The 114,316-nt window shown below is 67.3% G+C and carries 101 protein-coding genes and 3 pseudogenes (2 of these 104 only partly in view); 69 read left to right on the top strand and 35 right to left on the bottom strand.

Annotated features, from left to right (window positions below):
* The 3 genes from WKW80_RS11080 to WKW80_RS37700 all read left to right on the top strand — a co-directional run.
* Positions 1-165: the 3' end of an amidohydrolase family protein gene (locus WKW80_RS11080; RefSeq protein ID WP_340363616.1), read on the top strand. The gene continues 669 nt to the left of window position 1, outside the view; the window shows 165 of its 834 coding nt (coding positions 670-834); the start codon falls outside the window, past its left edge; its stop codon occupies positions 163-165.
* A gap of 256 nt (positions 166-421) precedes the next feature.
* The gene (locus tag WKW80_RS11085) at positions 422-640 is read left to right on the top strand and encodes a hypothetical protein (RefSeq protein WP_340363617.1); all 219 of its coding nucleotides are present in this window, start codon (positions 422-424) and stop codon (positions 638-640) included.
* Positions 641-713: 73 nt separating this feature from the next.
* Positions 714-1,730 carry a tannase/feruloyl esterase family alpha/beta hydrolase gene (locus tag WKW80_RS37700; RefSeq protein ID WP_479694156.1) on the top strand — a complete coding sequence of 339 codons (1,017 nt, stop codon included), beginning with the start codon at positions 714-716 and terminating at the stop codon, positions 1,728-1,730.
* Positions 1,731-1,748: 18 nt separating this feature from the next.
* Here the strand turns inward: WKW80_RS37700 and WKW80_RS11095 are convergent, their stop codons facing one another.
* Genes WKW80_RS11095 through WKW80_RS11120 form a run of 6 tightly spaced genes read right to left on the bottom strand, consistent with a single transcriptional unit; the run spans position 1,749 to position 7,594 of the window.
* Positions 1,749-2,735 (bottom strand): Bug family tripartite tricarboxylate transporter substrate binding protein, encoded by a 987-nt coding sequence (locus tag WKW80_RS11095; protein ID WP_340363619.1) that lies wholly within the window; start codon positions 2,733-2,735, stop codon positions 1,749-1,751.
* Positions 2,736-2,760: 25 nt separating this feature from the next.
* Positions 2,761-3,438, bottom strand: coding sequence for a flavin reductase family protein (locus WKW80_RS11100; protein WP_340363620.1), 678 nt, complete (start codon positions 3,436-3,438; stop codon positions 2,761-2,763).
* A gap of 2 nt (positions 3,439-3,440) precedes the next feature.
* On the bottom strand, positions 3,441-4,226 hold the full coding sequence (locus WKW80_RS11105) for an enoyl-CoA hydratase-related protein (protein ID WP_340363621.1): 786 nt from the start codon (positions 4,224-4,226) through the stop codon (positions 3,441-3,443).
* Entirely contained in the window at positions 4,223-5,755 is a 1,533-nt protein-coding gene (locus WKW80_RS11110) for a 3-hydroxyacyl-CoA dehydrogenase (protein ID WP_340363622.1), read from the bottom strand. The genes WKW80_RS11105 and WKW80_RS11110 overlap by 4 nt, the downstream gene beginning before the upstream one ends.
* Complete coding sequence (locus WKW80_RS11115; RefSeq protein ID WP_340363623.1) at positions 5,748-6,365, bottom strand: glutathione S-transferase family protein; 618 nt, start codon at positions 6,363-6,365, stop codon at positions 5,748-5,750. Before WKW80_RS11115 ends, WKW80_RS11110 begins: the two co-directional genes overlap by 8 nt.
* Positions 6,365-7,594 carry a CaiB/BaiF CoA transferase family protein gene (locus WKW80_RS11120; protein WP_340363624.1) on the bottom strand — a complete coding sequence of 410 codons (1,230 nt, stop codon included), beginning with the start codon at positions 7,592-7,594 and terminating at the stop codon, positions 6,365-6,367. Before WKW80_RS11120 ends, WKW80_RS11115 begins: the two co-directional genes overlap by 1 nt.
* A 202-nt stretch (positions 7,595-7,796) precedes the next feature.
* On the opposite strand from WKW80_RS11120, the gene WKW80_RS11125 reads away from it, so the two are divergent.
* Positions 7,797-8,765, top strand: a complete 969-nt coding sequence (locus WKW80_RS11125; protein WP_340363625.1) for a Bug family tripartite tricarboxylate transporter substrate binding protein — start codon at positions 7,797-7,799, stop codon at positions 8,763-8,765.
* A gap of 74 nt (positions 8,766-8,839) precedes the next feature.
* Here the strand turns inward: WKW80_RS11125 and WKW80_RS11130 are convergent.
* From WKW80_RS11130 to WKW80_RS11145, 4 genes and pseudogenes are all read right to left on the bottom strand, one after another.
* Positions 8,840-9,755: pseudogene (locus tag WKW80_RS11130) on the bottom strand (acyl-CoA dehydrogenase family protein); the annotation flags it as partial.
* A gap of 81 nt (positions 9,756-9,836) precedes the next feature.
* Positions 9,837-10,856, bottom strand: coding sequence for a Bug family tripartite tricarboxylate transporter substrate binding protein (locus WKW80_RS11135; RefSeq protein ID WP_340363626.1), 1,020 nt, complete (start codon positions 10,854-10,856; stop codon positions 9,837-9,839).
* 3 nt (positions 10,857-10,859) lie between these two features.
* The gene (locus WKW80_RS11140; protein WP_340363824.1) at positions 10,860-11,636 is read right to left on the bottom strand and encodes an enoyl-CoA hydratase/isomerase family protein; all 777 of its coding nucleotides are present in this window, start codon (positions 11,634-11,636) and stop codon (positions 10,860-10,862) included.
* Between the two features lie 372 nt (positions 11,637-12,008).
* Positions 12,009-12,215: pseudogene (locus WKW80_RS11145) on the bottom strand (AMP-binding protein); the annotation flags it as partial.
* Between the two features lie 201 nt (positions 12,216-12,416).
* Between WKW80_RS11145 and WKW80_RS11150 the strand changes: the two are divergent.
* From WKW80_RS11150 to WKW80_RS11170, 5 genes are read left to right on the top strand one after another with little or no spacing between them, the layout of a single operon-like run.
* A complete protein-coding gene (locus tag WKW80_RS11150) occupies positions 12,417-13,592 on the top strand; it encodes an acyl-CoA dehydrogenase family protein (protein WP_340363627.1) in 1,176 nt (391 codons plus the stop codon).
* Positions 13,593-13,609: 17 nt separating this feature from the next.
* Entirely contained in the window at positions 13,610-13,876 is a 267-nt protein-coding gene (locus WKW80_RS11155) for a maleylpyruvate isomerase N-terminal domain-containing protein (protein WP_340363628.1), read from the top strand.
* On the top strand, positions 13,873-15,870 hold the full coding sequence (locus WKW80_RS11160) for an acetyl-CoA carboxylase biotin carboxylase subunit (protein ID WP_340363629.1): 1,998 nt from the start codon (positions 13,873-13,875) through the stop codon (positions 15,868-15,870). Before WKW80_RS11155 ends, WKW80_RS11160 begins: the two co-directional genes overlap by 4 nt.
* Positions 15,871-15,892: 22 nt before the next feature.
* Entirely contained in the window at positions 15,893-16,684 is a 792-nt protein-coding gene (locus WKW80_RS11165; RefSeq protein WP_340363630.1) for an enoyl-CoA hydratase/isomerase family protein, read from the top strand.
* Positions 16,681-17,034 (top strand): hypothetical protein, encoded by a 354-nt coding sequence (locus tag WKW80_RS11170; RefSeq protein WP_340363631.1) that lies wholly within the window; start codon positions 16,681-16,683, stop codon positions 17,032-17,034. Before WKW80_RS11165 ends, WKW80_RS11170 begins: the two co-directional genes overlap by 4 nt.
* On the opposite strand, the gene WKW80_RS11175 is transcribed toward WKW80_RS11170, so the two are convergent.
* Positions 17,024-18,634: an alpha-amylase family glycosyl hydrolase gene (locus WKW80_RS11175; RefSeq protein ID WP_340363632.1), complete on the bottom strand. Its 1,611-nt coding sequence runs from the start codon at positions 18,632-18,634 to the stop codon at positions 17,024-17,026. The genes WKW80_RS11170 and WKW80_RS11175 overlap by 11 nt on opposite strands.
* Before the next feature lie 70 nt (positions 18,635-18,704).
* Between WKW80_RS11175 and WKW80_RS11180 the strand changes: the two genes are divergently transcribed.
* On the top strand, positions 18,705-20,369 hold the full coding sequence (locus WKW80_RS11180) for an alpha-amylase family protein (RefSeq protein WP_340363633.1): 1,665 nt from the start codon (positions 18,705-18,707) through the stop codon (positions 20,367-20,369).
* Between the two features lie 261 nt (positions 20,370-20,630).
* Here WKW80_RS11180 and WKW80_RS11185 read toward each other — a convergent pair whose 3' ends face one another.
* Genes WKW80_RS11185 through WKW80_RS11195 form a run of 3 tightly spaced genes read right to left on the bottom strand, consistent with a single transcriptional unit; the run spans position 20,631 to position 22,543 of the window.
* Entirely contained in the window at positions 20,631-20,828 is a 198-nt protein-coding gene (locus WKW80_RS11185) for a hypothetical protein (protein ID WP_340363634.1), read from the bottom strand.
* An 18-nt stretch (positions 20,829-20,846) separates the two neighbouring features.
* Positions 20,847-21,791: an electron transfer flavoprotein subunit alpha/FixB family protein gene (locus WKW80_RS11190; RefSeq protein ID WP_340363635.1), complete on the bottom strand. Its 945-nt coding sequence runs from the start codon at positions 21,789-21,791 to the stop codon at positions 20,847-20,849.
* Positions 21,792-21,793: 2 nt separating this feature from the next.
* Positions 21,794-22,543, bottom strand: coding sequence for an electron transfer flavoprotein subunit beta/FixA family protein (locus WKW80_RS11195; RefSeq protein ID WP_340363825.1), 750 nt, complete (start codon positions 22,541-22,543; stop codon positions 21,794-21,796).
* Between the two features lie 189 nt (positions 22,544-22,732).
* Here WKW80_RS11195 and WKW80_RS11200 point away from each other — a divergent pair, with 189 nt between their 5' ends.
* The 22 genes from WKW80_RS11200 (at position 22,733) to WKW80_RS11305 (ending at position 51,211) form a co-directional block, all read left to right on the top strand.
* Positions 22,733-23,503, top strand: a complete 771-nt coding sequence (locus WKW80_RS11200) for an enoyl-CoA hydratase/isomerase family protein (protein ID WP_340363636.1) — start codon at positions 22,733-22,735, stop codon at positions 23,501-23,503.
* A gap of 41 nt (positions 23,504-23,544) precedes the next feature.
* Positions 23,545-24,786 (top strand): thiolase family protein, encoded by a 1,242-nt coding sequence (locus WKW80_RS11205; protein ID WP_340363637.1) that lies wholly within the window; start codon positions 23,545-23,547, stop codon positions 24,784-24,786.
* A gap of 26 nt (positions 24,787-24,812) precedes the next feature.
* Positions 24,813-25,967 (top strand): acyl-CoA dehydrogenase family protein, encoded by a 1,155-nt coding sequence (locus WKW80_RS11210; protein WP_340363638.1) that lies wholly within the window; start codon positions 24,813-24,815, stop codon positions 25,965-25,967.
* A gap of 19 nt (positions 25,968-25,986) precedes the next feature.
* Positions 25,987-27,171 carry a lipid-transfer protein gene (locus tag WKW80_RS11215; RefSeq protein WP_340363639.1) on the top strand — a complete coding sequence of 395 codons (1,185 nt, stop codon included), beginning with the start codon at positions 25,987-25,989 and terminating at the stop codon, positions 27,169-27,171.
* A gap of 14 nt (positions 27,172-27,185) precedes the next feature.
* A complete protein-coding gene (locus WKW80_RS11220; protein WP_340363640.1) occupies positions 27,186-28,385 on the top strand; it encodes an acyl-CoA dehydrogenase family protein in 1,200 nt (399 codons plus the stop codon).
* A 12-nt stretch (positions 28,386-28,397) separates the two neighbouring features.
* A complete protein-coding gene (locus WKW80_RS11225) occupies positions 28,398-29,552 on the top strand; it encodes an acyl-CoA dehydrogenase family protein (protein ID WP_340363641.1) in 1,155 nt (384 codons plus the stop codon).
* Positions 29,549-30,661: a CaiB/BaiF CoA transferase family protein gene (locus WKW80_RS11230; protein WP_340363642.1), complete on the top strand. Its 1,113-nt coding sequence runs from the start codon at positions 29,549-29,551 to the stop codon at positions 30,659-30,661. The genes WKW80_RS11225 and WKW80_RS11230 overlap by 4 nt, the downstream gene beginning before the upstream one ends.
* The gene (locus WKW80_RS11235; RefSeq protein ID WP_340363643.1) at positions 30,658-31,518 is read left to right on the top strand and encodes an SDR family oxidoreductase; all 861 of its coding nucleotides are present in this window, start codon (positions 30,658-30,660) and stop codon (positions 31,516-31,518) included. Before WKW80_RS11230 ends, WKW80_RS11235 begins: the two co-directional genes overlap by 4 nt.
* 31 nt (positions 31,519-31,549) lie before the next feature.
* Complete coding sequence (locus WKW80_RS11240; RefSeq protein WP_340363644.1) at positions 31,550-33,229, top strand: AMP-binding protein; 1,680 nt, start codon at positions 31,550-31,552, stop codon at positions 33,227-33,229.
* A 92-nt stretch (positions 33,230-33,321) separates the two neighbouring features.
* Positions 33,322-35,292, top strand: coding sequence for an alkyl/aryl-sulfatase (locus tag WKW80_RS11245; protein WP_340363645.1), 1,971 nt, complete (start codon positions 33,322-33,324; stop codon positions 35,290-35,292).
* A gap of 32 nt (positions 35,293-35,324) precedes the next feature.
* Positions 35,325-36,005, top strand: coding sequence for a TetR/AcrR family transcriptional regulator (locus WKW80_RS11250; protein ID WP_340363646.1), 681 nt, complete (start codon positions 35,325-35,327; stop codon positions 36,003-36,005).
* Positions 36,006-36,154: 149 nt separating this feature from the next.
* On the top strand, positions 36,155-37,591 hold the full coding sequence (locus WKW80_RS11255; protein WP_340363647.1) for a hypothetical protein: 1,437 nt from the start codon (positions 36,155-36,157) through the stop codon (positions 37,589-37,591).
* Between the two features lie 5 nt (positions 37,592-37,596).
* On the top strand, positions 37,597-39,102 hold the full coding sequence (locus WKW80_RS11260) for an acyl-CoA reductase (RefSeq protein WP_340363648.1): 1,506 nt from the start codon (positions 37,597-37,599) through the stop codon (positions 39,100-39,102).
* A 6-nt stretch (positions 39,103-39,108) separates the two neighbouring features.
* Positions 39,109-40,149, top strand: coding sequence for an NAD(P)-dependent alcohol dehydrogenase (locus WKW80_RS11265; protein WP_340363649.1), 1,041 nt, complete (start codon positions 39,109-39,111; stop codon positions 40,147-40,149).
* 5 nt (positions 40,150-40,154) lie between these two features.
* On the top strand, positions 40,155-40,937 hold the full coding sequence (locus WKW80_RS11270) for an enoyl-CoA hydratase/isomerase family protein (RefSeq protein ID WP_340363650.1): 783 nt from the start codon (positions 40,155-40,157) through the stop codon (positions 40,935-40,937).
* A gap of 10 nt (positions 40,938-40,947) precedes the next feature.
* Positions 40,948-41,091, top strand: a complete 144-nt coding sequence (locus tag WKW80_RS11275) for a hypothetical protein (RefSeq protein WP_340363651.1) — start codon at positions 40,948-40,950, stop codon at positions 41,089-41,091.
* Positions 41,092-41,109: 18 nt separating this feature from the next.
* Positions 41,110-42,492, top strand: coding sequence for an MFS transporter (locus tag WKW80_RS11280; RefSeq protein ID WP_340363652.1), 1,383 nt, complete (start codon positions 41,110-41,112; stop codon positions 42,490-42,492).
* A 23-nt stretch (positions 42,493-42,515) separates the two neighbouring features.
* The gene (locus tag WKW80_RS11285) at positions 42,516-44,057 is read left to right on the top strand and encodes an acetolactate synthase large subunit (RefSeq protein ID WP_340363826.1); all 1,542 of its coding nucleotides are present in this window, start codon (positions 42,516-42,518) and stop codon (positions 44,055-44,057) included.
* Between the two features lie 2 nt (positions 44,058-44,059).
* Positions 44,060-45,430: an FAD-binding oxidoreductase gene (locus WKW80_RS11290; protein WP_340363653.1), complete on the top strand. Its 1,371-nt coding sequence runs from the start codon at positions 44,060-44,062 to the stop codon at positions 45,428-45,430.
* 13 nt (positions 45,431-45,443) lie between these two features.
* Positions 45,444-47,117: a hypothetical protein gene (locus WKW80_RS11295; RefSeq protein WP_340363654.1), complete on the top strand. Its 1,674-nt coding sequence runs from the start codon at positions 45,444-45,446 to the stop codon at positions 47,115-47,117.
* Positions 47,118-47,157: 40 nt separating this feature from the next.
* Complete coding sequence (locus WKW80_RS11300) at positions 47,158-48,303, top strand: alpha-hydroxy acid oxidase (protein WP_340363655.1); 1,146 nt, start codon at positions 47,158-47,160, stop codon at positions 48,301-48,303.
* Positions 48,304-48,505: 202 nt separating this feature from the next.
* Positions 48,506-51,211: a winged helix-turn-helix domain-containing protein gene (locus tag WKW80_RS11305; protein ID WP_340363656.1), complete on the top strand. Its 2,706-nt coding sequence runs from the start codon at positions 48,506-48,508 to the stop codon at positions 51,209-51,211.
* Positions 51,212-51,247: 36 nt separating this feature from the next.
* Here the strand turns inward: WKW80_RS11305 and WKW80_RS11310 are convergent, their stop codons facing one another.
* A complete protein-coding gene (locus WKW80_RS11310; RefSeq protein WP_340363657.1) occupies positions 51,248-52,423 on the bottom strand; it encodes an alpha/beta hydrolase family protein in 1,176 nt (391 codons plus the stop codon).
* Between the two features lie 244 nt (positions 52,424-52,667).
* Between WKW80_RS11310 and WKW80_RS11315 the strand changes: the two genes are divergently transcribed.
* The 18 genes from WKW80_RS11315 to WKW80_RS11400 all read left to right on the top strand — a co-directional run bounded on the left by WKW80_RS11315 (position 52,668) and on the right by WKW80_RS11400 (position 80,137).
* Positions 52,668-53,123: a MaoC family dehydratase gene (locus WKW80_RS11315; protein WP_340363658.1), complete on the top strand. Its 456-nt coding sequence runs from the start codon at positions 52,668-52,670 to the stop codon at positions 53,121-53,123.
* A 35-nt stretch (positions 53,124-53,158) separates the two neighbouring features.
* Entirely contained in the window at positions 53,159-54,073 is a 915-nt protein-coding gene (locus tag WKW80_RS11320) for an SDR family NAD(P)-dependent oxidoreductase (RefSeq protein ID WP_340363659.1), read from the top strand.
* Between the two features lie 265 nt (positions 54,074-54,338).
* Positions 54,339-56,018, top strand: a complete 1,680-nt coding sequence (locus WKW80_RS11325; RefSeq protein ID WP_340363660.1) for a DUF1302 domain-containing protein — start codon at positions 54,339-54,341, stop codon at positions 56,016-56,018.
* 15 nt (positions 56,019-56,033) lie between these two features.
* Entirely contained in the window at positions 56,034-57,389 is a 1,356-nt protein-coding gene (locus WKW80_RS11330) for a DUF1329 domain-containing protein (RefSeq protein WP_340363661.1), read from the top strand.
* A 76-nt stretch (positions 57,390-57,465) separates the two neighbouring features.
* Complete coding sequence (locus WKW80_RS11335; protein WP_340363662.1) at positions 57,466-58,560, top strand: WD40/YVTN/BNR-like repeat-containing protein; 1,095 nt, start codon at positions 57,466-57,468, stop codon at positions 58,558-58,560.
* Positions 58,561-58,612: 52 nt separating this feature from the next.
* Complete coding sequence (locus tag WKW80_RS11340) at positions 58,613-61,051, top strand: efflux RND transporter permease subunit (RefSeq protein ID WP_422822896.1); 2,439 nt, start codon at positions 58,613-58,615, stop codon at positions 61,049-61,051.
* 83 nt (positions 61,052-61,134) lie between these two features.
* On the top strand, positions 61,135-62,547 hold the full coding sequence (locus WKW80_RS11345) for a DUF1254 domain-containing protein (protein WP_340363664.1): 1,413 nt from the start codon (positions 61,135-61,137) through the stop codon (positions 62,545-62,547).
* A complete protein-coding gene (locus WKW80_RS11350; protein WP_340363665.1) occupies positions 62,544-64,358 on the top strand; it encodes a DUF1254 domain-containing protein in 1,815 nt (604 codons plus the stop codon). The genes WKW80_RS11345 and WKW80_RS11350 overlap by 4 nt, the downstream gene beginning before the upstream one ends.
* Before the next feature lie 88 nt (positions 64,359-64,446).
* Positions 64,447-65,592, top strand: a complete 1,146-nt coding sequence (locus WKW80_RS11355; RefSeq protein ID WP_340363666.1) for an acyl-CoA dehydrogenase family protein — start codon at positions 64,447-64,449, stop codon at positions 65,590-65,592.
* Between the two features lie 178 nt (positions 65,593-65,770).
* A complete protein-coding gene (locus WKW80_RS11360) occupies positions 65,771-66,898 on the top strand; it encodes a formylglycine-generating enzyme family protein (RefSeq protein WP_340363667.1) in 1,128 nt (375 codons plus the stop codon).
* Positions 66,899-67,050: 152 nt separating this feature from the next.
* Complete coding sequence (locus WKW80_RS11365) at positions 67,051-69,438, top strand: arylsulfatase (protein ID WP_340363668.1); 2,388 nt, start codon at positions 67,051-67,053, stop codon at positions 69,436-69,438.
* 99 nt (positions 69,439-69,537) lie between these two features.
* Entirely contained in the window at positions 69,538-71,964 is a 2,427-nt protein-coding gene (locus WKW80_RS11370; protein ID WP_340363669.1) for an arylsulfatase, read from the top strand.
* Positions 71,965-72,032: 68 nt separating this feature from the next.
* Positions 72,033-73,514, top strand: a complete 1,482-nt coding sequence (locus WKW80_RS11375; protein ID WP_340363670.1) for an arylsulfatase — start codon at positions 72,033-72,035, stop codon at positions 73,512-73,514.
* A 21-nt stretch (positions 73,515-73,535) separates the two neighbouring features.
* Positions 73,536-74,513 carry a SphA family protein gene (locus WKW80_RS11380; RefSeq protein ID WP_340363671.1) on the top strand — a complete coding sequence of 326 codons (978 nt, stop codon included), beginning with the start codon at positions 73,536-73,538 and terminating at the stop codon, positions 74,511-74,513.
* A gap of 132 nt (positions 74,514-74,645) precedes the next feature.
* Positions 74,646-74,930 (top strand): hypothetical protein, encoded by a 285-nt coding sequence (locus tag WKW80_RS11385; RefSeq protein ID WP_340363672.1) that lies wholly within the window; start codon positions 74,646-74,648, stop codon positions 74,928-74,930.
* Between the two features lie 24 nt (positions 74,931-74,954).
* Positions 74,955-77,372 carry an arylsulfatase gene (locus WKW80_RS11390; protein ID WP_340363673.1) on the top strand — a complete coding sequence of 806 codons (2,418 nt, stop codon included), beginning with the start codon at positions 74,955-74,957 and terminating at the stop codon, positions 77,370-77,372.
* 60 nt (positions 77,373-77,432) lie between these two features.
* Complete coding sequence (locus WKW80_RS11395; protein ID WP_340363674.1) at positions 77,433-79,247, top strand: alkyl sulfatase dimerization domain-containing protein; 1,815 nt, start codon at positions 77,433-77,435, stop codon at positions 79,245-79,247.
* Between the two features lie 11 nt (positions 79,248-79,258).
* Positions 79,259-80,137, top strand: coding sequence for an alpha/beta fold hydrolase (locus WKW80_RS11400; protein WP_340363675.1), 879 nt, complete (start codon positions 79,259-79,261; stop codon positions 80,135-80,137).
* Positions 80,138-80,187: 50 nt separating this feature from the next.
* Here the strand turns inward: WKW80_RS11400 and WKW80_RS11405 are convergent, their stop codons facing one another.
* The 5 genes and pseudogenes from WKW80_RS11405 to WKW80_RS11425 all read right to left on the bottom strand — a co-directional run bounded on the left by WKW80_RS11405 (position 80,188) and on the right by WKW80_RS11425 (position 84,252).
* Positions 80,188-80,277, bottom strand: coding sequence for a hypothetical protein (locus WKW80_RS11405; protein WP_340363676.1), 90 nt, complete (start codon positions 80,275-80,277; stop codon positions 80,188-80,190).
* 41 nt (positions 80,278-80,318) lie between these two features.
* A pseudogene (locus WKW80_RS11410) lies at positions 80,319-80,631 on the bottom strand (FAD-dependent monooxygenase); the annotation flags it as partial.
* A gap of 52 nt (positions 80,632-80,683) precedes the next feature.
* Entirely contained in the window at positions 80,684-82,090 is a 1,407-nt protein-coding gene (locus WKW80_RS11415) for an arylsulfatase (RefSeq protein WP_340363827.1), read from the bottom strand.
* A 67-nt stretch (positions 82,091-82,157) separates the two neighbouring features.
* Entirely contained in the window at positions 82,158-83,642 is a 1,485-nt protein-coding gene (locus WKW80_RS11420) for a flavin monoamine oxidase family protein (RefSeq protein ID WP_340363677.1), read from the bottom strand.
* Positions 83,643-83,673: 31 nt separating this feature from the next.
* A complete protein-coding gene (locus WKW80_RS11425; protein ID WP_340363678.1) occupies positions 83,674-84,252 on the bottom strand; it encodes a DUF2889 domain-containing protein in 579 nt (192 codons plus the stop codon).
* A gap of 171 nt (positions 84,253-84,423) precedes the next feature.
* Here WKW80_RS11425 and WKW80_RS11430 point away from each other — a divergent pair, with 171 nt between their 5' ends.
* The 7 genes from WKW80_RS11430 (at position 84,424) to WKW80_RS11460 (ending at position 91,346) form a co-directional block, all read left to right on the top strand.
* Positions 84,424-85,953, top strand: coding sequence for a WS/DGAT/MGAT family O-acyltransferase (locus WKW80_RS11430; protein ID WP_340363679.1), 1,530 nt, complete (start codon positions 84,424-84,426; stop codon positions 85,951-85,953).
* Between the two features lie 19 nt (positions 85,954-85,972).
* Positions 85,973-86,758, top strand: a complete 786-nt coding sequence (locus WKW80_RS11435; RefSeq protein WP_340363680.1) for an SDR family oxidoreductase — start codon at positions 85,973-85,975, stop codon at positions 86,756-86,758.
* Between the two features lie 39 nt (positions 86,759-86,797).
* Positions 86,798-88,090, top strand: a complete 1,293-nt coding sequence (gene hisD, locus WKW80_RS11440; protein ID WP_340363681.1) for a histidinol dehydrogenase — start codon at positions 86,798-86,800, stop codon at positions 88,088-88,090.
* Positions 88,091-88,093: 3 nt separating this feature from the next.
* Complete coding sequence (locus tag WKW80_RS11445; protein WP_340363682.1) at positions 88,094-88,537, top strand: acyl-CoA thioesterase; 444 nt, start codon at positions 88,094-88,096, stop codon at positions 88,535-88,537.
* Complete coding sequence (locus WKW80_RS11450; RefSeq protein WP_340363683.1) at positions 88,534-89,415, top strand: SDR family oxidoreductase; 882 nt, start codon at positions 88,534-88,536, stop codon at positions 89,413-89,415. Before WKW80_RS11445 ends, WKW80_RS11450 begins: the two co-directional genes overlap by 4 nt.
* Before the next feature lie 21 nt (positions 89,416-89,436).
* Entirely contained in the window at positions 89,437-91,035 is a 1,599-nt protein-coding gene (locus WKW80_RS11455) for an arylsulfatase (protein WP_340363684.1), read from the top strand.
* 62 nt (positions 91,036-91,097) lie between these two features.
* Positions 91,098-91,346, top strand: coding sequence for a DDE-type integrase/transposase/recombinase (locus WKW80_RS11460; protein ID WP_340363828.1), 249 nt, complete (start codon positions 91,098-91,100; stop codon positions 91,344-91,346).
* 71 nt (positions 91,347-91,417) lie between these two features.
* On the opposite strand, the gene WKW80_RS11465 is transcribed toward WKW80_RS11460, so the two are convergent.
* The 13 genes from WKW80_RS11465 to WKW80_RS11525 form a co-directional block, all read right to left on the bottom strand.
* Positions 91,418-92,299: an isocitrate lyase/PEP mutase family protein gene (locus WKW80_RS11465; protein WP_340363685.1), complete on the bottom strand. Its 882-nt coding sequence runs from the start codon at positions 92,297-92,299 to the stop codon at positions 91,418-91,420.
* Positions 92,300-92,333: 34 nt separating this feature from the next.
* Positions 92,334-93,731, bottom strand: coding sequence for an FAD-dependent oxidoreductase (locus WKW80_RS11470; RefSeq protein WP_340363686.1), 1,398 nt, complete (start codon positions 93,729-93,731; stop codon positions 92,334-92,336).
* Between the two features lie 8 nt (positions 93,732-93,739).
* Complete coding sequence (locus WKW80_RS11475; protein WP_340363687.1) at positions 93,740-94,261, bottom strand: LeuD/DmdB family oxidoreductase small subunit; 522 nt, start codon at positions 94,259-94,261, stop codon at positions 93,740-93,742.
* A gap of 29 nt (positions 94,262-94,290) precedes the next feature.
* Positions 94,291-95,583 (bottom strand): 3-isopropylmalate dehydratase large subunit, encoded by a 1,293-nt coding sequence (locus WKW80_RS11480; protein ID WP_340363688.1) that lies wholly within the window; start codon positions 95,581-95,583, stop codon positions 94,291-94,293.
* 38 nt (positions 95,584-95,621) lie between these two features.
* Positions 95,622-96,413, bottom strand: coding sequence for a GntR family transcriptional regulator (locus WKW80_RS11485; RefSeq protein ID WP_340363689.1), 792 nt, complete (start codon positions 96,411-96,413; stop codon positions 95,622-95,624).
* A 10-nt stretch (positions 96,414-96,423) separates the two neighbouring features.
* Positions 96,424-97,821 (bottom strand): acyclic terpene utilization AtuA family protein, encoded by a 1,398-nt coding sequence (locus WKW80_RS11490; protein WP_340363690.1) that lies wholly within the window; start codon positions 97,819-97,821, stop codon positions 96,424-96,426.
* A complete protein-coding gene (locus WKW80_RS11495; protein ID WP_340363691.1) occupies positions 97,821-98,150 on the bottom strand; it encodes a DUF4387 family protein in 330 nt (109 codons plus the stop codon). Before WKW80_RS11495 ends, WKW80_RS11490 begins: the two co-directional genes overlap by 1 nt.
* Complete coding sequence (locus WKW80_RS11500) at positions 98,147-98,524, bottom strand: Rossmann-fold NAD(P)-binding domain-containing protein (protein WP_340363692.1); 378 nt, start codon at positions 98,522-98,524, stop codon at positions 98,147-98,149. Before WKW80_RS11500 ends, WKW80_RS11495 begins: the two co-directional genes overlap by 4 nt.
* A gap of 32 nt (positions 98,525-98,556) precedes the next feature.
* Positions 98,557-99,258, bottom strand: coding sequence for an ABC transporter ATP-binding protein (locus tag WKW80_RS11505; RefSeq protein ID WP_340363693.1), 702 nt, complete (start codon positions 99,256-99,258; stop codon positions 98,557-98,559).
* Entirely contained in the window at positions 99,251-100,021 is a 771-nt protein-coding gene (locus tag WKW80_RS11510) for an ABC transporter ATP-binding protein (RefSeq protein WP_340363694.1), read from the bottom strand. Before WKW80_RS11510 ends, WKW80_RS11505 begins: the two co-directional genes overlap by 8 nt.
* The gene (locus WKW80_RS11515) at positions 100,018-101,004 is read right to left on the bottom strand and encodes a branched-chain amino acid ABC transporter permease (RefSeq protein WP_340363695.1); all 987 of its coding nucleotides are present in this window, start codon (positions 101,002-101,004) and stop codon (positions 100,018-100,020) included. The genes WKW80_RS11510 and WKW80_RS11515 overlap by 4 nt, the downstream gene beginning before the upstream one ends.
* Positions 101,001-101,870, bottom strand: coding sequence for a branched-chain amino acid ABC transporter permease (locus WKW80_RS11520; protein WP_340363696.1), 870 nt, complete (start codon positions 101,868-101,870; stop codon positions 101,001-101,003). The genes WKW80_RS11515 and WKW80_RS11520 overlap by 4 nt, the downstream gene beginning before the upstream one ends.
* Positions 101,871-101,980: 110 nt before the next feature.
* Complete coding sequence (locus WKW80_RS11525; RefSeq protein ID WP_340363697.1) at positions 101,981-103,198, bottom strand: ABC transporter substrate-binding protein; 1,218 nt, start codon at positions 103,196-103,198, stop codon at positions 101,981-101,983.
* Positions 103,199-103,332: 134 nt separating this feature from the next.
* Between WKW80_RS11525 and WKW80_RS11530 the strand changes: the two genes are divergently transcribed.
* From WKW80_RS11530 to WKW80_RS11570, 9 genes are all read left to right on the top strand, one after another.
* On the top strand, positions 103,333-104,241 hold the full coding sequence (locus WKW80_RS11530) for a polysaccharide deacetylase family protein (protein ID WP_340363698.1): 909 nt from the start codon (positions 103,333-103,335) through the stop codon (positions 104,239-104,241).
* Positions 104,242-104,266: 25 nt separating this feature from the next.
* Entirely contained in the window at positions 104,267-105,613 is a 1,347-nt protein-coding gene (locus tag WKW80_RS11535) for an MmgE/PrpD family protein (RefSeq protein ID WP_340363699.1), read from the top strand.
* A 181-nt stretch (positions 105,614-105,794) separates the two neighbouring features.
* Entirely contained in the window at positions 105,795-106,490 is a 696-nt protein-coding gene (locus WKW80_RS11540; RefSeq protein WP_340363700.1) for an isochorismatase family protein, read from the top strand.
* Positions 106,487-107,401 carry a polysaccharide deacetylase family protein gene (locus WKW80_RS11545; protein WP_340363701.1) on the top strand — a complete coding sequence of 305 codons (915 nt, stop codon included), beginning with the start codon at positions 106,487-106,489 and terminating at the stop codon, positions 107,399-107,401. Before WKW80_RS11540 ends, WKW80_RS11545 begins: the two co-directional genes overlap by 4 nt.
* Positions 107,398-108,324, top strand: coding sequence for a polysaccharide deacetylase family protein (locus WKW80_RS11550; RefSeq protein WP_340363702.1), 927 nt, complete (start codon positions 107,398-107,400; stop codon positions 108,322-108,324). The genes WKW80_RS11545 and WKW80_RS11550 overlap by 4 nt, the downstream gene beginning before the upstream one ends.
* A gap of 6 nt (positions 108,325-108,330) precedes the next feature.
* Entirely contained in the window at positions 108,331-108,894 is a 564-nt protein-coding gene (locus WKW80_RS11555) for a nuclear transport factor 2 family protein (RefSeq protein WP_340363703.1), read from the top strand.
* A gap of 30 nt (positions 108,895-108,924) precedes the next feature.
* Positions 108,925-109,806 carry a polysaccharide deacetylase family protein gene (locus WKW80_RS11560; RefSeq protein ID WP_340363704.1) on the top strand — a complete coding sequence of 294 codons (882 nt, stop codon included), beginning with the start codon at positions 108,925-108,927 and terminating at the stop codon, positions 109,804-109,806.
* A complete protein-coding gene (locus tag WKW80_RS11565; protein ID WP_340363705.1) occupies positions 109,803-110,483 on the top strand; it encodes a cysteine hydrolase family protein in 681 nt (226 codons plus the stop codon). Before WKW80_RS11560 ends, WKW80_RS11565 begins: the two co-directional genes overlap by 4 nt.
* Before the next feature lie 43 nt (positions 110,484-110,526).
* Positions 110,527-111,297: an aspartate/glutamate racemase family protein gene (locus tag WKW80_RS11570; RefSeq protein WP_340363829.1), complete on the top strand. Its 771-nt coding sequence runs from the start codon at positions 110,527-110,529 to the stop codon at positions 111,295-111,297.
* Positions 111,298-111,463: 166 nt separating this feature from the next.
* On the opposite strand, the gene WKW80_RS11580 is transcribed toward WKW80_RS11570, so the two are convergent.
* Positions 111,464-111,730, bottom strand: coding sequence for a hypothetical protein (locus WKW80_RS11580; protein ID WP_340363706.1), 267 nt, complete (start codon positions 111,728-111,730; stop codon positions 111,464-111,466).
* 63 nt (positions 111,731-111,793) lie between these two features.
* On the opposite strand from WKW80_RS11580, the gene WKW80_RS11585 reads away from it, so the two are divergent.
* Entirely contained in the window at positions 111,794-112,465 is a 672-nt protein-coding gene (locus WKW80_RS11585) for a TetR/AcrR family transcriptional regulator (protein WP_340363707.1), read from the top strand.
* Positions 112,466-112,674: 209 nt separating this feature from the next.
* Here the strand turns inward: WKW80_RS11585 and WKW80_RS11590 are convergent, their stop codons facing one another.
* Positions 112,675-113,241: a nuclear transport factor 2 family protein gene (locus WKW80_RS11590; RefSeq protein WP_340363708.1), complete on the bottom strand. Its 567-nt coding sequence runs from the start codon at positions 113,239-113,241 to the stop codon at positions 112,675-112,677.
* Positions 113,242-113,325: 84 nt separating this feature from the next.
* On the opposite strand from WKW80_RS11590, the gene WKW80_RS11595 reads away from it, so the two are divergent.
* The gene (locus WKW80_RS11595) at positions 113,326-114,084 is read left to right on the top strand and encodes an SDR family NAD(P)-dependent oxidoreductase (protein ID WP_340363709.1); all 759 of its coding nucleotides are present in this window, start codon (positions 113,326-113,328) and stop codon (positions 114,082-114,084) included.
* Between the two features lie 13 nt (positions 114,085-114,097).
* Positions 114,098-114,316: the 5' end (the start) of an acetate--CoA ligase family protein gene (locus tag WKW80_RS11600; RefSeq protein WP_340363710.1), read on the top strand. The gene runs 1,902 nt beyond the window's last position; only the first 219 of its 2,121 coding nucleotides appear in the window; its start codon is at positions 114,098-114,100; its stop codon lies beyond the right edge, outside the window.

The raw sequence follows: 114,316 nt of genomic DNA on the forward strand, positions 1-114,316 counted from the left end.
GAAGCCAACCCCGAGCGTTTGGTATGGGGCAGCGACTGGCCGCACCTGCGCGTGACGCCCGAGCCCGACGCCGCGCAGTTGCTTGCCATGTGCAGGGACTGGTCGGGGAGCGACGCCATTGCTGACAAGGTGCTGCGCATCAACCCGGTAAACCTTTACCGATGAGCACGCCGACGGCGGGGACATCGAGGACGCACCCCCCGTAGGGCGATGTTGTCGGTGCTCGCCGCCGCCATCGCAACTGTGCTTGCGCTGAGCGCCTGTCACCGCAGCACCGACGTCGTCGCGGTCAGTACATCCTTGAACACCCCCGGGCATGCAACGCGCTGGCGACGGGGGTCGTCTTGCCGCCCCCGCACGCGCATCCTTGCCGCAGTGTTCGAAGCGGCCACACCCACTCAGCCGGCGCATTGCCGCATCGATGGCGACATCGACGACCGCACCGGCGTCGACAGCCAGCGCTACGCGACGCGCGGGCGGTACTGCCGCATTCGGCCTCGATCCGCAAGCGCGGGTGGCCTTCGCCTTCGCGGCCTACGACCAGGTCACGCGTGTCGGCAAGCTCCTGACGCTGGCCTACTACGGCCAACCACCGCGTCATGCCAGGGCTGCTCCGAAGGGGGTCGCGAAGCACTGCTGATGTCACAGCGCTTCCGGAGCACTACGAGGGCATCATCGCCGGCGATCCGACGCTGCACTTGCCACTCGGTCCAATGGCGGGCATCCACACCACGAAGCTGCTCACCGGCTTGGCCAGGCGCTCGGGCAAGACACTCCCGGACGAACAGCCGGCGATCGCTCTCACCTTCAGCGACCCGGACCTGCTGCTGGTTCGAAATGCGGTGCTGAAGGCTTGCGATGCACTCGACGGGCTCGCAGATGGCATCGTCGACAACCTTCCTGCCTGCACCGGGCCCCCGTGTTCACATGCAGTTGCTGGCGACGCAGTGCGCGGGCGCCAAGACCGACGCCTGTCTGTCGGCCGACCAGATCGAGACGCTGGCGACGGCCTGTGCCGGTGCCGTCGATTCAAAGGGCCGGCAGCTCTATGCCAGCTGGCCTTGGGACCCCGGCATGGGCGGGGTTTCAGCGAAGGACAACAGCTACAACCAGACATGGCGCTCCTGGTGGCTCGGATCGGCCAGCGCCACGACGAACAACGCGATCAAGCTGTCATTCGTTTCCGCCATCTCGGTCCTCTACACGTCCGCGCCGAAGCTGCCTTTCACCGGCGCCGAAGCTGCCTTTCACCGGCGCCGACGCATTGCCCTTCTCGCTGGCGTACGACTTCGACGCCGACCCTGCCCGGATCTACGGTACGTCCGCCCCCGGTGCGACCCCCGCTCTATGCGCCTTCATCGGCGGTCATGTATTTCACGGATGCCACCGACCTGTCGACCTTCCAGAAGCGCGGCGGCAAGCCCATGGTCTACCACGGCGGCGCTGATTCCTCCGTGTCGGTCAACGACACGCTGCGCTGGTACGAGGGCGTCGCGCGGCAGTCAGGCGGCAATGCGCAGGACTTCGCCCGGATGTACGTCGTGCCGGGCGCAGCGTTACGCGCGCGCACCGTGCGATGGGTGACGAGTCCACCTGATTGCGATCGACGAGCTCGCCTGCACTTCGACCATTCAAGTCTGAATCATCCGAAATATCCAGGTAAACGACCATGTCCACTCATTCGGCTGTCGTCGGTGCGGCGCTCGCACTCGCCGCGTCCTCAGCGCTGAGCCGGGCGGTTCCTGGTGCTATTTTTCGAGCAGGCCAAGGGTGCCGAGAAGCTTTGTCATCGCAACTTTGTCGGCATTTACGAATGCGGTTGTTTCAGCCGGCGACAGCACAAGCTGCTCGGCGCCCAACGAGCCGAGCAGCTTGAGGTAGGCGGGGTCGGCATTGACTTCAGTCATCGCCTTGCGCAGCGTCTCGACGATGGCCGCCGGCGTGCCCCTGGGGGCGGCCAGCGTGTACCAGGTCGAGACCTCCGATCCCGCCATGCCGGCCTCGGCCATGGTCGGCACCTGCGGCAGCAGCGGTGAGCGCTTCGTACCGCCGTAGGCCAGGGCCTTGAGCTTGCCTTCGGTGATGTAAACCTGCGTGGCTGCGAGATTCAGCATGCCAACCTGCACCTGGCCACCGAGCAGATCCTTCAGCGCGGGCGCTGCGCCACCGTACGGGACATGCGTGATCTGGATCCGCGCGCGGTGCAGGAATGCTTCGGCGCCCAGGTGCGTGGCGCCGCCGGTTCCGGCCGATGCATAGTTGAGTCTGCCCGGCTCCTTCTTTGCCAGGGCGACCAGTTCCTGCAGGCTGGACACACCCACCGACGGATGCACCACCAGCACATTTGGCTGGTTCGCCACTGCGGCGATGAACGCGAAGTCGGTGACGCCATCGTAGGGGATGCGCTGCATCAATGGCGTCACGACATGGCCGGCCGAGGTGCCGAGCAACAGCGTGTAGCCGTCCGGCCGCGCGCGAGCCACGAAGCCGGTGCCGATGGTGGCGGCCCCGCCGGCCTTGTTGTCGACGACTATCGGCTGCTTGAGCCTTTGCTCCAACTGACGCGCCAAGCCACGCGCGAGGGTGTCCGCCGGACCGCCGGCCGCGTAGGGGTTGATCAGCATGATCGGGCGCGACGGGTACACCGCCTCCGCGTGCAGTGTGGGAGCCAGACACAGCGATGCGCTGCCCCAGGTGACGGATCGGAGGAAGGAACGGCGGGTTGACGTATTCATTGGATATTTCTTCGGTTTTGAAGGTTCAGGGTCTGTCGCTGTTCTCGCGCACCGGCTGGGCCCAGCCTTCGCCGCCCGGTGGCCGCTGGAGCATCGGTCGATGGAAAATCTCGCCGAGACCCGCATAGAAGGGGCCTCCGAGACGTGCGATCGGGCGCATGCGCTCGGTATCGACGCGCTGGCCGTCGTATACCTCGTCGGACAAGTGGAAGGCGACGACCTCGCCGATGTACAGCGTGTTGATGCCACGGCCAAGCACGACGACCTGGTCGAGCCGGCACTCCATCTGCACGGGCGAAATCGCGATGCGCGGAGGCTTCACGTGCCGGCTCGGCAGCAGCGGAATGCCAAGTGCCTCTACTTCACTGACCTCGGGCGGGTACTCCTGCGCGCTGCGGTGCATGAGTTCAAAGTTGTGTTCGGTTGCAACGTTGACGACAAACTCCCGGCTACGCGCGATGTTGCGCGCCGTGTCCTTGATCAGCCCGTCACCGGCGCGCGCCGCGATGTTGATGGCCAGCATTGGCGGGCTGGTCGCAACATAGTTGTAGGAACTGAACGGCGCCGCATTGACGCGCCCTTCTTCGTCGACAGTGGTGATCCAGGCCACGGGGCGGGGGGCCACGCAGCCGACCACCAGCCTGTAGGCGGTTTCGGTGTCGAGGCGATCGCCCTCGACGCAGATGAAACGGGAACCGGCCATATTCAGTTTCCCCGGTAATGCGGCGCGCGCTTTTCCAGGAACGCGCGCATGCCTTCCTTCTGGTCATCGCTGTCGAACAGCCGCTCGAAGTAGCGACGCTCGAGGGCCAGCGCGGTGTCGATCGGCACATCCGCACCGAGACGCACCGCATCGCGAATGGACTGAACGGCCAGCGGTGGCATGGCGGCGATCTGTCCACCCAGCTCGATGGCCCGCGTCAGCGCTTGCCCCGTCGGCACCAGTTCGCTCACGACATTGGCCATGTAGGCGTCGCCGGCCGGAATCATGTCGCCCGTCAGGCTCCACAGCAGCGTCTTGTAGCGGCCCGCGGCGCGCAGCAGTCGCTGCGTGCCACCAGCACCCGGCATGATTCCGACCCGAATTTCAGGCTGGCCGAACTTCGCGTCTTCCGCCGCGATGATGATGTCGCATGCCAGCGCGAGTTCGCAGCCACCGCCCAGTGCGTAGCCTTCCACTGCGGCAATCACGGGCTTCGAGAGTTGGCGCACGACGTGGAACACGCGGTCGGTGTCGAGCCGCACATGGTCGTTCGGCCGCATGGTCGACATCTCGCCGATGTCGGTGCCCGCGACGAAACAGCTTTCGCTGCCAGTGAGCACCACGGCGGACACCGCGTCGTCGCCTGCCAGCGCCTCCAGGTGCTCGACCAGGTCGCGCTTGACCTGGAGATTCAGGGCATTGCGACGCTCCGGTCGATCGATGGTCACGATGCCGACGTGGCCCCTGCGCTCGACGCGCACCACAGTCCGAACAGTCTCGGCGTTCATGACGCGGCCTGCACTTCGCGTTGCAGCCACACCGAACCACGGTAGCGGTCCTCGCCGTAGCTCGCGCCGAGATTCCGGACTGTGCGAAGTACCGTTGCCAGGCCGATCTCGCGCCCCCATGCCATCGGACCCGCAGGGTAGTTGACGCCCTTGCGCATCGCGGCATCCACACTGTCGGCGGATGCGATGCCCTGGTACACGGCTTCGGCACCTTCATTGACCAGCATGGCCACGGTGCGCATCACCAGCATGCCGGGCACGTCGGCAAGTTGCGAGACACGCTTGCCCAATGCGCCGAACAGGCCTGCGGCCTTTTGCACATCGTCAGCGCTCGCCTGAGCCGCCGCGGCGATGGCGATGCGGCCGCAGCTTGTGTAATCCAGCGCCAAGTCGAAGAGCACCACCGCCTCGCCCAGCACGGCGGCTCGCTCGGTCGCGGTGCGGCCATCGGTCAACGAGAGCGCGAGCCCATCGACACGTATCAGGCCATCTCCTGCCGTCCGCTCCAGGCGGACCCCATCGAGCTTTGCCAACAGGTCGACCAACGCTTGCGCCGGGCCGAGGTCGCCCTCGACACGAACGACCGAGGGATTCATGTCCGTCCCGAGTTCGTCGACCACGACGGGACTCGCACCCTCCCGATAGTCGAAAAAGCCGCGGCCGGACTTGCACCCGAGCCAGCCGGCATCGACGAGATCCTTCTGCATCAGCGACGGCTTGTAGCGCGGGTCGTCGAAGAAGGCCTGGTACACCGAACGCGTGACCGCGAAATTGACGTCGTGACCGATCAGGTCCATGAGTTCGCAAGGCCCCATGCGGAAGCCGCCGGACTCGCGCATCACGGCGTCGAGGGTCGCGGGCGAGGCCACCTGTTCCTGTAGCAGGCGCAGCGCTTCGCCATAGAACGGACGCGCCACGCGGTTGACAATGAAGCCCGGCGTCGAGCGGCAATGCACGGGCGTCTTCCCCCAGGCCAGCGCCGTCGCGAAGATCGTTTGCGCCACCTCCGGTGCTGTGACGTGGCCGCTGACCACCTCCACCAGCGGCAGCACGGTGGCCGGGTTGAAGAAATGCATGCCGACAACGCGCTCCGGTCGCTTCAATCGACCAGCGAGAGCCGTGACCGACAGCGAAGAGGTGTTGGTGGCGACGATGGCGTCGGGCGGCAACTGGCTTTCCAACGCCGAGAGCGCGCTGACCTTGGCTTCGAGGTCTTCGTAGATGACCTCGATGACAAGGCCCACCTCGGCCATCGCGTCGTCGGACAACGGGGATCGGATGCGCGTCAGCACTTCGTCGCGCTTCGCCCCATCGAGCTTGCCGCGCGCCACCCGCTTGTCCAGGCTTGCGCGGATCATGCCAAGGCCGCGTTCGACCGCTGCGTCGTTGGCGTCGCGCAGGTACACGGTGTGGCCTGCTGCGGCCGCCACTTCCGCGATACCGCTGCCCATGGTGCCTGCGCCGATCACGACGACGCTCTTGTTCAGCGGCAGTGCATTGCCGGTGCCTGAGGTGTCTTGATCAGCCATCGACGGGCTCCGTGGATTGAAAGGAAGGGCGGGCCTGCAAGGTTGCAAACCAGTCTGAGAGGCGGGGTGCCAGCAAGCGCCAGCCAAGCGTGTCGAAGCGGTAGTCCAAATACCCAAGGGCACAGCCAAGCGTCACGTGACCGATGGAGAAAGGCGCGCTGCCGATGAGGTCGGCCTCTGCGTCAAGCAGCTTCAGCGAGGCTCGGGTCTTCAGCTCGAAGGCGTCCACCAACGCCTGCAAGGCATGCTCGCGTTCGCGCTCGTTGCGCCACAGGATCAGCGCATCGAGCAGGCCATCGCCCAGCGCATGCCAGCGCAGGGCTTGCCAGCGTGCCTCGCCCTGTACCGGGAACAGCGAGCCACCGGCCTGGTCGTTCAGGTATTCGCAGATCACGATCGAATCGAAGAGCGTCGAGCCGTCTTCGCGCACCAGCGTCGGGATCTTCGACAACGGGTTGTCCACCATGATGGCCGCGTTGGGCTTGAGCATCGCCGCAACCGAGCGCACGAGTTCGAGCCTGGGCAAGATGCCGAGTTCGTGCGCGCAGATCATCACCTTGCGCACATAGGGCGACTTGGGTGACCAGTGCAGTTTCATCTTTTCTGCCATCAGATCGCTCCCGCGGCGCGCAACGATCCGATGCAGGCCGGGCTGTAGCCCAGCTCCGCGAGAATGTCGTCACTGTGCTGGCCCAGCAGCGGCGGCGCGCTCTGCGTCTGCAGCGGCGATTCGGCAAAACGCATGGGGCTGCCCACCTGCGGCACGTCGACGCCGCTCGGGTGCGGCACGTAGCGCAGCATCTCGCGCGCCTTGACTTGCGGCTCCTTGAACACGTCAGCAACGGTGTTGATGGGGCCGCAAGGTACGCCCGCCTTGTCGAGCGCTGCAATCAGCCGGTCGCGCTCCCACTCGGCAAACACGTCGCGCAACATGCCCGACAGTTCGACGATATTGCGAACCCGCTGTGCGTTGGTCGCAAAGCGCTCGTCTGCGATCCATTCCGGTCGACCGAAGACCTCGCACAGTTTTGCGAACTGGCCGTCATTGCCCACCACCAGGATCACGTCGCCATCCGCGCAGGCATACACGTCCTGCGGCTGGATATTGGGATGCGCATTGCCGTTGCGACGTGGCACCTTGCCCGAGACCAGGTAGTTCATCGCCTGATTCGACAATGTGGCCACCTGCACGTCGAGCATCGCGATGTCGATGTTGTCGCCTACGCCCGTCTCGTTGCGCCGTGCCAATGCGGCCAGCACCGAGACAGCGGTGTACATGCCCGTCATCAGGTCGACGATCGGGATTCCGACCTTCTGCGGCCCGCCGCCGGGACGGCCGTCCTTCTCGCCCGTCACGCTCATCAGGCCGCCCATGGCCTGGATCAGGAAGTCGTAGGCCGGCTGGTCGCGACGCGGTCCGGTCTGGCCGAAGCCGGTGACCGAGCAGTAGATCAGGCGCGGATTGATCTTGCGCAGTGAAGCCTCATCGAGGCCGTAGCGCTTCAAGGTGCCGGCCTTGTAGTTCTCCAGCACGATGTCGGCGTTGGCAGCCAGTTCCTTCACGATTCGCTGGCCCTCGGGCTTCTCGAGGCTCACGGTGATCGAGCGCTTGCCGCGATTGACGGCGAGGTAGTAGCCGGCTTCCTTCGTGTCCTTGCCTTCGGCGTCCTTCAGGAACGGAGGGCCCCAGGTGCGGGTGTCGTCGCCGGCGCCGGGCCGTTCGACCTTGATGACGTCGGCGCCGAGGTCGGCGAGGATCTGGCTGGCCCAGGGGGCGGCGAGGATGCGGCTCAGGTCGAGCACCTTGACGTGCGACAGCGGGCCTTTGGCGGTGGTCATGCGAAGTCTCCTTTGGTTGGAGACGATTCTGGATTTGCGATGCGCTCCGGACTACCTCATCGGCGGCAACGCTGTGATGCGTCCGAGCGCATACCGGCGACCTGCACGGCCCCAGGCCGCATAGCAGGTATGCGCCGCAGACGGGTGCGCCGGCACGGCCATGTTCCTAAAGTTCAGTTCACCACGAACGGAGACATTGACCATGAATCGACTCATCAGATCCACCGCCGCGCTGGCCCTCGCATTGGCCGCCACCACAGGATGGGCGCAGGCATACCCGACCAAGCCGATCCGCGTGATCGTGCCCTTCCCGGCCGGCGGCCCCGTGGACCAGACGGCACGCGCACTCGGCTCCAGGCTCGGCGCCTCGCTGGGCCAATCGATCATCATCGACAACAAGGGCGGTGCCGGCGGCTTGCTCGGCGCCGACGCGGTGGCCAAGTCGCCGGCGGACGGCTACACACTGCTGTTCTCTTCCGCCGGTGCGCTGGCGATCGTGCCGCACATCGTGCCGTCGATGCCCTATAACCCGCAGAAGGATCTGGTGGCCGTCACCCAGGCGCTCAAGGTGCCCGCAGTACTGGTCGTGTCCGCCAACTCGAAGTACAAGACCTTTGCCGACCTGAAGGCCGCCGCCACGGGCGATGCCAGCAAGATCAACTACGCGTCGGCAGGCAGCGGGACCACGCCGCATCTGCAAGCCGAGTTGCTCAAGCGCGAGGCGAAGCTCAACATCAACCACATCCCCTATCGGGGTGCGGCGCCGGCGCTGACGGACCTCATGGGCGGGCAGGTCGACATGATGATGGTCGACATCCCGGTGGTGCTGCCCTTCATCCAGTCGGGCAAGCTGCGTGCGCTGGCGGTAACCAACGCCAATCGAATTCCAGTGCTCAAGGACGTGCCCACCGTCGGCGAGTTGGGCTTGCCCAAGGCCGAGGCCTACAACTGGTACGGGATGCTCGCCCCGGCTCGCACGCCGCCCGAGATCATCAACAAGCTGTATACGTCGGTCGGCGCTGCATTGCGCTCGCCGGAACTGAAGCAGCAGTTCGACCAGCAAGGCGTGGAAGTTGTCGGTAGCAAGCCCGAGGAATTCGGAGTTTTTATCTCCACGGAGTCGGCGCGGTGGGGAGCGCTGGCAAAGGCGGTCGGCGCCAAGATGGAATAAGTGCAGCGGCCGCAACGGCCGACTTTGATTCCTCGGCTTCAGCGGCTCGTCATGAGCGCTGAGGCCTTTTTCAATTACGCCGTCACAGGCCGCTTGGCCGGCTCGAGCCTGGCGATGGCATTGCGATGCACTTCGTCCGGACCATCGACGATGCGCACGATGCGCTGGTGCGCATAGGCCTCCGCCAGCCAGAAGTCCTGGCTGACACCGGCCGCCCCGTGCGCCTGGATCGCCCAGTCGACCACCTTGCACGACATGTTGGACGCCACCACCTTGATCATCGCGATCTCGGCACGCGCTTCCTTGTTGCTCACCGTGTCCATCTTGTAGGCCGCGTTGAGCGTCAGCAGGCGCGCCTGGTCGATCAGGCAGCGCGACTTGGCAATGCGTTCATGCCGGACCGATTGCTCGGCCAGCGGCTTGCCGAAGGCGATGCGCGAACGCAGGCGGTCGCACATCAGCTCGAGCGCACGTTCCGCAGCGCCGATGGAGCGCATGCAATGATGGATGCGCCCCGGGCCAAGGCGGCCTTGCGCGATCTCGAAGCCACGGCCTTCGCCCAGCAGGATGTTGCCGACCGGCCCGCGCACGTTCTCCAGCAGCACCTCCATGTGGCCGTGCGGTGCATCGTCGTAGCCGAACACCGACAGGTGGCGCAGCACGCTCACGCCGGGCGTGTCGCGCGGCACCAGCACCATCGACTGCTGCGCACGGCGTGGCGCCTCGGTGTCGGTCTTGCCCATCACGATGAAGATCTTGCAGCGAGGGCTGCCCGCGCCGGACGAGAACCACTTGCGGCCGTTGATCACGTATTCGTCGCCATCGCGCGTGATGGTGCACTGGATGCTGGTGGCGTCCGACGATGCCACGGCCGGCTCGGTCATGAGGAAGCCGGAACGGATCTGGCCGGCCAGCAAGGGCTCGAGCCATTCGTTCCTTCTGCGCCTCGGTGCCGTAGCGCTCGATGGTCTCCAGCGCGCCTCGTTGGGGTAGATGTGCTGGTCGAAGAACTGCCGCATGCGCTGCAGAGGAGCCGTCTCGCGTGTGACGAGACGACCGGGGAATCGGAAATCAGTCGAGACGCACGCCGGAGCGCTTGACCACCTCTGACCACTTCGCCGTATCCGTGCGGATCAGCGCGGCGAATTCCTTCGCTGTGCTGAGCCGAACTTCGATCCCGGCGTCGGCCATCTGTCGAATGATGTCAGGCGACGACATGGCAACGCCGATCTCGTCATGCAACTTTGCGACGATGGCGCTGGGTGTGCCCGCGGGCGCGAGCACGCCGAGCCAGAGCGACATCTCGTAGTCGCCCATGCCGGGGGTTTCGGAGATGGCCGGCACTGTCGGCATCGACGGCAAGCGCTTGCGGCCGGTGACGCCGAGTGGGCGCACCTTGCCGTTTTTGGCGTACTCGACGAAGTTCGACGCCGTGTCGAACATCATCGAGGTGCGACCGCCCAGGAAATCGGTCATCGCAGGTGCGCTCCCTTTGTAAGGAACGTGCGTCAGGTCCACCTTGGCCAGGCTCTTGAAGAGCTCGCCCGACAGGTGGCTGGTGGTGCCATTGCCAGCCGATGCAAAGGTCAACTCGCCGGGCCTCTTGCGCGCAAGCTCGATGAGTTCGGCCACGGACTTGGCGGGCACGCCGGGATTGACCACGAGCAGGTTGGACGTGTTGTGCGTCAGCGTGATGGGCTCGAAGCTCTTGACCGGGTCATAGCGCAGGTTCTTGTACAGGCTCGGGTTGATGGTGAGCGAACCCATGGTGGCGAACAGCAGCGTGTAGCCGTCGGGTGCGGAGGTCGCCACCGCTTCGGCACCAATACCGCCGCCAGCACCGGCGCGGTTGTCGATGATCACGGGCTGGCCGATGCGCTCTGCGAGCTTCTGGCCCAGGGTGCGCGCCATCAGGTCGGTCGCGCCACCGGCGGGGAACGGTACGACGAGGCGGATCGGCTTGTCGGGATACCCGGCTGCATGGGCAGGCAGGCCCAGCGCCGAGAGTCCGAACGATGCGCCGGCGAGGAGCATCCCGCGCCGGGTCGGGTGCAGGTTGCCGGGGTGCATGCGCGAATTGGCAGCCACCATGGCTCAGCGTCCCGTGAAGACCGGGGCGCGCTTCTCCGCAAAGGCGCGCTGAGCTTCCTTCGCGTCGTCCGTCTTGCCGATCAGCGCCGTCATGTCCTGTTCGTAGCGATAGCCGTCGCGCAGGCTCATGTCCTCGATCACGTTCAGCGTGTGCTTGCCCATGCGTGTCGACACCGGGCTCTTGGACGCTATGGTGGCCGCCAGCTCCAGCGCCCTGGGCATCAGGTCTTCCGGCGTCGTGCACTCTTCGATGATCCCAAGGCGATACAGCTCGGCAGCCGGCACGCGCATGCCCGTCAACATCATGCGACGCAGGCGGGAGTGGCTGAACAGGCGCATCGCGTGGCGGCAGCCGCCGAGCAGCCCTACGTCGACTTCGGGCAAACCGAGCGATGCCTTTTCCGATGCGATCAGGATGTCGCTGGAAGCCGCCATCGCGACGCCGGAACCGAGCGCGGCGCCATTGATCGCACAGATCACCGGCTTGGCGCATTCGCGAATCGCGTGGAAGCATTCCCGCGTGCGGCGCGAATGTGCGGGCAGATCGCCTGGGCCCTTGATGACCGACGCGCGGCCCTTGAGGTCGGCGCCCGCACAGAACACCTTGCCCGCCCCGGTCAGCACGACGACGCGCACTTCGTCCATCTCGGAGATGCGGTCGAGGGCCAGTGTGAGCTCGTCGTTGAGCGTACGCGTGAGCGCATTCACCGGTGGGCTGTTGAGCGTGAGAGTGGCTACGAAGTTGTTCAGCTCGTAGTTGAGTTGGGTCAGGTCGTTCATGGTCTCCGTTTCCGGCGCGAAGCGCGCACGTCTTGTTTGGTGTTGCCAGTCTAGTGACGGGCCTGCCACGACGAAGCCATTGCTCCCACAGAGCTGGTATGCGGTTTTCAGCAAGTCACGTACCGGCAGAAACGGCGGGAGCACGGGATCCGGTACACCGATGCCGGCGACCATCAGGACCTGCGGATGGGTGTCGATCAGGGCCTCGACTTCGGCCGGATACACGTTGAAGCCGCCCTGGATGTACATGTCCTTCATCCGACCCTTGAGGGTGATGAAGCCGCGCGCGTCCACACTGCCGAGGTCGCCCGTGTGCAGCCAGTGGTCGGCGAAGGCAGGGGAGTCCGCGGCGGCGCCGATGTAACCACGCACGACCCCCATGCCACGAAACCGGAGTTCGCCGATCTCGCCGCGTGCAATCGCCCGGACATCGGGGCCGATGGCTTCCACTTCCGCGCCCGCGAGTGGCTTGCCGATCGAGGCCATCAGGTCCTCGTCCGGACAATCCCACGGCGTCATCACCAGCGCCCCGGACGCTTCCGAGAGGCCGTACAGGTTCATGATCGTGGCGGCCGGCATTCACCGGCGGATCGAACGTCGATGCCACCCTGCTGGCGCAGTTGCAACGACGCATGGGGAGGGCCAGGGTGGGAAAGGGCAACGTATCGAGGGTAGGCCATCCGCAGCGCGCAGTCTTGCGGGAACTCGCTGTCGACAGCGAGTTGGCGCAAGACTGGCTGCACCGGGAGGGTTAGCCTTCGAGCGCCACACGGAGACACCATGGATTTTCTGGAAGCGCCATCGCTGCCGTTCTATTTCAGCCCGGATCACGAGCAGTTCCGTACCAGCCTGCGGGATTTCGTGGCGCGCGAGATCACGCCGCATGTCAACGCGTGGGACGAGGCCGAGACCTTTCCGCGCGCCCTGTACGAGCGCGCCGCCGAACTGGGCGTGCAGGGCCTGGGCTATCCGGAGGCGTACGGTGGCACGCCGGCGGACCTGTTCTACCAACTGGTCGTGGCCGAGGAATTCGCGCGCTGCGGCTGCGGCGGCGTGCAGGCGTCGATGAACTCGCACAGCATCGCGTTGCCGCCCATCCTGGCCGCCGGCAGCGACGAACTCAAGCGGCGCGTCATCCCGCCAGTGCTTGCGGGCCGGAAGATTGCCGCCCTGGCGGTCACCGAACCCTCCGGCGGCTCCGACGTCGCCAGTCTTCGCACCACTGCGGTCCGCGATGGAGACCACTACGTGGTGAATGGCGAGAAGACCTTCATCACCTCGGGCATGCGGGCCGACTTCATCACCACCGCCGTGCGCACCGATCCCGCGGTCAAGGGCGCCGGCGGCATCTCGGTGCTCGTGATCGATGGCGATACCCCGGGTCTCACGCGCACCTCGCTGAAGAAGATGGGGTGGTGGAGTTCTGACACAGCGCACCTGCGCTTCGACGACTGTCGGGTGCCGGTCGCCAATCTCGTCGGCGTCGAGAACCAAGGCTTCAAGACCTTCATGAACAACTTCAACGGCGAGCGGCTGTTCATGTCGGCCCTGGCCTGCAGTCTTGCCGAAGTGTGCCTGGAGGAGGCGGTCGACTGGACCCGCCAGCGAACGACGTTCGGCGTGCCGCTGTCGCAGCGCCAGGTCGTGCGCCACAAGCTGATGGACATGACCATGCGCATCGATGCCGCGCGCACGCTCGTCTATGACCTGGCCTATCGCATCGAGCACAAGCTGGCCGACCCGGCGCGGCTGGTGGCGCGCGTGTGCCTCGCCAAGGTCCAGGCCACCCAGGCCATGCAGTTCTGCGCCGACCAGGCGGTGCAACTGCTCGGCGGCATGGGCTACATGCGAGGCACCCGCAGCGAACGCATCTACCGGGAGGTCAAGGTCATGATGATCGGCGGCGGATCGGAAGAGATCATGAAGGACCTCGCGGCACGGCAACTCGGCCTGTAGCCGCAATGAACACGACCATGAACGACACCATCGCAGACCTTCGTGCCGAGTACGCCGGCCTCGCCGATCTGGCGCGCACGCTGACGCCGGACCAATGGCGCCTGCCGAGCAAGTTCTACGGCTGGACGCCGTGGGACGAGATCGCCCACCTCTGCTTCTTCGACGAGACGGGCCAGGTCCATCGGTGGCGGCGCCGACGAGGTGATGCTTCAGATTCTCAGCAGGTTCATGGGCACCTTTCCCAAGGCCTCCTGAATCAATTTTTTTGGACCCGAATTCCATGACCGTCACGACGCACAACCCCACGCCCTTTCGCAAGATACTGATCGCCAATCGCGGCGAGATTGCCCTGCGTGTCATCCGCAGCGCGCGTGCCCTCGGCTATCGCACGGTGGCGGTCTACTCCACCGCCGACGCGAATGCGCGCCATGTGCAGGAGGCCGACCAGGCCGTCTGCATCGGCGAGCCCCTGCCGGCGCAGTCGTACCTGCGCATCCCGGGCATCATCGAGGCGGCCAGGGCGAGCGGCGCGGATGCCGTGCACCCGGGCTATGGCTTCCTGGCGGAGAACGAGGATTTCGCCCAGGCCTGCAAGGATGCCGGCCTGGTGTTCATCGGCCCGTCGGCCGAGGCGATCGTCTCGATGGGCAACAAGGCCGGCGCCAAGACGCTGATGCAGGCCGCCGGCGTGCCCTGCATTCCCGGCTACCAGGGCGAGGACCAGGGCGAGGCGCGGCTGGCGGCCGAGGCCGAACGCATCGGCTTCCCGGTGATGATCAAGGCGACCGCGGGCGGCGGCGGCCGCGGCATGCGCCTGGTGCCGGCCGGCAACGAATTCCCCGAACTGCTGCGCAGCGCGCGCTCCGAGGCGCAAAGCGCATTCGGCAACCCGGAAGTCATCCTCGAACGCGCGATCGTCGAACCGCGCCACATCGAGATCCAGGTCTTCGCCGACCGCTACGGAAATGCCATCCACCTGGGCGAGCGCGACTGCTCGGTGCAACGCCGCCACCAGAAGCTGATCGAGGAGGCGCCCTCGCCAGCGGTGGACGCCGACCTGCGTGCGCGCATGGGCGCCACCGCCGTCGCTGCGGTGAAGGCGATCCGCTACGAAGGTGCCGGCACCCTCGAGTTCCTGCTCGACAAGGACGGCAACTTCTACTTCATGGAGATGAACACGCGCCTGCAGGTCGAGCATCCGGTCACCGAATCGATCACCGGGCTGGACCTGGTCGAACTGCAGTTGCGCGTGGCTGCGGGCGAGCCGCTGCCGCTCGCGCAGGATGAGGTTCGCTTCAGCGGCCATTCGATCGAGGTCCGGCTCTGCGCGGAGGATGCCGACAAGGGCTTCATGCCGCAGAGCGGCACCATGGCGCTCTGGCAGATGCCCGCGCGCCTGCGCGTCGAGGATGCCTTGATGTCGGGTGGCGAGATCCCGCCCTTCTACGACTCGATGATTGCGAAAGTCATCAGCCATGGCCGCACGCGCGACGAAGCGCGCCGAAAGCTTGCGGCGGGCCTGGAGGACGCCGTGGCGCTGGGCGTGACGACCAACCAGGCCTTCCTGCTGCGCTGCCTGGAACATCCGGTGTTTGCCGAAGGCGGCGCGACCACCGCCTTCATCGGCCAGCACCAGGACGCCTTGCTGGCGCCCGACAGCGCCTTGCAGGATCGCGCCGCGGCACTGGCCGCCGTGCTCCTCTACGAGACCACCGGCGACCGGCGCCATCGCCCCAAGGGCCGTCGCTTCACGCACAGCCTGCCGATTTCGCTGCGATTCGACGTCGGCGGCCGTGCGACCAACGCCAGCATCGTCATCAATCGCGAGCACCGCTTCCAGGTCGTCATCGGCGAGCAGACCTTCGAGATCGACCTGACCAGCCTCGGCGAGGACGCGGTGCGCTTCGTCTGCGACGGCGTGCATGAAGGCGCGGTCTTCCATCGCGACGGCCCCTTGCTGCTGGTGCATTACCGCGGCCTTCCGGTGCGCGTGGAGGACAAGACCCGGGCCGCGTCGGCCAAGCAGGGCGATGCGGCCGGCGACGGCAAGCTGCGCGCCTCGATGAACGGGCGCGTGGTGGCGGTGATGGTTGCCGTCGGCGACACCGTCGAGGCCGGCCAACCGATCGTCACGCTGGAGGCGATGAAGATGGAACACGTCCATGCCGCGCCGCTGGCCGGCAAGGTGACGGCGCTGCACGTCAAGTCCGGCGACCAGGTCGGCGCCAGCCGGGTGGTGGCGGAGATCGAAGCCACCGTGGAAACGCCCGCCGCATAGGCACGCCAGGAGACGACACCCCATGACCGAGACAAACGCCTCCGACGCCGCCGTGCTCCTGGACAAGCGCGGACACGCCCTGTGGATCACGATCAACCGGCCCGACAAGCGCAACGCCATCAACAAGGATGTCGTGGCCGGCATCCGCGAAGGCTACCGGCAGGCCCACGCCGACCCCGAGGTTCGGGTGATCGTGCTGACGGCCGCCGGGGAGAAGGCGTTCTGCGCCGGTGGCGACCTGCAGCCCGGTGCGGGCTTTGCGTTCGACCTGTCGAAGCCGAACATCGACTATGCCGACATGCTGAGGGATGCGCAGAACGCCACCTTGCCGAGCATCGCGCGCATCAACGGCGTCTGCATGGCCGGCGGCATCGGCCTGCTGTGCATGACCGACATGGCGATCGCCGCGGACAGCGCCCTGTTCGGCCTGCCGGAAGTGAAGATCGGCCTGTTCCCGATGCAGGTGCTGAGCCTGCTGCAGGCCATCGCACCGCGTCGCCTGGTGCGCGAGTGGTGCCTGACGGGCGAGCCCTTCAGCGCGGCCGAAGCCAGGGAGGGCGGCCTGCTCAACCATGTCGTGCCTGCCGCCGAGCTGGATGCGAAGACGCAGTGGCTGGTGGACCGCCTCGCGTCGAAGTCGCCCACGGCCTTGCGCCGCGGCAAGTACGCGATGCGCGCCATGGCGTCGATGTCCTTCGAGGAAGGCATCGCCTACACCGAGAGCCAGATCGCGCTGCTGGCGATGACGGAGGATGCGAAGGAGGGGCTCGCATCCTTCAACGAAAAGAGAAAGCCCGTCTGGACCGGCCGATGACGAGCGTCCGCCCCGCAGCGTCGGCCACGGCCGCAGGTGCCCACGCGGTCAGCCTGCACGCACGATCGTGTCAGCCGTGTATATGCAGCGATACCGTCACATCTGGTTACTCGAAGCTGCCTGCGAACGCGCCATTCCATCTGCTGTTCATGGGCGGCAGCATTGCGCTCGCGCTGTTCGCGCAAGGCCTCGGCAAGAGCGGGGCGCAACGCTACGTCGGGCCGCGCCAGCAACTTCGTCAGCCAGACCCTGCTGAATGCCAAGGGGAACTTCGTCGGCTGATCGCCGGCTCGGAGTCGAAGCAGGCCCGCGAGATCTCGCCGGTCCGCGGCCCCGTGATCAAGCGATGACGACACCTTCGCCCGGCCGCAGCGTGCGTGGCGGCTGCGCTGCGTCGGGCATCGCGTCGTGCGTCGACACGAGCACGCGCGCGCCATCGGCCACCAGGCCCGGAGGCAGCACGACCGCCGAGTCGCTGAAGTTGAGCGCCACCAGCAGCCGCCGCTCGCCCGCCACGCGCGCATAGGCCAGCACGCTTTCGCCGGCCTCCAGCGCCTCGTAGCGACCCTCGTGCAGCGCAGGCTCGCGCCGGCGCAATGCAATGAGCCGACGGTACAGGTTGAGCATCGACGACGGCGCGTTGCGCTCCACCTCGACATTGCACGTGGCCCATTCATCCCCGAGCCGCAGCCACGGCGTGCCCTGCGTGAAGCCTGCATGGCGCTCGTCGCCGCACCACTGCATCGGCGTGCGCTGCGGATCGCGGCCGAGCCCCTTGCCCGGCACGTTCTTCTCGAACGGGTCCTGCACTTCTTCAGGCGGGATCAGCGCGTCGGTCATGCCGAGTTCGTCCCCGTAGTAGAGCGTGGGCGTGCCGCGCAAGCTCAGCAGCAGCATCGCGGCGAGCCGCGCATGCAAGGCACCGACCCGGCTGGCGATGCGAGGCTTGTCGTGGTTTCCGATGACCCAGTTCGGCGCGGCGCCGGGCGGCAGCGCCGCCTCGTAGGCGCGCACGATGCGGTCGAGGGCGGCGGCCTGCCAGTCGGCGCCGATGAGCTGGAAGTTGAATGGCAGCTGTACGCCCTGCAGCAGGCCCTGGCCGTCGCTGCCGTAGTAGGCCATGAGCCGCGCGAGCGGCAGGTACAGCTCTCCGATCAGCACGCGCGAGGATGCTGCGTCGCTGAAGGCGTCGGCCACGCGCCGCATCTCGCGCGCGATCTCCTGCACCTCGGGCCGGTCGGTGGTGTAGAGCGGCAGCAGGCGGTGCGCCGCATCGCCACCGGCCACGAAGTGCGGATTGGCCGGGTTGTCGCGGAACTGATCGTCCTTGATCAGGTGGTAGAGCACGTCGATCCGGAAGCCGTCCACGCCGCGCCGCAGCCAGAAGCGCATCGCGTCGTACATCGCAGCGCGCACTTGCGGGTTGCGCCAGTTCAGGTCCGGCTGCTGCGGGAGGAAGGAATGGCAGTAGTACTGGCCCGTTGGCACATCCAGCGTCCATGCCGGTCCGCCGAAGTTGCTGAGCCAGTTGTTGGGCGGGCTGCCGTCCGGCGCCGGGTCGCGCCAGAGGTACCAGTCGCGCTTCGGATCCGCTCGGCTGCGCCGGCTCTCGATGAACCAGGGGTGCTGGTCCGAGCTGTGGTTGGGCACGAAGTCGAGGATGAGCTTCAGTCCCCGGGCCTTGGCCTGCTCCATCAACACATCGAAGTCGGCCAGGCTGCCGAAGCGCGGGTCGATGGCGCAGTAGTCGGATATGTCGTACCCGAAGTCGGCCATCGGTGAGGGGTAGATCGGCGAGATCCAGACGGCATCGACGCCCAGGTCCACCAAATAATCGAGCCGGCGGCAGATGCCGGGCAGGTCGCCGATGCCATCGCCATCGCTGTCCTGGAACGAGCGCGGATAGACCTGATAGACGATTCCGTTCTTCCACCAGTCGTCGGCCGGCATCCGCATCCTTTGTTTGCCTGTTTGTTCATTCATTCGTCACGACAGCCATTGTGCAGAAGGAGCCATTTCGATGATCAACGACCTCTGGTACAAGAACGCGCTGGTCTACTGCCTCTCGGTCGAGACCTTCATGGACGCCAACGGCGACGGCTGCGGCGACTTCGAGGGCCTCGCGCGCCGCCTCGACTACCTGCACGGCCTCGGCGTCACGACGGTGTGGCTGATGCCGTTCCAGACCTCGCCCGGCCGCGATGGCGGCTACGACGTCGCCGACTACTACAACGTGGACCCGCGCTTCGGCACCCTGGGCGATTTCGTCGAATTCACCCACGGCGCGGCGCAGCGCGGCATGCGCGTGCTGATCGACCTGGTGGTCAACCACACCTCCGACCAGCACCCTTGGTTCCAGGAGGCGCGCAAGAACCGCCATGGCAAGTACCACGACTGGTACGTCTGGTCCGACAAGAAGCCGGCCGATGCCGACGAGGGCATGGTGTTCCCCGGCGTGCAGAAGTCGACCTGGAGCTTCGACCGGCTGGCCAGGCGCTGGTTCTTCCATCGCTTCTACGACTTCCAGCCCGACCTCGACACCTCCAACCCGCTGGTGCAGGCCGAGATCCTGAAGATCATGGGCTTCTGGACACAACTCGGCGTGTCGGGATTCCGGATGGACGCGGTGCCCTTCGTGATCGCGCAGAAGGGCGCAGCGGTGAAGCGGCACAAGGAGCAGTACGACATGCTGCGCAACTTCCGCGAGCTGCTGCAGTGGCGCCAGGGCGACGCGATCATCCTCGGCGAGGCCAACGTGCTGCCGAAGACCGACATGGCCTACTTCGGCGAGGAGGGCGAGCGGCTGCACATGATGTTCAACTTCCAGGTGAACCAGAACCTCTTCTATGCGCTGGCCTCGGGCGACAGCCGCCCGCTCGCGAAGGCGCTGGCCGCGACGCGCCCGCGCCCCGCCACCTCGCAATGGGGCATGTTCCTGCGCAACCACGACGAGCTCGACCTCGGCCGCCTGAGCCCGGCGCAGCGCCAGCGCGTGTTCGACGCCTTCGCACCCGACAAGTCGATGCAACTCTACGACCGCGGCATCCGCCGGCGCTTGGCACCGATGCTCGGCAGCGACCGGCGCCGGCTCGAGCTCGCCTACAGCCTGATGCTGACGCTGCCCGGCACGCCGGTGCTGCGCTACGGCGACGAGATCGGCATGGGCGACGACCTGAGCCTGCCCGAGCGGCTGTGCGCACGCACGCCGATGCAATGGTCGACCGAGCCGCACGGCGGCTTCACGGCCGGCCGGAAGCCGGTGCTGCCGGTGATCAGCGGCGGTGCCTACGGCTACGAGCACGTCAACGTGGCGGCGCAACGGCGCGATGCCGACTCGCTGCTCAACTGGATGGAACGCGTGATGCGCATGCGCAAGGAGATCCCCGAAGTCGGATGGGGCGACTTCGAGGTGCTGGCCCAGCCGCATGCCACGGTGCTCGCGATGCGCTACACGTGGCGCAACAACGCGGTGCTGTTCGTGCACAACCTGGCGGCGGACCCGCTGGAGTTCGAGCTGGGCGCACGGCAGATCGGCGAGGGGTCGGAGCTGCTGGTCAACCTGCTGTCGGAAGCGCACAGCAAGGTGGACGGCAAGGGTCGGCACTGCATGCTGCTGGAGCCCTACGGCTATCGCTGGTTTCGCGTGGGCGGGCTGGACTACCTGCTCAAGCGGAGTGCCGTATGAAGGCCTGTCAGGAGGGTCGCAGTTGCACGACCCTCATCGGCGGGACACATCCATGCAGTCGAACACGACGTCGGGCTGCTTCGCCCGCGTCACTGCGCGGTGATCGAGTGGCGATCCTTGTCACTGCCCGAACAGCCGCGCGATGCCCCCGCGCGCGAACACGGCCCGTGGCCGTTGCCGATCGTGCTGCTCCACGGATGCCTCGATTCATTGCACGCCTGCCAAGCTCAGCGCTGCTCGCTCGGTCAGCCCGCTGCTCGGTCAGCCCGCTGCGCGGTGTGCGTCCGGGCGGATGCGATGCAGCTCCTGCGGGCGCGACAACGGTTGCCGCGCCAAATTTGGCCGGATGGCGGCCCACGCAAACCCGCGCAGGTCCGCCTCCGGCCATGCATCGGCGGGCACATTCCAGTCGTGCTGCATCACGCGCACTTCGCGCAGGCAATGTCGAAGCAGGGCCATGTCGTTCTCCTTCGGGGGTCAGATGGCCGAGGCCAGTTCCGGCACGGCGGCGAACAGGTCGGCTTCCAGGCCGTAGTCGGCGATGCTGAAGATCGGCGCTTCCGGGTCCTTGTTGATGGCAACGATGACCTTGCTGTCCTTCATGCCGGCCAGGTGCTGGATCGCGCCCGAGATGCCGCAGGCGATGTAGAGCTGGGGCGCGACGATCTTGCCGGTCTGCCCCACCTGCAGGTCGTTGGCGGCATAGCCGGCATCGACCGCCGCCCGGCTGGCGCCGAGGGCGGCACCGAGCTTGTCTGCCAGCGGTGTCAGCACCTCGCCGAACTTCTCGCGCGATCCCAGCGCCCGCCCACCGGAGACCACTACCCTGGCCGCTGCCAGTTCCGGCCGGTCGTTGGGCATGATCTCGCGACCGACGAAGCGGCTCTTGCCGCAGTCGGCCACGGCCTCGCGCGATTCGATCGGCGCGGCGCCGCCGTCCTGCGCGGCGGCATCGAAGCCGGTGCTGCGCACGGTCGCGAGCTTGATCGCGTCGCGGCTGCGCACGGTGGCGAGCGCATTGCCGGCATGGATCGGCCGCTCGAAGGTGTCCGGCGCGACCACGCGGGTGATCTCGCTGAGCTGCGCCACGTCGAGGCGGGCGGCCACGCGCGGCGCGATGCCCTTGCCGCTGGAGGTGGCGGCCAACAGCACATGGCTGTAGCCCGGTGCCAGCGCCAGCACCTGGGCCGCCATGTTCTCGGCGCCTTGCGATGCGAGATGCGGCGCATCGACATGCAGCACCCGGGCGACGCCGGCGATGCTTGCCGCGGCCTGTGCCACCGCGCCGGCATTGGCGCCGGCCACCAGCACATGCACCTCGCTCGCGCATTGCGCGGCGGCAGTGACGGCGTGGAGCGTCGCGGCCTTGAGGGTGTGGTTGTCGTGCTCGGCCAGCACCAGCGATTTAGAGAGCGTCGTCATGTTCAGATCACCTTTGCTTCGTTCTTGAGGCAAGCCACCAGCGCAGCCACGTCGGGCACCTTGATGCCGGCACCGCGCTGTGGCGGCTCGCTCACCTTCAGCGTCTCGAGGCGCGGCGCGATGTCGACGCCCAGGCCGGCCGCGGGCAGCACGTCCAGCGGCTTCTTCTTGGCCTTCATGATGTTGGGCAGCGTCACGTAGCGCGGCTCGTTCAGGCGCAGGTCCGTGGTCACCACGGCGGGCAGTTCCAGGGCCAGGGTCTCCAGGCCGCCATCGATCTCGCGCGTGACGCTCAGCAGGCCGTGGGCCGCTTCCAGCTTGCTGGCGAAGGTGGCCTGGCCCCAGTCGAGCAGCGCGGCCAGCATCTGGCCGGTCTGGTTGCAGTCGTCGTCGATGGCCTGCTTGCCGAGGATCACGAGTTGCGGCTGTTCGCGCTCGACCACCGACTGGAGCAGCTTGGCGACGGCCAGCGGCTCCAGCGCATCGGCCGTCTCGACCAGGACCGCGCGGTCCGCGCCGAGCGCCATGGCCGTGCGCAGCGTTTCCTGGCAGGCCGGGCTGCCGCAGGAGACCGCGACGACTTCGCTGGCCAATCCCTTTTCCTTGAGCCGCACCGCTTCCTCGACGGCGATCTCGTCGAAGGGGTTCATGCTCATCTTGACGTTGGCCAGATCGATGCCGCTGCCATCGGCCTTCACGCGCACCTTCACGTTGAAGTCGACCACGCGCTTCACTGCCACCAATACCTTCATCACCATGCCTGCCTTTCCTGTGTGTCGCAAAGATAGGCCGGCGGCCCGAACTTTTCCCCACCCCAGAGGAGGGGGCGGGGGCCGGGGAGGGGTGCCGGCCCCCTCCAAACACGGGGTGAATTGGCCTGGACCGCTGCGTAACCTGACTCCCATTCAACAAGCGGCGCCGCCGCCATAGGAGATCGAGGAATGAACGTTGCGTACGAAGTGAAGGGCCCCGTGGGCTGGATGACGATGACCCGGCCCAAGGCCATGAATGCGCTGGACCGCGGGATGGTCGATGGCATGACGGCACAACTGCGCGCCTGGCAGAACGACCCTGCCGTGCGGGTGGTCGTGATCACGGGCACCGGTCCGGCCTTCTGCGCCGGCGCCGACCTCAAGCAGGCGAGTGCCCCCGCCGAGCCCGGCGAAATGGACTTCCTGGACGCCATCGTCGCCTTCTTCAACGTGCTGCGCAGCTACGAGAAGCCGGTGATCGCGGCCGTCAACGGCATGGCGCTGGCCGGCGGCCTGGAAGCCGTGATGTGCTGCGACATCGTGCTGGCCGCGCAGAGCGCGCGCTTCGGCGACGCGCACTCCAACTTCGGCGTGTTCCCCGGCGGCGGCGGCGCCGCCATCCTGCCGCGCAAGGTCCCGGCCAACGTGGCCAAGTACCTGCTGTTCACCGGCGACGCGGTCCCGGCTTCTGACATGAAGACCTGGGGCCTGGTCAACGAAGTGGTGGCCGATGCCGAACTGGCCGCCCGCGCCCAGGCGCTGGGCGAGAAGCTCGCCGCCAAGAGCCCGGTGGTGCTGAAGCGCATGAAGCGCGTGGCCAACCAGGCCGCCGACAAGCTGCAGGCCGACGCGCTGCGCGACGAGGAGCTGGAACTGCGCAACCACCAGCGCTCGTGGGACATCCAGGAAGGCCTGCGCGCCTTCACCGAAAAGCGCAAGCCCGAGTTCCGCGGCTACTGATCGACCACCACCCAACTCACAGCAAACAGGACAGACACAGCATGGAAAACATCTACATCGTCGGCGTCGGCATGACCCCCTTCGGCCGCCACATGGACAAGAGCATCAAGCAACTCACCGCCTGGGCGGTGGAGGATGCGCTGAAGGATGCGAATTGCGACCGCAAGCACGTGCAGGCCGCCTTCTTCGGCAACACCACGCAGGGCCACTTCGAGGGCCAGCAGATGATCCGCGGCCAGGTCGCGCTGCTGCCGCTGGGCTTCGACAGCATCCCGATCTTCAACCTGGAAGCGGCCTGCGCCTCCTCCAGCCACGCCTTCAACCTGGCCGTCACGCAGCTGAAGGCGGGCGCCGCCGACGTGGTGCTGGCCGTGGGCGCCGAGAAGATGTACACCAAGGACAAGGCCAAGATGTTCTCGTGCTTCGAGTCGGCATGGGACCTGCAGACCTTCGATGACAACGTCGGCTACCTGAAGGACATGGGCAAGGACATCGTGCCCCCGCCCGGCAGCCAGTCCGACAAGCCCTACAGCCCCTTCATGGACGTCTACGCGGCGCTGGGCCGCGGCTTCATGTCGCGCTACGGCATCACGCAGCGCCAGATCGCGGCCGTGGCGTCCAAGAACCACGGCCACTCGGTGCACAACGAACGCTCGCAGTACCGCATGCCCATGACCATCGAGGAAGTGCTGTCGGCCGCCCCGATCACCTACCCGATCACGCTGCCCATGTGCTCGCCGATTTCCGACGGCGCCTCCGCCGCGATCCTGTGCACCGAATCCGCGCTGAAGAAGTACGGCTTCGACCGCAAGCGCGCCGTCAAGGTGCTGGCCAGCGTGGTGCGCTCGGCTTCGGCCCGTTCCTACGACGACTACGAGAACGGCTGCACCAAGCAGGCCGCGAAGAAGGCCTTCGAAGTGGCCGGCATCGCGCCGAGCGAGATCAACGTGGCCGAGCTGCACGACGCCTCGGCCGTGGGCGAGCTGATGCTGTTCGAAGGCATCGGCCTGGGCGAGGAAGGCATGAGCGGCGTGTGGGCCGAGCGCGGCGAGACCACCATCGGCGGCAAGCTGCCGGTCAACCCCTCGGGCGGCCTGGAATCCAAGGGCCACCCGATCGGCGCCACCGGTCTCGGCCAGATCTTCGAACTCGTCGAGCAGCTGCGCGGCAACTGCGGCCCGCGCCAGGTCGAGGGTGCGCGCTTCGCCCTGCAGGGCAACGGCGGCGGCCTGTGGCGCGTGGAAGAAGCCACCGAGCACATCGCCATCTTCGGCCGCGACTGAGCCCGGCAACCAACAGGAAACACACCATGTACACGATTCAACCCACCGAAGAGCAGCGCGCAGCCGTCGACAGCTTCCGCAAGTTCCTCGAATCCGAAGTGCGCCCTATCGCCAAGGAATACCGCGACCGCCACATCCCCAAGGAAAAGATGCGCGAGATCACGCAGGGCATTGCCGAGTTCGGCCTGCCCGGCGCCAGCCTGCCGGAGGAATTCGGCGGCATGGGCCTGTCGATGGTCACCGAAGGCATGCTGTTCGAGGAGCTGTGCGCCGTCTCGCTCGACATCGGCCTGTGCGTGATGATCAACAAGGGCCTGCCGGCCTTCCTGGCCTCGCTGCCGTCCGAACAGCATCATCTGCGCGACAAGTACCTGGCCGACGTGCTGGCCGGCCGCACCTTCGGCGGGGCCTGCATCAGCGAGCCGGATGTCGGCTCCAATGTTGCCGACATCAAGACCACGGCCAGGCGCGACGGCGACCACTACATCATCAACGGCGAGAAGACCTGGATCTCCAACGGCCACTATTCCGACTGGCTGATCGTCACCGCCCGCACCGGCCCGAATTCGCTGACGCACTTCCTGGTCGACCGCAAGGAGCACGGCTATGAAACGCGCAACATCGACAAGATCGCGCTGAACGGCCAGTCCACCGCGCAGGTGTTCTTCACCGATTGCCGCGTGCCGGCCAGCAACATCCTGTGGGCGGAAGGCGAGGCGCTGAAGAACACGATGAAGATCTTCGAGAAGGCGCGTGCCAACGTCGGCATGCTGTCGGTGGGCATTGCGCGGGCCTCGCTGGAGTGCTCCATCGCCTATTCGAAGGAACGCAAGCAGTTCGGCAAGCCGATCGCGGCGCACCAGCTGATCGCCGCCAAGATCGCCGAGATGGCGACCAAGGTCGACGCGGCGCGCCTGATGTGCTTCCGCGCCTTCTCGATGATGGACGACGGCATCCGCTGCGACGTGCAATCCTCGATGGCCAAGTGGTTCGCCACCGAGATGGCGGTCAAGGTGTGCCGCGATGCCGTGCAGATCCATGGCGGCAATGGCCTCACCAAGGAATTCGATGTCGAGCGCCTGGCGCGCGAAGCCATCGTGATCCCGATCCCCGACGGCACCACCGAGATCCAGAAGCTGATGATCTCGCGCGCGCTCACCGGCATCGGCGCCTTCGTCTGAACCAAAAGGAAGGAAATCCATGACGCAGAAGATCGTCGTCGCCGGGGTCGGCATGATCCCGTTCAAGAAGCCGGGCGCCAGCGAGACCTACCCGGTGATGGGTGCCCAGGCCGTGCGCCTGGCGCTGGCCGACGCCCGCGTCGGCTACGAGTCCATCGAGCAGGCGTATGCGAGCTACATCTACGGCGATTCGATCTGCGGCCAGCGCGTGCTCTACGACGTCGGCATGACCGGCATCCCGATCATCAACGTCAACAACAACTGCTCGAGCGGCTCCACCGCGCTCTACCTGGCGCGCCAGGCGATCGCCAGTGGCGAAGTCGACATCGTGCTGGCGGTGGGCTTCGAGCAGATGAACCCGGGCGCGCTGGGCTCGAACTTCGCGGACCGGCCGAACCCGACCGAGCGCTTCATGCACGAGGTCGATGCGCTGCTCGGCGGCAAGGACGGGATCCCGCCCGCGTTGCGCATCTTCGGCGGCGGCGGGCTCGAGCACATGCGTCGCTTCGGCACGCCGATGGAAACCTTCGCCAAGATCCGCGCGAAGGCCAGCCGCCATGCGGCCAACAACCCGATGTCGGTGTTCCGCAAGATCGTGACGCCTGAAGAGGTGATGGCCGACCAGGTCGTGTGGCCCGGCGTCATGACCCGCCTGATGGCCTGCCCGCCGACCTGCGGCGCCGCGGCCGTCGTCCTGTGCAGCGAGGCTTATGCGAAGAAGCACGGCCTGGACACGCGCGTCTGGATCGCCGCGCAAGCCCTGACCACCGACGGCGCCGAGACCTTCCAGTCGGGCGACATGCGCGACCTGGCCGGCTACAGCATGTCGCGCGCAGCCGCCAACAAGGTGTACGAGGCGGCCGGCATCAGCGCCGAGGACGTCGACGTGGTGGAGCTGCACGATTGCTTCGCCCACAACGAACTGATGACCTACGAGGCGCTGGGCCTGTGCCCCGAGGGCGGTGCGCAGAAGTTCGTGGACGATGGCGACAACACCTACGGCGGCCGCTTTGTCGTCAATCCGTCGGGCGGGCTGCTGTCCAAGGGCCATCCGATCGGTGCCACGGGTCTTGCGCAATGCACGGAGCTGGTGCAGCAACTGCGCGGCAATGCGCAAGAGCGCCAGGTCAGCGGCGCGCGCGTCGCACTGCAGCACAACGTCGGCATCGGCGGTGCGGCGGTCGTCACCATGTACCGCAACTGAGGCAACACGAGCGTATGCATTTCCATACCGATCCCGGCCTCGAGGTTTTCCGCCAGGAGGTCCGGCAGTTTCTCGCGCAGCACCTGCCGCCGGAGCTTCGCGGCCGCCCGCGCAGCACGCGCTCTCCGGTGCCGGAAGTGACGCGCTGGCAGCGCATTCTCAACGGGCGGGGCTGGGGCGCCCCCTACTGGGCCAAGGAGCACGGCGGCACCGGCTGGTCGGTGCAGCAGATCCTGGTGTTCGACGAGGAATGCGCGGCCGTCGGCACGCCGAGCCTGGACGGCTTCGTGCACAAGCTGCTCGGCCCGGTGCTCAACGAGTTCGCGACGCCGCAGCAGAAGAGCCAGCACATGGCGGCGGTGCTCAACGGCGAGCGGCTGTGGTGCCAGGGCTTTTCCGAGCCCGGCTCGGGCTCCGACCTGGCCTCGCTGCGCACGCGTGCCGAGCGCGACGGCGACCACTACGTGGTCAACGGCCAGAAGATCTGGACCAGCTATGCGCACGAGTCCGACTGGATCTTCCTGCTGGTGCGCACCGACGGCAGCGTGAAGAAGCAGGCCGGCATCAGCTTCCTGCTGGTGGACATGAAGACGCCCGGCATCACGGTGCGGCCGATCCGCAGCATCGACGACTGCCACCACCTGAACGAGACCTTCTTCGACAACGTGCGCGTGCCGGTGGACAACCGCATCGGCGAGGAAGGCGCGGGCTGGAGCATCACCAAGTTCCTGCTCAACAACGAGCACGCGACCACCGCGGAACTGCCGGCGCTCAAGGGCTATCTGCGCCGGTTGCGCGAGCTGGCCGCCGCACAGCGCGTCGGCCGCGAGTGGCTGGGCGAGCGGCCGGAGTTCGCGCTGCGGGTGGCGCGCATCGAGGCCGAGCTGCAGGCCATCGGGATGATGACGCAGCGCGTCGCCGCGCTGGAACAGGTGCACGACCCGGCCGCGCTCCCCCTGGGCTCGATGCTCAAGGTCCGCGGCACCGAGCTGCAGCAGCGCATCACCGAATGCCTGGTCGAGGCGCTGGGCGACTACGGCGCGGTGGCCTATGCGCACCCGCACGACCCGCTGCCGGACGGGCCGCAGTGGCCGCAGCAGGATGTCGCGCGCGGCATCGCCAACGACATGTTCTTCCGCCGCGCTTCGACCATCTACGGCGGCAGCAGCGAAGTGCAGCGCGGGATCGTCTCGAAGCTGCTCTTCCAACTTTGACAGGCACTGGCCATGGATTTCAAACTGGATTCGGAGCAGCAACTGTTGCAGGACAGCGTGCGCCGCTTCATCGACAAGGCCTATGGCTTCGAGGCGCGCGCTGCCATGCTGAAGGCGCGCGAGGAAGGCCGCCACTGGCTGACCTTCGCCGACAACGGCTGGCTGGCCGCGGCACTGCCCGAGGCATTCGGCGGGCTCGGCGGGACGCTGGTCGACACCGCCATCATCGCGCATGAGTTCGGCCGCGGCCTGGTGATCGAGCCCTGGCTCGGCTGCGCCGTGCTGGCCGCGCAGACGCTCGTGGCCGGCGGCAGCGCGGCGCAGCAGGAACAACTGCTGCCGTTGCTGTCCGATGGCAGCCGGCGCATCGCGCTGGCCTACAGCGAGCCGCAGTCGCGCGGCATGCCGGGGCCGGTGGCCCTGCAGGCGCAGCCGGTGGGCGGCGGCCATGTGCTGAGCGGCCGCAAGTCGCTGGTGCTTGGCGCACGCGACGCCGACGCCTTCATCGTCTCGGCGCGCGCCTCGAACAAGTCTGCGACCTCCGACGACATCACGCTGCTGCTGGTCGATGCCGACAGTGCAGGCCTGCAACGGCAGGCACTGCCCCTGCACGATGGAAGCTGGGCCGAGGAACTGGTCTTCCGGGATGTGCACGTCGGCGCCGACGCGGTGCTCGGCATGCCCGGGCAGGGGCGTGCGGCGCTTCAGGCCGGGCTTGCGCATGCCACCGTCGCGCTGTGCGCGGAACTGGTGGGCGTGATGGAGAAGGCCATCGAAGTCACGGCCGACTACCTCAAGGCACGCCAGCAGTTCGGCGTGCCCATCGGCAGCTTCCAGGTCTTGCAACACCGCATGGCCGACATGGCGGGCGAGATGGAGCTCGCCCGCTCGATGCTGTTCGCGGCGCTGGCGGCGGTCGAGAATGACGATGCCGGAACGCAGCAGAAGACGCTGTCGGCCGCCAAGGCCCTGGTCGGGCGCGCGGCCAGGACGGTGTGCGGCCAGGCCATCCAGCTGCACGGCGGCATCGGCATGACCGAGGAGTACCTCATCGGCCACTACTTCAAGCGCGCCGTGGTGGCCGACCTGCTGCTGGGCAGCAGCGAACGGCACGAGGCGGCCTGTGCCGCCGCCCTGGAATTCATCGAACCGGCAGGATGGATATGACAGCCAATCAAAAGGGCCCGCTCGCCGGGCTGCGGATCCTCGAAATCTACGGCATCGGTCCCGTGCCCTTCTGCGGCATGCTGCTGGCCGACCTGGGCGCCGACGTGGTGCTGGTCGACCGCGCCGAGTCGAACCCGGAGAACCTGGACCTCGGCAAGCACACGGTGGTGAACCGCGGCAAGCGCTCCATCGCGCTGGACCTCAAGAATCCGCAGGACGTCGAGACGCTGCTGGGCCTGGTCGAGCACTGCGACGCCTTGATGGAGGGCATGCGCCCCGGGGTCATGGAGCGCCTGGGGCTCGGCCCCGATGTGTGCCTGGCACGCAACCCCCGGCTCGTGTACGGCCGCATGACCGGCTGGGGCCAGAGCGGCCCGCTCGCGCATGCCGCCGGGCACGACATCAACTACCTGGCCCTCTCGGGCGCACTCTGGTATTCGGGCCAGCCGGGCGAGGCGCCGATGACGCCGCCCAGCCTCCTGGGCGATGTCGGCGGCGGTTCGATGTACCTGGCGATCGGCCTGCTGGCCGCGGTGATGAGCGCGCGCGCCACGGGCCTGGGGCAGGTGGTCGATGCGGCCATCGTCGACGGCAGCGCGAACATGATGAACCTGCTGATGGGCCTGAAGTCGGCCGGGCAGTTCAGCAACGAACGCGGCCAGAGCATCCTCGATGGCCCGCACTGGTACCGCACTTACCGCTGCGCGGACGGCCACTTCATCACGGTCGGCGCGCTGGAGCCGAAGTTCCATCGCCTGCTGATCGACAAGCTGGGCCTGGCAGGCGATCCGGACTACGCGAAGCCGCACGACAGCGCGCGCTGGCCGCAGTTGCACGAGAAGTTCAGGGCGCTCTTCGCGAGCCGCACGCGCGACGAGTGGTGCGCGCTGCTCGAAGGCAGCGATGCCTGCTTCGCACCGGTGCTCGATCCCGACGAGGCGGCCCGCCATCCGCACATGGCGGCGCGCGAGGTCTACGGCACCATCGACGGCGTGCTGCAGGCCAACCCGGCACCGCGCTTCTCGCGCACGCCGGGGCAAGCGGGCAGCGTGCCGCGGCGCGGTGAGCACCAGCAGGCCGTGCTCGCAGACTGGGCGAAGGCGCGATGAGCTATCGCTCGATCTTCCGGCCGGGGCTGTTCGATGGTCGCGTGTATATCGTGACCGGCGGCGGCAGCGGCATCGGCCGCTGCACCGCGCACGAACTGGCCTCGCTGGGCGCGCAGGTCGCCATCGTCGGCCGAGACCCCGGCAAGCTGGCGCGCGTGGCGGCCGAGATCGCCGCCGAGGGGCATCGCGCGTCGACCTACGCCTGCGACATCCGCGACGAGCCCTCGGTGATCGCGACCGTCGAGGCGGTGCTGGCCGCGCATGGCCGCATCGACGGCCTGGTCAACAACGCGGGCGGGCAGTATTTCTCGCCGCTCAAGGACATCACGACCAAGGGCTTCGAGGCGGTGGTGCGCAGCAACCTCACCGGCGGCTTCATCTTCATGCGCGAGGTGTACGCGCGCTGGATGGAGCACCACGGCGGCGCCATCGTCAACATCACCGCCGACATGTGGAACGGACTGCCGGGCGTCGCCCATTCGGGTGCCGCGCGCGCGGCGATGACTTCGCTGACCGAAACCGCGGCCTGCGAATGGTCCGGCGCGGGCGTGCGCGTGAACAGCGTGGCGCCGGGCCTGATCGCTTCCAGCGGCTTCGACAACTACACCGGCGAGGTCGCGCGCGATATCCTGGGCTATGTGCGCGCCATCCCGGCGCAGCGCTTCGGCAACGTCGCCGAGGTCGCTGCGGCCATCGCGTTCCTGCTGTCGCCGGCGAGTGCCTTCATCAATGGCACCTGCCTTCGCGTGGACGGCGCAGCTCCCAATGCACGCCGTTCCTGGCCGCTGCAAGCGCATTCGCGCAGCGAGCCCTTCAACGGTTTCCACCTCGACTCGCTGCCGCAACTGCTGAAGTAGGCAGCGCCACCCGATCAAAAGAAAGAGACAAATGCACGACTCCACCTCCGCCACCCTGCTGCATCGCTTCCTGCATTGGGAACAGGCTCAGCCCGATGCCATCTACATGACCGAGCCCCGTCCGGACGGCAGCGTGGTCGACTACACCTGGCGCGAGGTCGGCGACCAGGCCCGGCGCATGGCCGCCTACCTGAAGTCGCTCGACCTGCCGCCGGCCAGCAACATCGCGATCCTCGGCAAGAACAGCGCGCACTGGCTGATGGCCGACCTGGCGATCTGGATGGCCGGGCATGTCTCGGTGCCGCTGTATCCCACGCTGAGCGTCGATACCGCGCGCTACATCTTCGAGCACTGCAACACGCGGCTGGTCTTCGTCGGCAAGCTCGATGTCAAGACGGAAGGCTGGAACGAACTGCGCAAGGCCGTGTCGGCGGACCTGCCGGTCGTGGCCTTGCCGATGTCGCCGGCGACCGAGGCGCCGCAGTGGGAGTCCATCACTGAAAGCATCCAGCCCCTGCGGGACGTCCATCTCCCTGCGCCGGCCGACCTGGCCACCATCATGTACACCTCGGGCACCACCGGAAAGCCCAAGGGCGTCATGCACAGCTTCGGCGGCATGATGACCTATGCGTTGGGCGCCGGCGAGTTCTGCGGCACGAACACCCAGGACCGCGTGCTGTCCTACCTGCCGCTCGCGCACGCCGCCGAGCGCACCTTCATCGAAGCCAACTCGCTGTGCCACGGCACGCACGTGTTCTTCAACGACAGCCTGGAGACCTTCACGCAGGACCTGCTGCGCGCACGGCCCACGCTGTTCATCTCGATGCCGCGGTTGTGGACCAAGTTCTATGGCGCCGTCTGCGCCAAGCTGCCGCAAAGCGCGCAGGCCCTGCTGCTGGAGCCGTCGGAGGCGTCGGCCGCATTGAAGAAGCAGGTGCTCGGGATGCTGGGGCTGGACGCGGTCCGCATGGCGTTCACCGGCTCCGCGCCGCTGCCGGTCGACATCGTGGCCTGGTACCGCAACCTCGGCCTGGAGCTGCTGGATGCCTATGGCATGACGGAGGACTTTGCCTGGTCGCACTACGCGCGTCCCGGCGAGGTTCGCGTCGGCTACAGCGGCACGCCGCTGCCCGGGGTGGAACGCCGCATCGACAGCACCGGCGAGATCCTGATCAAGACGCCGACGCGCATGATGGGCTACTACAAGCAGCCCGAGTTGACCGCCGAAAGCATGACCGCGGATGGCTTCTTCCGCACCGGGGACCGCGGGGAAGTGGATGAGCAGGGCCGGCTGAAGATCACCGGCCGGGTCAAGGAGCTGTTCAAGACCAGCAAGGGCAAGTACGTGGCGCCCGCGCCGATCGAGAACAAGTTGACGCACCCGAAGCTGGAGGCCGTCTGCGTGACCGGGCCCGGCCATCCGCAGCCCTTCGCGTTGATGCTGCTGCTGCCCGATGCGCACAAGGAGCTCGAGGATGCGAGAGGGCAGGGCGCACTGGGCGCGGAACTCGAAGACCTGCTGGAGCACGTGAACGCCACCCTGGAGTCCCACGAGCAGCTGAGCCATGCGGTGGTGGTGAAGGACCGCTGGTCCGTCGACAACGGCTTCCTGACGCCGACGCTGAAGATCCGGCGCAATGCCATCGAGGAGGTCTACCTTCCGCGCGCACAGGGCTGGGCCGACCTCGGCCGCAAGCTCATCGTGGAGTAAGGCGGCCACCAGAACCGTGGCACTCGGCCCCGCGTCGAGATCCTCAGTGGGCCATGGCCTTCTCCCATGGCGCACGCCGCGCCCAGAAACATATGAACCGCCTCCCTCTCCTCGCCTTCCTGGCCTTCGCCATCGCGGCCGGCGCGCACGCGGCCGATGACGGCCCGGCGCCGGCCAGCCGCCCCGCCAGCGAGTTCACGGCCAGCCGGAACGCTGCCGTCCTGAACGAACTTCCCTTCGCCGATCGCGCCGACTACGAGGCCGCCAGGCGCGGCTTGGTCGCCCCCTTCGAGGGGCAGGTCAGGAGCGCCGACGGCAAGGTCATCTGGAACACCGGCGCCTATGACTTCCTGCGCCAGGACAAGGCGCCCGATTCGGTGAATCCGAGCCTGTGGCGGCTGGCGCAACTCAACGCGAATGCGGGCATCTTCAAGGTCACCGACCGCGTCTACCAGGCGCGCGGCATGGACCTGGCCAACATGACGATCATCGAAGGCGACGCCGGCCTGATCGTGATCGATCCGCTGACCGTCGCCGAGTCGGCGCGTGCGGCCATCGACCTCTACTACCAGAACCGGCCCCGCAAGCCCGTCGTGGCGGTGATCTACACGCACAGCCATGCGGACCATTTCGGCGGCGTGCGCGGCGTCGTCGACGAAGCCGATGTCAAGGCCGGCAAGGTGAAGATCTACGCGCCCGCCGGCTTCATGGCGCACGCGATCAGCGAGAACGTGTTCGCCGGCACGGCGATGCTGCGGCGCGGGCAGTACCAGGGCGGAGCGCTGGTGCCGCCCAACGCGCGCGGCCATGTCGACACCGGCCTGGGCAAGACCGCGCCGCGCGGCGGCGTGATGACATTGATTGCGCCGACCCGACTGATCGAAAAGGCCTTCGAGAGGCACGTCATCGCCGGCATCGAGATCGAGTTCCAGCTCACGCCCGACACCGAGGCGCCGTCGGAGATGAACCTCTATCTGCCCAGGCAGCGCGCGCTGTGCATGGCCGAGAACGCGACGCGGATGATGCACAACATCCTCACGCCGCGCGGCGCACTGGTGCGCGATGCCAAGGCCTGGTCGAAGTACCTGGACGACAGCCTGGTGCGCTACGGCGACAAGGCGGAAGTTCTGTTCGCCCAGCACAGCTGGCCGACCTGGGGCGGCGAGGCCATCCGCACCCTGCTGGCCGACCAGCGCGACATGTACGCCTTCATCAACGACCGCACCCTGCACCTGATGAACCAGGGGCTGACCGCGACCGAGATCTCCGAGGCCATCCAGCGGCTGCCGGGCGAGCTGGACAAGAAGTGGCACACCCGCGGCTACTACGGTTCGCTCAGCTTCAACGTGCGCGCGGTGTACCAGCGCTACCTCGGTTTCTACGACGGCAATCCGGCCAACCTCGACCCGCTGTCGCCGACCGAATCGGGCAAGCGCCATGTCGAGGCGCTCGGCGGTGCCGGCAAGGTGCTCGAGCAGATGGACGCCGCGATGAAGAAGGGCGACTACCGCTGGGCCGCGCAGCTGGGCAATCACCTCGTGTTCGCCGAGCCCGGCAACCAGGCCGCGCGCAATGCGCAGGCCGATGCGCTCGAACAACTGGGCTACCAGAGCGAGGCGGCCACCTGGCGCAACATGTACCTGGAGGGTGCACAGGAATTGCGCCACGGCGTGCCCGACTTCCCGGGGTGGGCCACCGAAGACGTCGTCAAGGCCGCCACGCCCGACATGTTCTTCGACCTGATGGCGGTGCGCCTCGATTCGGACAAGGCGCAGGGCCACGACATGACGCTGAACTGGACCTTCGACGACCTCCACAAGCCCTTCGCGCTGACCCTGCGCAATGGCGTGCTCACGCACCGCGCGGGCGCGCGGCATGCCAGGGCCGACGTGTCGGTGCGCATGAGCAAGGCCACGCTCGATCGCATCAGCCTGCGCCAGACCGATTTCCGCAGCGCCATCGAGCGCGGCGAGATCCGCCTCGAGGGCGAAGCCGGCAAGTTCGGCGAACTGCTGGGCTTGTTGTCCACCTTCAAGCTGATGTTCAATGTGGTCACGCCCTGAGGCTTGACGGACCCTGGTCCGAAGGAGAGCCGATGTCCAGCCGCAACCGCACCAAGGCGGCAGGCCCTGACGTTCTCCACGTCGAGGTGCCGGCCAGCCCGCGCAAGAAGCCGCGCCAGGCGCGTTCCGTCGTGCTGGTGGACGCGCTGAAGAAGGCCGGCTGGGAGATCCTCGAGAAGGAAGGGCGCGAGGCCTTGCAGGTGCAGTGGCTGTCCGAGCGCTCGGGCGTGGCGGTCAGCTCGATCTACGAGTACTTCCCGACCATGGATTCGCTGATCGCGGCGATCTTCGAGGACTACCGCACCGGCTTGCGGCAGGAAGTGCTCGGGAAGATCAATGCCTTGCCGCCGCAGGCGCGGCTGTTCGACGGCATCGTGCTGGCGCTCGAAAACGGCTTGGGTGCCTTGCATCGGTGGTCGAAGCTCGACTCCAAGTTGAGCATGCAGGCGGCCTATTTCGACGAATTGGTCCGGCTCGACCTGGTAAAGCCCAGGAATTTCTGGACCGCCTTTCTCATTCCGGCGCTGGTCGCGCGATTTCCCGATGAAGTCAAGGTGCGAGATCCCGAGAAAGCCGGATTTCTCGCGCACCAGATGGTGCTGGCGCTGCCGCGCGCCGTGATGCTCGAACGGCCGGAATACCTGGCCCAGGCGGACACCTGCCTGCTAATTGCAAGCGCCGTGCATGCGCTCTTGACGACGAACCCGGAATGACCCCGGAATTGCCTCTCGAAGTTGTCATTTTCTCCTTTTGAATCAATCACTTGAGCGCTTCCTGCAGGGACCCGAATCCGGAGCGGGAAAAGCGCCTCGCCACCCTACACTGACTACCAATCTCAGTGAATCGGAGTGGCGAATCAAAAATGTCTGTTGCAGAAATATCCCTCGAAGAAAAAGCGCAATTGCTGTTGAATGACCCGGCGGAATTGGCCGGTCAATCGCACCATGCCTGGAGCCATTTGCCGCGCGACGAAGTCGACGCCATGCAATTGGTCGCACTGAAAGAGCGCTTCGCGCAATTGCGCGACCGAATTCCGGTCTTGAAGAAGCTGGCCGACGGCGAAGGCGTCGAGCAGATCGACAGCGTCGACGACGTGGTGCCGCTGCTGTTCGAGCACACGGTCTACAAGTCCTACCCGCCGTCGCTGCTGGAGAAGCGCAACTTCGCCCAGATCAACCGCTGGCTGAGCCGGCTGGTGACGCCCGAGATCGCGCAGGCCATCGCCGCGGTCGACACCAGCGGCTGCCAGGGCCTGGACGACTGGTTCAACACCATGGACCAGGCGCTGCCGCAGATGCGCCTGAGCCACACCTCGGGCACCTCGGGGCTGCTCTCGTTCCTGCCGCATGCGGTGCGCGAGTGGGAGAAGGTGCTGCAGGTGCGCCGCCTGTTCGCCTGGAACTTGGACGGGCCGCAGTCGTCCCGGCCGGAACTGCACGCGGCCTTCCCGTACTTCCGCAACGGCTACCTGAGCCACCTGCGCGGCGCCGACGTGCTGGCCGAGACCCTGCTGCCCAGCGACGCGCATTTCCATGCCGCCTACCCGGCGACGCTGAGCAGCGACGTGCTGCACCTGGGCGCGCGCATCCGCGCCGCGCGATCGAAGGGCACGCTGGACAGGCTCGACATCCCGCCCGCGCTGATGGAGAAGAAGAAGGCATTCGACCAGTTGCAAGCCGACATGCCGCAGCACCTTGCCGCCTTCTTCGAGCGCATGGTGAGCGAACTGGGCGGCCAGCGCGTCTACATCTCGGCCACCTGGACGCTGCTGCACAACATGGCGCAGGCCGGCCTGGCGCGCGGCCTGGAGGGCGTGTTCGCCGCCGACTCCTACCTCAGCACCACCGGCGGCGCCAAGGGCGTGCCGCAGCCCCCGGGCTGGAAGCAGGACCTGCTGCGCTTCACCGGCGCCAAGCGCCTCATCGAGGCCTACTCGATGTCTGAAGTGCTGGCCTCGCACATGCAGTGCGAGCACGGCCACTTCCATTTCGAGCCGACCACCATCCCCTACCTGCTCGACCCCGAGTCCAGCAAGCCGCTGCCGCGCAGCGGGCGCGTCACCGGCCGCGCGGCCTTCTTCGACCTGGGCGCCGAAACGCGCTGGGGCGGCTTCATCACGGGTGACCAGGTCACCGTCGAATGGGACGTGCCATGCCCCTGCGGCCGGCCGAGCCGCTACATCGTGGGCCCGATCGAGCGCTACAGCGAACTGAACGGCGGCGACGACAAGATCACCTGCGCCGCCACCGAGGACTCGCACCGCGAGGCCATGGATTTCCTGAACAACCTGGAGGGCTGAAGCCCATGACCACGAAACCCATCGCGCCGATGATCATCCGCGGCGAGGTCATCACCGACCACCTGATCGAAGTGGGAGGCCGCGGCGGCGACCTGGCCTTCCTCACGCCCGACGCGCACCGCTATGTCGACCGCATGCCGCTCGGGCATCCGGCCCGGCTGGCCGACCTGTACAAGCTGTCGTTCGACGACATCCTCGACTATGCGGAAGCGCTGGGCCGCCAACTCGACCTGGCGAGCAACCGGCACCTGCAGGAAGCCTGCGAGCTCTCCTACCTCACCGCGCCGACCACGCCCTCGCTGGTCAAGGCCAGCTACATGGGCCTGTCGCGCATGCTGGAACGCGGCGCGATCGTCGAGGCGGTGGAGTCGACCGTCGGCATCCAGCACCTCGAGGGCTGGGTGCCGCAACGCCTGCGCGACGGCACCGAACTGGAGGTGCGCTGCTTCGGCGCGCGCACGCTGCACATCGTGGCCGGCAACGCGCCGGGCCTGTCGCTGCTGACCATCCTTCGCAACATGGTGCTGCGCAGCGACGCCATCATCAAGGCGCCCTCCAACGACCCGTTCACCGCGCTGGCCATCGCCCGCACCATGATCGACATGGCGCCCGAGCATCCGCTCACCAGGCACCTGAGCGTGGCCTACTGGAAGGGCGGCGACACGGCGTTCGAGCAGCGCCTGTACCAGCCGCAGAACATCGAGAAGATCGTCGCCTGGGGCGGCTTCGCATCGCTGAAGCACGTGACGCAGTACGTCCAGCCCGGGCTCGAGCTGATCTCGCTCGACCCCAAGCGCAGCGCCAGCATCATCGGCCGCGAGACCTTCGCGAGCGAGGCCGGGATGCGCGAGGCCGCGATCCGCCTGGCCAGCGACATCGGCGCGCTCAACCAGAAGGGTTGCGTGTGCGCGCGCGTCATCTATGCGCAAAGCGGCACCGATGCCCAAGGCATCGAGCAGCTCAACACCTTCGGCCGCTACGTCTACGAAGCGCTCGGCCAGTTGCCCGACAGCCTCAGCACCGCGCCCAAGCGCTACGACCCGGGGCTCAAGGCCCACGTCGACGCGCTGCGCCTGGACGACGAGTGGTACCGCGTGATCGGCGGCAAGGACGGGGAGGGCGCCATCATCGTCTCGCAGATCGCCGAGCCGGTGTCCTTCTCCACGCTGCTCGACGACCGCACCGCCAACCTGGTCCCCATCGACAGCCTCGACGACGTGATGGACGCCGTGGACGCCTACACGCAGACCGTCGGCGTCTACCCCGAGAGCCTGAAGAACGAGTTGAAGAACGTGCTGCCGCTGCATGGCGCGCAGCGCATCGTCTCGCTCGGCTACGCCGCCGCCATGAAGTGGGCCGGCCCGCAGGACGCGATCGAGCCGCTGCGCCGCATGGGCAAGTGGATCTGCAACCAGATCGCCTCGCCCGAAACCACGCCCGCCCCCTGGCTGCGCCCCGCTGTCCCCAGCGCCGTGCAAGCCGCCAACGAACCCTCCATCCAGGAAGCCTGAACTCCCATGACCGCCTTCACCGCCTATTGCGCCTGCGACGCGCACGCCCCGCTGGTGCCCCGCCTGTTCGAGCGCCGCGAATTGCGCGCCGACGATGTCGCCATTGCCATCCACTACTGCGGCGTCTGCCATTCCGATGCGCACCAGATCCACAACGACTGGAACAACACCGTCTACCCCTGCGTGCCGGGCCACGAGATCGTCGGCCGCGTCACCGCCGTCGGCCCGGAGGTCACGCGCTACAAGGTGGGCGACCGCGTCGCGGTCGGCTGCCTGGTCGACAGCTGCCAGCAATGCGCGCCCTGCGCCGACGGCCAGGAGCAGCACTGCCAACAGGGGCCGACCGCCACCTACAACGGCAAGGACCGCATCACCGGCGAGACCACCTACGGCGGCTATGCCGAGCGCATCGTGGTGCGCGAGAAATTCGTGCTGCGCGTGCCCGACGCGCTTGACCCGCGCTACGCCGCGCCGCTGCTGTGCGCCGGCATCACCGTGTGGACGCCGATGCGCCAGCACGGCGTGGGCAAGGGCTCGAAGGTGGCGGTGATCGGCCTGGGCGGGCTCGGCCACCTGGGCGTCAAGCTGGCGGTCGCGCTTGGTGCCGAGGTCACGGTTATCACCACCTCGGCGTCCAAGGCCGAGGACGCGCGCACGCTCGGCGCGCACCACGTGCTGCTGTCGACCGACGCCAAGGCGATGCTGGCCGCGATGAACGGCTTCGACTTCATCCTCGACACCATCCCGACGCGGCACAACGTCAACCCCTACCTGATGCTGCTGGGACGCCAGGGCGCGATGGTGGTGGTCGGCGCGATCGAACTGCTGGAGCCGGTGCATGGCGCCCTGCTGATGCGCAACAACCGCTCGCTCGCCGGCTCGCTGATCGGCGGCATCGCGGACACGCAGGAGCTGCTGGACTTCTGCGCCGAGCACCAGGTGCTGCCGCGCTGCGAAATGATCGCCATGCCCGAGATCAACACGGCCATCACGCGCATGCTCGCCAACGACGTGAAGTACCGCTTCGTGATCGACATGGCCAAGTGATGCACGTGCCGGCCTCGCGAATGGAATACCGCTACCTGCTGCTCGACGTGGCCGACAAGGTCGCCACCGTCACGATCAACCGCCCCGACAAGGGCAACGCGCTGGCGCCCGACGTGCTGGAGGAGGCCGCGTCGATGTTCAGCGCGCTGGGCAGGCGCGAGGACGTGCATGCGATCGTCTTCACCGGCGGCGAGAAGTACTTTTCGGCGGGCTTCGACCTGAATGAGATCCGCAAGCTGGAGAAGGCCTCGAACGAGGCCTATACGGCGCTCTTCCACCGCGCCTATCGGGCCGTGCTGTTCTGTCCGCAACCGGTGATCTGCGCCGTCGGCGGCCCGGCGATCGCGGGCGGCTTCGACCTGACGATGATGTGCGACATCCGCTATGCCTCGACGCGTGCGAAGTTCGGACAGCGCGAGATCGTCCTCGCGCTCACGCCCATCATGGACCCGCTGTGGCGCATCGTCGGCCTGGGCCGCGCGAAGGAAGTCGCGCTCACCGGCCGCATCTACAACGCGCAGGAAGCCGAGCGCATGGGCTATGTCAGCCAGGTGTTCCCCGAAGGCGAGCTTCTTGCCTCGGTCGAAAAAATCGCCCGCGCGATGGCCGCCAGCGACCGCACCGCGCTGGTCGAGACCAAGCGCCTGTCGAACCAGCTGCTCAACCACGACCTCGACGGCGCGATGCGCGTGCAGGAGTGGCTGTTCCGCAGCTTCATCGGCTCCGAGGAAAACCATCAACGCATCGATGCGCTGCAGGCCCAGCTGGCCGCCGCGCGCAGGAAGTGAGCAGGCCGGCATGAACGTATTGATCGTCTTCGCCCACCACGAACCGCAGTCCTTCAACGCTTCCATGAAGAACGTGACCGAGGGCGGGGTGCATGGCGAGATCGAGGACATGCTGCGTCCCAAGCCGTCCGCCGCAGGCCAACCGACCCATTGAAAGAAACGGAGACATCCCGTGGACAACGACAAACCAGCTTCCGCCGATCTGGCAGGCACGCTTCGCAGGGTGATCTGGCGGCTGATGCCCTTCCTGCTGCTCGCCATGATGGTCAACGCGATCGATCGCCTGAACATCTCCTTCGCCAAGCTGCGCATGGTGCAGGACATTGCACTGAGCGACGCCGCCTACGGCGTGGGTGCCGGCGTGTTCTACCTTGGCTACATCCTCTTCGAGATTCCCAGCAACCTGTACATGCAGCGCGTGGGCGCCCGCGCGACGCTGACGCGGATCATGGTGGTGTGGGGGCTGGTCACGGTGGCGACGGCCTTCGTCACCACCCCGAGCCAGCTGATCGCCGCGCGCTTCTTCCTCGGCATCGCCGAGGCCGGCTTCCTTCCAGGGGTGATGCTGTACCTGACCTACTGGTTTCCCGCCGCGCTGCGCGGCCGCATCGTCGCGGTGTTCCTGATCTCCGGCGTGTGCGCGGGCATCGTCTGCGGCCCGCTGGCCGGCGTGATCATGTCTCATCTGCACGGCTGGTGGGGGCTGCGCGACTGGCAGATGCTGTTCCTTCTCACCGGCGGGCCGGCGGTGCTGCTCGGGGTGTTCGGCTGGTATTGGCTGGACGACAGGCCGGGCGACGCCGGGTGGCTGGACGCCGCGCAAAAGCAGGCCATCGCCATCGCGCTGGCAGCCGGGCCGGGCGACGGCCCGGCGCGCCACGGCGGCTTTCTGCAGGCGCTGCGCGATCCGCGGATGTACCTCGCCGGGCTGGTGTATTTCTGCATCTACAGCGGCTCGAACACGGTGTCCTACTGGATGCCGACGCTGATCCGCGGCCTCGGCCTGGAGGACATGAAGTCCATCGGCATGGTGAGCAGCCTGCCCTATGCCGGTGCGGTTGCCGGCATGTACCTGCTGGGCCGCAGCTCGGACCGCCACATGGAGCGGCGCTGGCACCTGGCGCTGACCATGGCGACCAGCGCCGGAAGCTTCCTCCTGCTTGGCCTGGTGCAGGGACAGATGCTGCTGTCGGTGCTGCTCATGAGCGTCGGCGCCGCAGCCGCGCTGTCGGCGGTGTCGCTGTTCTGGACCATGCCCCCGGCGCTGCTCGGCCCGGCCGCGGCAGCCGGCGGCATCGCCGTGATCAGCAGCATGGGCAACCTGGCCGGCGTGTTCAGCCAGGTCATGGTCGGCGCGATCAAGACCTCCTCGGGCAGCCTGTACCTGGCCTTCGACGTGATCGGCGCCGTGTTGCTGCTCGGCGCGCTGGTGCTGCTGGTCGGCATCCCCGCACGCGCCCTGCACGAACGCCGACCCGGCGGCCCCTCGACCCGTCACGAACCGGCGGCCATGGCGGGCACCGTCACCGTCCCATCAACGCAGACAAGTCCATGACCATGCGCGAGAACACTGCCCCCATGAACGGTGCCGAGAGCCTGGTGAAGACGCTGCTGGCCTGCGGCGTCGACACCTGCTTCGCCAACCCGGGCACGAGCGAGATGCACTTCGTCGCCGCGCTCGACCGCATCCCCGGCATGCGCTGCGTGCTGGGCCTGTTCGAAGGCGTGGTCACCGGTGCCGCGGACGGCTACGCGCGCATGGCCGGCAAGCCGGCCGCCACGCTGCTGCATTGCGGCCCGGGCCTGGCCAACGGCCTGGCCAACCTGCACAACGCCTACCGCGCCAACACGCCGATGGTGAACATCGTCGGCGACCAGTCCACCGACCACCGCCCCCTCGATGCGCCGCTCACCGCCGACACCGAGGGCTGGGCGCGCCCGGTCTCGGTGTGGACGCGCACGGTCACGCAGGCCGCCTCCGTGGGCGCCGCCGTGGCCGCCGCTGTCCAGGCCGCGCGTGCTGCGCCCGGCGGCGTGGCCAGCCTGATCTTGCCCTCCGACGTGTGCTGGAACCCCGGTGGTGAAGTGGCCGCGCCGCTGGCGCCCATCCCGGTGCCTAGGGTTTCGCCCACCGCGGTGCAGCAGGCCACGCGCGTGCTGCGCAGTGGCGAGCCGACGCTGATCCTGCTGGCCGGCAGCGCGCTCGGCGAGGCCGCGCTGAGCCACGCCCATCGCATCGCCGCGGCGACGGGCGCGCGCCTGATGTCGACGACCTTCAATGCCCGCGTCGCGCGGGGGCGCGGGCGCTTTCACGTCGACCGTCTGCCCTATGTCGGCAAGGTGGCGCGCGACACGCTGGCGGGCATTCGCCACCTGGTGCTGGTCGGCACGGCGGCGCCGGCCACTTTCTTCGCCTATCCGGGCCAGTCCTCGCGCCCTTATCCGGAGGACGCCGTGGTCCATGTGCTGGCGCGTCCCGAGGAGGATCTGGGCGAGGCCCTGGCGCACTTGTGCGATGCGCTCGATGCGCCACCCGTGCAGGTGCCCGCTGCCCCGGCGCAGTCGCAGGAGGTCGGGCGCGGCGCGCTGAGCTCGGAGTCGGTGGCACAGGTGCTCGGCGCGTTGCTGCCCGAGCAGGCCATCGTGGTGGACGAGGCCGCCACCTTCGGCCGCGCCTTCTATCCCGGCACCCGGCATGCCGCGCCGCACGACTGGCTCAACCTGACGGGCGGCGCCATCGGCAGCGGCCTGCCGCTCGCGCTCGGCGCCGCCGTCGCCTCGCCGGGGCGGCGCGTGGTCGCGCTGCAGGCCGACGGCTCCGGCATGTACACGTTGCAGGCGCTGTGGAGCATGGCGCGCGAAAGGCTCGACGTCACCATCGTGGTGCTGGCCAATCGCAAATATGCGGTGTTGCTGCATGAACTGGCCAACGTGGGAGCCACGCCGGGCAAGACCGCGCTCGACATGCTGGATCTCGGCAACCCGGACCTGGACTGGGTCCGGCTCGCCAACGGCATGGGCGTGGAAGCGGCGCGCGCGGACGATGTGGAAGGCTTCGCCGACCTGTTCGCCATGGCCAACCGGCGCAGCGGCCCCTTCCTGATCGAACTGGTGGTCTGAGCATGGGGTCCTTCGTTGAGACGCTGCGCGGCATCGTCGGCCCCGCTGGCGTGCTGGAAGGCGACGCACTGCAGGCGCGGCTGGCCGGCAAGCCGCAGCAGCAGGCCCGCTGGCTGGTGCGGCCTGCCGATACCGCCGAGGTGAGCCAGGTGCTCGCCGCCTGCCATGCCGCAGGGGTGGCCGTGGTACCCCAAGGCGGCCTGACTGGCCTGGTGCACGCCACCGATACCCGACCCGACGAGCTGATTCTTTCGCTCGAACGCATGCAACAGCTGAGCGTGGACACGACCCAGCGGGTGCTGGTGGCGCAGGCCGGTGTCTTGCTCGAAAGCGCCCAGGCCGCGGCCGTGGCCGCTGGCCTCATGGTGCCAGTGGACCTGGGCGCGCGCGGCAGCGCCACGCTCGGCGGCATGGTCGCCACCAATGCCGGCGGCAACAGCGTGATCCGCTACGGGATGATGCGCGAGAACCTGCGCGGCCTGGAGGTGGTGCTGGCCGACGGCACCGTGCTGGACATGACGAACCAGCTCGTCAAGAACAACAGCGGGTACGACCTCAAGCACCTGTTCATCGGCTCCGAAGGCACGCTGGGCGTGGTCACCCGCGTCGTGCTGCGCCTGTGCGAGCCGCCGGCGGGTCGCGGCACGGCCCTGCTCGCGCTGCCCGGCTTCGATGCGGTCGCCCCGCTGCTGCGCCGGCTCGACCAGGCCCTGGACGGCACGCTCTCGGCCTTCGAAGTGATGTGGCAGGACTTCTACCGCACCGTGACCACGCCGCCCGCGCTGACCCGCCCGCCCCTGGCGCACGACCATCCGCTGTACGTGCTGGTCGAATGCGGCACGGCCGATGGCACCGAGCGCCTGTGCGAGATCCTCGCGGCGGCGATGGAGGAGGGGACGGTGGCCGATGCCACCATCGCCCAGAGCGAGCGCGAAGCCAAGGCGCTGTGGGCGATGCGCGATGACGTGGCGCAGTTGCGCCGCAGCGGCCCGCTGGTCGCCTACGACATCTCCCTGCGGCTGGCCGACACCGGCCCCTACATCGAGGATCTGCGTGGCGCGATCGGGCGGCGCTGGCCCGGGGCCCGCGTCTGGGCCTTCGGCCATCTGGGCGATGGCAACGTCCACGTGGCCGTGCATGTGCCGCAGCTGGACGCCGCCGGTCGCAGCGAACTCGATGGCCTCGTCTACACCCCGTTGCAGGCGCTGCGCGGCGCGGTGTCGGCCGAGCATGGCATCGGCCTGGAAAAGAAGGCATGGTTGGCAATTTCGCGCACCCCGGCCGAGTTCGCGCTGATGCGCACGCTCAAGCAAAGCCTCGACCCGCGCGGCGTACTCAACCCGGGGCGTGTGTTCGACACACCTTTGATCTGAGAGACGACGACAAATGAAAACCTCACCCACCCGTGTACCGGGCGCTGCGCCGCGGTCCGCTGCTGCGGCGGATCCGGCCCGTCGGGAATTTCTCGAAGCGGGCCTGGGCGCCGCCGCCCTCGGCCTGCTCGGCTTGCCGTTCGGCGCGGCGGCCCAATCCGGCACGCCCTGGGGCGCGGGCCAGGTGGTTCACATCATTCCGACGGCGAACCATGAGCGCTTCCTGATCAAGGCGTCGTTCAAGGCGCCCCTGGGCAGCGCCCCGCGCCTGCTGGTCGATGGCAAGCCCCACGAGGGCGTGCAAACCGATCCGCAGGGACGCTTCTGGCGCTTCGACGTGGCGGCGTTGAAGCCTGCGACGCCCTACCAGTTGCGCATCGTCGATCGGCGCGGCGCGGCGCTGTGCGACGCCTGGCCGCTGAAGACCTTCCCGGCGCCCGACACCGCGGCGCAGCGCCTTCGCATCCTGGCCTACACCTGTGCCGGCGGCTACGACGGCCCACCGCTGCGCGGCAAGACGCTGTTCCTGGACATGGCGGCGCGGCGGCGGCTGCTGGCGCGCGGCATGTCGTTCCAGCCGGACGTCGTCATCGCGAATGGCGACCACATCTACCACGACATCGAGACGGGCCTCGCCAAGCCGGCCTTCAAGCGCTACATGCAGGAGGTCGTGTGGCCGAAGTTCGGCGGCGCGCTGGATACCCGCGTGCCGATGCTCCATCCGAGGAACCTGCCCATCTTCCTGAACGTCTGCGACTACCAGATCTGCGCCCTGTACGGCACCACCTTGCGCTCGACACCGTCCTTCTTCCTGACGGACGACCACGACGCGTTCGAGAACGACGAGTTCGACGAGCAGCTCGCGACCCTGCCGCCCGACACCTACGGCACGCTGGGCGCCGAACAGACGCAGCACCTGTACTACCCCGAGTTCCTGCCCGACCGCAATCGCCCCGAATGGCTGCCGGGCGGCGACAAGGCCGGCGCGCCGGCCGGCACCAACATCTGCTTCGGCACCCTGCGCTATGGCACGCTGCTGGAAGCCGTGCTCTACGACTGCCGGCGCTACCTCGACAGCAAGGGCATCCAAGCCAAGGTGCTGCCGCAGTGGGTGGAAGACTGGCTGATCGCGCGAACCCGCGCCGAAGACACCGACCAGTTCCTGCACGTGCCCTCGCTGCCCTTCGGCTACTCCTCCGGCAAGCTCGGCGACTGGTATCCCGACCTGCTCGACAACGCCGCCGGCAAGCTCACCCTGGACAAGTCAAAGCCAGGCTGGCAGAGCGGCTGGTTCGACCAGCACCAGCGCCTGATCGAAGCCCTCGGAGCCCAGACCCGCCGCAGCGCGGCCATCGTCCAGGGAGACTTCCATGCCAGCGCCGCCGCCAGCGTGACGCGCTCCGGCGACCTGAAGCTCGCGCAGCCGGTGCACATGGTGCTGACCGGCACGCTGGGCAGCGGTGACCTGGCCTTCCCGTCGTCGGTGCGCAGCGTCGAGTCCACGCCCTCGCACCTGGTGGAGATGGCGCAAAGCCTGGCGCCGACGGAGAAGAACGGCTTCACCATCATCGACGTGACGCCTGACAAGCTGAGCTTCACGATGTTCACCTGGCGCCCGCCACAGGCCGTGGCCGAGATCGATTCGATGGCGCCGGCCCTGGTCTACGAAGTGCCGCGCAAGGCCTGAACGAGCCTGCCGGCCACAAGCACACGACAAGGAAACACGGATGCCCACCATCACCGACATCGAGGACCTGCGCCTGCTGGCCAGGCAGCGCGTGCCGCGCATGTTCTATGACTACGTCGATTCCGGCTCCTGGTCGGAATCGACCTACCGCGCCAACAGCAGCGACTTTGCCCGCCTCAAGTTTCGCCAGCGGGTCGCGGTCAACCTGGAGAACCGCACGCTGAAGACCACCATGGCCGGCCAGGCGGTCGCCATGCCGGTGGCCTTGGCGCCCACCGGCATGACCGGCATGCAGCATGCGGACGGCGAGATCCTGGCGGCCCGCGCGGCGGAGAAATTCGGTGTGCCCTTCACGCTCTCGACCATGAGCATCTGCTCGATCGAGGACATCGCCGCGCACACGCGCCAGCCCTTCTGGTTCCAGCTCTACATGATGCGCGACCGCGACTTCATCCGCCGCCTGATCGAGCGCGCCAAGGCAGCGGCCTGTCCGGCACTGGTGCTGACGCTCGACCTGCAGGTGATCGGCCAGCGCCACAAGGACCTGAAGAACGGCTTGTCGACGCCGCCGAAGATGACGCTGCCCAAGATCGCCAACCTGATGACCAAGCCGCGCTGGTGCCTGGGCATGCTGGGCACGCAGCGCCGCGGCTTCGGCAACCTGATCGGCCATGCGAAGGAGGCGACCGACATGGCGTCGCTGTCCGGCTGGGTGGCACGCCAGTTCGACCCGACCTTGAGCTGGGACGATGTCGCATGGATCCGCAGGCAATGGGGTGGCAAGCTGATCATCAAGGGCATCCTGGACGCCGAAGATGCGCGGCTGGCCGTGAACAGCGGTGCGGATGCGCTGATCGTCTCCAACCATGGCGGCCGCCAGCTCGACGGCGCACCGTCCTCGATCGCCGCCTTGCCGGCGATCGCCGAGGCGGTCGGCGACAGGATCGAAGTCCACATGGACGGCGGCGTGCGCTCGGGGCAGGACGTGGCCAAGGCGCTGGCGCTGGGTGCCAAGGGCGTGTACCTCGGCCGCGCCTTCCTCTACGGCCTGGGCGCGATGGGCGAGGCCGGTGTCGGAAAGTGCCTGGAGCTGATCCACAAGGAGCTGGACCTGACGCTGGCCTTCTGCGGCATCACCGATGTGCAACACATCGATCGGCGCATCCTGCTGCCGGCAAGCTCTTGACACGCATCGCCGCTGCGGTTTCAGCGGGGCCGTTTCCAGCAGCGGGGCACGCGGCGCTCCCCCCTCCAGTGAAGGGGTTGGAAGGGTTATTGCGGACGATCGGCGGCGCCTGCGGGACAAGCGCATCGGAGGCAACGGCCGATAATTCAGCAGCCGGAGCGCAGTTGCGGCGCATGCCTGATCGCGCGAAAGTGTTCGACCCATGAATCTCGACAGTCTCCTCGTCTCCACCAAGTTCGCGCCGCCGCGCATCGGCGCCCGTTTCATCGTGCGCAAGCAGCTGCTCGAACAGCTGCGCAGCATGCAGCGCTGCACCTTCACGCTGGTGACCGGGAGCCCGGGCTTCGGCAAGACCACGCTGATGGCGCAATGGCGGCAGGAGCTCATGAAGTCGGGCGCCGTGGTGGCCTGGCTGTCCCTGAGCCATGACGACCGGGTGTTGACGAGTTTCTGCGCCTACCTGGTGTCGGCCTTGCGCCGCCTCGGCATCGCGCTCGATGAAGACGAGATGCTCGAAGGCAACAACACCAAGGCGCTCGACAGCCTGGTGGCGTCGGCCGTCAACGGCGCCTCGCAGGTGGCCAAGGAGCTGTACCTGATCCTCGACGACTACCACCATGTCGAGGACGCGTCGGCACACCGGCTGATGCAGAAGCTGATCGACCACTGCCCGGCCAACCTGCACATCGCGATCGCTTCGCGCATGGCGCCGCCCTTCAGCATCAGCCGGCTGCGCGTGCTGGGGCAGGTGGCGGACATCAGCTTCGAGGAACTGCCTTTCGACCTCGACGAGACCCGCCTGTTCTTCGAGCAGAACCTGCACAACGTCAAGCTCAGCGCGGACGAGCTGCGCCTGATCCACGACCTGACCAACGGCTGGCCGGCCAGCCTGCAACTGCTGGCCATCATGCTCAAGAACCGGCCGTCGACGCGCCACAAGCTGCGCGAGCTCGGCTGGCAGTCGAGCGACCTGCAGGCCTATCTCGCCAACGACGTGGTGGCCCACCTGCCGGCGGAGCTCAACGACTTCATCGAGCAGGTGTCGGTGTGCCGGCGCTTCAACGCCGAACTGGCGGAAGCCATCACCGGCCGCCCCGATGCGGCCGAGCTGATCAAGCGCATCGAGGACGAGAACCTGCTGATCTACCGCGTGGAGTCCGAGGACCGCCTGCCGTGGTATCGCTTCCATCCGCTCTTCAGCGATTTCCTGGCGACCTGCCTGGCGCGCCGCGGGCAGCCCGCGATCGAGATGCTGCACCGGCGTGCCAGCCAGTGGTTCGGCGCGCATGACCTGCTGATCGAGGCGGTGCGCCATGCCACCCTCGGTGGCGACCTGGAGTTTGCCGTCAAGGCGATCGAGCAGGCGGCGCCGGCCGAATGGCGGCTCGGCTACGTCAGCCCGCTGCTGAGCCTGCTCGATCGGCTGCCGCAGGAAACGCTGTTCCTGCATCCGCGGCTGTTCTTCCTCGGCTGCCTGACCTTCGCGATCACCGCCCGGCCCGAGAAGGCCGAGCGCTGGCTGGCCCAGATACGCCAGAGCGAGGTCGTCAGGAATCCCGCCATCTCGTCGCACCTGGCGCTGGCCGATGCCGCGGTCGCCATGCAGCGCGACGACACCCAGCGCGCGGTCGACCTGCTCGAGCCGGTGGCCGTCCCGCCGGACCAAAACCGCTTCCTGCACTACGTCTTCCTGGCGACGCTGTCCTCCGCCTACTGCAGCGTCGGCCGCTATGCCGATGCGCACCGGCTGCTGGACGCGCATCCGGTGGCGGCCGAGGACCGCCGCAACGACATGGCGCTGGTCGTCGAAGGCGCGCGGATCTACGTCTACCTGGTCGAGGGCAACGTCAGGGAGGCGGCACGCGCCGGTTCGCTGTTGCTGTCGCGCGCGATGGCCGCCCACGGCCGGCGCTCCGTGTCCGCCAATCTCGCCGCGGGGGCGCTCGGCGAGGCCTATTACGAGCTCGACCGGATCGACGACGCGCGCGAGGTCCTGGCCAATCGACCGGGCATCCTGCAGTCGTCGATGCCGGGCGTGATGGCGTCGGCTGCGCTGGCGCGTGCGCGGCTGGACCTGCTGCAGGGATCCCCCGACGTGGCGCTCGAATTCCTGGAGTCGCAAGCCGCCCACTTCCACAGCCTCGGGCACGACCGGCCGCTGGCCTGGATGCTGGGCGAGCAGGTCAGGATCCTGCTCGCGAAGGGCGAGCGCATCCGCGCGTCCGACCTGGTCACAAGGCTGAAGGATCTCGCGTCACAGCATCGGGATGCCCTCGGCTACCGTGCCGAAATCCCGGTCGCCGCTGCCCTGGCGCGCGCGCGGCTGCTGCTGCATGTCGACCGCCCGGCCGAAGCGATCGAGGCGCTGGCCGAGGTGCGCGCGCATGCGCAACACTACGGCCGGGGCCGCCTCGCCGCACTCGCCGCGCTGCTCATGGCGATGGCGCTGGAGGACCTGGGGCGGCATCAGGACGCGCAGGCGCAACTGGTCGAGGCGGTGCAGGCGGGCGCGCGCTTCGGCTTCGTGAGAACCTTCGTCGACGAGGGCGAGCACGTCGGCGCCATGCTCGCGCGACTGCCCGGGCAGGCGCTGTCCGATCCGCTGGCGGCCCGCTACCTGGAGGACCTGCTCGGACGATTCGGGGGCGCGGGCGCGCGCGCGGCGCCGGCCGACGAAGGCGTCTCAGAGCCGGCCGTCCCGCGCAAGGAGGACGTGAACCTCACGCCGCGCGAACTCGAGATCCTGAGCCTGATCTCGCAGGCCATGTCGAACAAGCGGATCGCGCTCACGCTCAGCATCACGCTCGAGACGGTCAAGTGGAACGTGAAGAACATCCTGGCCAAGCTGGGCGTCTCGAGCCGCTACGACGCGATGACCTGGGCGCGCAAGCGCGGGCTGATCGAGTAGCCGCGCGGCCCGCCCGGGCAGCCGCGCGGCCGCGCTTCAATCCATCAGGCAGCGGTCCATCAGCGCGTGCATGCGCTGCAGGTAGGCGCTGCGTCCGAAGTGCAGGATGTGGTTGCCGGGGAACCAGTGCAGGCTGCTGCCGGGCCAGTGCGCGTGCAGCAGGCGCAGGTGGCGCGGCGACGAGATGCGATCGCCGCCGCCGCCGATGATGAGGACGCGCTCTCCGGCGACGCGGGGCGCATAGCTCAAGGGGTTGTGCACCGCCATCAGCGCGCGCATGCCGGCCACGCTGACGCCCTGGCTGCGCATCAGCTGCGACAGCAGCAGGCCGGTGGGCTGCCATTCGAGGAAGGCGTCGATCGGGCTGACCGCCGGAACGATGGGAATGCAGCATGCCAGGCCGCCGTCGACGTGCGCGAGCAGCGATGCCATGTAGCCTCCCTGCGAGATGCCGGTGATGCCGATGCGCTGCACGCCGCTGTCGCGCAGGTGGTCGATGAATACGCGCAGGTCATGGACCGCCTGCAGGGCCACCTCGTTGAAGTGCAGCAGGCCGTTGCCGAACACGCCGTGGCCGCTGAACCAGGCCTCGGGCTCCGCGCGCGGCCCGTGGTGCGGATAGGTGAAGAGCAGGATGTCGTAGCCGGCGCGGTAGCGCGCTTCCAGCTGCAGCATGCGCGCGTACACCGAGTGCCGGTGCATGCCGAAGCCGTGCACCACGATCAGCGTGGGCCTTGGCTTGTCGCCGTGGCACCAGTGCTCCGCATGCGAGACGGCGTTGCGGCGCATGCGGGCGAAGGTCTTTGCCGCGGCTGGATTCAGCGGCTCGAACGGGGTTTCGAAGCGCAGTGCGAGGCGCCGTATGTCCGGTGCCGCTGCCGGGCCCGACGCCCGATCGGACGCGATGGCGATGCCCTTTGCAGGCGCGAGAAACACCCGCGAAGCGTCGCCCGCGCGCGCCAGCGGTTCATAGAAGCGCAGGGCTTCGAATTCTTCCCGCACACGCCCCGGTTCGAGCAGTGACGAGGCCATGGCCGCTGCGACGGCGCAGGCCAGCGGAATGCGTGCGATGCGCTCCACCGCCGCGGTGGCCTCGGCCTGCAGCCAGTCGCCGGGAGAGAGGTCCGTGATGTTGGCCCGCGTGCGGAAATCGTCGGGAAGTTGCTCCCACCAGGGAGTGCTTGTTGTGCTGAGGTCAGGGCCGTTTGGCAAGGTATAGGTACTTCTTCTTGAATGGATGGCCTGCGCGTACGCAGTAGCGCCGTTCGCCCGCGTCGGCTCACGGTCGCGACCGCACCTTAGGCAAAGGGGCGGGGTGCCCGAACCCCTCCGGACGAGGGGGCTGCCGCGCAGCCGGTCCCGGCCTCCTCTTCTCGCTTTCCCGGCCCCCTCCAAAGGCGGGGTGAATTCGCGCAGGCCGGTACGTAACCTGCCTTCATCGCAATCCCCAACGACCATGAAAAGCTACGAAACACTCGCTGATCTCAAGCCCCTCGTGGGCCAGTCGATCGGCACCAGCGACTGGCTGCTGATCGACCAGCAACGCATCAACAAGTTTGCCGATGCGACCGGCGACCACCAGTGGATCCATGTCGATCCCGAGCGTGCGGCCAAGGGTCCCTTCGGCGTGCCCATTGCGCATGGTTTCCTGACCCTGAGCCTGCTCCCGGCCTTCTTCTCGACCGCCTTCGAGATCCGCGGCAGCACGATGGGCGTGAACTACGGCTTGAACAAGGTGCGCTTCGTGAAGCCGGTGCCGGTCAACAGCCGCCTGCGTGCGCATTTCAAGCTGCTGGCCTGGGATGCGCTCGACAACAACGGTGCCCAGATGCTGATCGAGATGTCGGTCGAGCAGGAAGGCGCTTCCAAGCCGGTGTGCGTGGCCGAGTCCATCACGCGGCGGTTCCCTTGATTCCCTCTCTTCTTTACTTTCCTGAAGGTTACGACATGACTTCCATTCGATTCGACGGCCGCGTGGCCATTGTCACTGGCGCTGGCAACGGCCTGGGCCGCGTGCATGCACTCGAGTTGGCCCGCCGCGGCGCCAAGGTGGTGATCAATGATTTCGGCGGCAGCCGCGACGGCACGGGCGGCTCCACCTCCGCCGCGCAGGCGGTGGTCGACGAGATCCGCGCGGCCGGCGGAACCGCCATCGCCAACGGCGCCAACGTGACCGACTTCGAGCAGGTGCAAGCGATGGTCGCGCAGGCCAAGGCCGAGTTCGGCCGTGTCGACATCCTGATCAACAACGCTGGCATCCTGCGCGACAAGACCTTCTCGAAGATGGAGATGGCCGACTTCAGGATGGTGCTGGACGTGCACCTGATGGGCTCGGTCCACTGCACCAAGGCCGTGTGGGAATTGATGCGCGAGCAGAACTACGGCCGCATCCTGATGACGACCTCGTCGTCGGGCCTGTTCGGCAACTTCGGCCAGTCCAATTACGGCGCCGCCAAGATGGCGCTGGTGGGCCTGATGCACATGCTCACCATCGAAGGCAAGAAGAACAACATCCGCGTCAACACGATCGCGCCGATGGCCGCCACGCGCATGACCGAAGACGTGCTGCCCGCGGCGATGCTCGACTCGATCAAACCCGAGCAAGTGACGCCGGGCGCGCTGGTCCTCGTCAGCGAGGACGCGCCTTCCAAGGTCACGTTGTCGGCCGGTGGCGGAAGCTTCTCCACCGCACGCATCGTCGACACCGCGCCGGTCTGGCTGTCGTCCGATGAATGCACGCTGGAAGGCCTTGCGGCGCACTTCGCACAGATCGCCGACTGGGACAGCGCGCGTCCCTACGACGACTCCAACCAGCAGGTGCATGCGCTGATCCAGGCCGCCATGGCCGGCATGGAGGCCTGAGGCTCCCCTGATCAATCAACACGCCGTCCGTCTGGACGGTGTGCCTGGTCACGCCCATACGTCGAGAGTCACCGAGGGTTTTCCCAACGCGCAGCCCCCTTGGAAGGAGTGGGGCGCCGAAGAAGACGAACTCATATCGTTTCCTCGTGTGATGTGAAGGGAACGAGAGAACTGCAAAAGCAGTGAAGTGAATGGATGGAGGAGGGCACGACAACGTGACCCTCGACAGAGCTTTCAAGGCCAACGAGGAAACGAAGAGATCATGATGAAGAAGGACAAACAGGCAATCGCACACGGCGCGCGTCGCCACTTGCTGGGCACCGCGGTGGCAGCGCTTTGCGCAGGCCTTTGCACCGGCGCGGCAGCGTTCGAAATCGACACTGGCAATGACGATGTCCAGATGCGCTTCGACAACACCGTTCGCTACAACTACGGACAACGCGTGCAGGACCAGAGCCGCGTCATCATCAACAACCCCAACTACGACGACGGCGACCGCAATTTCGGCAAGGGCGACACGATCAACAACCGCGTTGACGTGCTGACCGAATTCGATGTCGTCTATCAAAAGAAATTCGGCGCACGCGTGAGCGCTGCCTCGTGGTACGACGCCGCCTATGGGGGCAGCTTCTCCAACACCAGCCTGGCCACCGAGAACCACCTGGCCTACGGCAAGCCGGCCTTCGGCTTGAGCGACTACGCCAAGCGCTACTACAACGGGCCGTCCGGCGAGATCATGGACGCGTTCGCCTTCGGCACCGTGGACCTCGGCAGCATGCCGCTCAGCATGCGCCTGGGCCGCACGACCGTGAACTGGGGCGAATCCCTGCTGGGCGCCGGCGCCATCCACGGCATCTCCTACGGCCAGGCGCCGCTTGACCAGGGCAAGGCACTCGCCATTCCGGGCATCGAGGCCAAGGAGCTGTACATCCCGCGCGACCAGATCTCCGGCCAACTTCAGGTCACGCCTGAGCTGGCCGTCGCTGGCCAGTACTTCCTCGAGTGGCGTCCCACCCGCATCCCCGAATCGGGAACCTATCTGGGCTTTGGTGACTTCTACCAGTTCGGCGGCCAATCCCTGATCAACCCGGCTCTGCCCGGCGGTCGGGCCTACCGCGGCAATGACATCACGCCAAAGGAAAGTGGCGACTGGGGCCTGATGACGCGCTGGAGTCCGCAGTGGCTCGACGGCACGATGGGCTTCTACGCCCGCAACTTCTCCGACACCATCCCGCAGGTGGTCTTGCTGGCCGGTGCGAAGAGCCAGTACTTCTTCAACTACGGGTCGGACATCGACATGTACGGCGTGAGTCTGTCCAAGCAGATCGCGGGCATCAGCTTCGGCCTGGACGTGAACTACCGCCGCAACATGCCGCTGGTGGGCGACATCGTGTCGATCAGGTCCGCGGCCCAGTTGCCCGCCCCGGGCGAGACGCTGGGTGCGCGCGGCAACACGGCGCACGTCGTGCTCAACGCGATCGGCTCCATCGGTGCAACGCCGCTCTTCAACAGTGCGTCGTGGGCCGCCGAGTTGACGTTCAGCCAATGGCTTTCTGTGACCCAGGGTGCGCAGTACTTCAAGGGACGCGACGGCTACACGGGCATCGACCGGGTCTCGAAGAATGCGACCGGCCTCGCGTTGAATTTCTCGCCCACCTGGTACCAGGTCTTCCCGGGCATGGATCTGTCGATGCCGCTGAGCTTCTCGATGGGCCTGGCCGGTAACTCGGCCGTGGCGTCGGGCGGGAACAAGAACGCCGGGAGCTACGGCGTGGGCCTCGGACTGGATATGTACAGCAAGTATCGGTTCGACCTGAAGTATGTCGGCTACTTCGGCGACAACGCGCTCAACGTCGCTGGCACGGCGATTCAAACCCCGAATGGTAGCCAGGCCCTGCTCAAGGACCGCGGCGCCGTCTTCCTCACTTTCAAGACCACCTTCTAAACGGAGACAAGCACCATGAAAAAACTCACCTCAGCATTGTTCTGCGCAGGGCTGCTGTCCGCGCAAATGGGCGTGGCGCTCGCGGCGGTGTCCGCGGACGAAGCCAAAAAGCTCGGCACCGAACTCACCGAGGTCGGCGCCGAGAAGGCCGGCAACAAGGAGGGCACCATTCCCGCGTACACGGGCGGTCTCACCACCGCGCCGGCGGGCTTTGACAAGACGAAGAACGTGCGGCCCGATCCTTTCGCCAGCGAGAAGCCGCTGTTTTCGATCGACGCGAAGAACACGGACAAGTACGGCGACAAGCTCACCGAAGGCACGAAGGCTTTGATGAAGTCCAATGCGGACTTCCGCATCGACGTCTATCCGACCCATCGCACGGTCGCGTTGCCGAAGTCAGTGCTCGAGAATTCCGTGGCCAATGCGACGCGGGCGAAGATTTCCGACGATGGCGTCAGCACGACGGGCGCGCGCGCCGGCACGCCGTTCCCCATTCCCAAGAGCGGGAACGAGGCGATGCTGAACCACGTCGCACGCTACCAGGGCAACGCGGTCGTCATGCCCAAATATTCGGCCTACAACGTTGACAGCGCGGGCAAGCTCGCACTCGCGACGCAAGGCATCTGGACCACCGAGTCTCCGTACTACCAGGACAAGGACGGAGGCTCCAATCTGCTCACCCGAGCGCGCGCCAACTACACCGGTCCCGCGCGCCGCGCCGGCGAGGCGATCATGACCCTCGAGCCGATCGACTATTCCACCAATGGGCGGCGCGCCTGGCAGTACCTGCCGGGCCAACGGCGCGTGCGGCTTGCACCGGACCTCGCATACGACACGCCGAATCCCAGCACGGCCGGCCAGTCGACCATCGATGACGTGAACCTGTTCAGCGGCAAGCTGGACCGCTTCGACTTCAAGCTGGTCGGCAAGAAGGAGATGTATGTCCCGTACAACGACTATCGCTTCGTCTACAACGACAAGGCCGAAGACGTGTTCCAGGCGAAGTTCATCAATCCGTCCGTGGTGCGCTGGGAACTGCATCGCGTATGGGTGGTGGAGGCAACCCTCAAGGAAGGCAAGCGCCACATTTATTCGCGTCGCACCCTGTACCTCGACGAGGACAGCTGGGCCGTCATCGCAAGTGACCAGTACGACGCCCGCGGACAACTGTGGCGTCCAGGCTTTGCCTATCCGACGCAGGTTTACGACCGCATGGCCCCCAACAACATGACGTCGGGCCACTACGACCTTCTTGCCGGTACCTACTACGTCAACCTGTGGCCGGGCACGGCAGGCGTGAAGGTCCTGGACAGTGGTGCGTCCGACTCCGAATGGACGGCGGACAGCCTGGCGGCCCAGGGCGTTCGCTGAGGCGCGCATAGCCTTGCCCGATGCCGGCGGCCGCCAAGGGCGTAGCCGTCCGGACTGCCGTCATCGGGCACAAGCAATGTCTATCGAAGTATTGGGGGACAAGATGTTTTTCAGGGAAGCTTTCTGGATCGGTGCGCTGCCGCTCAGCACCGCGCTCGTGGCAACTGCCGTTCCGGCCCAGCCAGTCTTTCAGCCGCCCGCGCAAATGGCGGCGGCGCAGAGTGCACTGGCGACGCGGGTGACGTTCAACGCGCTTGCCATGGCGGGCGACCGCATGGTCGTCGCGGGCCAGCGCGGCCACGTGCTGACCTCGGAGGACGGCGCGACCTGGAGGCAGGCGCACGTGCCGGTCAGCTCCGACCTGACAGCGCTCAGCTTTGCGTCGCCGCGCGAAGGCTGGGCCGTCGGCCACGAGGGCGTCATCCTGCACTCGAGCGATGGCGGCGAGTCCTGGACGCGGCAGCTCGACGGCAAGCAGGCCGCCGCGCTGATCCTCCGGCGCTACGGCACGCCCGCGCACGCCAATGATCCGACGGCACAGCGGCTGAAGAAAGAGGCCGAGGCCTTCGCCGCGCAAGGCGCGGACAAGCCCTTCCTCGACGTGTGGTTCGAGGATGACAAGAAGGGCTTCGCCATCGGCGCGTTCAACCTGATCCTGCGCACCGAGGATGGCGGCAAGACCTGGACGCCATGGCTGGACCGCATCGACAACCCCAAGGGCCTGCATCTCTATGCGATGCGGCCGGCGGGCGGGCAGTTGTTCATCGTGGGCGAGCAGGGGCTCGTGCTCAAGCTGGATCAGCAGCGACAACGCTTCGTGAACGTTCCCATTCCCTACCAGGGCACGCTGTTCGGCGTGGTCGGCACGCAGACCGCGACGGTCGTCTTCGGGTTGCGCGGCAATGCATGGCGCAGCACCGATGGTGGCTTCAGCTGGCGCCGGATCGACACCGGCGTCAACGCCGGGCTGGCCAGCGGCCTGGTGCGCCCGGACGGCGCCATCGTGCTCGTGAGCCAGGCCGGAGAAGTGCTGCTGAGCACCGACGACGGCGCCACCTTCGGTCGCGTCAATGTCGCGAATGCCGCACCGGCTTTCGCCGTGGCGCAGCGCGACAAGGGCACGCTGGCACTGGCCGGCGTGGGCGGCGTCCGGCTGCAAGAAGTGAAGTGAAAACGAGAGCGCCAGACGCCAAAGAGACATGAACGTGAACACCCAACCCAACATGCCGACGATCAGCGAGTTGAAGGACTTCGACCGCTCTTCGGGCAGCCGCTTCGAACGACTGATCTTCAACCACCGGCTGTTCGTCATCATCGCGTGCGCACTGGCCACGCTGGTGCTCGGATGGCAGGCCACGCGGCTGACGCTGAACGCGGCCTTCGACAAGACCATTCCGCACCATCAGCCGTACATCAAGAACTTCCTCGAGCATCGCGGTGAACTGCGCGGCCTCGGCAATGCGGTGCGTGTGGTGGTCGAGAACAAGCGCGGCGACATCTTCGAGCCGGCCTACCTGCAAGCGCTCAAGCTGATCAATGACGAGCTGTTCCTCACGCCCGGCGTGGACCGTGCCAACGTCAAGTCGCTGTGGATGCCGGTGGTGCGCTGGAACGAGGTCACCGAGGAGGGCTTCACCGGCGGCCCGGTGATGCCCGACAACTATGCGGGCTCGCCGCGGGACATCGAGCAACTGCGGCAGAACATCGCGCGTGCGCAGATCCAGGGCAGCCTGGTGGGCAACGACTACAAGTCGAGCATGATCTTCGTGCCGCTCGCGGACAAGGACGTGCGCACCGGCGCGTCGCTCGACTACTGGGCGCTGTCGCAACGCCTGGAAGAGATCCGCACGAAGTATTCGAACGCACAAGGCGGCGCGGACGTCGAAATCCGCATCGTCGGCTTCGCCAAGGTGGTGGGCGACCTGCTCGATGGCCTGAAGCAGATGGTGGTGTTCTTTGCGGTCGCCGCGGTGATCGCCGCGGCGATCATCTTCGGTTGGACGCGCTGCGTGCGCAGCACCTCGCTCGTGCTGGCCGCGTCGCTGATCGCGGTGGTGTGGCAGCTCGGGCTTGTCACCGTGCTCGGCTATGAACTCGACCCGTACTCGGTGCTGGTGCCTTTCCTGGTTTTCGCGATCGGCGTGTCCCATGGCGCGCAGAAGATGAACGGCATCATGCAGGACGTGGGCCGCGGCACGCACCGGCTGGTGGCCGCGCGCTACACCTTTCGTCGTCTGTTCCTCGCGGGGCTGACGGCGCTGGCTGCCGACGCGGTGGGCTTCGCGGTGCTGATGCTGATCGACATTCCGGTGATCCAGGAACTGGCGATCACGGCGAGCATCGGCGTGGCGCTGCTGGTGGTTACCAACCTGATCCTGTTGCCCGTGATGCTGTCGTACACCGGCGTCAGCCCGAAGGCGGCGGCGCGCAGCCTGCGTGCGGAGCAGCGCGAGGAGGGCGGCGTGTGGAAGCTGCTCGAACGCTTCACCGAGCGGCGTTGGGCCATCGGTGCGATCGTGTGCTCGGCATTCCTCGCGCTCGGGGGCTTTGCGGTCAGCACGCACCTGAAGATCGGCGACCTCGACGTGGGTGCATCGGAGCTGCGGCCGCAGTCGCGCTACAACCTCGACAACGCCTACATCACCGGCAAGTACGCGCTGTCGAGCGACCAGTTCGCCGTGATCGTGAAGACACCGGCCGAGGGTTGCCTGGGCTACGAGACGCTGATCGAGACCGATCGCCTCGGCTGGGCCTTGCAGCAGGTTCCCGGCGTGCAGACGACCATCTCGCTGGCCGATGCGGTGCGCAAGATCACGGCGGGCTCCTACGAAGGCAGCAGCAAGTGGTTGTCGATCTCGCCGAACCAGGACGTGCTGAACTATGCGGCGCGCACCGCCTCCACCAGCAACCCTGATCTGTTCAACAACCAGTGCTCGGTGATGCCCGTGGTGGCCTACCTGGCCGATCACAAGGCCGAGACACTCGAGCGCGTGGTCAAGGCGGCCGATGAATTCGCCAGGGCGCACAGCACGCCCGATCGCCAGTTCCTGCTGGCCGCGGGCAGCGCAGGCGTCGAGGCCGCGACCAACATCGTCGTGAAGGAGGCCAACACGACCATGCTGCTCTACGTGTATGCGGCGGTGATCGCGCTGTGCTTCATCACCTTCCGCAGCTGGCGCGCCGTGGTCGTCGCGGTGGTGCCGCTGGCCATCACCTCGGTGCTGTGCGAGGCGCTGATGGTGGCGCTGGGCATGGGCGTCAAGGTCGCGACGCTGCCGGTGATCGCGCTCGGCGTGGGCATCGGCGTGGACTACGCCCTGTACCTGCTGAGCATCCAGCTGGCGCAGCAGCGCGCGGGTGCCTCGCTCGCCGAAGCGTACCGGCAGGCGTTGCGCTTCACCGGCAAGGTGGTGGCGCTGGTCGGCATCACGCTCGCCGCGGGCGTGATCACCTGGGCCTGGTCGCCGATCAAGTTCCAGGCCGACATGGGCATCCTGTTGACCTTCATGTTCGTGTGGAACATGCTGGGCGCCCTGGTGCTGATCCCGGCCTTGTCGCACTTCCTGCTGGCGCGGGTGGGCCAGCCTGCGGCCAGCACGCCGCAGGCGCCGGCAACGCAGTCCTGCGCCTTGGCGCAAGGGGTGGTTCAGCAAGCGGCTTGACGCGGCTTGCCGCGGCCGTGGGTGCCACCGTTCACCCTTCGGAGTGATTGCCGGGCGCCGGGATGAGGAAAAGAATGGTGCCCATGAAACGATGCTTCCTCATCCCGCTCGTGCTCTCCTGGAGCGTCGCGTTCGCGCAGGCCGACGCATCCTTCACCCCGGCCCGGCTGCAGGAGCGAAGCATCCAGCGGCGCGCGGTGGAGGCGGTCATCTGGGGCATGCCGGCGGTCAACTATGACCTCATGCAGCAGGCCGCGCTGCGCCAGGCCAAGGCCGGCTTCAACCAGGTGGTGTACTGGTCGCGCCTGCCCGACTGGAAGATCCAGACGCTGACGCCGAACCCCGACGCGATCTACTTCACGCCCTTCATCGACACCCGGGAGGCGGGCCCGATGGTGCTCGAAGTCCCGCCGGCCGACGAGGGTTCGATCACCGGCACCGTCATGGATGTCTGGCAGTCGGCGCTGGAGGATGTCGGCACCGCCGGCGTCGACCAGGGCAAGGGCGGCAAGTACCTGATCCTGCCGCCGGGCGACCACGAGCCGGCGCCACCCGGCTACATCCCGCTGCAGTCCGACACCTACCGCGGCTATGCGCTGCTGCGCTCCATTCCGAAGAGCGGCAGCGCAGCCGATGTGGCCCGGGCCGTCGCCTACGGCAAGCGGGTCAGGCTCTATCCGCTGTCGCAGGCGGCCGACCCGCCGGCCACGCGCTTCGTCGACGCGGCCGACATCGTCTACGACAGCACCATTGCCTACGACCTGCGCTTCTTCGAATCGCTCGACCGGATCGTGCAGGCGGAACCCTGGCTCGAACGCGACAAGGCGATGATCGATCCGCTAAAGTCGATCGGCATCGAGAAGGGCAAGCCGTTCAACCCGGACTCGCGGACACAGGCCTTGCTCAAGGACGCGGCCAGCGAAGCGCATGCCTGGCTGGTGGCGCGCTACGAGGCTTCGTTCTCGTCGCCGTTCTACGAAGGCGGCCACTGGTCGCTGCCGGGTTCGCGCGAACTGCTGGAAGGCCAGGCGAGCTTCTTCGCCAAGCCGGGCAGCTACCCGACCGACGTGCGCGGCGTCACCTTCACCTATGCCTACTTCACGCCCAAGCGCCTGGGCGCGGGTTCGTCGTACCTGCTGGCGATCTCGGACCGCAACGGGCGCCTGCTCGAAGGCCGGACCCACTATCGGTTGACGGTGCCCGCGAACGTGCCGGTCAGGCAGTACTGGTCGGCCACCGTCTACGACCGCGCCACGCATGCGCTCATACGCGAGGCGCGGTGGCCCAGCCGCTCCTCGCAGGCGCCGGGGCTGCAAAGCAACGCCGATGGGTCGGTGGATGTCTACTTCGGACCCGAGGCCCCTGCGGGCAAGGCGTCGAACTGGATTCCCACGCGCGCCGACGGCAAGTTCGAAGTGCTGTTCCGCTTCTATGGCCCCGAGAAGCCGCTGTTCGAGAAGACATGGCGATTGCCCGACATCGAGGAGATCCAATGAAGAAGCCGATGCTTCGCGCCCACCTCGCGGCATCCTGCGCGGCCCTGTCGCTGCTGCTCGGCAGTGCGGCGGTGCAGGCCCAGGGCGGCGCAGGGAACGCCGTTCTCGTCACCGTCGACAACTTCGTGCGGGCCGAGACCGATTCGGTCTTTGCGAACGGCGTCAAGAGCCGGGGGCTGGGCAAGTTCGAGCACTATCGCCAGCCGCTGGGGCCAGGCTTTCCGGTCGTGCGCCCCAACCGCGACACGCTTTATTCGCTGAGCGTGTTCGACCTCGGCGCCGGCCCGCTGACGATCACGCTGCCCGATGCGGGCCGGCGCTTCATGTCGATGCAGGTGATCGACGAGGACCACTACACGCCCGAGGTGTTCTACGGTGCGGGCACCTACACCTTCACGCAGGAGAAGATCGGCACTCGCTACATCTCGCTGGGCGTGCGCATGCTGGTCGACCCGGCCTCCGCAGCCGACGTCGCGCAGGTGCATGCGCTGCAGGATGCCATCGTGGTGAGCCAGCCCGGCGGGCCGGGGCGCTTCGAGGTGCCCGACTGGGATCCGGTGAGCAAGAAGAAGGTGCGCGACGCGCTGCTGGCGTTGGCCGAAACCATGCCGGACACCCAGCGCACCTTCGGCCCGCGGAGCGAGGTCGATCCGGTGCGCCATCTGGTCGGCACGGCCTTCGCCTTCGGCGGCAATCCGCAGAAGGATGCGCTCTATCTCAACGTGACCCCGGCGCGCAACGACGGCACGACGGTCTACCACCTCAAGGTCAAGGACGTTCCGGTGGATGCCTTCTGGTCGATCAGCGTCTACGACGCGCAGGGGCATTTCCAGAAGAACGCGTTGGATGCCTACACGCTCAACAACACGCTCGCCACGAAGAGCGCCGACGGGGCGGTCGCGATCCAGTTCGGCGGCTGCGATGGCAAGGTCGCGAACTGCCTGCCGGTCATGAAGGGCTGGAAACTACATGGTGCGCCTGTACCGCCCGCGCGCCGAGATCCTCGAAGGGCGCTGGACCTTCCCGCAGGCGCAGCCATGAAGCGCGTTCTTGCCGCGATGCTGGTGGCGGCCAGCCTTTCGGTGTCGGCGCAGCAGCTGCTGCTCGACGACGACACCATCCGCGACGCCTACGTCTACCTGCTCGGCCGCGCGCTCGTCATCCGCCAGGAGAAGACCGACCTGCGCGAGCCGGGCGTGGCCTACAACACGATCAAGTACAACCCACTGGGCTCTGCCGATTTCGTCAATCCCAATTTCGACGTCGCCTACCTCGAGGCCTGGTTCGCGGTGGACGACAGCACGCCCGTGATGCTGGAAGTGCCGGAGATCAAGGGCCGCTACTACACCGCGCAGATCATCGACGAGTGGGGCGAGGTCATCGCGAACATCAACGAGCGCACCTTCCCGTCCAGGCCCTTCGGCAGGTTCCTGCTGGTCAAGCCCGGCTCCAAGGTTCCGACGCCCCCGGGCGCAGGCCGCATCGAGCTGCATTCCGGCAAGGCCAAGATGCTGGCCCGCGTGGAACTGAAGGGCGATCCCGAGGGCGCCGCGCGCCTGCAGAAGGCGTTCAAGCTCAGCGTGGCCGGCACGCCCGCGATCGACCAGCCGGTCGACATCCCGATGTTCGACAACAAGGAACTGATCGGGGTGGAGATCTTCGAGCGGGCCGACGAGATCCTGGCCAGCGCGCTCGATGTCGCGCCCATTGCCGCGCGGATGCAGCAGATGGTCCGCGCGGTCGCGGCACAGGGAGATGCTGGCGATCAAGGGTGGCTCGCTGCGATCGACGCGGACAAGCTGGCGGCCTGAAGGGCTTGCCCCCCTCCGAAGGCGGGGTGAAGCGCGGGCGGCAGATGCGTAACCTGCATTTCAACCATACGGCCATCGAAGGAGCTAAATGAAGGACACATCGGGCGCATTCCTGAGCGAGCAGGAAAGCATGATTCGGGCCTCGGCCCGGCAGGTGGCCACCGAGGTGGTTGCAGCCACCGCCGCCGAGCGCGACCGCAGCGGCGCATGGCCGCGCGAAGAACTGAAGACCGTTGGCGAACTCGGCTTCCTCGGCATGCTCGTGCCCGAGGCGCACGGTGGCGCCGGCGCAAGCTTCGTGGAGTACTGCCTCGCGATCGAGGAGTTCGCGGCCGCGGACGCGGGATTCGCGACATTGATCCACGTGCACAACTCGGCGGGCTTTATGCTGGCGCGCGTCGGCTCCGAGGAACAGAAGGGCAAATACCTTTCGGCGCTCGCGAGCGGTGAGCGCATCGGCGCCTTTCTTTTGACCGAGCCGCATGCGGGTTCGGACACGGCCGCTTTTCGCACGACAGCGCGCCGAGACGGTTCACACTTCGTCCTGAACGGCAGCAAGCAGTTCATCTCCAACGGCAGCGAGGCCGGCCTGGGCCTGGTGCTCGCCGTCACCGACAAGGCGGCCGGCAAGAACGGCAGCAGCCTGTTCATCGTCGACCCGGCCGAGCCCGGCTACCAGGTGGCGCGCGTGGAACACAAGCTCGGCCAGCGTTCGGCGCATGTGGCGCAGATCCAGCTCGACGGCTGCCGCGTGCCGCCCGAGAACATCGTGGGCGCCGAAGGCGAAGGCTACAAGATGATCATGGGCTCGCTGGCCGAGGGCCGCGTCGCGATCGCGGCGGTGGCGGTCGGCACGGCACGCGCCGCGCTCGAGGCGGCGCTGCGCTATGCCAGGGAGCGCGAGGCCTATGGCGCGCCGATCGCCAGGCTGCAGGGCGTGAGCTTCGACCTGGCCGAGATGGCGATGCAGGTCGAGGTGGCGCGCCAGTACTACCTGCATGCGGCGCGGCTGTGCGAAGTCGGCATCCGCTGTGCCAAGGAGGCCTCGATCGCCAAGCTCTTCGCCAGCGAGATGGCGGAGAAGGTCTGCTCGGACGCGCTGCAGATCCACGGCGGCTACGGCTACCTGCAGGACTTCCCGGTCGAGCGCTACTACCGCGACGTGCGCGTGACCAAGATCTACGAAGGCACCAGCCACATCCAGAAGCTGATCATCGCGCGCGAGCTGCTGTAGCCCTTGCAGGCTATCCGGATGACCAGCAAACAGGAGGCATATTCATGAGCCAGGTGCTGAAGAAGTACCCAGCGCGTCATGAGATCTCGTTTTGATAGGACCGCACACACCGGTGTCCATGGGCGCCGGTGCACTGGTCGTGTAAAGGCTCCGGATGATTTCGTTAAAAAGAAGCAGGATGTTCTGGCGTGTGGTCACGCTGGCGGCTCTCGCAACGGGCGCTGCCGTCGCACTTTTGCCGTACCGGCATGACCCGGTGCCGCTCAGCGTGGGCGACGGCAAGACCGGCCCGCGCAACATGGTCTGGATACCCGGTGGCGAGTTCGCAATGGGAAGCGATCATCGCCACGCCCAACCGAACGAAGGTCCGGCCCATCGGGTGAGATTGAGCGGCTACTGGATCGACCGCTACGACGTCACCAACGCGGATTTCGCGCGCTTCGTCGCCGCAACCGGCTACATCACGACCGCCGAGCGCAAGCCGCGTTGGGAGGACCTGGCAGCGCAGTTGCCGCCCGGCACTCCGAAACCTGACGACAGCGTGCTCGTCCCGGGGGCGCTGGTGTTTGCCGGAACAGACACGCCAGTGCCGCTGGAGGACTATTCGCGCTGGTGGAAGTTCGTTCCGGGCGCGAACTGGCGGCATCCTGCGGGGCCCGACAGCGGCATTGCCGGAAAGGGCGGGCATCCGGTGGTGCAGGTGTCCCATGAGGATGCGCAAGCCTACGCGCGATGGGCAAACAAGCGACTCCTCACCGAGGCGGAGTGGGAATTCGCAGCGCGGGGCGGCCTCGAGCAGGCCGACTATGCGTGGGGCGCCGAGTTTGCGCCGGGCGGAAAGAAGATGGCCAATACGTGGGACGACGCGGCGCGGCCGTTTCCGGTCACCGCGGTACCCGGCGCGCACGAAAAAGTGCAGGTCGGCACCTCGCCCGTCGGCCAGTTCGCACCGAACGGCTACGGCCTGTACGACATGGCGGGAAACGTCTGGCAATGGGTCGACGACTGGTATCGCGCGGACGCGTTTCGCATCGAAGCGGCGAGTGCGCGAGTCGTCAAGGATCCGAAGGGGCCGTCGAACAGCTTCGACCCGGACCTGGGGCAGGCTGCCTACGCACCCGCTCGCGTGACCCGGGGCGGCTCGTTCCTTTGCAGCGAGGCCTACTGCATGAGCTACCGGACGAGCGCCCGGCGCGGCACGGATCCGATGAACGCCATGTCGCATCTCGGCTTCCGGCTCGCGATGGATGAGAGCGAGTGGGAGCGTGAACGCAAAAGGCGCGATGCCCTTCTCGCGTCCCGATGAGGATCGTCGGAAGCCTTGCCTGGACGCCACGGCCGCCGTGTCCGGCCGCCGAGCGGTGGACCCGCACGCCCCCTCCATTGGGGAGGTGCAACCCGCATCGGAGGGTCCTATCGTCTCTTGCACACAACCAGCCATCCTGGAGACAAATCCAAATGAACAACCGCCTTCCGCGAAATGCGGCGATCTTCGCTGCCATGGTGCTCGGCCTCTTCCCCGGTCCGTCCAATGCGCAGGAAAAGGCTGCGGCCGGCGCGCCCGTACGCGCCTCGACGCCGGCCGTGCTCCCGCGCCCCGACTTCCACTTCCCGGGCAAGGTCGGACGCACCTACCTCGACTCCGATCCGGCGCAGTTCCCGCAGCCGGTGCAGGCCCCCCAGGGCGCGCCCAACGTCGTCGAGATCCTGATCGACGATGCCGGCTTCGGCCAGTTCAGCACCTTCGGCGGTGGCGTGCCCTCGCCCACGATGGACAAGCTGGCGGCCGAGGGCCTGCGATACAACCGCTTCCACACCACCGCGCTGTGCAGCCCGACGCGGGCCGCGTTGCTCACCGGCCGCAATCACCACACGGCCGAGTTCGGCAGCATCGCCGAAGTGGCCACCGGCTACGAAGGCGCCACCGCCATCCTGCCGCGCAGCACCGGCACCGTGGCCGAAGTGCTGCGGCAGAACGGCTACATGACAGCCTGGGTCGGCAAGGACCACAACACGCCGCCGTGGGAGGCGAGCGCCGCGGGCCCCTTCGACCGCTGGCCGAACGGCCTGGGCTTCGACTACTTCTACGGCTTCATCGGCGGCGACGTGGACCAATGGCATCCGGTGCTGTATGAGAACCGCAACCTCGTCGCCGCGTCCACCGACCCGAACTACCACCTGACGGAAGACCTGGCCGACCATGCCATCTCGTGGGTTCGGCAGGTGAAGAGCATCTCGCCCGACCGGCCCTTCTTCCTGCATGTCGCGCCCGGCGCGACGCATGCGCCGCACCACGCGCCGCAGGAGTGGATCGACAAGTTCAAGGGCCAGTTCGACATGGGCTGGGACAAGTACCGCGAGCTGACCTTCGCGCGGCAGAAGAAGCTCGGCGTGATTCCCGCCGATGCGAAGCTCACGCCCCGCCCGGCGAGCCTGCCGGCGTGGGACTCGCTCGAGCCCGGGCAGAAGCGCCTGTACGCCCGCATGATGGAAGTGTTCGCCGGATTCGGCGCCCATGCCGACTACCAGATAGGCCGCATCGTCGATGCCATCCGCGCGATGCCGGGCGGCGACAACACCATCTTCATCTACATGGCCGGCGACAACGGCGCCAGTGCCGAAGGCGGCCTGGAAGGATCGCTCAACGAGAACCTGTTCTTCAACGGCTACGTCGAGAAGTGGCAGGACAACCTCCAGGTGATCGACGAGCTCGGCGGGCCCAAGCACTTCAACCATTTCCCCGCCGCCTGGGCGCATGCGATGAACACGCCGTTCCAGTGGACCAAGCAGATCGCCAGCCACTTCGGCGGCACGCGCAACCCGATGGTGATCTCGTGGCCCGCCCGCATCACGGACAAGGGCGGGCTGCGCACGCAGTTCACCCACGTGGTCGACATCGTGCCCACGCTCTACGAAGCCATCGGCATCACGCCGCCGACCCAGCTCAACGGCGTGACGCAGAAGCCGATCGAGGGCACCAGCTTCGCCTACACCTTCGAAGACCCGAAGGCGAAGGACCGGCACACCACGCAGTACTTCTCGCTGGCGGTCAACCGCGCCATCTACCACGACGGCTGGATGGCCTCGGCGATGGGTTTCATCCCGTGGCAGCCGAACCGCTCGGGCTTCGATCCCGAGACGCAGAAGTGGGAGCTCTACAACGTTGACAAGGACTTCTCGCAGGCCGACGACCTGGCCGCCGCCAACCCGCAGAAGCTGCACGAGTTGCAGGACCTGTGGTGGTCCGAGGCGGACAGGCACCACGTGCTGCCGCTCGACTGGCGCGGCGTGGAGAAGTTCAACTCCGAGCTCATGGGACGGCCGAGCCTGGCCGGCAAGCGCAAGTCGATGTCCTACTACCCCGGACAGGTCGCGTTGCCGAACGATGCGGCGCCGCGCGTTCTCAACAAGTCGTGGTCGCTGACCGCCGACCTGGTGATTCCCGAAGGCGGCGTCGAAGGCATGGTCGCGACGCATGGCGGGAGTGCCGGCGGCTATGGCCTGTACGTGCGCGACGGCAAGCCCAGCTTCGTCTACAACTACCTGGCACTCGAACGCTTCACCATCGCCAGCCCCGAGCCGCTGCCCAAGGGCAAGGTGCAGCTGCGGGTCGACGTGGCCTACCAGGGCAAGGACAAGGAGCGCGGCAAGGCCGCCGGCGTGACGATGTGGGTCAATGGCAAGAAGGTGGCCGAAGGGCAGGTGACGCGCACGATCCCGAACCTGATCTCGCTGGTCGAGGGCATGGACATCGGCATGGACAGCGGCTCGTCGGTGGACTTCAGCTACCGGCCGCCGTTCGCATTCACCGGGAAGATCGACAAGGTGACTTTCGATCTCCAGTGAGGGGGACGCCCGCCGGCCTTGCGTTCGGCCGGATGAATGCCATCATGTTTCGCCGGAGTCGCCGCAAGCCGGATCCGGCACTGTCAAAGGAGTGAGCCCATGACCATCACGAAACGGATCGTCAGCGCCGCGCTGGCCTGCGCCCTGGCTGCATCGACGACATCGGCGCAAAACCGGGCTGCACCGGAAGTGCTGCCCAAGGCGTCGCAGGCATTTTCGGATGCAAGGATCGGACGCACCTACAAGGACTCGACGCCCGGCACGCTGGCCATCACCCAGGCCCCTGCCGGTGCACCGAACGTGCTGGTCATCCTGATCGACGACTCGGGATTCGGACAGTGGGGCACCTTCGGCGGGCAAGTTCCCACGCCCAATCTCGATCGCCTGGCAAAGACGGGCCTGCGCTACACGCGCTTCCACACGACGGCGCTGTGCTCGCCGACGCGCGCCGCGCTGCTGACCGGGCGCAACCATCATTCGGTCGGCACCGGCGTCATCACCGAGATGGGCGATGGCTATCCGGGCTACAGCGGCCAGATTCCCAAGAACGCCGCGATGTTCGCCGAGGTCCTGCGCCAGGGCGGCTACAGCACCGCATTCATCGGCAAGAACCACAACATTGCCGACTGGGAGACCAGCATCTCCGGGCCCTTCGACCGCTGGCCCAGCCTGCAGGGCTTCGACTATTTCTACGGCTTCGTCGGTGGAGAGATGGACCAGTGGCAACCGGTGCTCTATCGGGGCACGACGCCGGTCTCGATGGAAGTCCCGAAGGGCAGGGAAGGCAGCTACACGCTCAACGATTCGCTCGCCGACGACACCATCCGCTACATCCACCAGCAGAAGTCGGTGACGCCCGACCGTCCCTTCTTCGTCTACTACGCCCCGGGCGCGACGCACGCCCCGCACCATGTGCCGAAGGAGTGGATCGACAAGTTCAAGGGCCAGTTCGACCAGGGCTGGGACAAGTACCGCGAGGAGACCTACCAGCGGCAACTCAAGCTGGGCGTCATCCCCCCGGAAACCAAACTCACGCCGCGGCCCAAGGAGATTCCGGCCTGGGATTCGCTGTCGCCGGACCAGCAGCGCGTCGCAGCGCGGTTGATGGAGGTCTTTGCTGCGTACACGGCACAGACCGACCATGAGGTCGGGCGCATCCTGGACGCGCTCGATGAAGTCGGGCAATTGCACAACACGCTCGTCGTTGCGCAGCTCGGCGACAACGGTGCCTCCATGGAAGGCACACTGAGTGGCGCCTTCAACGAACTCGCCACGCTCCAGGGCATCCCCGAAGACACGGCGTTCCTGCTCAAGCACATTGACGAGCTGGGCAGCGCCAAGGCGTCCAATCACATCCCGGTCGGATGGGCATGGGCCGTGAACGCGCCCTTTCAATGGGGCAAGCAGGTCGCTTCGCACTTTGGTGGAACGCGAAACCCGCTGGTGATTTCGTGGCCGGACCGCATCAAGGACGCAGGCGGCATTCGCACGCAGTTCCATCATGTCATCGACCTTTCACCCACCATCCTGGAGGCCGCGCACCTGGCCCAGCCTGTGGAGGTCAATGGCGTGAAGCAGAAGCCGATCGAAGGTGTCAGCATGAACTACAGCTTCGACGGCCCCAAGGCTGCCGGTACGCGCCGCGTGCAGTACTTCGAGATGATGGGAAACCGGGCGCTCTACAAGGACGGGTGGATTGCGGTGGCGCGTCATGGGCGGCTCGCATGGGTGACCATGGGCGGGTCCACCGGCGACTTCGACCACGACACCTGGGAGCTCTACGACCTCGCGAATGACTTCAGCGAAGCCAACGATGTCGCGGCCCGGTATCCGAAGAAGCTCAAGGAGTTGCAGGACGCCTTCTGGGTCGAGGCCAAGAAGTACAACGTGCTTCCGCTCGACGACCGCTTCGCCGAACGTGGCGATCCGAGCCTGCGGCCCAGCCTGATCGCCGGGCGAACCGACTTCACCTATTTCTCCGGGGCGACGCGCATCCCCGAGCCCTCGGCCGCCAACACCAAGAACACATCGCACACCATCACCGCCACGATCGAATCGCCGCAGGGCGGCGCAGACGGCGTGCTGGTCGCCGAGGGTGGCGCAGCCGGCGGGTACACCTTGTACATCCAGGACGGAAAGCCGGTCTTCGAGTACAACTACATGGCGCATGAGCGGTACAAGGTCGTCGGTTCCGAAGCGGTAGCGCCCGGGCCCGCCCGCATTCGCGTCGACTTCAAGTACGACGGGGGCGGCATCGGAAAGGGCGGGAACGTCACGCTCTTCATCAACGACAAGAAGGTGGGTGAAGGCCGGATCGAAAAGAGCGTACCTTCACGCTTCGGAGCTGAATCCTTCGATGTCGGCATGGACAACGGCTCGCCGGTCAGCGAAAGCTATCAGGCACCGTTCGCCTACACCGGCACCGTCAGGAAAGTGGAAATCCACCTTGCGCCTTCGACCCTCGGCGCGAGCGATCGACAGAAGGTGCGCACCGCGCAACACAAGGCGGCGATGGCGATCGAATGACGGCCTGAAGCCGGCATTGCGCACTTGCGGCGCGTCCGAAACAATGGCGGCCATCACTGGACGAGGCCATGAAGCGATTCTCCCGTGCACTTGCATCCTGGACGGTGACCGTTGCGGTTCTCGTGGCATGCGAGAGGACCGTGCAGGCGCAGCCGGCGGCGCCACCGTCGGCGGGGCCACCGAACATCGTCTTCATCCTCGTCGACAACCTCGGCTTTGGCGAGCTGGGGGTCTATGGCGGCGGCATCCTGCGTGGCGCACCGACGCCGCGGATCGACCGGCTGGCCGCCGAAGGCACGCGGCTGCTCAACTTCAACGTCGAAGCCCAATGCACGCCCTCGCGGTCCGCATTGATGACGGGCCGCTTCTCGATTCGCTCGGGCACCTATGCCGTGCCGGTGGGCGGCGCAGCCGATGGATTGACGCTGTGGGAAATCACCATCGCGGAGCTGCTGTCGGGCCGGGGCTATGCCACAGGGATGTGGGGCAAGTGGCACCTCGGCAGCGCCGAATCGCGCTTTCCCACGCACCAGGGATTCGATGAATGGTTCGGCATCCCGCGCACCTACGACGAGGCGTTCTGGCCGTCGCTGAACCAGGCAGCGGGCTTGTGGCCTTCGAGCGGCAACAAGCAGGGCTGGAGCCCAGGCATCGCGCCGCCTGAGCCCCTCCTCGAGGCGCGCAAGGGCGAGAAGGCGACGCAGGTCGGCGTGCTGGACCTCGATGCGCGGCGGACCATGGAGGCCGCGATCACCGACCATGCGGTGGCCTTCATCCAGCGCAATGCCGCGGCGAAGAAACCCTTCTTCGCCTACGTCTCGTCCTCGTTGGTCCACATGCCGACGCTGCCCAACCCCGCCTTCGCCGGCAAGACCGGCAATGGCGACTGGGCCGATTGCCTGGCCGAGATGGACTTCCGCACCGGGCAGATCCTCGACGCGATCAAGCAAGCCGGCATCGAGGACAACACCCTCGTGATCTTCGCCAGCGACAACGGCCCGGAGGCGACCGATCCATGGCAGGGCGACAGCGGACCCTGGCGCGGCACCTACTTCACGGCCATGGAAGCCTCCCTGCGTGCGCCCTTCATCATCCGCTGGCCCGGCAAGGTGCCGGCGGGCCGCGTCAGCAACGAGATCGTCCATGTCGTGGACATGTACCCGACGCTGGCACGGGCCGGCGGCGCCGAGGTGCCGAAGGACCGGCCGATCGATGGTGTCGACCAGCTCGCATTCCTGCTCGGCCAGCAGGAGAACTCGAACCGCGAAGGCTTCCCGGCCTATGTCGCCGACCGGCTCTCGGCCGTGAAGTGGCGCAACTGGAAGATGCACCTGATCTGGCAGGTGAACATGTACGACACGCCGCAGCGGCTGCCATTGCCCAAGGTCATCAACCTGCTGACCGACCTCAAGGAGGAGCGCGATGCCGGGGCGACCAGCTCCTGGGTCGGCGTGCCGATGACGAAGATCCTGGTCGACTTCGAACAGAGCCTGAAGAAGTACCCACCGATCAAGGCCGGTACGCCGGATCCCTATGTCCCGCCGAAATAGCAAACCACCGCAGGCGCATCGATGACCAGCACAGCTGCGCATCATCTTCGTCACATCCCGCTCGGCCTGGCCTTCGCATTCGCGCTGCTGGTGAATCCCGCGCGTGCCGATGAAGGCGGCGTGAGCTTCTGGGCTCCGGGCCAGTTCGGCAGCCTGGCGGCCGTGCCCAGCGACCCCGGATGGTCGCTCGCCCTGTCGTATTTCCACGCGTCGGCCGATGCCGGCCTCTCGAAGAACTTCCTCGTCGGCGGCAGGCTCACCGCGGGCATCGACGCGACGGCCGACCTCGTGTTCGCGTTCCCCACCTACACCTTTGCCCAGCCGGTGTTCGGCGGCCAGGCCGCGCTCAGCGTGGGGTGGGCAGCCGGGCAGGCCAGGGGCTCGGCGGGTATCGGGCTAGCGGGACCGCGCGGCAACAGCTTCGACTCGAGCCAGAGCGACAAGGTCACGGGCGGCTCCGATGTCTATGGCCTCGGCACCCTCAAGTGGCACGACGGCAACGACAACTTCATGGTCTACGGCATGTTCGGCATCCCGGTGGGCGCCTACCGAGTCGGGCGGCTGGCCAACCTGGGGACCAACCACGGTGCCATCGACGGGGGTGGCGGCTACACCTACTTCGACGAGAAGAAGGGGCGCGAATTCTCGATCGTGGGCGGGCTGACCTACAACTTCGAGAACACCGACACGCACTACCAGAACGGCGTCGATGCCCATGTCGACTGGGCCGCGTCGCAGTTCCTGAGCGAGCAGGTCCACGTCGGCCTGGTCGGCTATTTCTACGACCAGCTGACGGGCGACAGCGGCTCGGGCGCCACGCTGGGCCCGTTCAAGTCGCGCGTTGCCGCGGTGGGCCCGCAGGTCGGCTACTTCTTTCCGATCGGCGCGCAGAAGGGCTACCTGAATCTCAAGGCCTACTGGGAGTTCGCCGCGGAGAACCGCGCCAAGGGCTGGAACGTGTGGCTCACGCTGGCGCTGCCGCTTTCGGGGGCCAGGTGAGACGGGCCCGCGAGGAGCGCACCATTTGTCGATCCGACCGCCGGAGATGATCATGCGCGGAATGAAATGCAAGGCGACAACGAACAAGGCCAAAGCTCGTGACGCAGCAGCCATCTCGATCGGCCGGACGCCATGACAGGCGATCACAGTCCACGCAGCTTCCTGCTCGGCAGCTTGGCGTCGGCGGCCGTGCCGGGTGCCGGCGACGCGGCGCCCGCCCCTGCGCAGATGCCGCCGCGCTCGACGGCACGGTCGCGTCCGAACATCGTCTTCATGCTCGCCGACAACGTCGGCTATGGCGTCCTGTCTTCGTACAACGGCGGCATTCTGGATACGCCCACGCCGCGTATCGACTCCCTTGCCGCCGAGACCGGCGCCGAAGACGTGCAGCACAAGCTCGACGCGATCCGACAGTAGGTCATGAACCCAGGAGATCCCACCGTGAATCCCAACGACTCGATCCAGCGCAGTGTCCTGCCGATCCCCGACCGCAAGCCGGTCGGTCTCACGACCTACGATGCCAAGGACCCGGACACCAGGTTCCCGGCCATCGTGCCGCTGCGGCCGCCCGCCGGCGCGCCCAACGTGCTGGTGATCCTGCTCGACGACGTGGGCTTCGGCGCGTCGAGCGCATTCGGCGGCCCATGCCGCACGCCCACGGCCGAGCGGCTCGCGGCCCGTGGCCTGAAGTACAACCGGTTCCACACCACGGCGCTGTGCTCGCCGACACGCGCAGCGATGCTGACGGGTCGCAACCACCACGCGGTGGGCATGGGAAGCATCACCGAGATGGCAACTTCGGCGCCGGGCTACAACTCGCTTCGTCCCAATACCTGCGCGCCGCTCGCTGAGATCCTCAAGCTGAACGGCTACTCGACCGCCCAGTTCGGCAAGTGCCACGAAGTCCCCGTCTTCGAGACCACGCCGATCGGACCATTCCACCATTGGCCCACCGGGTCCGGCTTCGAGCACTTCTTCGGATTCATCGGCGGGGAAAACAACCAGTACTACCCTGAGCTCTACGACGGCACGAAACCGGTCGAGCCCGATCGCACGCCCGAGCAGGGCTATCACTTGATGGAAGACCTCGCCGACAAGGCGATCGGCTACATCCGCCAGCAGAAGGCCATTGCACCGGACAAGCCATTCTTCGTCTACTTCGCACCAGGCGCCACGCACGCGCCGCACCAGGTGCCGAAGGAATGGATCGCGAAGTACAAGGGACAGTTCGACCAGGGCTGGGACAAGCTGCGTGAAGAGACCTTTGCCCGGCAGAAGAAGCTCGGCGTCATTCCCCCGGAATGCGAACTGACGAAGCGGCCCGCCGACATTCCGGCCTGGGACGAGATGGAACCGCGGCTGCATCCCGTGCTCGCGCGGGAGATGGAGATCTACGCGGCGTTTCTCGAATTCGCCGACCATCACGTGGGCCGCGTCGTGGACTCGATCGCCGAATTGGGGATCCTGGACGACACGCTCGTCTACTACATCGTCGGTGACAACGGTGCTTCGGGCGAAGGCTCGCTGATCGGCGCCTGGAACGACAAGGCGGGCGCGGAGGCGCCAGACCTCGCCACTTCCGAACTCATGATCGAGCGCATCGACGAGCTGGGCACCGCGCGCGCGCAAAACCACTACGCGGTCGGCTGGGCGCATGCGATGGACACGCCCTACCAGTGGACCAAGCAGGTCGCATCGCATTTCGGCGGTACGCGCAACGGCGCGATCGTGCACTGGCCGGGCGGCTTCAAGTCGCAAGGCGGGATCCGGTCGCAGTTCCATCACGTGATCGACGTGGCACCGACGATCCTCGAAGCCGCCGGGCTGCCTGCGCCGACGCTGGTCAATGGTGTGCTGCAAGAGCCATTGCACGGTGTCAGCATGCTGTACTCGTTCGACGACGAGAAGGCGGCCGAGCGCCACGAGACGCAGTACTTCGAGATGGTGTGCAACCGCGGCATCTATCACAAGGGCTGGACGGCCGTCACCCGTCACGGGAACCTGCCGTGGGTCGTGGTGGGCGCGCAGCCGCCGCTCGCCGATGACGTCTGGGAGCTGTACGACACCAGCAAGGATTGGTCGCAGGCGCACGACCTCGCGAAAGAGATGCCGGGAAAGGTTGCCGAACTCAGGCGCTACTTCGACCTCGAAGCATCGAAGTACAACGTATTTCCGCTGGACGACCGCAAGGCCGAGCGCGTGAACCCCGATCTGGCCGGCCGGCCTCAGGTCGTGCATGGCAATTCGCAGCTTCTGTTCCCCGGGATGCGCCGGCTCTCCGAGAACGTGGCGATCAACACCAAGAACAAGTCGCACTCGGTGACTGCCGAGGTGGAGATCCCGTCGTCCGGAGTCAAAGGCGTGATCGCAGCCCATGGTGGCCATATGGGCGGGTGGAGCCTTTACGCGCACGAGGGAAAGCTCAAGTACCACTACAACTTCCTCGGCCTGCTCCGGTTCGACGTCACCGCAAGTTCGGAACTTCCGCCGGGCAAGCACCAGGTGCGGATGGAATTCGCCTACGACGGCGGCGGCCTCGGCAAGGGTGCCGCCATCGCGCTCTACATCGACGGCGCGAAAGTGGGCGAAGGGCGCGTCGCGCGCACGCATGCATTCCTTTTTTCGATGGACGAGACCATGGGATGTCGGCTGCGAAGCGGGCGAGCCTGTGTCGCCCGACTACGGTCCGCGCGACAACGCGTTCAGCGGCAAGTTGAATTGGGTGCGGATCGACGTGGATGCCGCGGCCACCGCGGTGGATCACATGATCGGCGCCGAGCAGCGATTCAACGTATTGATGGCGAAGCAGTAGGCAACCCCCTCCAAAGGGGAGGCTCCGATCCTCAGGCGTATCGGTAATCTTGTTCGGGAGACAACTCCCGTCAAGACACGCGGATGCACGTGCAGCCAAGGAAAGCCATGAACCGTCGATTCGTAAACACCGCATGGCTTGCCATGCTCGTCAGCCTCGGCGCGCATGCCCACGGGCCGGACTCTGCCTACATGGGCGGGCCGGCCGAGGTCGTCGCCGCTCCCAACGGTGCGCTGGTCAACAGGAAGGCGCTGCAAGGCTTGTCGGCCTGGGCGATGAACATGCCGGCCGAGCCGGTCAAGGTGGCCGAAGGCGTGTGGCAGCTCGTCGGCCATGGGCTGAACTCGCCCGTGATGATCGAGGGCGACGACGGCCTGGTCGTCTGGGACACTGGCGAGAGCGTCGAGGAAGGGCGCAAGCTGCTCGCCGACATCCGCAGGATCTCGAGCAAGCCGGTCAAGGCGATCATCTACTCGCACTCGCACTACGTGAACGGCGCCAGTGTCCTGGCCGAAGGCAAGGAGGTGATGGTGATCGGCCATCCCAACCTCAATGCCAACCGGCAGCTCGGTGCCGCAGGCTCGTATTTCGGCGAACTGGCGCCGCTGCAGCTGGCGCGGGCGCTCGGCCAGTTCCACGTGCTGCTGCCCAAGGAAGGCCCGGACGCGCCGATCGTCGGCGCGATCTATCCCAGTGCGGCCAGCTATGTGCCCGTGAACCGCCCGGTGCAGGACGGCGAGACCCTGACCGTGGCCGGCGTGCGCCTGCAGTTCTTCACCCGCTACGGCTCGGACACGGACGACTGCGTGAACGTGTGGCTGCCCGATCGCAAGGTCGCGCTGACCAACCACTTCTGGCCGATGATGCCCAACATCTACACGCCGCGCGGCGCCAAGTTCCGCGATCCGCGGGAATGGGCCGAGGGCCTGAAGCTGGTGCGCGGCCTGCACCCCGAGGTGCTGCTCAGCACGCATGCCAGGCCGGTCATCGGCGCGGAGCGCATCCAGCAGTCGCTCACGCTCTACCTCGACGGGCTGCAGTACATCCTCGACCAGACGCTGCGCGGCGCACTCAAGGGCCTGGGGCCTGACGAGCTGCGCGATTTCGTGCGCCTGCCCGCGCATCTTGCGGCCTTCCCGAACCTCAGCGAGAGCTATGGCGAGCTCGACTGGTATGCGCCGTACATCTACGAATACGCGCTCGGCTGGTTCACTGGCGACGCCGCCAGCCTGAACCCGCTGCCGCCCAGGGTGGAGGCCGAGAAGATCGTCGCCGGCTTCGGCGGTCGCGACATCGTGCTGGCGCAGGCGCGGCAGGCGCTGGAACGGCGTGAATACGCGTGGGCGGTGCAGCTCGCCAACTACCTGTACCGGCTGGACCCGCAGGACCCCGCGGTGCGCAAGGTCAAGGCGGATGCCTTCCGCAAGCTCGGCCAGGTCACGACCGCATCGCTGGCGCGCTCCTTCTACCTGTCGCAGGCGCGCGCCCTCGAAGGCCAGCTCAAGCTGCCGCTGCTGCTGCCGCCTTCGGTCGAGCAGGTCAAGGCGGCCGATCCCGGCCTGTTCGTCGACTACCAGCGCGTGCGCCTGGACCCGGCGAAGAGCAGCGATGCCGATGCCATGCTGCGCCTGGAGTTCTCCGATGCCGGCGGCAAGGCCTATGGTCTTCATGTGCGGCGCGGCGTGGCCGAGTTCATCGACAAGCCCGACGCCTATGCGCGCAAGGCGGACTACACCGTGCGGCTGGACCGCGAGACCTGGGCGCGCCTGTACCGCGGCGAGATCGACATCGGGCAGGCCATGGCCTCCGGCAAGGCGCAGGGGCAGGGCGATGCCAAGGGCATCGAGCGCTTCTTCGCGATGTTCGACCGCTTCGACCCGGCGGCGAATCTGCTGATCCCGGCGGCGCGTGCCGTCGAGTGAGGAAGAACGAGATGGGAAACACCGAGATGCGCCGCTTGGGCAGGAAGGTCGTCGCCAACGGCGTCACGCTCAACGTGGTCGATGAAGGGGACGGCTTGCCGGTGCTGCTGCTGCATGGCTTCCCGGACTCCAGCCACCTCTGGCGGCACCAGATCCCGGCGCTGACGGGCGCGGGCTATCGCGTCATCGCGCCGGACCAGCGCGGCTTCGGCCTGTCCGACCGGCCGCAGGATGCGAAGTCGTATGGCCACGAACTGCTGATGGCCGATGCCATTGCGGTGCTCGACGACGCTGGTGTCGACCGCGCCGCGCTGGTCACGCACGACTGGGGCGCGGCCATCGGCTGGCTGCTGGCCGAGCGCCATCCCGAGCGCTTCACCTGCCATGCGGCGCTCTCGGTCGGTCCGCTGGCGGCGTACCACGGTTGCCGCGACATCCGCCAACGGGAAAAGAGCTGGTACACGCTGTTCTTCCAGTACGCCGGGGTCGCTGAAAAGTCACTGAAGGCGGACGACTGGCGCCTGTTCCGCGAGTGGACTCGCCACCATCCCGAAGTGGATCACTGGATCGCCGATCTCTCGCGCGAGGGCGCGCTGACCGCGGCGCTCAACTGGTATCGCGCCAACGTCTTCTCGATGCCCGTTGGCGAGCGCGCGGGCATCCGGGTCCCGACGCTGGGACTGTGGAGCGACCAGGACGCCTACCTCATCGAGGAACAGATGAGCACGGCCGGCCGCTACGTCGACGCCGACTGGCGCTACGAACGCATCCAGGGCGCATCGCACTGGATGATGCTGGACTGCCCGCAGCACATCGATCGGCTGCTGCTGGGATTCCTGCGGCGCTATCCCGCGCCTGCGGTGCCACGAGGCGAGGTCGCGACCCGCTGAGTGGCGCTGGACAGTCCGCGCGAAAGATGCGGCGGCGACGCCGGCAGCCTTCAGTGGCCGGACGCCATCGACACCAGGCCTCGCGCTTCGTCCTGCGTCGCCGCGTCGCCCGCCCAGGCGACGAACTGGTCCGGCCGCACCAGGACCAGCGCGGCGCCGTAGCGGGCCGTCTCGGCTCTACGTAGTGGGGCTCGAAGGCATGAACTTCGCCGACCGCGCCTTGTGCGCGCACCCGCCAAGCCGCCTCGAAGCCCGCTCGGTCGCGCGCCGCCCCAGCCTTGCAGCGTGGTGGCCAGTTTCCATCCCAGGTTGCGCGCATCTTCCAGCCCCGCGTTCACGCCGTAGCCGCCGTAGGGCGGGTGGCTGTGCGCCGCATCGCCCGCGATGAAGACACGCCCGCTGCAGTACGCGTCGGCGAGCATGAAGCGCAGGTCCCAGAACCCGATGTGCTCGAACTCGACATCGAAGTCGGCGCCGGCGGCTTCGCGAAGGTAGCCGAGCGCCGGCGACGCGTGGGGCAGCATCGGCACGGAGCTGCCCTGGTCGTCAGGGCCTGGCGGCTGCCGGCGGCAGGTACGGATCCGGCGTGCCCATCGGGATCAGCGGGTTCTTCTTCACGCTGGCCTCGAACGCGCCGATCATCTTCAGCATCGGCCCCGTGACCCAGCTCGCGAAGACGCGCTTGCTCTCGTTCTCCTGCGGGTTGGTGTAGAGGTCCGCCAGGAAGGGCACGGGCAGCTTGGCCGGCGCCGACATCATGTTGTCCTGCTGGTAGAAGTGCAGCTTGAAGTTGCGCCACTTCACCGCCTGCAGGCGGTTGTCGACCCAGACCAGGATGCCTTCGCGCGCCGACTTGCCGCTCTTGCCGGTGAAGAAGTCGGACTGGTCGACGCCGTCGATCGGGCGGTCCTGCGGCACGCCGGCACCGGCGATGCGGGCCAGCGTCGGGAACAGGTCCACGCCGTGGACGATCTCGTCGCTGACGCGCGCCGCCGGCACCTTGCCCGGCCAGCGGATCATGAAGGGCACGCGGATGCCGCCCTCCCATGCGGTGAAGTACTGGCCGCGCCAGGGGCCGGACCAGCCGTCGTAGGGCTGGATGTATTCGGCGCCGTTGTCGCTGGCGAAGATCACGATGGTGTTGTCGCGCAAGCCCAGCCGGTCCACCGCATCGAGCATCTGCCCGACGTTGTGGTCCATCTCGGCCAGCATGTCGGCCCAGTCGCCATGGCCGGTGCTGCCGGCGAAGCGGGGGTTGGGCAGCGTCGGATAGTGCGGCTGCGTCAGGCTGGCCATGGCGAAGAAGGGCCGCCTGGCCTGCGCCTGGCGTTCCATGAAGTCGATCGAGCGCCGCGTCAGCTCGGCGTCCATCAGCCGGCGCTGGTCGAGGTCGTAGACCTTCAGCTCGCGGCTCTTCTGGCCCTTGCGGCCTTCCATGATCTGCTCCGGCGCCATGTGTTCGGGCGCGTAGCCGGGCGAGGCGAAGTACAGCGCTTCATTGGTCGTGCGCGGGATGCCGTACCACTCGTCGAAGCCCTGGTCGTTGGGCAGGCGGCCGTCCTGGCTGCCGAGGTGCCACTTGCCGTACAGCGCCGTGGCATAGCCCGCCTCGGACAGCGATTCGGCCATCGTCACTTCCCATTGCGTCAGGCCCTCGGGCATGCCGCCGTAGGGCACCGCGTAGGTTCCCGAGCGGATCGCGTAGCGCCCGGTGAGCATGCTCGAGCGGCTGGGCGTGCACTGCGGCTCCATGTTCATGTTGGTCAGGCGCAGGCCTTCGCCGGCGAGCCGGTCCAGGCGCGGCGTGGGCGCGCCGCGCGTCGCACCGCCGCCGTAGGCGCCCAGTTCGCCATAGCCCAGGTTGTCGACCAGGATGAACAGGATGTTGGGCTTCTGCGCCGGCGCTGCCTGCGCCGGCGCAGGCCCGGCGCACAGCCCGCCCGCGAGCGCCATTCCGGCGGCCACGGCCCACAGGGCGGAAACACGACGCTCGATGTGCATGCCAGCGCTCCGATGTGCTTCAGCCGAGCCGTGCCTTGACGCGATCGGCCGCGCCCGCGCCGGCGCCGATCGCGCCGTCGATGAAGCCGCGCCAGCCCTCGCCGTGGTCGCCCTGTCCGAAGAACACGCGGCCGCGATCCTTCTGGAAGTGGGCCAAGTACTTCTCGAACCAGCCGGCGCGATAGTTGCACCAGGTGCCCATGCTGTACGGGTCGGTGGTCCAGGGATGGAAATGGACTTCCTCGACCACGGCCTGCGGGAAGAAGTCGCGCAGCGCCGCCTGCACCGCCGCCTTGTCGGCGTAGTCGATGCGCTTCGGATCGGGGCCGAACATCACGAGGATGGTGTGGTCCGCCGCCACTGCATAGGTCGCGACCAGCGGCAGCGGATGCGTCACCGGCGCGAGCGCGGTGATCTCCGACTTCGGCAGGTGACCCTTGATCTTGATCAGCAGCTTGATGCCGGTGCCCGCATGCCGCTCGCGGCCGGCTTCGGCCACCCGCGGATCGAGCGGCGGCGAGAACTCGACCTCCTGCACCACGTTCATCGGCAGGCCGACGATGACCGCGGCGGCCGTCAGGCGCTGGCCGTTGGCGGTGGTCACGACCACGTGGCTGCCGCGGTCCTCGACGCGCTGCACCGGCGTCGACAGCCGGACCTCGGGCTTGCCGTCCTCGACCATCCTGTTGATCAGGCTGACGGTGCCGTGCTTGAAGCGATAGCGGCCGCACGAGTCGTGCAGCGCCTGCATGCTGCCGCCCGGCAGCGCCCACCAGCGGTTGACCTCGATGTGCGAGGCCTGCTCCGAAGGGCAGTGCGACAGCCCCGCCAGGTAGGCCTCGAGCACCACGCGCTGCACCGGCGTCAGGCTCATCTTCTGCATCGCATCGCGGGCACTGAGCTTGTCGTTCGCGACGATGTTCTTCCAGTGATAGGCGACGTCGTAGGGCCGCTCCCACAACACGCCTGCATCGCCGAAGTACTTGCCGAAGGCGGCGAAGACCTGCCCCAGCTGCTCGGCGCCCAGCGTTTCGCAGCGCCCGTCGACCAGCGCCATGATGGCGTTGCCGTCCGGCGCGATCGCCAGCTCGGGCGTCTCGGTCACCTCGAGCTGGTAGCGCTGCACCTCGGACCAGACGAAGGGCTGTGTCCAGTGGATCCAGGTGCCGCCCAGCTCGACCTGGTGGCCCGCGAACTCGCTGGTGAAGGTGCGCCCGCCCAGGCGGTCGCGCGCTTCGAGCACCAGGGTCTTGTAGCCGTTCTTGCTGCTGTCGCGTGCCGCGGTGACGCCGGCGAAACCGCCGCCGAGCACGATCACGTCGTAGTCGACGCCGCGCGTCCGGGCGCTGCGGCCCGGCTCGCGCGCCTTGGCGGCGACACCGGCCGCTTCGACGACGCCACCGGCCGCCACCGCGCCGGCACCGACGCCGGCAGTTCGAATGAAGCCGCGCCGGTTCATGCCCGCAGGCAGGTTTTCGTTGTGTTGATGCTCGTTGTTGTTCATGGTCGCTGAATTGCGGATGGGTAGAAAGGAACTAGCTCGCGAGTCGCCGATGCGCGGGCCAGAGGATCTTCATGATCTGGCCCTCGCTGCGGTAGGCCTGGCAGGAGTCGGCGAAGCGGGGCTTCGGCAGCGGCGCGTCGCCCTTGATCCGGGCCATCAAGGCACCGCTGGCGCGTTGCGACGCCAGCAGGGTCTGGACGGCGGTCGTGCCCAGCGGGCCGAGCAGTTCGGTCAGGTGCGTGCAGCCCTGAACGCCGCCCACCAGCGCCTTGGCCTTGCGGGTGAAGCCCGGCCCGATCGTCATGCCCTTGAGCCGCGCATAGCCCGCGTTGCTGTCGCCGCAATTCGGTGTGGGTGCGGCATCGGTGTGGGCCTCGATGTCGACGATGGTCAGCGCCGCGTCCACGGTGACGACGACGCGCATTTCGTGGATCGCCGCGCCCGCTTCCAGTTGCTTGAAGAACAGGTCGGTGCCCTGTGTCGTGGTGTCGCGCATCGTGCTTTCGATGTCGAACAGGCCGTCGGCGCGGGCATAGCCGTTGCAGACGATTTCGCGCGTGTGAATCAGCTGGCGGCGTGCATCCGGGGCTGCTGGGGCGTGGGGTTCCATGGCGATCCGAAGGAGGTGAGGGAGAGGGATGGCCTGATCTTTGGATCGCCGGCCCCTCCCCGTCCCCTCCCCTGTGGAGGGGGGCTGCGCCATGGCCCCCTCCTTTGGCGGGGTGCGGCCACCGCTGCGCGTGTGGTCTCCTTGCTCCATCCCCAACTGAGAGAGACAAGCATGAAGCACCTGAGCGGAATGGACTCGACCTTCCTGCACATCGAGACGCCGGAGATGCCGATGCACGTGGGTTCGCTCCATGTGCTGGACCTGCCGGAAGGCTATGCCGGCGACTTCTACGAGGACGCCAAGGCGCACATCGCCGGGCGCCTGCATCTGGCCGATGTGTTCACGCGCAAGCTCGCGCAGATCCCCTTCGACCTGTCCAACCCGGTGTGGGTGGACGACGACGACGTGGACCTCGACTACCACGTGCGCCACATCACGCTGCCCAAGCCCGGCACCAACCGCCAGCTTCAGCAGTACGTCGCGCGCCTGCATTCGTCGCTGCTCGACCGCAGCCGGCCGCTGTGGGAGTACTTCATCATCGACGGGCTGCGCAGCGGCCAGGTGGCGCTCTATGCCAAGACGCACCACTCGGCCATCGACGGCGCGTCCGGCCTGGCGATGGGCCGGGCCATCTTCGACCTGGAGCCCACCGGCCGCGTGGTCAAGCCGTCGCGCCAGCGCGAGCGCCGGCACGGCTACCAGCTCGGCATGGCGGAACTGGCCGCCGCGGCGCTGCGCAACTCGGCGCAGCAGTACCTCACGCTCGCCAAGATGGTGCCGGACATGGTGCGCGCCATGGCCGGGCTGGCGAGCGCGCAGCCGGAGGCGCAGGAGGACGCGGGCGAGACGCCTCGCGCGCGTTCCTTCAATATGCTGGCGCCCCGCACTTCGCTGAACGTGTCCATCACCAACCAGCGCAGTTTCGCCGGCCGCACCATTCCGGTGGCCGAGACCAAGCAGATCGCCAGGCATTTCGGCGTGACGCTCAACGACGTGGTGATGGCCACCGTCGCCGGCGCATTGCGAAGCATCCTGACGGACTACAACGAGCTGCCGGACAAGCCACTGATCGCCGGCGTGCCGGTGAGCCTGCGCGAAGCCGGCGACGAGACCGCCAACAACCAGGTCAGCGGGATGCTGGTGAGCCTGTGCACCGACATCGCCGACCCGGTCGAGCGCATGCGCCAGATCAGGAGCGCATCGGGTGCGGCGAAGGCGCGGATGAGCCGCTTCAAGGATGTCATCCCCGACGACATCCCGATGTTCGCCGCGCCCTGGCTCATGTCCGGCATGGCCTCGCTGTACAGCCGCTCGGGCCTGGCGAACATGGTCCCGCCGCTGGCGAACGTGGCGATCTCCAACGTGCCCGGCGCGCCGGTGCCGCTGTACTTCGCCGGTGCGCGCATGACCTGCTACTACCCGGTGTCGATGGTCACCCACGGCGTCGCCCTGAACATCACGGTGCACAGCTACAACGGTCGCATGGACTACGGCTTCATCGCCTGCCGCCGCGCCTTGCCCGACCTGAACGACCTGGGCGACTGCCTGCTGGCGGAACATCGCCTGCTGCTCGGTCTGGTGCAACAGGCGGCGCCGGCGGCGGTGCCGGCCCTGGCTGCGCTGGAGGCGGTGCCGGAGGTGATGGTGAAGGCGAAGGCCGGAGCGAAGCGTCCGGCGCGCGTCTCGCCGGGTACGCCCTGATGACTGGGCGGCCAGCATCATGAAATCCGTCAATCAACTCTTCGACCTCAGCGGAAAGACCGCCTTGGTGACGGGCGGCTCGCGCGGCCTGGGCTTCCAGATCGCGCTCGCGCTCGGCGAGCAGGGTGCCCGCATCGTCCTGGCGGCGCGCAAGCAGAACGAGCTCGACGAAGCCGTGGCGCAACTGAAGGCGCAGGGGATCGAGGCCAGCGCGGTGGCGGCCGACCTGTCGAAGGAGGCGGGCATCGCGCAACTCGTGGCGCAGGCGATCGAGCGGCTCGGGCACATCGACGTGCTGGTCAACAACGCCGGCGCGACCTGGGGCGCGCCCGCCGAGGACCATCCGGTCGAGGCATGGGACAAGTTGATGAACCTCAACCTGCGCAGCGTGTTCCTGCTGTCGCAGGCGGTCGGCAAGCAATCGATGATCCCGCGCCGCCAGGGCCGCGTCATCAACATCGCCTCGATCACCGGCCTGCGCGGCAACGCGCCGGGCACCATGAAGACCATCGCCTACAACACCTCGAAGGCGGCGGTGCTGAACTTCACCCGGGCCCTGGCCGGCGAATGGGGCCCGCACGGCATCACGGTGAACGCGATCGCGCCGGGCTTCTTCCCCACGCGCATGACGCAGGCCCATCTCGACAAGGACGAAGGCGTGTCGCTGGTGGACCGCGCGCCCATGCAGCGGCTCGGCGACGAAGACGACCTGAAGGGCGCGGCGCTTCTGTTCGCGTCGGAGGCCGGCAAGCACATCACCGGGCAGGTCCTCGCCGTCGACGGCGGCGTGTCGGCCGTTTTGTAAGCCCTGGCATCCCATTCACTTGCACATTCAGGAGTTCCCATGATCAAGGTGATCAAGCGCGGCCCCTCGGCCCAGGCCAAGGCGACCAACCAGGCGCAGGTGCGTGCGACGGTCGAAGGCATCCTCGCCGAAATCGAGGCGCGCGGTGACGCCGCCGTGCGCGAGTTCTCGCAGAAGTTCAACCAATGGTCGCCGGCTGATTTCCGGCTGAGCCAGGCGCAGATCGATGCCTGCATCGCCAGCCTGCCACGGCAGACGCTGGACGACATCCGCTTCGCGCAGGCGCAGATCCGCCGCTTCGCGCAGATCCAGAGAAGCTCGTTGCACGACGTCGAGGTCGAGACGCTGCCGGGCGTGGTGCTCGGCCATCGCAACATCCCGGTCGCGTCGGTGGGCTGCTACATCCCGGGCGGCAAGTACCCGCTGATCGCCAGCGCCCACATGAGCGTGCTCACCGCCAAGGTCGCCGGCGTCCAGCGCGTGATCGCCTGCGCGCCACCCTTCGAAGGCAGGCCCTGCCCCGAGATCGTCGCCGCGATGCACTTGGCCGGCGCCGACGAGATCTACTGCCTGGGCGGCGTGCAGGCGGTGGCCGCGATGGCCATCGGCACGGAAAGCATGCAGGGCGTCGACATGATCGTGGGCCCCGGCAACGCCTATGTGGCCGAGGCCAAGCGCCAGCTCTTCGGCCGTGTCGGCATCGACCTGTTCGCCGGCCCGACCGAGACGATGGTGATCTGCGACGACACCGTTGACGCCGAGCTCGTCGCCGTCGACCTGCTCGGCCAGGCCGAGCACGGGCCGACCTCGCCCGCCTACTGCGTGACCACCAGCGCCACCATCGCCGAGGCGCTGCCCGCCGCCATCGAGAAGGTGCTGGCCCGCCTGGACACGGCCCCGGTCGCCAGCGCATCCTGGCGCGACTACGGCGAGATCCACCTGTGCGACAGCGACGAGGAGGCCCTGGAGGTCGCCCAGCGCCTGTGCTCGGAGCATGTGCAGGTGATGACCAAGGACCCCGACTGGTACCTGCAGCGCATGACCAATTACGGCGCGCTGTTCCTTGGCCACCGCACCAACGTGAGCTACGGCGACAAGGTGATCGGCACCAATCACACCCTGCCCACGATGGGCGCTGGCCGCTACACCGGCGGCCTGTGGGTCGGCAAGTTCATCAAGACGCACACCTACCAGCGCGTGCTGACCGACGAGGCCAGCGTGATGGTGGGCGAGTACTGCTCGCGCCTGTGCGGCTACGAGCACATGTCCGGCCACAAGGAGCAGGCCGACATCCGCGTGCGCCGCTTCAAACCGGCGACGGCCGAGGCCTGAGCCATGGCCAAGCCCCGGCGCGAAGGCCGCTCGGCCTACCCGTATTTCCGCGGCATCACGACCCGCTGGATGGACAACGATGTCTATGCGCACGTGAACAACGTCGTCTACTACAGCTGGTTCGACACGGTGGTGAACGGCTACCTGCTGGAGCAAGGCGTGCTCGATTTCAAGGCCAGCCCTGCCCTGGGCCTGGTGGTCGAGACCGGCTGCAACTACTTCTCGTCGATTGCCTTCCCGGATGTGGTGCACGCCGGACTTCGAGTCGCCCACATCGGGCAGTCGAGCGTGCGCTACGAAGTCGGGTTGTTCGCCAACGACGAGGAGGAGGCCGCCGCACAGGGCCACTTCGTGCATGTCTACGTGGACCGGGAGACCCGCCGCCCCATGCCGCTGCCCGCGGCCTTGCGCAATGCGCTCGACGCGCTGAGCGGAGTGCCGGCATGAAGCATTTCGACCAACGCGTGGCGGTGATCACCGGTGCGGCCGCGGGCTTCGGCAAGGCCTTTGCCGACATGGGCGCGCAATTGGGCATGAAGCTGGTGCTGGCCGACATCCAGGGCGAGGCGCTCGACGCCGTCGTGGCCGACTTCAACGCCCGCGGCGTCCAGGCGATCGGCCTGCGCACCGACGTGTCCAGGTCCGAGCAGGTGCAGGCGCTCGCCGACGCGGCCATGGCCCGCTTCGGCCGGGTCGACCTGCTGTTCAACAACGCCGGCGTCGGCGCCGGCGGCCTGGTCTGGGAGAACAGCGAGCAGGACTGGGACTGGGTGCTGGGCGTGAACCTGCACAGCGTGATCCACGGCGTTCGAATCTTCACGCCGCTGATGCTGGCCGCCGCGGCGCAGGACCCCGGCTACGAAGGCCACATCGTGAACACCGCCTCGATGTCGGGCCTGCTCAATGCGCCGGCCATGGGCGTGTACAGCGTGTCCAAGCACGCGGTGGTGTCGCTCAGCGAGACGCTCCACCACGATCTCGGCCTGGTGACCGAGCAGGTACGTTGTTCGGTGCTGTGTCCCTACTTCGTTGCCACCGGATTCCAGCTGAGCAACACCGCCCCGCCGACGCGTTCGCAGCAGATCGCGCAGGCGCAGTCCGGCAAGGCCGTGGGCTCGGCGAAGGTGAGCGCCGCGCAGATCGCGCAGCTGACCTTCGACGCCATCCGCGACCAAAGCTTCTACATCTACTCGCATCCGGAAGCGATGGCGCCGGTACAGGCCCGCTTCGAGGCGATCATGAACCGGCGCAATCCGGGAGATCCCTTTGCCGGCACGGGCGTCACGGGCGGACGCCAGAAGCTGATCGACGCCTTACGTGGCTGACGCATCCCCAAGGAGACAAACATGAGTTCGAACATCCGTCGACGCACTCTGGCACTGCTGGGCGCCGCCTTCGCATTGACCAGCACCCTGCCGGCCATGGCTGCCCAGCCCAAGCAGCCCAACATCCTCGTCATCTGGGGCGACGATGTTGGCTGGCAGAACGTGAGCGCCTATGGCCTGGGCACGATGGGCTACACCACGCCCAACATCGACAGCATCGGCATGGAAGGCGTCCGCTTCACCGACCACTACGCCCAGCCCTCGTGCACGGCTGGGCGCGCGGCCTTCATCACCGGCCAGTACCCGATCCGCTCGGGCATGACGACCGTCGGCGCGCCCGGCGACAAGCTGGGCCTGAAGGCCGCCTCGCCGAGCCTGGCCGAGGTGCTCAAGAAGGTCGGCTACCGCACCGGCCAATTTGGCAAGAACCACCTGGGCGACCGGAACGAGAACCTGCCCACCGTGCATGGCTTCGACGAGTTCTACGGCAACCTCTATCACCTCAACACGGAGGAGCAGCACGAATACGGCGACTACCAGAACTTCGCGCGCAACTATCCCGGCGGCCCGGAGGGATTTGCGAAGAAGTTCGCCACGCGCGGCGTGCTCCACAGCTTGGCGAGCGACCGGGACGACCCGACCGTCGATCCCCGCTTTGGCGTGGTCGGCAAGCAGACCATCAAGGACACCGGCCCGCTGACCATGAAGCGCATGGAAGATTTCGATGGTGCCGAGCTGATGCCGCGCGCGATCGACTTCATGCAGAAATCGAAGAACGAGGGCAAGCCCTTCTTCGTGTGGATCAACACCACCCGCATGCACCTGTACACCCACCTGAACGACAAGTGGCGCGGCGCCGCGGCCAAGTACACGCACGAGGACGACGTGCATGGCAGCGGCATGCTCCAGCACGACCACGACGTCGGCGTGGTGCTCGACTACCTCAAGAAGAGCGGGCTCGATTCCAACACGGTGGTCTGGTATTCCACCGACAACGGTCCCGAGCATTCCTCATGGCCGCACGGCGCCACCACGCCATTCCGGGGCGAGAAGATGACCACCTACGAGGGCGGGGTGCGGGTTCCTTCGATGCTGCGCTGGCCCGGCGTCATCAAGCCCGGCCAGCTCAAGAACGGCATCCAGGCGCACCAGGACATGTTCACGACCTTCGCCGCGGCGGCGGGCGTGCCCGACGTCGTGGCGCAGATGAAGGTGGAAAAGAAGCAGTTCATCGACGGCGTGAACAACCTCGACTACTGGACCGGCAAGGCACCCGAGAGCGCGCGCAACAGCTTCTTCTACTACTACGAGAACAAGTTGGCGGCGGTTCGCCTGGGCCCGTGGAAACTGCACTTCTCGACCCGGGAGGACTACTACGCCACGCTGACACCGCGCACCTTCACGCTCCTGTTCAACCTGCGCAGCGATCCCTTCGAGTCCTACGACAGTAAGGACTCCTACGGTCATCTGCTCCAGAAGGCATCGTGGCTGAACGGCCCCGTGAGCGAGCTGCTCGGGGCCCACCTCAAGTCACTGGCCGACTATCCACCGGTGCAGGGAGGAAAGTCCTTCGACCGGTCGAACATGGTCCAGGAGTTCCTGCAGCGCCAGCAGCCTTGAGCGCAGCGGCTGGACAAAGGTGGTGATGCGTCGTTTGGCCAGCGCTGCAAACTGGAAAGGCGATCCGCCAAGGGCCGCGCGAAGTCAAGTCCGCCGCAGGTCGCCGCAATATGGTCGAGCAGGACCATCGAGGTGTGAAGTTGCGCATCAAGCCGATGCTGGGCTTCCAGGTCTTCGATCGCGCGGCCGTCACGATCGCCGGCGTTGAACTGCTGCATCGCATCCGCAAGGGACAGTTCAACCTTCGTCGGCGGCGCCTCAAAGGCCAAGCCGAAAGCACCGCGATCTGGATCGCGGTGCTTTCGGCTTGAACGGCGCAACGCACTTACGAAGTCGTTCGGTCGCGCGGAAGATTTGCACCAGAGCCATGCCCGGCGCGCGCTCAGGCTTTCTTCCCCTCGGCGTCGTAGCGCGCCGCTTGCTCCAGCAGCTCGGGCGTCCCGATCAGCGTATTGAGCTGGTCGAAATCGAGCATGCGCTCGCGCTCCGGCGCCGTGGTTTGATGCTGTTTGAGGCTGCCATAGTAGCGCTGCAGCGTGTGGGCCACGGCGCGCGCCGTACCCCCTGGGAAGATGACGATGCGAAACCCCATGCGCCCCAATTCGTCCGCGGGCGTCACCGGCGTCATTCCGCCCTCGACCATGTTGGCCAGCAGGGGAATGCGATCCGCGAAGAGATCGCAGGCGGTGCGCATCTGCTCGGGCGTGCGCAGCGCTTCAATGAAGAGCGCGTCCACGCCGCAGGCCAGGTAGGCCTCGGCGCGCTCAAGGGCGGCTGGCATGCCTTCCACGGCGATCGCGTCCGTGCGCGCCAGGATCAGCGTGTCGGCCGAGTGGCGGGCGTCGACCGCGGCTCGCAGCTTGCCGCACATCTCGGCCTGCGAGATCACGCCCTTGCCGTCGAGGTGGCCGCAGCGCTTGGGGAAGGTCTGGTCTTCCAGCTGGATCATGGCGGCGCCGGCGCGCTCGAAGCTGCGCACCGTGCGCTGGGTGTTCAGGGCGTTGCCGAAGCCGGTGTCGCCATCGACGATTACCGGCAGCGACACGCGATCGGTGATGCGTGCCAGCGTGTCTGCAACCTCGGTGGCGGTGGTCAGCCCGACGTCCGACCGCCCGAGTCGCGTGTAGGCGATGGAGGCGCCCGACAGGTACAAGGCCTCGAAACCGGCCTGCTCTGCCACGAGGGCGGTGAAGGCGTCGTAGACGCCGGGGGCCAGCACGGCCGGCGCGGATTGCAGGCGTTGTTTGAAGGAGATGCTCGCCATGGTGTGCGCCTTGTGAAAGATGTGAAAACAGACCTCAGGCCCGCCGTTGTTCGATGAGGGTGGCGGCCGCCACCCAGCCGCCGCCCACGGCGCTCAGCAGGCCATTGCCGGAGAGGTAGCCAGAGACTTCGTTGCCCGAGACGCCGCGCGCGGCGCCGCCGGCAGCCAGCAGGTTGGGGAGTGCTGTGCCATCCTGGCGCAGCACGCGGCAGTGATCGTCGATGTCGAGGCCGCCCTGGGTGTGAAACAGTGCGCCGGTGACCTTGACCGCGTGATAGGGCGCCCGCAGCGGGCGCTTGAAGCGCCGGCCAAACGCGTCGGGCTGCCCTGCATCGACGGCCGTCAGCGTCTCGTGCAGCATGGCAGGATCGCAGCCGATCAGCCGCGCCAGCTCTTGCTCGTTCGCGGCGGTGCGCAGCGCGCCGGCCTTCTCGGCCTCCACGAAGTCGGGGAAGGTGCGCGCCAGCGCCAGCAACGGCTCGTCGAACACATTCCACGCGACACGCCCCGGCTGGTCCAGCACGTAGACCGCGGCCTCGGAGTAGCCCTGGGTCTCGTCGTGGAAGCGACGACCCTGCGCGTTGATCTGCACGCCGCCTTCCATGATGGCGGCCCAGGTCATGAGGGCGCCCTGGGGCGTGACCCACGAGCCGTGGCCCTGGTAGCCTCCCAGGTCGGCCAGGCGCGCGCCCAGGGCCCGGCCCCAGGCGATGGCGCTGCCGTCGTTGCCGGTGTGGCCGCCGAACTCGGCGTCGCGCATGGCCGGCAGCAGCTCTGCCACCATGTCGGGGTTGCCGCCGAAGCCGTTGCAGGCCAGCAGCAACTGGTCGCAGGCGATGTGCTCGATGTTGCCGTCGGGGCGGACATAGCCCACGGCGACCACCCGGTCGGCGGCATCGAGCCACAGCTCGCGCACCAAGGCTTCGGTCAGGATGTCGGCGCCGGCTGACGTGGCCGTGCGTTCGAGGGCCGCCATCAGCGCGGCGCCAGTGCGCTCGGGGACGGCATGCATGCGCGGCGCATGGTGGCCGGGGTAGAGAAAGCCCTCGAGCACCTCGAAGGTGATGCCATGGGCTTCCAGCGTGTCGATGGCCTGCGGCACGGCGCGCGTATAGGCCTGCACCAGGTGCGGCGCGGCCTGGCCGTGGGCCTTGGCCGCCACGTCCTGCGCGAACAGGGCCTGCGAGTCCTCGAGGCCCAGCGACTTCTGCAGGCGGGTGCCGGCGGCCGGTATGAAGCCGGAGGACAGCGCCGTCGATCCGCTGGGCACCGCGTCGCGCTCGAGCAGCACGCAGTCGATGCCGGCGTCACGCAGGCGGATGGCCGCTGTGAGGCCGCAGGCGCCTGCGCCGACGATGACCACGGACACATGGGGAATATCGGCGGGCGGGGTCTGGTTGCGCACGATGCGCGGGTGGGTGTTCTGCGTCATGGTCATGGTCAAGGGCGTGGCGTGGCTCGGTCCGGCCGGGAGGAGGCTTGAAGTCGTTGGCGCAGCTGGTTTACCAGCCCGCCGGCCTGCACCATGTCCAGCAGAAAACCCGGAATCGGCTCGCATGCGAGCACGCGGCCGTCGGCCGTGCGCACCTGCAGCCGCTGCAGGTCCAAGGTGATGCGATCGCCGTCCGCCAGCTGCTCGGCGTCGGGGCATGTCAGGAGCAGCAGGCCCAGGTTGAAGGCGTTGCGAAAGAACAGGCCGCTGAACGAGGGCGCGATCACGGCGCGCACGCCCAGATGCGCGAGGGCCGCCGCCGCCTGCTCGCGCGAGGAGCCGATGCCGAAGCTGGGACCGGCCGCGATCACGTCGCCCGGCCGCACCGAGCCGGCGAACTCGGGCCGCACCGCCTCCAGGCTGTGCGGCGCGATGCCTTCGATGCCCAGCTTCATGTAGGCGCCGGGGGCCAGCTGGTCGGTATCGATGTCGGCGCCCAGGCGCCAGACCTTGTGAGTTGCGTTGGTCATTGGGGGAGCTTCACTGTCGGCGTCGCGGTTCATGCCAGAAGCCCCCGCGGATCGGCGATGCGCCCGCGCAGCGCCGATGCCGCGACCGTGTAAGGAGACGCCAGGTAGACCTGGGCCGTGGCCGAGCCCATGCGGCCCTTGAAGTTGCGCGCCGTGGTGGCGATCACGTTGGCGCCGTCGGGAATGCTGCCGCCATAGCCGGAGCAGGCGCCGCAGGCCGTCGGCAGCAGTTCGGCGCCGGCATCGAGCAGGGCACCGAGGACACCCTCGTCGCGCGCGGCCTGCTGGTCCTGCAGGCTCGCCGGGGCCACCATCAGCCGGAGTCCGGCGGCCACGCGATGGCCGCGCAGCACCTCGGCGGCGGCTCGCAGGTCGTCGAGCTTGGCGCCGGTGCAGGCGCCAATGTAGGCCACCTGTACGGGCACGTCGCCGAAATCACCGACCGGGCGCGTGTTGGCCGGGCTGTGCGGCGCGGCCACCTGCGGGTCCAGCGCGGCTGCGTCGAAACGGAAGGTCTTGGCCTGGGCTTCGTCCACACCCTCGTCGGTATGCCAGGCGTCCAGCGAGATCGCCTCGTCCGCAACGCCGGCGCCCAGCAGCCATTCGCGCGTGGTCTCGTCGGGCGCGACGAGCCCGGTCTGGGCCCCCATCTCCGCGCTCATGTTCGACAGGGTCATTCGCTCCTGCATCGACAACGCCTGCACCGCGGGGCCACAGAATTCCACCGCCTGGTAGTCGCCGCCGTTCATGCCGAAACGGCCGATCATCTGCAGCACCATGTCCTTGGCCGTGACCCCGGCAGGCAGCCGCCCGTCCCACCACATGCGAAGCGTCTGCGGCACGCGCACCCACAGCTCGCCGGTGACCATGACGCCGAGCATCTCGGTGCTGCCGATGCCGAACATGTAGGCGCCGAAGGCGCCGCCAGTGGGCGAATGCGAGTCGCCGCCGACGCAGAACATGCCGGGGCGAATGTGCCCCTTCTGCGGCAGCACGACGTGGCAGATGCCGATGCTGTCGTAGACGTGCGGAAGCTGCTGCTCGACTGCCCACTCGCGGGCAATGCGCACGATGCGGCGGGAGTCGTCGTCCTGCTCCGGCACGTAGTGGTCCATGACCAGCACCACGCGGTCCTTGTTCCAGATCTGCGCGCCGAGTTCCTCCAGCATGGGCTTGAGCCGGCGCGGGCCCGAGGAGTCGTGGAACATGGCCAGGTCGACCTTGCAGCTGACGATCTCGCCGACGGCAACGTGTGAGCGGCCGCAGGCCTGGGCAATCAGTTTCTGGGCCAGCGTCTGTGGCGGCCGGTTCGGGGGGCTCATGGGAGGTCTCCTGTGTGTGCGTGCGCGGGCCCGACCTGTCAGGGCAGGATTTCCGTACGCACGATGCGGGCGTCGATGCTGCCGACCTGCGACAGCTCCATCTTGTATTCGTAGCGGTCGGGCCGGTACAGGCCATGCAGCAGCTGTACCGGACGATCGTCGGTGTCATGCACCAGGCGCCGCACCGACAGCAGCGCAGTGCCCAGGGCCACCTTCAGCTCGCGCGCCACCTCGGCATTGGCCTGACGTGCCGAGATCGTCTGCACCGCACGGCCCAGCTCGATGCCCGATTCCTCGAGCAGCTCCAGCATCGGCTTGCGCGTCAGTTCGGCGCGTCCGAAGCCATGGGCCAGCGTCTCGGGGACCCAGGTCGTGATATGCGATACCGGGCCCGCGTCGGAGCTGCGCCGCCGCACGGCCTTGCGCACCTTGTCGTTCTCGGAGATCTGCAGCGCCTCGGCCATGTCGTGCGAGGCGCGGATCACGGACCATTCGATCACCTTCACCGTGGTGCTGCGGCTTACCGCCACGATGTTCTCGAGCAGGCCGCTCAGGCGCGTTGCCGGGGTTCCGGGTGGCGCCTTGCCGGCACGCGCGTCCCCTTGTTCGGCCCGGGTCGTGAGGCGGGTGCCGCGCCCGACCTCGCGCACGATCAGCCTTTCGTCCACCAGTTGCTCCAGGGCGCGGCGCACCGTCACGCGGCCCACGTCGAACTGGCGGGCCAGTTCGAGCTCGCCGGGCAGCCCATGCACGAAGCGGCCTTCCTGGAGTTGCTCGCGCAGCACAAGGTAGATCTGGTGGTACTTGGACAGGGGCAGCGAGCGGTTCATGCGATGAGCCTCAGTGATTCGGAACCGCCATGATGTCGTGGGTCGCGATGCGGAAGATCTCTTCAAGCGGCGCGTCGTCCATCACGTGGTACAGCACGAAGCCGTAGGCGCGGTAGGCGTCCAGTTCGCTGGGCGTGAAGGCGAAGGCGAGGTTGCCGCCGGTCGACACCCGGCCGGGATAGCCATGATGCAGGAGGTTCTGCTTGAAGACGGCCGCGGCCGTGCGTGCCAACTCGGCGTCGGGGGCGATGAATTCCATCACGAGTCCGGCCTCATGGCGCGCCTGCAGCTCCGGTGGCAAGGGCCGCACCGCGCCCTGGCCATAGACATGCGGCACCACCGTCCAGTCGCCCGGCAGCAGTGCCCTGACCTTGGCCGTCACGGTCGCGAGCACCTCCGGCAGACAGCTCAGCAGCGTCGGGTCGGCGATGCCGGCGAGCAGAACGGCGCGGGCCCCCAGCGGCCGCGCGCCCTCGATCTTGAGCGTCGGCCGTGTGCGGCGCTCGAAGCGGGCGCCGCTGACGCGGGTGCGGTGTTCGTCCAGGGCCTGGTAGCGCGCATCGACCAGGTGCAGCGTGCCCGCGGGTTCTTCGACGCTGAAGGGGTCTGCCTGCTCGTACAGGGCGTGCGCCGCCACCGACGCAGGCGTGGCGTGGCTGGCCGGGTTCATGCTCTCGAGCGTGAAGCCTTCTGGGTCGAGCTCGGCCAGCATGGCATCGCGTCCGCCCGGACGGCAGCAGAGCGACGTGCACTCGATGATCTTGGCCATGTGCAGGGAAAGGCCGACCGGGTAGCCCAGCATCTCCGGCAGCGCCGCGAAGATGGCGGTGTCGCAGGCGCGGCCCGCGAGCACGACATCGGGATCGGTGGCCAGCGCGCGCGCGAAGGTTTCGGTGCCGCATTGGCCGACGATGTGGCTGCAGGCGAGGATGTCGGCCTCTACCGGCGCGGGCATGGCGCCGATGGGCGCGAGCCGGCCTTCGCGGCGCGCCTCCAGCACGAGTTGCGGCGGCAGGTCGCTGGCGATGGTGGCCAGGCGGAATGACCGGCCCTGGGCCTGTGCGATCTCCCGCAGCATCGTCGTCACCCGCGCGAGCTGCGGCTGCGCGCCGGCCGTGCCCGCGCTGCCGATGAGCAGGGGCACGCCTGCCTCGAGTGCTGCTTGCAGCACCAGCGCGAGGTCGCGCCGGACCATCGTCTCGGGCGCAGCCATGGTGCCGGAGCCCAGGTAGTAGGGGCCCGGATCAATGGAGCCCATGTCCGCGCCGATGAAGTGCGGCCGCCGCGCCATGCCGCGCGCAAGCGCGTCCGCCGGAATGCCATAGCCCAGTTGCCCGGAGGCGGACAGCACGCGCAGCGGGCCGTCTCCCGGGCGGTGGCCTTGCAATAGGCGGGCCGTGGCGCGCATCACAGCATCAGCTCCAGCAGGGGCGCGTGCTGCTGCGCGCCGTACAGGTCGCCATCGCCCGGCGTTCCGGCGCACAGGGCGCGCGGCAGGCTGAACTTGATAGCGTGCAGTTGCGGCAGCAGGAATCGCTGCACGGTCTGCGGCGCAACGCCGTACAGGAGGCCCACCGCCTCCGGGCGCAGCGCGGCGCTGGCGGCAGCCCGTTCGTAGGCTCGCGCGTCGTCGAAGAAGAGGTCCAGCGTGAGCAGCGTGGGGCCGGCGTTCTTGCTGCGCACAACCTGCGCCAGGGTGCGCAGCGGTACGGGGGCCGGGGTGCGGGACGGATTCATCGCGTGCGCTCTTTGACTTTCAACGGGCGCTGAACCCGCCATCGACGCAGATCAGCTGGCCCGTGATGAACGACGGCGCAGCAGACCAGGCCGGCGAACGGCCCGCCGAGGGCGAGCGCGACGCGCTCCGGCACTCCGGCCGTGGCGTCATCGTCGAGCAGGTCCTGCACCAGCACTGGAGCGCCGTCCAGCAGCGAACGCGTGGCTTTCGCCTGTTCCCCGCTCGTCACCACGGCACCCACCCGCGCGCCCTGCGCCAGCAGCACCTGCGCCGAAGCGAGGCCGATGCCGGAGCCGGAGCCGGCGCCGGTGAGGAGCACGCGCCGGCCGGCCAGCTCCGGCGTTGCAGCAAGGGTGGGGTCGGCGTGGCGCATGGCGATGACTGTGGTGGACGGGAGGCAGGGGCTCAGAGGCCGAGGTAGTTCTTGCGCAGGTCCGGGTCTCGCAGCATGTCGGCGGCATTGCCTTTCATCGCCACGTGCCCGTTCTCGATGATGTAGGCGCGGTGCGCGATGGCGAGTGTCTGCACCGCGTTCTGCTCCATCAACAGGATCGACTGTCCTTCGGTGTTGAGGCGCCCGATCAGGGCGAACATCTCGTCCACCAGCAGGGGCGACAGGCCGAGCGAGGGCTCGTCCATGATCAGCAGCTCGGGCTCCGACATCATGCCGCGGCCGATCGCCAGCATTTGCTGCTCGCCGCCCGACAGCGTGCCGGCCATCTGGCCGAAGCGCTCCTTGAGCCGCGGGAAGATCCCGACGACCCGCTCGATGTTCTGCTTGCGCCGCGCCGTGCCGCGCACAAAGCTCCCCAGCTCCAGGTTCTCGCGAATGCTCATGTTGGGAAAGATGCGTCGGCCCTCGGGCACGTGGATGACCCCCCGCTTGACGATCTCGGTCGAGCTTTGTCCGGCGAGCTCGTCCCCCTTGAAACGGATCGAGCCACTGAAGGGGCGGTACAGGCCCGAGATGTTGTTGTTTAGCGTGGACTTGCCCACGCCGTTGCTGCCCAGGACCGCAACGATCTCGCCCTTGCCGACGTCGAGATCGATGCCACGCAGGATCTCGACCTTGCCATAGCCGGCACGCAGGCCTCGGATTTCAAGCATGGGGGGCCTCCTCGGGCGCGCCGCTGGTCGCGGGGTGCGCAATGCGCTCGGCAGCGCCATGGCCCAGGTAGGCCTCGATCACCGCCGGGTTGTTGACCACGGCGCGCGGTGCGCCTTCGGCAATCATCTTTCCATAGGACAGCACGTAGATGTGCTCGGACAGGCTCATGACGGCCTGCATCACGTGCTCGATCAGCAGCACCGTGACACCGCTGGCGCGGATCTTCTGGATGATCGCGATGATCTCCACGATCTCCGACGGATTGAGGCCGGCCATGACCTCGTCGAGCAGCAGCATCTTGGGCCCGGTGGCAAGGGTGCGCGCCAGCTCGAGGCGCTTGCGTCCGGCCACGGTCAGGTCGGAGGCGGGCTGCTCCAGCAGCGCCCCCATGCCCACCTGTTCGCCCACGCGCCGGGCATGTTCCCAGGCCTCGCTTCGATCGGCGTACTTCTGGTAGGCGCCAACCGCGATGTTCTCGTGCACGCTCAGCTTGGCAAAGGGCTGGGTGATCTGGAAGGTCCGTACCATGCCGCGTCGCGCAATCTGGTGAACGGGCCAGCCGGTGATGTCCTGTCCCATGAAGGTGACGCGGCCCGCATCGATCGGATGGAAGCCGGCGATGCTGGCGAACAACGTGGTCTTGCCCGCCCCGTTGGGTCCGATCAGTGCGACGATGCGGCCTTCGGCCACCTCGAGCGAGGCATTGTCCACCGCTCGCAGGCCGCCGAAGATCTTGGTGAGTCCTTCTACCTTCAGCATCATGCGTCTCCTTGGCGCGTGCGGCCGGTGTACCGGTGGGTCATACGCTTGATCAGGTCGACCAGGCCATTGGGCAGGAAGGCGATGATGACCACCAGCAGCGCCCCGTAAAGCACCAGGGACAGGCCCGGCACGCTCGACATGGCGCGGGTCACGTCGCTCACGCCGGCCAACAGCACGGCGCCGATCAGCGGCCCGTAGATCGTGCCCGCGCCGCCGATCATGGCAACCAGCAGCATCTCGACCGACTTCTCGACGCCGAACACGATGGTGGGATCGATGTACAAGAAGTACTGCGCGAAGAAGCAGCCGCCGATGCCACAGATCCCGCCCGAGAGCATCAGCACCTTGATCTTCTCGGTGAAAGCGTTGATGCCCAGCGCCCGGGCCGCGTCCTCGTTCTCCCGGATGGCCGCAAGCTGCGCCCCGAAGCGGGAATTCTTGAGCCAGACGGCGATGGCGATCGATGCGACGGTGAGCGCGAGGATGAGGTAGTAGAAGCCCAGGCGTTCGGGGAACTGGAAGTTGGCCGCGGCTGGCTTGGCCGGGATCAGCATGCCCAGGCCGCCGCCGGTGATCTCCACCGAGTTCGCGACAATGCGCAGCACCTCGGCGAAGGCCAGCGTGATCAGCGCGAAGTACGAACCCTTGAGGCCGGCACGGAACGACAGGAACGCGACCACGTAGCCGACGATAGCGCCGGCTATGGCGCTGGCCGGCAGGCCCCACCAGGGATTCATGCCGAAGCGCATCTGCAGGATGGTGGAGGTGTAGGCGCCGGCCCCGAAGAACACCACGTGTCCGAACGACAGCTGCCCGGCGAAGCCTCCCGAGATATTCCAGGACTGGCCAATGAAGGCGTAGAACAACGCCAGCACCCCGAAGTTCACCATGAAGGCGGAAGGAAAGACCAGCGGAAACAGCAGGGCGATGCCCAGCAGGCCCCCGTGCAGCAGCCAGGCCTGGCGTCGGCTGAGCGTATTCATCGTTTGGCTCCGAACAGGCCTGTGGGGCGGAACAGAAGAATCAGAATGAAGATCAGCGAGATGCCGATCTGGCCCAGGCTTTCGCCAAGGAGCAGTCCGCCGAAGGACTCGGTCAGGCCCACGATGAGCCCGCCGACCACGGCCCCCAGGAAGCTGCCCATGCCGCCGAGCACGACCACGGTGAACGCGACCATGACGAACACCTGGCCCGTGGTGGGAGAGACGTAGAAGATGGGCATGAGCAGGCAGGCGGCGGCACCCAGGGTGGCCAGGCCGATGCCATAGGAGATCGCAAAGACGCGGTCGACGTCGATGCCCACGAGGCGCGCGCCAACGCGCTCCCTGGCCACGGCGCGGATCGCCTTGCCGATGTCGGTGCGCTGGATCACCAGGCCCAGCACCGCGCACAGCACCATGGCGGCCACGAAGGAGATCAGCTTGGGCAGCGATACCAGGGTGGGACCCAGGTCGATCATCGTGTCGGAGTAGGCCACCGAGATCGTGCGCGTGTCGCCCTTGAAGAACATTAGCGCCAGGTTTTCGATCAGGATGGACAGCCCGAGCGTGATCAGCAGGATGTTCTCGTCCTTGCCGCTGGAGAGTCTTCCGATCAGGCCCTTGTACAGGCCGTAGCCGAGCGCGAACATGGCCGGCACCATGATGAACAGCGACAGGTAGGGATCGATGCCCAGCTTGGTCAGCAGGTAGTACACGCCGAACATCGCGAGCATCAGCAAGCTGCCGTGCGCGAAGTTGATGATGTGCAGCACGCCGTAGATCAATGTCAGGCCGCATGCCACGAGGGTGTAGATGCCCCCGATGAGCAGGCCGTTGATCGTGGCTGCACCGATAGTTGAAAGGTCCAAGTGGGTCACCCAGGGCGTTGGTGAGGAGGGCATCCCTCACCCCGTCGCGCGGACCGGTGGCAGAGGGGGAGGAGGGCATGAAGGGGCGCCGCCGAGGGCGCCCCGCGGAATCAGCCGAGCTTGGGGCGCGGGAAGACGGCCTTGGCCGCGGCGAACTCGTCCGGCCAGATGACGTCGATGTCCGTCTTGGTGGCCTGCAGCAGCACGGCGCGGCCGCCCTGGTTCTGGCCGTTGACGAACTTCGTCGGCCCGTAAGGCATGAAGTGGTCGGACCAGGTGCTGGTCTCCAGCGCGGCGATCACCGCGGCCTTGTCGGCCGACTTGGCGCGCTCGACCGCATCGACATAGCACTTCACCGAGTTGTAGCCGCAGTAGACCTCGAAGGTGAACAGGGTGCCCTTGGCCTCGACGGCCTTGCGCATTTCCTGCGCCTTGGGGTTGCGCGGGTTGTACCAGTGGTTGAAGTCCATCATGTACTGCGCAACGTCGGGCTGTTCCTTGACCAGGCGGTAATTGAAGCCGCCGCCCAGCACCGAGAAAATGCCGGCCACGTCGACCTTCTGCTGATGCATGCTGCGGGCCAGCAGCACGTACTCGTTCTGGTAGTTGCTCACGATCACCAGGTCGGGCTTGAGCGCCTTGATGCGAAGCACCAGGTTGGAGAAGTCGCGCGTGGGCGTGGCGTGCTTGAGAACCTCCTTCACCTCCAGGCCGATGCCGGAAAGCTTGGCAGAGAGCAGCTTCGCCGTGCTGGTGCCGAACTCGGAGTCCTCATGCACGATCACGGCCGTCTTGGCCACGCCACCGGCCTTCTTGTTGACATCGGCGAGACCGGCGAACGCGTCTTCGACGCACTTGCCGTTGCCGGGCGCGAGGCGGAACACGTTCTTCAGGCCGCGGCTCACGATGGCATCGGACACACCGACGTCGATCATGAAGGGCGTGTTGTACTTGGCTGCGGCCTGCGTCGCCGGTAGTGCGATCGCGCTGGAGAAACAGCCCACGTACGCCGAGACTCCGTCCTGTTGCAGGCGCTCGACTTCGGCCACGCCGACTTCCGGGCGGCTTTGCGAGTCCGCCAGCGCGGCTTCCAGCTTGGTACCACCGAGCGCCTTGAGTCCGCCCGCCGCATTGATCTCGTCGATGGCCAGTTGGCAGCCCAGGCGACCCTGGGCGCCGCTGTAGGCCAACGCGCCACTCACGGGATGAACGAGGCCGATCTTCAGAGGCTTGGGTTGTGCGAGCACCAGCCCGGGCGCACCCATGACGGCGGTGGCCGCGCCAGCCTGGAGAACGAGTCGACGAGAAAGACGAGCGTTTAGGTTCATGTGCTGGCCCCGGAATGGAGAAGAGTTAAAAAAATAATTGTTCCTAAGATAGAACAATTGCTAGACTTTGGATGGTTGCAGTCAACCTGTCAATACCCCCTCCCAAAAATTCGACGGCGCTCGCGCCCGCCCGTATGGACCATTCGCTATATCCGTACTCCGCATTGCCGGCGCGCGCCGCGCCTTCGAACAGTGGCACTTCCGGCCTGCAGGCCTACGTGCTGCTGTGCCTGGAACACTGGGACGCGCTGCCGCACGAAGGCGCTGCCCGCGACCCGCGGTTCGTCGGGGAGTTCGGCAGTTTCACGCCCGACTATCGAAGCTGGACCCAGCGTGAATATGGTTTGCGCGTGGGCTTGTTTCGTGTGCTCGACGAGCTGCGTGACGCCGGCCTGCGGCCGGCCGTGGCGGCGAATGCGCGCGTGCTGCAGCGCGTGCCGCGCGTCGTGGCTGAGCTGGAGGAATGGGGCTGCGAGTGGGTGGCGCACGGACTGAGCGCGAACCTCATGATGCACGCGCGCATGTCGACGGACGAGCAGCGCGATCACATCGCCCTGGCGCTCGACGCCTTCGAAATGCACACGGGTCGCCGCCCCGCTGGCTGGCTCAGCCAGGACTGGGGCACCACGCCCGAGACCTTCGAACTGCTGGCGCAGGCCGGCCTGCGCTACACGCTCGATTGGTGCAACGACGACCAGGGCTACCTCATGTCGGCGACACCCGGATCGGTGCAGGCGCCGCTCGTCGCGCTCCCGCTCTCCGCTGAATGGGACGACGTCCAATGTCAATGGATGCGCCACTTCACGCCGCGCGCCCACGGCGACCTTGCCGTGCAGGCCTTCGATCGGCTGCGCACCGAATGCGCGCAGCACCGGCGCCAGGCGGTCTTCGGCCTCGCGCTGCATCCCTGGCTGTGCGGCATGGCCAGCCGGGTCGCCGAACTTCGGCGCTTGCTTCATTCGCTGCGCTCGCGTACCGACGTGCAGTGGACCGACCCCGGCGTGCTGGCCGCCCAGGTGCGGGCGGACGCGTCTCTTCCTTGACCCCGCCAATCTCGAGGACCGATTCATGGACTACCTGGAACGCTTCAGCGGCTTCGCTGCATCACTTTCATTCGATCAGCTGCCGGCGGCAGCAAGAATCCACACGGGCTGGATCCTTGCCGACACTGTGGCCGCCATCGTGGCGGGCTCGGCCGAGCCTGAACTGCGTGCCTTGGCTGCCATGCAGACCGAAGGATGCGCCACCCTGGTGGGCCTGGGCCGCAACACGCAGCCCGCCATGGCGGCGCTCGTCAATGGATGCGCCGGGACCTTTCTGGAGATGGATGAAGGCAACCGCTTCTCGCGCGGGCACCCTGCCGTGCACGTGATACCGGCCTTGCTCGCACTGAGCGAGCAGACCGGCGCCAACGCCGACGCCTTCCTGTCGGCGCTGGTGGCCGGCTACGAGGTGGGCTCGCGCATCGGCGCGTCTTCGCAGCTGCGGGGTGCCATGCATCCGCACGGCACCTGGGGCACGGTGGGCGCTGCGGCGGCCTGCGCCCGGCTTCTGGGAGTCGATGCGGCAGCGATGCGGGAAACGCTCAACGTGAGCGCCTCCATGACGATCGCCACGTCCAAGCGCACCATGCTCGAAGGCGGCCTGGTGCGCAACATCTATGCCGGACTCGCCAACCAGAACGGCCTGCTCGCCTCGCAACTGGTGGGCTGCGGCTTCACCGGCGAGCGCGACGGCCTGCGTTCGCTGTTCGGCGAGATCGTGTCCGAGCACTTCGATACCGCGGCCCTGCTGCAGGACCTGGGCGAAGACTGGCACCTGACGCACAACTACTTCAAGCTGCACTCGTGCTGCCGCTACAACCACGGCACCCTGGACGCCATCGACGCGCTGGCTGCGCGCGAGGGGCTCCCCGACGCAGACGCGATCGAGCGGGTCGAAGTGCGCAGCTATCACCTGGCGGCTGAGCTCAGCGATCCGGAACCGCGCAACACGCTGGCCGCCAAGTTCTCGGTGCCTTTCGCGGTGGCGACTCGGCTGATCAACGGCAGCAGCGCGCTCGCCAGCTTCACCTGGGACGCGGTACGCGACGAGCGCGTGCGTGCGCTGGCCCGCAAGGTCAGTATCACCGAGGACCCTGCGATGACCCGGCGCCTGCCGCAGGAGCGTCCGGCTCGGGTCGTCATCACCGACCGCGCTGGCCGCCAGTGGGTGGGCGAGGCCGGCGTGAACCGCGGCGACGACGCCGCGCCGTATGGCGAGCACGAGCTGCGCGCGAAGTTCATGGACCTCACGGGCCGCGTCTGGCCAGCCGCGCACGCCGACGACGTGCTGCGCGCAACCCATGCCCTGTGCGCCGGCACGCTGCCGCTGATCGAGTGGCTGGCCTTGCTGCGTCACGCACCCCTGCATTGAGCGCGGCGCGCCTGGATCGGCAAATGTTCTATTGACAGTACAAATGGATGGATGCAGTATCTGCATGGCTGCTTCAAGAGGACTCACGCTCCCGGCGTCGTCGCAATCGATGCTCTCCGGACAGCGGCGCGGCCACCGAACAGCCCTGGTTTCACACTGCCATCCACCGAGGTTCCCTCTGATGCAACTCTCCGACAAGACAGCCCGGCAACTCTTTGCCGAGATCAAGGCCAATCCCACGCGCAAACGCTTCGGTTTCGGCCGCACTCCTGCGCTCATCAACATCGACCTGCAGAAGGCGTACACCTGCCTGGGCGAGTTCGCCACCGCCTACGAGACGGACCCGCAGCAGCTTCACTACGTCAACGAGCTGTCGGCCGAATTCCGCTCGCGCGGCTTCCCCGTGGTCTGGACTTACGTGGCCTATATGGAGTCGGGCGAGGATTGCGGCATCTGGGGCACGCGAAGCAACACGCCCGACTCGCTGCAGAACATCAAGGTCGGCAGCCGCCGCGCCGAGTTCGACGACCGCCTGAAGATCGACCCGGTGCGCGACGTCGTGATCAACAAACGCATGGCGTCTGCGTTCTTCGAGACCAACCTGGGCTCCATCTTCACCTTCCATGGCGTCGATACGGTGGTGGTCACCGGCGGCTCCACTTCGGGCTGCGTGCGCGCCACGGTGCTCGACAGCCTGCAGCGCAGCTTCCGCACCATCGTGCCCGAGGAGTGCGTGGCCGACAAGCACGAGAGCCCGCACTTTGCCAACCTCTACGACATGGCGCTCAAGTACGCCGACGTGCTCACCATCGAAGAAACGATGGCGCAGCTGCGCCAGGTGCCTGCCCGCGGCGAGACCGCTGGAGCCGGGCGGTGAAGTGCGACCCGGACTTCTACGGTTACCTGCCCTATGACACGCGGCCGCCCATCCGCTGGCCGGGTGGTGCCCGCCTCGCGTTCTGGGTGGCGCCCAACATCGAGTTCTACGAGCTTGATCCGCCGCGCAACCCGTCGCGCGCGCCCTGGCCGCGGCCGGCGCCCGATGTCCAGAACTACTCGTACCGCGACTATGGCAACCGGGTCGGCTTCTGGCGCATGCTCGCGTCGATGAAGCGTTGCGGCATGCGCGGCAGCGTGTCTCTCAACGTGGCCGTATGCGAGCACCATCCGGAAGTGATCGCCGCCTGCGCCGAGAACGGCTGGGAGTTTTATTCGCACGGCACCTACAACACCCGCTACCTCATGGGCATGACGGAGGAACAGGAGCGGGCCGTCATCCAGGACTCGATCGACACCATCGCCAAGCACACCGGCCAGAAGCTCGATGGCTGGCTCGCGCCCGCGCTCACGTACACAGAGCGCACCATGGACCTGGTGGCCGAAATGGGCCTGAGCTACGTGTGCGACCTGTTCCACGACGACCAGCCGACCCCCGTGAAGGTGCGACAGGGCAAGCTCACGAGCATCCCGTATTCGCTGGAGATGAACGACACCATCGTCTACAACGTGAACCTGGTTTCGCCGCGCCGCTACGCCGACATCCTCAAGCGCCAGTTCGACCGGCTCTACGCCGAAGGCGAGCAATCCGGCACGGTGATGTGCATCCCCCTGCACCCGTACCTGATCGGCCAGCCCTACCGGCTGGCGGCCTTCGAGGAAGCGCTGTCTTACATCACCGGCCACGACAAGGTGTGGCTGGCCACCGGGCGCGAGATCGCGCAGCATTTCATCACGCATTACCACGACGCCTTTGCGGCGGCGGCACAGCCGGTGGGAGAAGCACCATGAGCTTGCCCGACGACTACCTCGACTACCCGCTGCGCCGCCATGGCATGGACCACGAGCGCTACGACTGGTCGATGCTGCCGCGGCGCAAGCCCGTGGCCTGGCCCGGCGGCGCGAGCATCGCACTGTGGGTGGTGCCGGCGCTGGAGTGGTTTCCGCTGGACATGAAGGGTCAGCCCTTCAAGCCGCCGGGAGCGATGCAGACTTCCTATCCGGACCTGCGGCACTACACGCTGCGCGACTACGGCAACCGCGTGGGCATCTTCCGCGTCATGCAGGCGCTGGAGCGCCATGGCATCCGGGCCACGGCCGCGGTGAATGCAGCCGTAGCGGTGCGCTATCCGTCGCTCATCCAGGCCTGCCGGCAGCGCGGCTGGGAAATCATGGCCAACGGGCTGGACATGGACCATCTGCACCACGGCGGCCTGGCCGAAGCCGACGAGCGGCGCTGGATCGAGCAGGCCCTGGGCATCCTGCGCAAGGCAACCGGCGGCGCGGTGCGCGGCTGGCTGTCGCCGGGCAAGTCCGAGTCCTTCGCGACGCCCGACCTGCTGGCCGAAGCCGGCATCGAATACTTGTGCGACTGGGTCAATGACGACATGCCCTACGCCATGCGCACCCGCGCCGGCGGCCTGCATGCGATGCCGCATCCGATCGACATCGACGACTACACCATCCTGGTCCAGAACCATCACACCGAGGACGACTTCCGCGACGCGCTCGTCGACCAGTTCGACCTGCTCTATCGCGAAGCCACGCCCGACAACGGCCGTGTGATGGCGATCTCGCTGCATCCGTGGGTGATCGGCCAGCCCTATCGCATTCGCGCGCTGGAGGAGGCGCTCGCGCATGTCATGCGGCACCGTGGCGTCTGGGCTGCCACCGGCGGCGAGATCCTCGATGCCTGGAAATCCGGGCAGGACTGAAGCGCCATGCCCGTCATCTCAGTGACGCTGCTGCCCGGCTACGACGAGGGCACCGAAGAGCGCCTGGTGCAGCGGCTGGCGCTGGCCGCGAGGTCGGTGATCGCTGCACCGGCGGCCGGCACCACCTCGTTCGTGATGCACGCCAACACCTACCAGCGCGACGGGCGCGTAGTCCGCAAGGGCGGCGCGCCGCATCCGGATGCCTCGGCCCTCGTAGGCGACTTCCTGGCCCGCGTCGAGGCGCGAGAACTCGATGCCGCCCGCCAGTTGCTGGCACCTGGCTTCGTCATGCGCTTCCCCGGCGGCGCGCTGATGACGCGGCTTGAAGAGCTGCTGGCGTGGGCGCGCGAGCGGTACCAGCGCGTGGCCAAGCGCATCGAGCGAATAGACGAAAGCTGGGGCGATGGCGTCACCACCGTGCATTGCTCGGGCACGCTGCACGGTGTGTTGCTCGATGGGTTCGCCTTCGAGGGCGTGCGCTTCATCGATCGCTTCGAGGTGGTCGGCGGCCTGATCCTGCGGCAGGAGGTGTGGAACGACCTCGCCGAGGTGCGGCCGCGCGCGGTGTGAAGCATGGGCTCACCTGGCTTGGCCGTCCCCATGCACGAGCGCATCGCCTACTCGGCAGCGCCCGAGCGGCCACCGCTGCATTGGCCTGGCGACGCACGCCTGGCGTTGTGGGTGGCGCCCAATATCGAGCACTACGAGTACCTGCCGCAGCAGGTGAGGGTGCGCGACCCGTGGCCGCGCATCCCGCATCCCGACATCCTCGGCTACGGCCTGCGCGATTACGGAAACCGCGTGGGCGTGTGGCGCCTGATGGAGGTCTTCGACCGCTTCAGCCTGCCCTGCACGGTGTCGCTGTCGATGGCCGTGCTGGACCTGTATCCACAGATCGCAGAGGCCATGCTGCGACGCGGCTGGGAGCTGATGTCCCACGGTCTCTACAACACCCGGTATCACTGGGACCTGGCCGAAGACGAAGAGCGCGCCGCTATTGCCGAGTGCCAGGCGATCCATCGCCGCGTCACCGGGCGCGAGCTGCGCGGCTGGTTCTCGCCGGCGGCCTCCAACACGCTCCAGACGCCCGACCTCGTCGCGGAAGCCGGCATCAGCTACCTGTGCGACCTCTACCATGACGACCAGCCGACGCCCGTGCGCGTGCGCGGGGGCGAGTTGCATTCGCTGCCCTACAGCATGGAGATCAACGACAGCATCGCCTGGCGCCGCGGCATGGAGGGCGAGGCGTTCGCGCAGAAGATTCGAGACGAGTTCGACACGCTCTACGCCGAAGGAGGGCGTGTGATGAACATCGCGGTCCACCCCTTCATCACGGGGCAGCCGCACCGCATCGAGCACCTGGCGCGCGCGCTGGACTACGTGCTCGGCCACAGCGGGGTCTGGTGCGCCACCGGCGCGGAGATCATCGACTGCTACCGCTCCCAATCCGCCTTCACGGCTTCACTCGATCCACGAACATGATCCAGACTTCTACCGACTACATCCGCGCCTACATGACCGAACGGCCCGTGGTGGCCGCGCGCGCGGCGCTCCTCATCATCGACATGCAGTACGCCACGGGCTCGCGCCAGGGCGCGCTGGCGCGCAAGCTGGCGGCAGATGGATCGTCGGTCGGCAACTACCGCTTCGACCGGATCGAGCGCTTCGTGCTGCCCAACACAGTGCGCCTGCGCGAGTGCTTCCAGCGCCTGGGCCGGCCGGTGCTGCACGTGACCGTCGGCGCGGCGCTGCCCGACGCCAGCGACGCGCCGATCCACATGCGAAAGCTCTTCGTTGAGTTCCGCAATCACGTTGGCAGCCGGGAACACGAGATCGTCGACGAGCTCAAGCCCCGGCCCGGCGAGCACGTGCTGCGCAAGACCACGGTCGGTGCCTTCGCGTCGACCGCCATCGACAGCTTGCTGCGCGCGCTGGAATGCGAGCAGCTCTATCTTGCCGGTGTGTCCACCAATATGTGCGTGGAGACGACCGCGCGCGAGGCGGCCGACCGCGGCTATGGCGTGACCCTGGTCGAGGATGCCTGCGGCACCACCCATGAAGACCTGCACCAGGTGACCATGCGCAATTTCCAGCGCTTGTTCGGCCGCGTGCGCAGCACCGCCGAGAGCCTCTCCGAACTGGAGCCCGTCCATGCCTGACGCCACGACGCCGCGCCGGGTGCTGGTCATCGTTCCGTTCGCCATGTCGGTCGACAACCTGCGCCTGCGCGAGCAGCAGCTCGTGGGCCTGCAGTTCGGCGACGACATCCGCTTCGAGTACCGCGCGGTGCGCGCGGGGCCGCTCAATTACGCCAGCCACCACGACTTCGCCCTGGCCGACGTCGCCAATTTCGAGGCCGGCTGCCGCGCGCAGGACGAGGGCTTCGACGCGGTCTGCATCGACACGATGAGCGACTCGGGTGTGGCAGCCCTGCGCTCGGTGCTCGACATTCCGGTGTTCGGTCCCGGCAAGGCGTCGATGCTGATGGCGCTGACGCTGGGCGACCGCTTCTCGATCCTGGCCATGGCCAGCCGCTGGAAGCCGCTGTACAAGAAGGCGCTCGACGAGCTGGGACTGCATCACAAGTGCGCCTCGGTGCGCGCAATCGAGGTGCCGCCGGACAACCAGGGACTGCTCTCGGGCAAGGAAGACGATGTGTTTCCCCTGCTTGAGGCCGCGGCGCGCCAGGCAATCGAGAGCGACGGGGCCGAGGTGATCATCCTGGGCTCGACCACCATGCACCAGTCGCACGCGTACCTCGCCGCCCGCCTGCCGGTGCCAGTCATCAACCCCGGCCCGCTCAGCTACAAGCTGGCCGAGGCCGCGATGGCGCTGAAGCTGCGGCACAGCCGGGTCGGCTACCCGCGGCCGATGCATCCGCGCCTGGACATGCTGCGGACCATGTTCGACGCCGCCGAGGCGGCCGGCCGACTGGGTCAAGGCGCAGCGCCAGGGCAAGCTCCCAGGCGCTGACAGCAAGCCCGTGAGCGCCGAGCAGATGGAGATCAGCCGCCTGCGTGCCGCTTTCTCGCTCGTAATCCCAGTCGCGACCTCCTTCCTCACCAGCTCGCGCCTGAGAGCGCCTCTGCCTTGAATGTAGAGAGCCTGGTAAATGGCTTCGTGAGAGATCCGCAGGGAGTCATCGTCCGGGAAGTCGATTTGCAGGCGGTTGGATGACCTCCAACGATTTCTCCTCGTCGGGGTGGCAAAGCCGCAGGTAGCCGCCGTGCAGACCGACCGTGGTGACGTGCGATTTGCTCGCCACCGGCACCTCTTCTGGCAGGGCCTCGACGCCCTGCGCTTCCAGTCGGCGGCCGACCCCCAGCGTGTGCTCTCTCACCGTGCTTGGCGCTGCGGTCACTGGCAACAACAGCTCCAGCAACTGCGCCGACTTGGCATTGGGCATCGTGGCGGCCTCGCCGTCGTCCCGAGGCCATAAAGTATATTCAAGCCATCAAGGAAGGTATTGATGGCAACCGCGAGAACAGCAAGGACGAAGGCGAGCGGTGGCACTGCGGTTGAGGATCGCCCGACCCAGTTGCTCGAGATCGCGTCCCGCCTCTTCGCCACACACGGCTATGCCGGCACCTCGCTGCGCGACATCGCTGAGCAAGCCAACATCACCAAGGCCGCGCTCTACTACCACTTTGCCAGCAAGGAAGCGCTCTACGAGCAGATTGTCGTCAACAACCTTCAGTCGCTGATTGACCGCGTCAGCGACGCGACAAAGCAGGCTGATGGCGCGACCGAGAAGGTGCGCGCCTTCATGCTCACCGCGGCGGATGTCTTCGCCGAAGCACCCGATGCCTGGATAGCCGGATCGAATGTCTTCTGGTCCAGCATGGGCCCCGAGATCCGCGCAGCGGCGGTCAGTCGCCGCGACAAGTTCGAGAAGCTACTGCGTTCCTGCATCGCCCAAGGGGTCGCGTCCGGCGAGTTTCGCGACGTGGACGCGGCGACGGCGGGGCGCTTGCTGCTGTCGACGCTCAATCAGATGACGCGATGGATCAAGCGGGACGGGCGGCTCACGCCGAGGCAGGTAATCGACCAGTATCTCGACATCATCCTGACCGGGATGAAGGCGCCTGCTGGCGGCGAGATCAGTGAAAGCAGGGGCCGACGGGCCGCCGCGAAGTCCTGATATTGAACCCTGCCCGCCCACGCGTCCCTGCGGCGCAATGAGTCGGCGAACATCGCGTCAAACTCCGTCTCGGCCCCTGAACAGGTCTGCCTGAGCGCGGCCGGCCCGATACGCCGGCGCCTTTCATTGCGCGCAGCAAACATGGGATCGACTCGGCCGGGGCAAGGCTCGACGACATGCCGAGAGGGCGCGCAGTGCCGGATTCGCAGCTACGCGACGCGGTCCTGGCTTCCCTTGCGTTCCACGGCCGCCAGCAATGCATAGAGCGGATCGTCGCCTTTCACGCCACCGACCGGCTGCCGCGGGCCGAAGCGTTCCGCCTCCGTCCCCTCGGGGGAGCCCAGGGGCCGCACCCAGTCGTAGACCACCGTGCGCTGGGCGATGCGCCATTCCTCCCCGCGCTTTTCGAAGCGATCGACGTAGCGCCCTGCCAGGAAGACCTCGCGCGCCGAGCCTTGCGCATCGCGGTCGCGCTGCAGCGCCATGAAGTAGGTCTCCACCGCCGCCTGCGTGCCGCGCAGGGTGATCGACAGGTTGGCGATGTTGTGCACCGAGCGTTCACCTTGCGTGCGCAGCTTTTCCAACGCCCAGTCGATGAAGCCCGTGGCGCTGCCCTCGTAGGGCCCGTGGCGGTCAGTCGCGTCCGGCCAGTAGGCACTGCGCAGGGCCGTCTCGTCCTGGCGGTCGATACCGCGGCAATAGCGAAACATGCATTCGCGAATCGCTTCGCGGTCGAGCAGTTCGCTGACGTTTCTGGCCATTTCGAGGACGTCCATAGGGTATTTCCCAATCATTTAGAGCTTTGCCAGCTTACTAACCGGCCGGTAGAATTTTGTACGAACAGAGAACGGAAGACAAGCATGGCATTACGCATGGACGGCAAGGTTGCCCTGGTGACGGGCGGCGCACAAGGCATCGGTCGCGCCATCTGCGATCGCTTCGCGGCCGAAGGCGCGATCGTCGCGGTGCTCGACATCAAGGCCGACAACGCCGAGCGCGCCGCGCAGGCGATCCGCGCCAACGGCGGGCAGGCCGTGGCCTGTGCCGGCAACGTGGCCGAACGTTCCACCTTCGAGTCCGCGGTCGACACGCTCGAACGCCAGTACGGCCGGCTCGATGTCCTGGTCAACAACGCCATCTGGGTACGCTACGGTCCCATCGACGCGATCACGCCCGAGGTGCTCGACCGCATGGTCGGCACCGGCTTCAAGTCGGTGGTCTGGGGCACGCAGGTCGCCGCGACCCTGATGGCAAAGGGCAGTGGCGGCTCGATCATCAATATCGCTTCGGCCGCCGGCTTCCTCGGCATGCCCAACGGACTGATCTATTGCGGCGTCAAGGCCGGCGTCCTGGGCCTGACGCGCGCCTCGGCGGTCGAGCTCGGGCCAAGGAAGATTCGCGTCAACGCCATCGCGCCCGGCACCATCATGACCGAGGGCGTGAGCATCAACGTCGACGAAGCCGGCATGGCAAAGCGCATCGCGCGCACGCCGGTCGGACGCCTGGGCCAGGTCGAGGACATCGCGAATGCCGCGGTGTTCCTGGCCGGCGACGAAAGCGGCTTCATGTCCGGCGAATCGATGCTGATCGACGGCGGCGTGACGCACGCATTCCTCTGATCATTCACCATCCATGCATTCGCTCCATCCTCTCTTCTTCCCGGCGTCGGTGGCGATCATCGGCGCGTCATCCGATCCGGAGCGCATCGGCGGGCGGCCGCTTCGCTTCCTGGTGGAGGCGGGCTTCGCCGGCGCGATGTATCCCATCAACCGAAGCGGCGCCGCCGAGATCCAGGGCCTGCCCGCATTCGCCAGCCTGGCCGACGTGCCCGGCACGGTGGACCATGCCATC

The organism is Variovorax humicola (assembly GCF_037889915.1).
Lineage (GTDB): Bacteria > Pseudomonadota > Gammaproteobacteria > Burkholderiales > Burkholderiaceae_C > Variovorax > Variovorax humicola.

Excerpts from the sequence above, each read along its gene's own strand:
- WKW80_RS11485 (WP_340363689.1), bottom strand. The coding sequence starts at position 96,413 with ATGAACCGCTCGCTGCCCCTGTCCAAGTACCACCAGATCTACCTTGTG.
- WKW80_RS11490 (WP_340363690.1), bottom strand. The coding sequence starts at position 97,821 with ATGCGCGCCACGGCCCGCCTATTGCAAGGCCACCGCCCGGGAGACGGC.
- WKW80_RS11505 (WP_340363693.1), bottom strand. The coding sequence starts at position 99,258 with ATGCTTGAAATCCGAGGCCTGCGTGCCGGCTATGGCAAGGTCGAGATC.
- WKW80_RS11300 (WP_340363655.1), top strand. The coding sequence starts at position 47,158 with ATGCCCACCATCACCGACATCGAGGACCTGCGCCTGCTGGCCAGGCAG.
- WKW80_RS11560 (WP_340363704.1), top strand. The coding sequence starts at position 108,925 with ATGCACGAGCGCATCGCCTACTCGGCAGCGCCCGAGCGGCCACCGCTG.
- WKW80_RS11355 (WP_340363666.1), top strand. The coding sequence starts at position 64,447 with ATGAAGGACACATCGGGCGCATTCCTGAGCGAGCAGGAAAGCATGATT.
- WKW80_RS11360 (WP_340363667.1), top strand. The coding sequence starts at position 65,771 with ATGTTCTGGCGTGTGGTCACGCTGGCGGCTCTCGCAACGGGCGCTGCC.
- WKW80_RS11100 (WP_340363620.1), bottom strand. The coding sequence starts at position 3,438 with ATGGCCGGTTCCCGTTTCATCTGCGTCGAGGGCGATCGCCTCGACACC.
- WKW80_RS11555 (WP_340363703.1), top strand. The coding sequence starts at position 108,331 with ATGCCCGTCATCTCAGTGACGCTGCTGCCCGGCTACGACGAGGGCACC.
- WKW80_RS11250 (WP_340363646.1), top strand. The coding sequence starts at position 35,325 with ATGTCCAGCCGCAACCGCACCAAGGCGGCAGGCCCTGACGTTCTCCAC.
- WKW80_RS11205 (WP_340363637.1), top strand. The coding sequence starts at position 23,545 with ATGGAAAACATCTACATCGTCGGCGTCGGCATGACCCCCTTCGGCCGC.
- WKW80_RS11365 (WP_340363668.1), top strand. The coding sequence starts at position 67,051 with ATGAACAACCGCCTTCCGCGAAATGCGGCGATCTTCGCTGCCATGGTG.
- WKW80_RS11445 (WP_340363682.1), top strand. The coding sequence starts at position 88,094 with ATGGCCAAGCCCCGGCGCGAAGGCCGCTCGGCCTACCCGTATTTCCGC.
- WKW80_RS11135 (WP_340363626.1), bottom strand. The coding sequence starts at position 10,856 with ATGGTGGCTGCCAATTCGCGCATGCACCCCGGCAACCTGCACCCGACC.
- WKW80_RS11570 (WP_340363829.1), top strand. The coding sequence starts at position 110,527 with ATGTCGGTCGACAACCTGCGCCTGCGCGAGCAGCAGCTCGTGGGCCTG.
- WKW80_RS11510 (WP_340363694.1), bottom strand. The coding sequence starts at position 100,021 with ATGATGCTGAAGGTAGAAGGACTCACCAAGATCTTCGGCGGCCTGCGA.
- WKW80_RS11415 (WP_340363827.1), bottom strand. The coding sequence starts at position 82,090 with ATGGCGCTCGCGGGCGGGCTGTGCGCCGGGCCTGCGCCGGCGCAGGCA.
- WKW80_RS11210 (WP_340363638.1), top strand. The coding sequence starts at position 24,813 with ATGTACACGATTCAACCCACCGAAGAGCAGCGCGCAGCCGTCGACAGC.
- WKW80_RS11220 (WP_340363640.1), top strand. The coding sequence starts at position 27,186 with ATGCATTTCCATACCGATCCCGGCCTCGAGGTTTTCCGCCAGGAGGTC.
- WKW80_RS11380 (WP_340363671.1), top strand. The coding sequence starts at position 73,536 with ATGACCAGCACAGCTGCGCATCATCTTCGTCACATCCCGCTCGGCCTG.
- WKW80_RS11285 (WP_340363826.1), top strand. The coding sequence starts at position 42,516 with ATGAACGGTGCCGAGAGCCTGGTGAAGACGCTGCTGGCCTGCGGCGTC.
- WKW80_RS11345 (WP_340363664.1), top strand. The coding sequence starts at position 61,135 with ATGAAACGATGCTTCCTCATCCCGCTCGTGCTCTCCTGGAGCGTCGCG.
- WKW80_RS11165 (WP_340363630.1), top strand. The coding sequence starts at position 15,893 with ATGACCGAGACAAACGCCTCCGACGCCGCCGTGCTCCTGGACAAGCGC.
- WKW80_RS11110 (WP_340363622.1), bottom strand. The coding sequence starts at position 5,755 with ATGGCTGATCAAGACACCTCAGGCACCGGCAATGCACTGCCGCTGAAC.
- WKW80_RS11595 (WP_340363709.1), top strand. The coding sequence starts at position 113,326 with ATGGCATTACGCATGGACGGCAAGGTTGCCCTGGTGACGGGCGGCGCA.
- WKW80_RS11240 (WP_340363644.1), top strand. The coding sequence starts at position 31,550 with ATGCACGACTCCACCTCCGCCACCCTGCTGCATCGCTTCCTGCATTGG.
- WKW80_RS11375 (WP_340363670.1), top strand. The coding sequence starts at position 72,033 with ATGAAGCGATTCTCCCGTGCACTTGCATCCTGGACGGTGACCGTTGCG.
- WKW80_RS11465 (WP_340363685.1), bottom strand. The coding sequence starts at position 92,299 with ATGGCGAGCATCTCCTTCAAACAACGCCTGCAATCCGCGCCGGCCGTG.
- WKW80_RS11275 (WP_340363651.1), top strand. The coding sequence starts at position 40,948 with ATGAACGTATTGATCGTCTTCGCCCACCACGAACCGCAGTCCTTCAAC.
- WKW80_RS11320 (WP_340363659.1), top strand. The coding sequence starts at position 53,159 with ATGACTTCCATTCGATTCGACGGCCGCGTGGCCATTGTCACTGGCGCT.
- WKW80_RS11430 (WP_340363679.1), top strand. The coding sequence starts at position 84,424 with ATGAAGCACCTGAGCGGAATGGACTCGACCTTCCTGCACATCGAGACG.
- WKW80_RS11120 (WP_340363624.1), bottom strand. The coding sequence starts at position 7,594 with ATGACCACCGCCAAAGGCCCGCTGTCGCACGTCAAGGTGCTCGACCTG.
- WKW80_RS11585 (WP_340363707.1), top strand. The coding sequence starts at position 111,794 with ATGGCAACCGCGAGAACAGCAAGGACGAAGGCGAGCGGTGGCACTGCG.
- WKW80_RS11350 (WP_340363665.1), top strand. The coding sequence starts at position 62,544 with ATGAAGAAGCCGATGCTTCGCGCCCACCTCGCGGCATCCTGCGCGGCC.
- WKW80_RS11105 (WP_340363621.1), bottom strand. The coding sequence starts at position 4,226 with ATGAACGCCGAGACTGTTCGGACTGTGGTGCGCGTCGAGCGCAGGGGC.
- WKW80_RS11495 (WP_340363691.1), bottom strand. The coding sequence starts at position 98,150 with ATGAATCCGTCCCGCACCCCGGCCCCCGTACCGCTGCGCACCCTGGCG.
- WKW80_RS11155 (WP_340363628.1), top strand. The coding sequence starts at position 13,610 with ATGAACGACACCATCGCAGACCTTCGTGCCGAGTACGCCGGCCTCGCC.
- WKW80_RS11315 (WP_340363658.1), top strand. The coding sequence starts at position 52,668 with ATGAAAAGCTACGAAACACTCGCTGATCTCAAGCCCCTCGTGGGCCAG.
- WKW80_RS11265 (WP_340363649.1), top strand. The coding sequence starts at position 39,109 with ATGACCGCCTTCACCGCCTATTGCGCCTGCGACGCGCACGCCCCGCTG.
- hisD (WP_340363681.1), top strand. The coding sequence starts at position 86,798 with ATGATCAAGGTGATCAAGCGCGGCCCCTCGGCCCAGGCCAAGGCGACC.
- WKW80_RS11515 (WP_340363695.1), bottom strand. The coding sequence starts at position 101,004 with ATGAATACGCTCAGCCGACGCCAGGCCTGGCTGCTGCACGGGGGCCTG.
- WKW80_RS11580 (WP_340363706.1), bottom strand. The coding sequence starts at position 111,730 with ATGCCCAATGCCAAGTCGGCGCAGTTGCTGGAGCTGTTGTTGCCAGTG.
- WKW80_RS11530 (WP_340363698.1), top strand. The coding sequence starts at position 103,333 with ATGGACCATTCGCTATATCCGTACTCCGCATTGCCGGCGCGCGCCGCG.
- WKW80_RS11550 (WP_340363702.1), top strand. The coding sequence starts at position 107,398 with ATGAGCTTGCCCGACGACTACCTCGACTACCCGCTGCGCCGCCATGGC.
- WKW80_RS11235 (WP_340363643.1), top strand. The coding sequence starts at position 30,658 with ATGAGCTATCGCTCGATCTTCCGGCCGGGGCTGTTCGATGGTCGCGTG.
- WKW80_RS11535 (WP_340363699.1), top strand. The coding sequence starts at position 104,267 with ATGGACTACCTGGAACGCTTCAGCGGCTTCGCTGCATCACTTTCATTC.
- WKW80_RS11480 (WP_340363688.1), bottom strand. The coding sequence starts at position 95,583 with ATGAGCCCCCCGAACCGGCCGCCACAGACGCTGGCCCAGAAACTGATT.
- WKW80_RS11085 (WP_340363617.1), top strand. The coding sequence starts at position 422 with ATGGCGACATCGACGACCGCACCGGCGTCGACAGCCAGCGCTACGCGA.
- WKW80_RS11335 (WP_340363662.1), top strand. The coding sequence starts at position 57,466 with ATGTCTATCGAAGTATTGGGGGACAAGATGTTTTTCAGGGAAGCTTTC.
- WKW80_RS11215 (WP_340363639.1), top strand. The coding sequence starts at position 25,987 with ATGACGCAGAAGATCGTCGTCGCCGGGGTCGGCATGATCCCGTTCAAG.
- WKW80_RS11175 (WP_340363632.1), bottom strand. The coding sequence starts at position 18,634 with ATGCCGGCCGACGACTGGTGGAAGAACGGAATCGTCTATCAGGTCTAT.
- WKW80_RS11370 (WP_340363669.1), top strand. The coding sequence starts at position 69,538 with ATGACCATCACGAAACGGATCGTCAGCGCCGCGCTGGCCTGCGCCCTG.
- WKW80_RS11160 (WP_340363629.1), top strand. The coding sequence starts at position 13,873 with ATGACCGTCACGACGCACAACCCCACGCCCTTTCGCAAGATACTGATC.
- WKW80_RS11475 (WP_340363687.1), bottom strand. The coding sequence starts at position 94,261 with ATGACCAACGCAACTCACAAGGTCTGGCGCCTGGGCGCCGACATCGAT.
- WKW80_RS11260 (WP_340363648.1), top strand. The coding sequence starts at position 37,597 with ATGACCACGAAACCCATCGCGCCGATGATCATCCGCGGCGAGGTCATC.
- WKW80_RS11115 (WP_340363623.1), bottom strand. The coding sequence starts at position 6,365 with ATGGCAGAAAAGATGAAACTGCACTGGTCACCCAAGTCGCCCTATGTG.
- WKW80_RS11435 (WP_340363680.1), top strand. The coding sequence starts at position 85,973 with ATGAAATCCGTCAATCAACTCTTCGACCTCAGCGGAAAGACCGCCTTG.
- WKW80_RS11340 (WP_422822896.1), top strand. The coding sequence starts at position 58,613 with ATGCCGACGATCAGCGAGTTGAAGGACTTCGACCGCTCTTCGGGCAGC.
- WKW80_RS11420 (WP_340363677.1), bottom strand. The coding sequence starts at position 83,642 with ATGAACAACAACGAGCATCAACACAACGAAAACCTGCCTGCGGGCATG.
- WKW80_RS11525 (WP_340363697.1), bottom strand. The coding sequence starts at position 103,198 with ATGAACCTAAACGCTCGTCTTTCTCGTCGACTCGTTCTCCAGGCTGGC.
- WKW80_RS11455 (WP_340363684.1), top strand. The coding sequence starts at position 89,437 with ATGAGTTCGAACATCCGTCGACGCACTCTGGCACTGCTGGGCGCCGCC.
- WKW80_RS11325 (WP_340363660.1), top strand. The coding sequence starts at position 54,339 with ATGAAGAAGGACAAACAGGCAATCGCACACGGCGCGCGTCGCCACTTG.
- WKW80_RS11170 (WP_340363631.1), top strand. The coding sequence starts at position 16,681 with ATGACGAGCGTCCGCCCCGCAGCGTCGGCCACGGCCGCAGGTGCCCAC.
- WKW80_RS11180 (WP_340363633.1), top strand. The coding sequence starts at position 18,705 with ATGATCAACGACCTCTGGTACAAGAACGCGCTGGTCTACTGCCTCTCG.
- WKW80_RS11590 (WP_340363708.1), bottom strand. The coding sequence starts at position 113,241 with ATGGACGTCCTCGAAATGGCCAGAAACGTCAGCGAACTGCTCGACCGC.
- WKW80_RS11245 (WP_340363645.1), top strand. The coding sequence starts at position 33,322 with ATGAACCGCCTCCCTCTCCTCGCCTTCCTGGCCTTCGCCATCGCGGCC.
- WKW80_RS11385 (WP_340363672.1), top strand. The coding sequence starts at position 74,646 with ATGACAGGCGATCACAGTCCACGCAGCTTCCTGCTCGGCAGCTTGGCG.
- WKW80_RS11330 (WP_340363661.1), top strand. The coding sequence starts at position 56,034 with ATGAAAAAACTCACCTCAGCATTGTTCTGCGCAGGGCTGCTGTCCGCG.
- WKW80_RS11225 (WP_340363641.1), top strand. The coding sequence starts at position 28,398 with ATGGATTTCAAACTGGATTCGGAGCAGCAACTGTTGCAGGACAGCGTG.
- WKW80_RS11450 (WP_340363683.1), top strand. The coding sequence starts at position 88,534 with ATGAAGCATTTCGACCAACGCGTGGCGGTGATCACCGGTGCGGCCGCG.
- WKW80_RS11185 (WP_340363634.1), bottom strand. The coding sequence starts at position 20,828 with ATGGCCCTGCTTCGACATTGCCTGCGCGAAGTGCGCGTGATGCAGCAC.
- WKW80_RS11305 (WP_340363656.1), top strand. The coding sequence starts at position 48,506 with ATGAATCTCGACAGTCTCCTCGTCTCCACCAAGTTCGCGCCGCCGCGC.
- WKW80_RS11255 (WP_340363647.1), top strand. The coding sequence starts at position 36,155 with ATGTCTGTTGCAGAAATATCCCTCGAAGAAAAAGCGCAATTGCTGTTG.
- WKW80_RS11200 (WP_340363636.1), top strand. The coding sequence starts at position 22,733 with ATGAACGTTGCGTACGAAGTGAAGGGCCCCGTGGGCTGGATGACGATG.
- WKW80_RS11295 (WP_340363654.1), top strand. The coding sequence starts at position 45,444 with ATGAAAACCTCACCCACCCGTGTACCGGGCGCTGCGCCGCGGTCCGCT.
- WKW80_RS11470 (WP_340363686.1), bottom strand. The coding sequence starts at position 93,731 with ATGACGCAGAACACCCACCCGCGCATCGTGCGCAACCAGACCCCGCCC.
- WKW80_RS11395 (WP_340363674.1), top strand. The coding sequence starts at position 77,433 with ATGAACCGTCGATTCGTAAACACCGCATGGCTTGCCATGCTCGTCAGC.
- WKW80_RS11565 (WP_340363705.1), top strand. The coding sequence starts at position 109,803 with ATGATCCAGACTTCTACCGACTACATCCGCGCCTACATGACCGAACGG.
- WKW80_RS11290 (WP_340363653.1), top strand. The coding sequence starts at position 44,060 with ATGGGGTCCTTCGTTGAGACGCTGCGCGGCATCGTCGGCCCCGCTGGC.
- WKW80_RS11150 (WP_340363627.1), top strand. The coding sequence starts at position 12,417 with ATGGATTTTCTGGAAGCGCCATCGCTGCCGTTCTATTTCAGCCCGGAT.
- WKW80_RS11190 (WP_340363635.1), bottom strand. The coding sequence starts at position 21,791 with ATGACGACGCTCTCTAAATCGCTGGTGCTGGCCGAGCACGACAACCAC.
- WKW80_RS11425 (WP_340363678.1), bottom strand. The coding sequence starts at position 84,252 with ATGGAACCCCACGCCCCAGCAGCCCCGGATGCACGCCGCCAGCTGATT.
- WKW80_RS11125 (WP_340363625.1), top strand. The coding sequence starts at position 7,797 with ATGAATCGACTCATCAGATCCACCGCCGCGCTGGCCCTCGCATTGGCC.
- WKW80_RS11400 (WP_340363675.1), top strand. The coding sequence starts at position 79,259 with ATGGGAAACACCGAGATGCGCCGCTTGGGCAGGAAGGTCGTCGCCAAC.
- WKW80_RS11095 (WP_340363619.1), bottom strand. The coding sequence starts at position 2,735 with ATGAATACGTCAACCCGCCGTTCCTTCCTCCGATCCGTCACCTGGGGC.
- WKW80_RS11540 (WP_340363700.1), top strand. The coding sequence starts at position 105,795 with ATGCAACTCTCCGACAAGACAGCCCGGCAACTCTTTGCCGAGATCAAG.
- WKW80_RS11195 (WP_340363825.1), bottom strand. The coding sequence starts at position 22,543 with ATGAAGGTATTGGTGGCAGTGAAGCGCGTGGTCGACTTCAACGTGAAG.
- WKW80_RS37700 (WP_479694156.1), top strand. The coding sequence starts at position 714 with ATGGCGGGCATCCACACCACGAAGCTGCTCACCGGCTTGGCCAGGCGC.
- WKW80_RS11500 (WP_340363692.1), bottom strand. The coding sequence starts at position 98,524 with ATGCGCCACGCCGACCCCACCCTTGCTGCAACGCCGGAGCTGGCCGGC.
- WKW80_RS11140 (WP_340363824.1), bottom strand. The coding sequence starts at position 11,636 with ATGAACGACCTGACCCAACTCAACTACGAGCTGAACAACTTCGTAGCC.
- WKW80_RS11230 (WP_340363642.1), top strand. The coding sequence starts at position 29,549 with ATGACAGCCAATCAAAAGGGCCCGCTCGCCGGGCTGCGGATCCTCGAA.